Below are 115,343 nucleotides of genomic sequence, written 5' to 3' on the forward strand. Positions count from 1 at the left end.
AGATCTGGAGACAACGGGCGAAGGCTTGAAAGACACAACATCAGGCTCCCACCAGCTAGCCCGTCATACCCACTGAACTAACGAAAAGATCAGTAGTGTTCCGTTCCCATGTTGTGTGGGGCGGGAGATGTAGTCGTAGTCGTGGGGCTCGCCACGCCCGTACATGATGCTGTGGCGATCGATGAACGCGTCCATCTCGGTCTGGCTCATGGTGCCGACGTGGGCCTGCTGCATGGCGGCCAGGTCCGACTCGCTCACGCGGAACGGCATGATCTCCACGTCCGCACTGCGCCGGTTGCGCACCAGTTCCGCGTAGCGTTCCGCCTCTTCCCGTGAACCCCACGAATAGACGCCCGGACCCAGGTGGGCCCGGTGCTCGTCGGTGGGCCACGGGGTTCCGTCCGCCCGGAGCCGGGCCGCGTTCTCGCGGTCCTGGACCGTGTAGAACTCCCTCTCCCCGCAATCGGGCGCGAGGCCGAGGGGATCCGTCCAGTGCTGCGGGTTGGGCACGTAGGTCTGAGGGTTCGGTGCCGGCGCGAGGCCCAGGGGATCGGGGGTCAGGTAGCGGGCGGTCTCCGGGTCGTAGTGGCGGAAGTAGTTGTCGTGGAGGCCGGTCTCCGGGTCGCTGTACTGGCCGGGGAAGCGCAGCGGGGTGTAGGCGCTGGCGTCGGTGTTCCAGGTGGTGGTGCCCCACAGCGTGGTGCGGGTGCGCCAGGCGATGTCGCCGTCTTCGTCGACGAGTTCGCGGGGTGAGCCGACGAGGTCGGTGACGATGGCGAAGAAGCGGGAGTCGATCTCCTGCTGCGGGGCGTGGGCCGCGGTGATGCGCTCGCTCTGGGCGATGGGCTTCAGGCCCTGGTGGTCCCAGGTGAGGGTGACCGGGTGGGGCAGGCCGGCGGCCCGCGTCGTCTGCTCGCACAGCGTCGTGCCGTCCCAGGTGAAGTCGACGCGTTCGACGACCGTGTGGCCGTCCGCGCCGAGGCGGAGCTTCGCGGTACGGTGGCCCAGCGGGTCGTAGGTGTAGCGCCAGCGGGTGCCGTCCGGGGTGGTGACCCGGACGAGCCGGTCCTCCGCGTCCCACTCGTAGCGCCAGGTCTCCGGCTTGCGCGACAGCCGGGTCTTCTGGCGCAGGATGATCCGGCCCAGGGCGTCGTGCTCGTAGCGGACGTTCCCGGCGCGGGTGATACGGGTGCCGGTGTAGGCGCGGTCGCCGGTGGCCTCCTGAACGGGGTGCGGGGCGGGCCAGGCGGCCTGCGCCTGGTTGCCGGCGGCGTCGTAGGCGTAGGCCTCGGTCCAGTCCTTGGCGTGGACGGCGGTGACGCGGCCGACCGCGTCGAGGTCGAAGTGGCGCCGGCCGTTCAACTGGTCGTCGAGGACGGCGGTGAGAAGACCGTCGCCGCGATAGGTGTAGCCACGGCGCTGGAGGGTGCGGCCGTCCGGGTCGACGGCCGCCTGGGTGGTGAGTCGGCCCCGCGCGTCGTAGGTGCTGTGCAGGGTGAGGAAGCCGCCGACGTGCCGGGTGAGTTCGCGGCCCGCCGCGTCGTACGCGATCTCGACGGGGCGACCCGAGGCGACCAGGCCGGTGCGGCGGCCCGCCGCGTCGTACGACCAGGTGGTCGTCGCGCCGGTGGGGGTCGTCCGCCCGTTCCGGCGCCCCAGTTCGTCGTATGCGTAGGTGAGTTCGCGGCCGTCCACGGTCTCCGAGCGGACGAGGCCGTACTGGTCGCGGGCGACGGCCAGCCGGGTGCCGTCGGGGCTGACGGCCTCGGCGAGCCGGCCGTTGCCGTCGTAGACGTAGGTGGTGACCTGGCCGTCGGCGTCCTTGCGGAGGATCTGGCCCAGCGCGTTGCGCTCGAAGGTGGTGGTCTCACCCAGGGCGTTCGTGCGGACGACCAGGCGGCCCGCGGTGTCGTGCCGGTAGCTGAGTGCGCGGTCGTCGAAGTCGGTCTCGGCGACCAGGCGGCCCGCTGGGTCACGGGTGTAACGCCAGGTCAGGCCCTGAGGGTTGGTGACCTCGGTGAGGCGCAGCTCGGTGTCGTGCGTGAACTCGTAGCGCACGCCGTCGGAAGTCGTGCGGGCGGCGAGCAGATCGAAGTGGGTGTACTCGAAGCGGGTCTCGCCGCCGGACGGATCGATGTGGGCGGTGCAGTTGCCCTCGCCGTCGTAGGTCCAGGACTCGCTGGTGCCGTCGGGCAGGGTGCGCCGGGCCAGATGGTTCTCGGGCGTCCACTCCAGGTGGGTGGTGGCGCCCGTGGGATCCGTGCGGGTGACGGGGCGGCCGAGGGCGTCGTGGGTCTGGCGGGTGACCGCGCCGAGGGGGTCCGTGATCTCCTGTGGCAGGCCGGCCCGGTTGCAGCGGATGGTGGTGACGTTGCCGAGCGGGTCGGTGACCGCGGTGGGGCGGCCCGCCTGGTCGTGGGCGAAGCGGGTGGTGTGGCCCGTGGGGGTGGTCAGGGATGTGCGGTTGCCGCGGTCGTCGTAGGTGTACCGGGTGACGTTGCCGTCGGGAGTGCGGACGCTGAGGGGCTGCGAGGACTCGCCGTACTCCGCGGTGGTCTCGGTGCCGTCGGGGCGTACCACCGCGACGAGGCGCCCCGCGTCGTCGTAGGAAACACGGACGGCAACTGACCGTCGGCTTCGGCTAGCCGCGAGGCTGTGGGCAACAGGCGTAACACCTCGTGCGTTCCTCGGATCGCTGCTTCAGCCTGGCACCATGACCAACACGAAGCTGGTCGTGGTTCATCCGCCTGATGAGCAAGGGGCACGGCAGGTCACAGTCGGCATGGCACGGAGAGCGGTGCGGTCGCGAGAAGAGCTGGCCAGGTTCCTGCGCGACAACGAGTTCTCGGACGAAATCGACGATCCGAACCTCATCGAGTGGCGCGGTGGGGGAAGCCGAACATGGGGAAACTCCGGCACGGGCCCGAGCGATAATTCCTCCTGGAGAAGGAATGCGACTGCCATCATGATGGCAGTCGGCCTCCTCACGACCGCTGCACTCTTCGCGATCATTGGCGGAAAAGACGCAAGTCAAGCGTTGACCTATCTCGGCCGCCTCACCGGCGCTTCCCTCTTCATCATCTCTTTTGTCGCGCTGGCCGCTGCATTCACGGTTGCCGTTGAATATCGACTGAGGCGCCGGTTGAAGTTTTCCGCCGCGATAATCCTGTTCGGGGTGCTGACCGTACTCGCCGCAAACCTGATACTTCTGGTAATTCAGGGCGTGGGCCGAGAATACACCCATTGGCTTCTATGTTGGCTCAGCCTCGCCTTCTGGTCGGGATGGGCCCTTTGGGAGCTACTGCACCGCCAGCGAGTATGGAAGGAGATACCGCAACGAAAAAAGTTCGCAGCCGCACTTTCCGTAGGCACACTCGCAGCCGCGGCAAACTTTACTTACACACAGATGTACAAGCCATATGCGACCCCCGTCATGATGACGACCAGCGTTAAATTCGGTGCACCACACGTCAACCCAGAGGACCCCGGCGCCACCATCCAACTCCCACTAATCATACAATTCAAGAATACCGGCGAAGTGTCAACTTACATTATGGGCGCAAGCTACAAGGTCGACGGCCTCACAGGAGGGCAGACCCGCAAAACTCCCCGAGAGATAGATAGCTGGCACCAAGATATCCAAAACGACAACCCAGAACTGAACGCTTATACAGACAGGACCACAGCACCACCTCGGACGATCACCTATGGAATGATCATGGAGCCGAGAGGGTATTGGCTGGACCCGGGCGATGACATTACCGAGGAAAGAATCATTGAGATACCCGCGCGTAAAGGCACCTTCAATGTAATCGAAGCCCACATCCGCGCCATCATGATAAGAAAGGACAGGATGGGGGTGATTGGCGAACCTGGCGACTGGAAAAAACTTTCATGGGAAAAGGGGAAGCGAGAGGCCCCATCCTGGGTAACTAAACAGGAAAAAGTACCCGCGAATTCCGAGTATGTCGAGTATCACATACCTCTGACATACAGCAATGAGATACTCAACCTGACCCGCCAGCCTCGATATCTGACACTATGGTGGATGCTAGGAAAGGGAAGTGATTATCACTTTTCATGGATTGACATAGTGGCACCGGACGGCGAAGAGATACGCGGGCAAAAAATCTCCGAACGCTTGGGATACAAAGACAAATACGGCCTGATAAACCTGGACAGCGGGGCTGTGCAGGTGTCATATGACCAACTCCTCGGGACCCGCCCCGCATAGACGTAGCGAAGGTTCACATACGCCAGAGGGAAAAGCTGGCCAAGCGGCCGCACTTTGCGTGTCTATGGCGGGCTATACCGCGACGGGTCCACATTCGCTACGGTGCTGGTCATGGCGAAGCGAACGAGGACGCGCACCGCAACTGAACGCACTCAGTACGAGACAGCAACGAGCCCCCTCCCTGATTGGGAAGGGGCTCAACGCGTCGTCCAACCGATCATGTGCCTGGAGGGGTCAGATCCACTCCACCTCGGAGACGATGTGAGGTGGCCCGCCAGCCTTCGGCAGCGGCGTGTAAGGCACCACCCGCGGGTCCGCGGGGCGACGATGAGAGGCGCCAACCGCAGCGAGCACCGCAGCCACCTCTTTCTCACTCGCCGCTGTCATCGCCTCAATCACCCGATCGAGTGCCTCGCTCACCTCAGTGCGTGTGACCACTCGAAGCCGGCGTCGGACCCGCGTTCTTGACCGTCAGAGGCAGCAACTTCTTGCCGGTCGGGCCGATCTGGATGTGGGTGTCCATCTGGGCAGACTCCAACAGCCTCATAACCGATCAGCGCTGTGCCGAGCTGGCAGGCCACGACATGGTGCTGCTGGACGCAGGCATCGCCGGGTGAGGGTCCACCCGGCACCACAACGGGGGCCATCTCGACGGAGAACGCCCCCGGATCCTGCACGGCGCACGGCGGCGTCCGACTGGAAGGCGATGGCCGGCGACCTGGCCAAGCTGGCCGCCGACGCTCGGGACGGCCTGGTCAAGAAATCCGAAGGAGCCCAGTGGAAGGGCGTCAACGCGGACGTCACGCGTGAGTTCGTACGCGGATCGCTGACCTCCAGACCGAAGCGGAGAGCATCGCCGCCGTGCTCGCCGACTCCCACACGGAGTTGACGACCTACCAGAAGCAAGCCAAAAGCCTCACCGACGCGGCACGCAAGGGCAATCCGGCCCATGATCCTCCGGACCCCGCGCTCCTCATCTCGGACGGACCGGGCGGCACCGTCCGGGTGATGGAGGCGATGTGCACTCCGGACGGCCCGAACCAGCGGGACCAAGGAGTACATCCAGTGGTACGCCGACACGCTCACCGGAATCGTGCAGCACGCCGCCGAGGTCGATGCTGCGGCGGTACGTGCGCTGCGCAAGAGCCATGGTAACGATCCGCACAACGCCGGGCACGCCAAGTACACCTCCCTCGATGAGGAACAACTGCCCCGTGCGGAGGAACTGGCCGCGCTGGGCAGGGACGCCGACGCGAAGCAGCGGGCCGAGCTGAAGCGCCTGTGGGAATCGCTGAGCCCCGAGGCGCGGGCCCGCCTCTGGCTCGCGAAGAAGGACGATCTGATGGCGGCCGGCGTACTGAGCCCCACCATGCCGCAGGTCGCGGCCGACGCCGGGGCGGGGCGGCACGCATCGGAGTCACCGGGATTCCAGGAGTGGGCCACCAAGCGGAAGATGGAGCTGCTCACGGAAGGCGCCGACTGGAAAGACATGACGGACGCGTCCCGGAACATGGCGCACTATCTGGGTAACAGCGGCGCCCCTATGGGCCTGCCCGTGGACAAGATGATGGCGGACGTCCCCGCGTTCAAGACGTACGTCGACGACACGGTGCGGCTCAACCAGGACGCCTGGCGCAAGCAGGCTCTCGATGTTCCGGAAGAACGGCGGCAAGCCGGTCGCCTTCCCGGTGGAGGTGAAGCGGGACAAGAACTTCTACTTCACCAAGGAACTCGACGAGAACTGGTTCTACGCAGTGGGTGGCGCCAACAGCAACGTGACCGGTGTGGTCACGGCGGTACCCGACGGCCACGGCAACCCGAAGATCGGCGTCGACTATCAGGCGAACGTCTGGGACCGGTACAACTGGGACGAAGGCAAGGGGGTCACCATCGGCCCGCTGGACATCCCGGACGGACAGATGGCGAAGCTGCACCGGACCGGACTCGCCCAAGAGTTCGACATGGCGGGCAGCAGTGGTGTCAAGCACTACGATCTCGGCTCTTCGCAGCCCAACGACGACCCGCTACCGGGTCCTGACGAAAGCAGGGACGGACGCATGGACCCCGGCCGGGAGCAGCAGCAGGGCCGCACGACCGGCAGGGAGACGGGCAGGGCGGCGGTCCGGTGAACGACTTCTCCCCCTACCGGACCCCCGAGGGCCCCGTCGGGGACGGCGGCAGCAGCCGTGGTCGCCGACGAGGGTGGCTCGTGGCCGCCCTGACCACCGCCGCGCTGACCGTGGCCGGCGCCGCTGTCGTCGCGGGATCGCTGCTCAGCGGCGGTGGTGACCGGGCGGCGGACAGAGGGTCGGACACACGGTGGGCCGAGGGGATCACGCCCGAGTGGATGAGCGAGCACATGGGTCTCGACGTCCCGGCCACGGCCCGGTCCGCCCAGGCCGCCTACAAGGTCACGTCCCGCTTCGACACCGGCCTCCTCACCTTCACCCTGACGAGGTCCGAGGCCGAGTCCTACCTCGAAAAGCACCCTCCGTCCGGCAAGTGGCTGACGCCGACGGCGGCACAGCCCGACACACCTGCGTCGGATTTCGCCCACCTCGGGCTGCCGGAACCTGAGACGTTCAAGGACGGCATGCGGTACGGCGACGTCTGCCCCGGCACCGACGACGAGCCCGCCGGCACTCCGGGCGCACTCGCCACCGATCCGTACGACACCTCGGACGACAACTGCACCAGCCTGTACGCGCATGAGTACGCCCCGAACCGCACCCGCATCTATCTCCGCGCCCACTTCGAACCAGGTATCAGCCCCCTCCCGACGACCTCTTCCGCATCGCCACCGTCACACTGAGCGCCCACGCCGGTCGCGGGGCTGATAGCGAGTTCTCAGGCACGCCCTTCCACCGCGTCGGACGGATGGCCGGACGCGGTACCGGTTCGTGTCACCGCCCACGCGATGCCGAGATCACCGCCGATGGAGCAGGTCACGCCGACGCCGACGAGCAGCGCCATGGTGGTGACCGACGCGGCGCTGGCGGACGAAGGCTAGAAGCGCCGACCGCGGCCGGCGCAGCCGCCACCTCCTCCTCGCTCACCCCCGCCAGCGCCTCAACCACCCGATCGGGTCCCTCGCTCACGTCAGTGCGTGTGACCGCAAGAAGCCGGCGCCGGGCCTGCGTTCTTGACCGTCAGAGGCAGCAACTTCTTGCCGGTCGGGCCGATCTGGATGTGGGTGTCCATCTGCGGGCACGTTATCCCCCACATCTGAGCCGAAGACGGGCCTTTGGAATCTCGCCGGCACGAGCGACGCCGCCACGGCATTCCGAGTGCGCTGGCGTAGCCGAGGCTCAAGACGCACGTACTGTCGGCCGAGTGTCGGCATCTTCGTCTCAAACCGCTGGGTTGAGGCTTCCAGCGATCTTGTTTTGATCCTCTCCCGGCGATCTAATAGCCAGCCATGGATTCCGGGATTGCGGCGGTGCTCGGCGCAGCAGTAGGTGCGGTAGGCGGACTGGGTGGCAGCTGGTTCACCCTGCTTGGCCAGCGTCAGCAACGGCGCTCAGAACGGGCGCGTTGGCGCGACGACATGCGACGCCAGGCGTATACGTCGCTACTGGACTGCTGCGAGCGGCTGTCGGCTGGCTGGTGGGTTGCCGCAGATGTCTTGCGCTCCCAACACGGCGACGAGGGCCTGCGGGAGGAACGGTTCCTTCGCACACACGAGTTATGGACCGAATTCAGTACCGCCGTAGCTGCGGTTTCCGTCGCGGGTCCTCAGCAAGTAGCCCAAGCGGCAGAGCCTCTGATCGACATCATGTTCGAGCTGGACTCGGCGGGGACCGATTGGCGCGACGCGGTGCGCGCCGGCCGACAACGCGGTCTGACAGCGTTCGCTGACAGGTTTGATACCGCCATGGAAGCGATTCAGGCTCCACGGGCCGCCTTTCGGCAGGCTGTACGTGAAGCGCTGGGCACTGACTGACGCCGCCTGCACGAGGCTGGCGGAGTCTCTGGGACAGGTCGGAGGCAGGTCCTCAGACCCACTCGACCTCGGAGACGATCTGCGAGGCGTCCCGAGGGCCCGGCAGTGGCGTTCGGGAAGGCGCAGACGGCGCTGGCCGGAAGCGACGCGAAGCACCGGCCGCAGACAACGCCGCAGCCACCTCCTCCTCGCTCACGTCAGTGCGTGTGACCGCTCGAAGCCGGCGCCGGGCCTGCGTTCTTGACCGTCAGAGGCAGCAACTTCTTGCCGGTCGGGCCGATCTGGATGTGGGTGTCCATCTGCGGGCAGACACCGCAGTCGAAGCACGGGGTCCAGCGGCAGTCCTCGACCTCGGTCTCGTCGAGGGCGTCCTGCCAGTCCTCCCAGAGCCAGTCCTTGTCCAGGCCGGAGTCCAGGTGGTCCCAGGGCAGGACCTCCTCGTAGGTGCGCTCCCGGGTCGTGTACCAGTCGACGTCGACGCCGAAGGGGACGAGCGCCTTGTCCGCGCAACTCATCCAGCGGTCGTAGGAGAAGTGCTCGCGCCAGCCGTCGAAGCGGCCGCCGTCGTCGTAGACCGCGCGGATGACCGCGCCGATGCGGCGGTCGCCGCGTGAGAGCAGGCCCTCGATGATGCCGGGCTTGCCGTCGTGATAGCGGAAGCCGATGGAACGGCCGTACTTCTTGTCGCCGCGGATCTTGTCGCGGAGCTTCTCCAGGCGGGCGTCCGTCTCCTCGGCGGAGAGCTGGGGCGCCCACTGGAAGGGCGTGTGGGGCTTCGGGACGAAGCCGCCGATCGAGACCGTGCAGCGGATGTCGTTGGAGCCGGAGACCTCGCGGCCCTTCTGGATGACGCGGGTCGCCATGTCGGCGATCTGCAGCACGTCCTCGTCGGTCTCCGTCGGCAGGCCGCACATGAAGTACAGCTTCACCTGGCGCCAGCCGTTGCCGTAGGCGGTGGCGACGGTCCTGATCAGGTCCTCTTCCGAGACCATCTTGTTGATGACCTTGCGCATGCGCTCGGAGCCGCCCTCGGGGGCGAAGGTCAGACCGGACCGGCGGCCGTTCCTCGTCAGCTCGTTCGCCAGGTCCACGTTGAAGGCGTCGACGCGGGTGGACGGGAGCGAGAGGCCGATCTTGTCGTCCTCGTAGCGGTCCGCGAGGCCCTTGGCGATATCGCCGATCTCCGAGTGGTCCGCGGAGGACAGGGAGAGGAGGCCGACCTCCTCGAAGCCCGTGGCCTTCAGTCCCTTGTCGACCATGTCGCCGATGCCGGTGATCGAGCGCTCGCGCACCGGGCGCGTGATCATGCCGGCCTGGCAGAATCGGCAGCCGCGGGTACAGCCGCGGAAGATCTCGACCGACATGCGCTCGTGGACAGTCTCCGCGAGCGGGACCAGGGGCTGCTTGGGGTAGGGCCACTCGTCCAGGTCCATCACCGTGTGCTTGGACACGCGCCACGGGACGCCGGAGCGGTTGGGGACCACGCGGGCGATCCGGCCGTCCGCCAGGTACTCGACGTCGTAGAACGCCGGGATGTACACCCCGCCCGTCTTCGCCAGGCGGAAGAGGACCTCCTCGCGGCCGCCGGGCTGGCCCTCGGCCTTCCATTCGCGGATGATCCGGGTCATGTCGAGCACGGCCTGCTCGCCGTCGCCGATGATCGCCGCGTCGATGAAGTCGGCGATCGGCTCGGGGTTGAAGGCCGCGTGGCCGCCGGCCAGGACGATCGGGTCGTCGATCGTGCGGTCCCTGGACTCCAGGGGGATCCCGGCCAGGTCCAGGGCGGTGAGCATGTTCGTGTAGCCCAGCTCCGTGGAGAAGCTGAGGCCGAACACGTCGAATGCCTTGACCGGGCGGTGGCTGTCGACCGTGAACTGCGGGACGCCGTGCTCTCGCATCAGCGCCTCCAGGTCCGGCCACACGCTGTAGGTGCGCTCGGCGAGGACGCCCTCCTGCTCGTTGAGGACCTCGTAGAGGATCATGACGCCCTGGTTGGGCAGACCCACCTCGTAGGCGTCCGGGTACATGAGCGCCCAGCGGACGTCGCACTCGTCCCAGTCCTTGACGGTGGAGTTGAGCTCACCGCCGACGTACTGGATCGGCTTCTGCACGTGGGGGAGCAGAGCTTCGAGCTGCGGGAAAACCGACTCGACAGGCATCTCGCGAACCTTCATGAGCTGACAGGGGTGACCATCAAGCGTAACCCGGACGGCGGGCTCCCCCGTACGCTCAGCCGGACGCCCCGGGGCCGATCTCCTTCCACAGGCCGGGCAGGTCCCTCTCCGTCGCCGCCGCGCGGGCCTCCTCCCGGCCGTACAGGAGCCCGTAGGTGAACGCGCTCTCCCCCGCCGCATGTGCCACCGCGGACAGCTCGCGCAGGGCGCGGCGGGCCATGACGCTGTCCTGGTGGTCGCCGAGGAGGGTGGTCAGGGACTTCATGGATCCGGTCAGGGAGCGGGCGGGGCCGCCGAGGGCCGGGGTGGCCGCCTCGGCCGCGTAGCGGGTGCACTTGGCCTTCTTGCGGGCCTCGTGCAGGGCGAGGTCGCGTCCCTCGCCGGGCGGCAGGTCCAGTGCCTGCTCCACCAGGGCCGAGAGTGCGGCCAGGTCCTTGCGTACGGCCTTGTCGAGCGCCTTCTCCGGCTTCTTACCGGCCGCCTTGAGCAAGGGCGGGTCGGCGAGGAGCGTGTCCAAGGTGTCCAGCAGGGTCAGATAGCGTCGGGAGTCCAGGACGCCGGTCAGGTGGCCGTGGGCGCCGCCGCGGCGGGCGTCCGCCCAGGACGCGAGCCGTTCGGGGACGGGGCCGGTGACCAGGTCCGGCGGGAGGGCGCGGAGAGCGGTCGTCAGGCGTTCGGCCAGCACCTCCTGGTCGCGGTCGACGCCCAGTTCGCCCGCGAGCCACTTCAGCTCGGCGCCGACGGGGTCGGTGACGGTGCGGTCGAGGACGGTGCGGAAGGTGCGCAGGGTGCTGCGGGCGCGCCGGGTGGCGACCCGCATGCGGTGCACGGCGTCGGGTACGTCGCGGCGGACGGCGGGGTCGAGTTCGACCAGCGTGTCCCGCTGGGCATGGAGGTAGGCGAGGACATGGTCGCCGGCGGTCACCGGCGGGGCGGGCCTCTTCTTCCCGCGGCGGCCGTGGCGGCCGTCGGCGGTCTGCTCCAGGGCGCGGGCCAGCTTCGACGGCGATGTGGAGGGGCGTACGCCCGCCCCGCGCAGCCGTGTCTCCACCTGGTCGAGGAAGGCGGGGTCGCCGCCGTCGGCGAGTTCCACCTCGATCTCGGTCCACTGGGCGGCTCCGCCCTTTCCGGTGAGCCGCTCGGCGGTCACGGCGTCGACGCTCGCCTCCGCCAGCAGGGTGCCGTCGGCGTCGACCAGGTGGCGGACATCGCGGGCGGAGCGCAGCCGCACCAGGGGGATCAGCTCGTCGTCCCGGACGCGGGAGCGGACGAGGGCCGCGATCTCCTCGGGGACGGTGTCGGAGAGCGGGGCCCGGATCTCGTCGCGGACTCCGGGGGCGACCGGGAACTTCAGGTGCCAGCCGGCGTCGGCGCCTCCGGTGCGGCGGCGCAGGGTGAGGGCGGCGGCTGCCAGGCGCTCGTCGGCGGTGTCGTAGTAGGTGGCGTCGAGTTCCACCAGGCCCTTGTCGAGGACGGCCGCCACCCCGCCGACGCCGGACAGGTCGGGCAGCCCGCTGTCGTCGGATTCGTACTTGCGCTCGATCTCCCGTTTCTCATGCGCCATGCACCGAATCTAGTGTCGGGGGCGCCGATATGGCAGAGGGCACCGTCATCCGCCCGTCCGGCGTTCGAGGTCGGGGCCGCTCGCCGATGCGGGGGCCGGGCGTCCGCCTCCGTGGACGGGCACCCACGGCCACTCGCGGTGGACGACGGCCGACCCGCCGGAGGCCTACGCCGACATCGGGCGCTGCACCTTGATCGACTGCAGTAGCCCGACCGCCATCCACACCGCGAACATCGACGAGCCTCCGTAGGACACGAACGGCAGGGGGAGGCCGGTGACCGGCATGATGCCGAGGGTCATGCCGATGTTCTCGAAGGACTGGAAGGCGAACCAGGCGACGATTCCGGCGGCGACGATCGTCCCGTACAGCTCGGTCGAGTCACGCGCTATCCGGCAGGCGCGCCACAGGACGACCCCGAGCAGGAAGATGATCAGGCCCGCGCCGACGAAGCCCAGCTCCTCCCCCGCGACCGTGAAGACGAAGTCCGTCTGCTGCTCGGGCACGAACTGGCCGGTGGTCTGCGAGCCGTGGAAGAGCCCGGCTCCGGTCAGCCCGCCGGAGCCGATGGCGATGCGGGCCTGGTTGGTGTTGTAGCCGACGCCGGCCGGGTCCAGGTCGGGGTTGGCGAAGGCCGCGAAGCGGTTGATCTGGTACTCGTCCAGGATGTGCAGCTGCCAGATGGCGACGCAGCCGATCACACCGGCGGTGAGCAGGCCGAAGACCCAGCGGTTGGAGGCGCCGGAGGCGAGCAGCACGCCCAGGACGATCGCCGTCATGGCCAGCACCGAGCCGAGGTCGGGCATGAGCAGCAGGATCAGAACCGGTACGGCGGCCAGGCACAGGGACTGGAACACGGTGCGGTGATCCGGGTACGGCTTGTCGCCCGCGTCCACCCGCGCGGCCAGCAGCATCGCCATGCCCAGGATGATCGTCACCTTGAGGAACTCGGCGGGCTGGAGCGAGAAGCCGCCGATGACGAGCCAGTTGCGCTGGCCGTTGATCGTCGCGCCGAGCGGGGTGAGGACCACCAGGGCGAGGAGCACCGACAGGCCGTACAGGATCGGTACGGCGTTGCGCAGCGCCCGGTGGCCGAGCCAGATGGTGCCGATCATGAGGGCGATCCCGATGCCGAGGTTCATCAGGTGCCGGACCAGGAAGAAGTACGGGTCGCCCTGGTTGATCTCGGTGCGGTTGCGGGTCGCCGAGTACACCAGCAGCGAGCCGAGCAGGGACAGGGCGGTGGCCGCGAGCAGTATCGGCCAGTCCAGCCGGCGGGTCAGCGAGTCGCGGGCGAAGAGCCTGGTCCAGCCGGCCCGCTCGGGGCCGTACCCGGAGACGGAGAAGCTGTTGGCGCTGGTCATGAGGGCATCCTCCGGCTTCCCCTCCTGCGAGGCCGCCTGCGGGTGTCGCGGTTGCCCGTGGTGGGCGAGGGCGTGGTGGCCGGCGGCTGCTGGTCGTCGCCGTTGGTGGTGTTGTCCTTCTGGGAGGCCTCGACGTCCTTCGCCGGGTCACCGGTGACCTTGGGGTTGACGATGGTGCCGTCCGTGCGGACCTTCGGCAGGCCCTTCTGCGGCTCGGGCAGCAGCGCCTTCTTGTTGTCGATGGAGCCGTCGCCCTGGACGCCGTAGAGCGCGCTGTAGATGTTGCGCACGGCCTCACCGGAGGCGCCGGAACCCGTACCGGCCTGGGCGATCGTCATGATCACCGTGTAGTCCTCGGAGTACGTGGCCAGCCAGGACGTGGTCTGCTTGCCGTAGACCTCGGCCGTACCGGTCTTGCCGTGCAGCTCGATCTTGTCCTGCGGCCAGCCCCCGAACTTCCAGGCGGCGGTACCGCGGGTGATGACGCCCGCGAAGGCGTCGTCCATGCCCTTGAGGGTGGCCTGGCCGACCGGCAGCTTCCCGCTCTTCTTCGGCTTGATCGGCGTGACGGTCTTGCCGTCGGCGCTGATGACCGCCTTGCCGATGGTCGGCTGGTACATCGTGCCGCCGTTGGCGACGGCGCCGTAGATCACGGCCTCCTGGATCGGGGTGACGAGGGTGTCGCCCTGGCCGATGGAGTAGTTGATCTCGTCACCCTCGCGCATCTTGTTGCCCTCGAGGCAGTTCTCGTACGCGATCTTCTCGACGTAGGAGCCGTCCTTCTTACCGGACTTGCACCAGGCGTCCTTGTTGGCCTTCCAGTACGCCTCCTTCCACTGGCGGTCGGGGACGCGGCCGGTGACCTCGTTGGGCAGGTCGATGCCGGTCTCCTTGCCGAGGCCGAACTGGTGGGCGGTCTTGAAGAACCAGTCCTTGGGCTGGCCCTTCTTGGGGTTGATGCCGCCGTCCCTCTTCCACTCCTTGTCGGCGAGGCCGTAGAAGACGGTGTCGCAGGAGACCTCCAGCGCCCGGCCGAGCGAGATCGGGCCGAAGCTCTCCCCCTCGAAGTTCTTGAAGACCTGGCCGCCGACCGAGTAGGAGCTGGTGCAGGGATAGCCGCCGTTCCACGGGTAGCCGGCCTGCACCGCGGCGGCCGTGGAGACCACCTTGAAGGTCGAACCGGGCGCGGCCTGACCCTGTATGGCCCTGTTGAGCAGCGGGTAGTCGGACTTTTTGCCGGTGAGGGCCTTGTAGTCCTTGGCGGAGATGCCGCCGATCCACACGTTCGGGTCGTACGTCGGCGCGGAGGCCATGGCGACGATCCGGCCGGTCTTGGCCTCCATCACCACGACCGCACCGGAGTCGGCCTTGTAGTTCTCTCCGGTGATCTTGTCGAACTGCTGGCGGGCGATCTTCATCGCCTTGTCCAGTTCGTACTCGGCGACCCGCTGCACCCGGGAGTCGATGCTGGTGACCAGGTTGGACCCGGGCTCGGCGGCGTCCGACTCGGCCTTGCCGATGACCCGGCCGAGGTTGTCCACCTCGTAGCGGGTCACGCCGGCCTTGCCGCGCAGCGCCTTGTCGTACTGGCGCTCCAGACCGGAGCGGCCGACCATGTCGGAGCGCAGGTAGGGCGAGTCGGTGTCCTTGGCCTTCTGGATCTCGAAGTCGGTGACCGGCGAGAGATAGCCGAGCACCTGCGCGGTGTTGGACTTGCCGGGACCCGGGTAGCGGCGCACGGCCTCGGGCTCGGCGGTGATGCCGGGGAAGTCCTCGGAGCGTTCGCGGATCTGCAGGGCCTGCTTGGGGGTTGCCTCGTCGGTGATGGGGATCGGCTGGTAGGGCGAGCCGTTCCAGCAGGGCTGGGGGGTCTTGGCGTCGCACAACCGGACCTTCTGCCTGACCTCTTCGGGCTGCATGCCGAGGACGCCGGCCAGCTTGGCGAGGACGGCCTTGCCGTCGTCCTTCTGCTTGAGCAGGTCGGTGCGGGAGGCGGAGACGACCAGGCGGGTCTCGTTGTCGGCGAGGGGCACGCCCCGGGCGTCCAGGATGTCGCCGCGCACCGCGGGGTCGACAACCTGCTGGACGTGGTTGCCGGACGCCTCCTTCTGGTACTCGGCGCCCTCCCGGATCTGCAGATACCACAGCCGGCCGCCGAGCGTGCCGAGGAGGGAGAGGACGAGGATCTGGATCACGACGAGCCGGATCTGGATGCGTGGAGTCCGACCGGTCTCGGGGATGTTGGTCACTGCGGCTGTCTCCCCCTCTCAGTGCACGGATGCGTCGGCGCGTACGAATGATGAACGGCCGGCCGGTGAGCGCGGGTTCCGCGACAGCTGCCCCGTTCGGGTGAACTCCCCGGCACTCACAGCCGCTTGACCCCCTTGATGCGGCCGGCCCGGGCGGAGCGGGTGCGGGCTTTGGCCTTCAGGGCGCCGAGGCCGCCGCGCTGGCTGCCGATGCGCAGGCCGGTGCCGGAGGAGAGCCAGCCGGAGGAGATGTCGCCGGCCTTGGCGGCGGGGCTGGTCTCGGTGAGCGGGTCGCTGTCGGAGCGGCGGGCCAGCCACATGATCCCGGGGACCACGAACGGGGCGAGCAGCAGGTCGTACAGGGCGGCCGAGATCAGCAGCCCGGTCAGGCCGACATGGCGGGCGGCGGTGTCGCCGACCAGGGCGCCCACACCGGCGTACAGCAGGGTGGAGCCGATGGCGGCGGCGACCACGACGGCCATCGGGCCGGTCGCCGACTTCAGGCGGCCGTTCTCCGGCTTGATGAGCCCGGCGAAGTAGCCGATGACGCACAGCACGAGCGCGTAGCGGCCGGCGGCGTGGTCGGCGGGCGGGGCCAGGTCGGCCAGCAGGCCCGCGCCGAAGCCGACGAGGGCGCCGCCCACATGGCCGTACACCATGGCGAGGCCGAGGACGGTGAGCAGCAGCAGGTCGGGCACGGCGCCGGGCAGGTGCAGGCGGGCGAGAACGCTCACCTGGATCACCAGGGCCACGACGACCAGCGCGCTCGAGAGCAGGATCCGGTTGGGGCGCATGGGGAAGTCAGCTCCTACTGCTGCTGGCCGTCGGCGGGTGCGTCCGCCGAGGGGGTGACCGTGACGGTCACCGTCGGCGTCGGGGTCGGCTTGGGCTTGGCCGGGAGCACGGTGTCCCGCGGGTCCTTCTTCGGGGCCTCGACGACCACGCCGACGATGTCCAGCTTGGTGAAGCTGACGTACGGGGTGACGTAGAGGGTGCGGGTGAGGCCGCCGCCGGAGGGGTCGACGCGGGAGACGACACCCACCGGGACGCCCGGCACGAACGGCTTGTCGGCCTGCGAGCCGAAGGTGATGAGCCGGTCGCCCTTCTCCACCTCCGCCTTGCCGTTGAGCAGTTCCACGCGCAGCGGGCGATCGCCCTGTCCGGAGGCGAAGCCGAGTTCGTCGCTGCCCTCCATGCGGGTGCCGACGGTGAAGTCGGGGTCGTTGGCGAGCAGCACGGTGGAGGTGCCGGGACCGACGGTGGTGACGCGGCCGACCAGCCCGTCGCCGTTCAGGACGGTCATGTCCCGCCTGATGCCGTCATTGGCCCCGGCGTCGATGGTGATGGTCCAGGAGAAGCCCTGCGCCGACCCGATGGCGATGACCTGGGCGCCCTTGATGCCGTACTGGCCCGCGCCGGCGATCTTCAGCATCTTGTCCAGCTGCCCCAGGCGGCTGCGGTTGCGGTCGTCGCTGCCGAGCTTCGCCTTGAGGGCCGCGTTCTCCTTCTCCAGCGCGGCGAGCCGGTCGTGCCGGCCGCCGGAGGCCCGGATCGCGGAGACGGCGTTGCCGACCGGGTCGACCGCCGAGGACAGTCCGTTCTCGACCGGGCCGAACACCGCGGCCGCGGCGTGCCGGGCGCCGTCCACCGGGGAGTTCCGGCCTCCGCGGATGTCCACCGTGATCAGCGCGAACGCGATGGCGATCAGCAGGACCAGGAGCAGCCGGCTCTCTTTCGTGTCCCTCACGTGCGGCGGCCGTGCCCTTCCTCAAGTAGGAATTCGGGAACCCCTGGAGAACGCGAATGGTGCGGCGCAAACCCAAGAGGCCCATTCGGGGGAGCTTATGGCTCTATATCAACGATCCGCCGCACGAGAGGAGATCGTCTCGTACGGCGGAATCGACGAGTCACGTCATCTGCGCGGCTGGGCGTCCAGGACCTGCTGCAGCGCCTCGAACTCCTCGACGCACTTGCCGGAGCCGAGCGCGACACTGTCCAGCGGGTCCTCGGCGATGTGGATCGGCATACCGGTCTCCCGCCGCAACCGCTCGTCGAGCCCGCGCAGCAGGGCTCCGCCACCGGTCAGAACGATTCCTCGGTCCATGATGTCGCCGGACAGCTCCGGCGGGCACTTGTCGAGGGTCGTCTTGACCGCGTCGACGATCGCGTTGACCGGCTCCTCGATCGCCTTGCGGACCTCGGCGGCCGAGATGACGACGGTCTTGGGCAGTCCGGAGACCAGGTCCCGGCCGCGGACTTCGGTGTGCTCGTCGGTGTCGAGGTCGTACGCCGAACCGATGGTGATCTTGATCTGCTCGGCCGTGCGCTCACCCAGCAGAAGGCTGTACTCCTTCTTGATGTACTGGATGATCGCGTTGTCCAGTTCGTCGCCGGCGACGCGGATGGACTGGGCGGTGACGATGCCGCCGAGCGAGATGACCGCGACCTCCGTGGTGCCGCCGCCGATGTCCACCACCATGTTGCCCGTGGCCTCGTGGACCGGCAGACCGGAGCCGATGGCCGCCGCCATGGGCTCCTCGATGATGTGCACCTGGCGGGCACCGGCCTGGGAGGACGCCTCGATGACCGCGCGGCGCTCGACGCCCGTGATGCCCGAGGGCACACAGACGACGACCCGCGGCCGGGCGAGATACCGTCGCTTGTGGATCTTCAGGATGAAGTAGCGGAGCATCCGCTCGGTGATCTCGAAGTCGGCGATCACGCCGTCCTTCAGCGGCCGCACGGCGACGATGTTGCCCGGTGTCCGGCCGATCATCTTCTTCGCTTCGGCACCGACCGCGAGAATGCCACCCGTGTTGGTGTTGATCGCGACGACGGACGGCTCGTTGAGTACGATCCCACGACCCCTGACGTACACCAGCGTGTTGGCGGTCCCGAGGTCGACAGCCATGTCACGGCCGATGAACGACATTGAGTTCCCCATCCGGATTCTTCTGGCCTTCCCGAGCATTTGAGGGCATGTCAGGTCGGCGAGGCGGGTGCTGTGACGTGAAGGCTTCCATCGTAAACGCGCCTGCACGAACACTGCGCGAGGGTCTCCGCCATTGTCACCAGATGGCGGGCCGCCCCGCTTGTGGAGACGGGCGTTCGGGGGCGCTCGTTCCCTCAATCGCCGGTACTCATGCCCGGAGAGCGGAGGTCCGGGAGCGAGTGTCCCGAACCTTCCGCCCCGAGTTCCCTCGGCGTGACGCGCGGCCCGGAAAGAAGATCTTCAGCGTTATGCGCGGCCCGGGAAGAAGATCTTCACCTCGCGCTCGGCGGATTCCTCGGAGTCGGAGGCGTGGATCAGGTTCTCGCGGACGATCACACCGAAGTCGCCGCGGATGGAGCCGGGGGCGGCGGCGATCGGGTCGGTCGGGCCGGCCAGCTGGCGCACGCCCTCGATGACCCGCTCGCCCGAGACGATCAGGGCGACGACCGGGCCGGAGGACATGAACTCGACCAGCGGCTCGTAGAAGGGCTTGCCGACGTGCTCGGCGTAGTGCTGCTCCAGCGTGGCGCGGTCCAGGGTGCGCAGCTCCAGCGCGGTGATCTGCCAGCCGGCCTTGCGCTCGATACGGCTGATGATCTCGCCGGTCAAGCCTCGACGGACAGCGTCGGGCTTGAGCAGGACGAGGGTGCGCTGGGTCACGACGTGCTCCTTCTCTGCGGGTGCGGTGGGATGAGGCTACAGGGCGTCGCCGTGGACCCGTCACGCAGTGTCAGCTTGGGCAGGTGGCCGTCCCTGGGGGCTGCCGCCCCCGGACGCCGGCTTCGGCCCGGACGGTCTCGTCCTCACACGCCGGACGGCCTCGTCCTCACACACCGGACGGGCTGTTCTCACCGCTCTGCGCCGCGAAGCGGGCCTTCGCCTCGTCCACCTTCCTGCCGAAGTGCACCGACGTCCACCACAGCGCCGCGAAGATCGCGCCCATGAAGTACATGGTCGGGACGAAGACGCCGGAGGCGATCAGCGCGATCTGCAGGGCCCAGCCGAGGGCCACCCCGCCGGGGCGGGTCACCATGCCGCACAGCAGCACGCACAGCAGCATGGCGATACCGCTGACCAGCCACACCGTGGAGGTCGACAGGTCCGGGTCCTTCATGGCGACGAGCCCGGCGAACCCGATGACGAAGAACTCGCCGATGAGCGTCGATGCACAGAGCGTTCGCACAGGAAACCTCAGCCCTTCCCCAGCAGCAGCCGGGCCTCGCCGACCGTGATGACGGAACCGGTGACCAGCACGCCACCGCCCGCGAACTCGCCCTCCTCCTCGGCCAGCGTGATCGCGGCCTCCAGGGCGTCGGGCAGTCGCGGTTCGACCTGCACCCGCTCCTCGCCGAACACCTCCACGGCGATCCCGGCCAGCTCGTCCACGTCCATGGCGCGGTGGCTGGAGTTCTGGGTGACGACGACCTCGGCGAAGATCGGCTCGAAGGCCTCCAGCAGCCCCCGCACGTTCTTGTCGCCGCTCGCACCGACGACACCGATCAGCCGGGTGAAGTCGAACGCCTCCCGCACGGCCTCCGCGGTGGCCGCGGCGCCCGCCGGGTTGTGCGCGGCGTCCAGCACGATCGTCGGGGAGCGCCGTACGACCTCCAGGCGGCCCGGCGAGGACACGGCCGCGAAGGCCTTGCGGACGGTGTCGATGTCCAGCGTCTGCGCGCGCTGCGCGCCGACGCCGAAGAACGCCTCGACGGCGGCGAGGGCGACGGCCGCGTTGTGCGCCTGGTGGGCGCCGTGCAGCGGGAGGTACACCTCGGGGTACTCGCCGCCGAGACCCCGCAGGGTGAGCAGCTGCCCGCCGACGGCGATCTGCCGGGCGACGACTCCGAACTCCAAACCCTCGCGGGCCACGGTCGCGTCCACCTCGACGGCCTTCTTCAGCAGCACCTGTGCCGCGTCCACCGGCTGCTGGGCCAGGATGACGGTCGCGTCCTGCTTGATGATGCCGCTCTTCTCGGCGGCGATCTCCGCGTGCGTCTCGCCGAGGCGGTCGGTGTGGTCCAGGTCGATCGGGGTGACCACGGCGACATCGCCGTCGATCACGTTGGTGGCGTCCCAGGAGCCGCCCATGCCGACCTCGACGACGGCGACGTCCACCGGGGCGTCCGCGAACGCCGCGTACGCCATGCCGGTGAGCACCTCGAAGAAGGACAGCCGGTACTCCTGCGAGGAGTCGACCATCTCCACGTACGCCTTGATGTCCTGGTACGTCTCGATGAACCGCTCGGCGGGGATCGGGGCGCCGTCCAGGCTGATCCGCTCGGTGATCGACTGCACATGGGGGCTGGTGTAGCGGCCGGTACGCAGCTCGAAGGCACCGAGGAGGGCCTCGATCATGCGGGCGGTGGAGGTCTTGCCGTTCGTGCCCGTGATGTGGATGGACGGGTACGACCGCTGCGGCTCGCCCAGTACGTCCATCAGCGCGGCGATCCTGCTGACCGAGGGCTCCAGCTTGGTCTCGCCCCAGCGGGTGGCCAGCTCCGTCTCCACCTCACGCAGGGCCTTGTCGACCTCCGGGTCCTCCGGGCGGGCCGGTACGTCGGCCTGCGGCCGGCCGCCCTGGGTGCGCAGGGTGCGGCTGCCGGCCTCGATCACCGCGAGGTCGGGGTCGCGGTCGGTCTCGGCCTCGATGATCTCCTCGAAGCTGTCGAGGGGGTCGGGCGTGTCACTGGTGCCGGGGTGGTCGCTCACGAGCCCAGTCTACGGAGCGGCGCGGTGGCCTGCGGCGCCGGTTGGGGGTGGCCGGTCATGTCGTCCGGCTGCGGGTGCGTCGTGGCTGTCACGCGGATCCCCGCGCCTCTGGAGCGCCGAAGGCCCCCGGGCCTCATGGGCACCGGGGGCTTCAGTCACGCACGGCGACTCACGCCGGCGGCAGCTTGTCCAGCTGGGACTGGATCCGCGCGATGTCCTCGTCCGCCTTGGCGAGGCGCGTGCGGATCTTGTCCACCACGTTCTCCGGGGCCTTCGCCAGGAACGCCTCGTTGCCGAGCTTGGCCGTGGCCTGGGCCTTCTCCTTCTCCGCGGCCGCGAGGTCCTTGGCGAGGCGCTTGCGCTCCGCCGCCACGTCGATCGTGCCGGAGAGGTCGAGGGCGACCTCGGCGCCGGCGATCGGCAGGGTGGCCGTGGCCGTGAAGGACTCGCCCTCCGGCTGCAGGCGCAACAGCTGGCGGATGGCCGCCTCGTGCGGAGCCAGCGTCGTACCGTCCAGGGTCAGGCGGGCCGGGACCCGCTGGCCCGGCTGCAGGCCCTGGTCGGCGCGGAAGCGGCGGACCTCGGTGATGACCGACTGGAGGGTCTCGATCTCCTGCTCGGCGGCCGCGTCACGGAAGCCGCTGTCCTTCGGCCAGTCGGCGATGACGAGCGACTCGCCGCCGGTGAGGGTGGTCCACAGGGTCTCCGTGACGAACGGGACCACCGGGTGCAGCAGCTTCAGCGTGACGTCCAGGACCTCGCCCAGGACCCGCTGGGAGACCTCGGTCGGCTCGCCGCCCGCCTGGAACGTCGTCTTGGACAGCTCGACGTACCAGTCGAACACCTCGTCCCACGCGAAGTGGAAGAGGGCGTCGGACAGCTTCGCGAACTGGAAGTCCTCGTAGTGGGCGTCGACTTCGGCGACCACCGAGTTCAGCCGGGACAGGATCCAGCGGTCCGTCGCCGACATCGCCGACGGCTCGGGCAGCGGGCCCTCGACCGTCGCGCCGTTCATCAGCGCGAAGCGGGTCGCGTTCCAGATCTTGTTGGCGAAGTTGCGGGAGCCCTGGACCCAGTCCTCGCCGATCGGGACGTCGACGCCCGGGTTGGCGCCGCGGGCGAGCGTGAAGCGCAGGGCGTCGGAGCCGTACTTGTCCATCCAGTCCAGCGGGTTGACCGCGTTGCCGAAGGACTTCGACATCTTCTTGCCGAACTGGTCGCGGACCATGCCGTGCAGGGCGATGGTGTGGAACGGCGGGGTGCCGTCCATCGCGTACAGGCCGAACATCATCATCCGGGCGACCCAGAAGAAGAGGATGTCGTAGCCGGTGACCAGGACGGAGTTCGGGTAGAACTTCGCGAGCGACTCGGTCTGTTCGGGCCAGCCGAGGGTGGAGAACGGCCACAGACCGGAGGAGAACCAGGTGTCGAGGACGTCGGTGTCCTGGTGCCAGCCCTCGCCGGCCGGCGGCTCCTCGTCGGGGCCGACGCAGACGACCTCGCCGTTCGGGCCGTACCACACCGGGATGCGGTGACCCCACCACAACTGCCGCGAGATGCACCAGTCGTGGAGGTTGTCGACCCAGTCGAAGTAGCGCTTCTCCATCTCCTGCGGGTGGATCTTGACCTTGCCCTCGCGGACGGCGTCACCGGCCGCCTTCGCCAGCGGGCCGACCTTGACCCACCACTGCATGGACAGGCGCGGCTCGATGGTGGTCTTGCAGCGCGAGCAGTGGCCGACGGAGTGGACGTAGGGCCGCTTCTCGGCGACGATCCGGCCCTCGGCGCGCAGCGCGGCGACGATGGCGGAGCGGGCCTCCAGCCGGTCCAGGCCCTGGAAGGGGCCGTGGGCCGTGATGACGGCGTGCTCGTCCATCACGGTGAGGGACGGCAGGTCGTGCCGCTGGCCGATCTCGAAGTCGTTCGGGTCGTGGGCCGGGGTGACCTTGACGGCGCCGGTGCCGAACTCGGGGTCGACGTGCGTGTCGGCGACGACCGGGATGGAGCGGTCGGTGAGCGGGAGCTTGACCAGCTTGCCGATGAGGTGCTTGTAGCGCTCGTCGTCGGGGTGGACGGCGACGGCGGTGTCGCCGAGCATCGTCTCCGCACGGGTGGTGGCGACGACGATGGTGTCGTCCCCGTCGCCGTACTTCATCGAGACCAGCTCGCCGTCGTCGTCCTGGTACTCGACCTCGATGTCCGAGATGGCCGTCAGACAGCGCGGGCACCAGTTGATGATGCGCTCGGCGCGGTAGATCAGCTCGTCGTCGTAGAGGCGCTTGAAGATGGTCTGGACGGCCTGGGAGAGGCCCTCGTCCATGGTGAAGCGCTCGCGGGACCAGGCGACGCCGTCACCGAGGCGGCGCATCTGGCCGCTGATCTGGCCGCCGGACTCGCCCTTCCACCGCCAGACGCGCTCGACGAACGCCTCACGGCCGAGGTCGTGGCGGGACTTGCCCTCCTTGGCCAGCTCGCGCTCGACCACGTTCTGCGTGGCGATACCGGCGTGGTCCATGCCGGGCTGCCACAGCGTCTCGTAGCCCTGCATGCGCTTACGGCGGGTCAGCGCGTCGATCAGGGTGTGCTCGAAGGCGTGCCCGAGGTGCAGGCTGCCGGTGACGTTCGGCGGCGGGATGACGATCGTGTACGGCGGCTTGTCGCTCTTCGCGTCCGCCTCGAAGTAACCCCGCTCCACCCAGCGCTCGTACAGCGGCCCCTCTACATCGGCCGGCGCGTACTGGGTCGGCAGTTCGGAGTCGGGCGCGGGTGGCTGCTGCTGAGCGTTCTCGGTCACGGGGGTCAGTTTAGAGGTGTCACGGGGTGGTCCCGAAACGCGTTTGTTCTGTAACGGTGCGGCCCCCGGTGCCGTGCGTTTCCCGGGCCTGGGCCAGGATGTCAGGAACACATAAGCACCTGGAGGGGAACGCAGGAATGAGCAACAACCAGCCGGGTCCGTACGGCGGCCCGCCCCAGCAGCCGGGTCCGTACGGCCAGCAGGGGCAGCCCGGTCCCTACGGCCAGGCGGGTCCCTACGGCCAGCAGCCGCAGGCTCCGCAGCCCGGCTACGGCTACCCCCAGCAGGCCCCTCCGGCACAGCCGGGGTACGGCTACCCCCAGCAGACCCCTCCGGCACAGCCGGGGTACGGCTACCCGCAGCAGCCCGGTCCCTACGGCGAGCAGCAGCCGAACCCCTACGGCCAGCAGTCCTACGGCGTGCCGCAGGCACCGCAGCCGGGTGGGGGAAAGAAGAAGACGGGACTGATCATCGGCGCGGTGGCCGTGGTGGCCGCCGTGGCGGTGGGCGCGTACTTCGTGCTCGGCGGGAGCAACGGCGGCGGTGTGGCGGACGACGGCCCGCACAAGCTGACGACCCCGGCGACGGTGCTGACGGAGTACAAGAAGAAGGACGGCGACAGCGACACGATGACGAGCAAGGATCTGAAGGACGCCGAGAAGTGGGGCGTGCACGATCCGAAGGACGTCAGCGCGCAGTACCAGTCCGGTGACGAGGACAACCCGCTGAGTAGGAAGATGATCCAGTTCGGCGGTGTGTACGGCACGATCGACGACCCCGAGAAGGCCGTCGACGCGATGTTCGCCTACATGAAGACCGAGTCCCAGAAGGACAGCGACAGCAAGGCCGCCCTCAAGGGTGAGCCGAAGGCGTACGAGCCCGCTGGCCTGGACGGCGCGATCCTCAAGTGCCAGCAGGCCACCGCTCCCACCGGCGCGAGCAGCGGCGGGCCGAAGGACGTGACGATGACCATCTGCGTCTGGGGTGACCACAGCACCCTCGGTCTGGTCATGCCGATGGACCTCGCCAGCCTCCTGGCGGGCAGGAGCAGTGACCCGGCCGCCGATGCCGAGCTGGCTGCCAAGTTCCGCGACGAGGTCCGCGTCAAGGCCTGAGGCCACGGAGAATCCCTGACACAGAAGGCGGCTCGGTGATACCGAGCCGTCTTCGTCGCGTGGTCAGGCTCGCATACACGCCTCCTGCGCAACCCCGGAACGCTCCACCCCGACCTTTGCCAGTCCCACGAGGCAGTACGGATTGGCCGTCTTCATGACGCCCGTGAAGAGTGCCGGGTTGCCACACGCCGCCTTCACCTTCGGGCCCGCGAAGTATCCGTGGTTGGCCACGTAGTTGGTGCAGGCGCTCTGCGTGGCGCTCGCCGGTGAGGCCACGAGGATCGGCAGGGCCCCTGCCGCCACCACCACACCGGCCACAGCAGCCATGCGCTTCGCCTTCTGGAAAGCCATTCGGGGTCCCCTCGTTTCGCACAGCCAGATGTTCGAAGACACATCCGACTCGGTCGTGTTCAGTCGATCATGAACACAGGGTGGGCTCCAGCCCCCGCCGGGACGATGGCGTGATCCGAACGTCGGTGGTCCGACACGCCGACGGGCAGGCACCCCTTGCAGGGTGCCTGCCCGTCGGCGCCGAGCTGCTCAGGCGGTCTTCTGCTCCCCGGAGCCCCGGCCGCGGGCGTCCCGCGGGATCAGGGTCGGGTTGACGTTGGAGAGGACCACGTCGGCGGTGATGACGACGCGGGCTACGTCCTTGCGGGACGGGACCTCGTACATCACGCCTTGGAGGACCTCCTCCATGATGGCGCGCAGGCCGCGGGCGCCGGTCTGGCGGAGGATGGCCTGGTCGGCGATGGCCTCCAGCGCCTCGCGCTCGAAGTCCAGCTCAACCCCGTCGAGTTCGAAGAGCCGCTGGTACTGCTTGACCAGGGCGTTGCGGGGCTCCACCAGGATCTTGAGCAGGGCCTCGCGGTCCAGGTTGTGGACCGAGGTGATGACGGGGAGGCGGCCGATGAACTCGGGGATCATGCCGAACTTGACCAGGTCCTCCGGCATGACGTCCTCGAAGACGTCCTTGGCCTCCAGCTCGCGCTTGGAGAGGATCGTCGCGCCGAAGCCGATGCCCTTGGCGCCGGCCCGGGCCTCGATGATCTTCTCCAGGCCCGCGAAGGCACCGCCCACGATGAACAGGACGTTCGTCGTGTCGATCTGGATGAACTCCTGGTGGGGGTGCTTGCGGCCGCCCTGGGGAGGGACCGAGGCCGTGGTGCCCTCGAGGATCTTCAGGAGCGCCTGCTGCACGCCCTCGCCGCTCACGTCCCTGGTGATCGACGGGTTCTCGCTCTTACGGGCCACCTTGTCGATCTCGTCGATGTAGATGATGCCCGTCTCGGCCTTCTTGACGTCGTAGTCCGCCGCCTGGATGAGCTTCAGGAGGATGTTCTCGACGTCCTCGCCGACGTAGCCCGCCTCGGTCAGCGCCGTCGCGTCGGCGATCGCGAAGGGGACGTTCAGCATGCGCGCCAGAGTCTGCGCGAGGAGGGTCTTGCCGGAGCCCGTGGGGCCCAGCAGGAGGATGTTGGACTTCGCCAGCTCGATGGCGTCGTCACGGCCGCTCGCGCCGCCGTTCTCGCCTGCCTGGACCCGCTTGTAGTGGTTGTACACCGCGACGGAAAGCGCCTTCTTGGCGGCTTCCTGGCCGACCACGTAGCCCTCGAGGAACTCGTAGATCTCGCGAGGCTTGGGCAGTTCCTCCCAGCGGACCTCGCTGGTCTCCGCGAGTTCTTCCTCGATGATCTCGTTGCAGAGATCGATGCACTCGTCGCAGATGTACACACCGGGCCCTGCGATGAGCTTCTTGACCTGCTTCTGGCTCTTGCCGCAGAACGAGCACTTGAGCAGATCGCCGCCGTCACCGATGCGTGCCACGGTGTGCTTCCCCTTCGCCTGGGAGACGCCTGGACACTGGGTCCAGTGGCTCCTGGTGCTGCCTTATGTCCGACGGTACCTTGCCGGGCCCTGTGTTCGGGCCCCCCTTGGCAGGGTTCACTTTGACGTGCATCACGCCAAGAGGGGCGGAAAGGATGCCCCTCCGGGTCAGCGGACCGCGGAGTTGTTCAGTTTGCGGGTGGAGATGATCTGGTCGACGAGGCCGTATGCCAGCGCGTCCTCGGCCGTGAGGATCTTGTCGCGCTCGATGTCCTCGCGGATCTTCTCGATCGGCTGGTTGGAGTGCTTCGCCAGCATGTTCTCCAGCTGCTCACGCATCCGGGTGAACTCGTTGGCGATGATCTCCAGGTCCGAGAGCTGCCCGCGGCCCGTGGAGCCGGCCGGCTGGTGGATCAGCACGCGGGAGTTCGGCAGCGCCATGCGCTTGCCCGGGGTGCCGGCGGCGAGCAGGATGGCCGCCGCGGACGCCGCCTGGCCCATGCACACCGTCTGGATGTCGGGCTTCACGAACTGCATGGTGTCGTAGATCGCCGTCAGGGCGGTCATGTCGCCACCGGGGCTGTTGATGTAGATCGAGATGTCCCGGTCCGGGTCCATCGACTCCAGGCACAGCAGCTGCGCCATGACGTCGTTGGCGGAGGCGTCGTCGATCTGGACACCCAGGAAGATCACGCGCTCCTCGAAGAGCTTCGCGTAGGGGTCGTACTCGCGGATGCCCTGGGAGGTGCGCTCGACGAAGCGCGGGATGACGTAGCGGCTCTCGGGGCTGGGGCCCTCGTACATGCCGCTGGCGGCGCCGGGGAAGTTGCTCATGGGGTGTTCACCGTCCTGGTGGCGTTCTGGGGGCTGGTGTCTCGGCGGTGCGTGGCGTGGCCGGGCCGGTCAGGCACCGGTGCCGCCGCCTCCCGGAACACCCGAGGCGTGCGTGATGATCTCGTCGATGAGACCGTACTCCTTGGCCTCTTCCGGGGTGAACCAGCGGTCGCGGTCGCCGTCGCGGACGATCGTCTCGACCGTCTGGCCGGAGTGCAGCGCGGTCAGCTCGGACATGCGCTTCTTGGTGCGCAGCAGGTACTCGGCCTGGATCTTGATGTCCGAGACCGTACCGCCGAGGCCCGCGGAGCCCTGGTGCATCATGATGTCGGCGTGGGGCAGCGCGAAGCGCTTGCCGGCCGCGCCGCCGGTGAGCAGGAACTGGCCCATCGAGGCGGCCATGCCCATGGCGATCGTGACCACGTCGTTCGGGATGTACTGCATGGTGTCGTAGATCGCCATGCCGGCCGTCACCGAGCCACCGGGGCTGTTGATGTAGAGGTAGATGTCCTTGGTCGGGTCGGCGGCAAGGAGCAGCAGCTGTGCAGTGATCTTGTTGGCGATGTCGTCGTCAACCTGCTGGCCGAGGAAGATGATCCGCTCGTTGAGCAGCCGGTTGTAGACCTGGTCGCCGAGGCCACCACCGATGGAAGGCTCGCCGGCGGCGGAGGGCATCAGATTCGTCACGTATCCACCTGCTCGTCTTACGACGGCGCCGGGCCGTCTCACGTCGTCCTGCCGGAGGCTGGGCGGGGGGTTTCAGGAGACTCCCCTGCCCCCGTATTCATGGACCCTAACGCTCAGGTCCCCTCGGGGAATCCCGGAGATGGGGGTGTTCGCCGGGGGCGTAGAGGCTCCGCCGGGGGCCGTGCGCTTCGTGGGGGGTGGTGCGGCTGCCTGCGCGGGCCGCGGATCCTGTGTGGCTGGTCACCCCCGCGGCGGAGCCGCCTGCCGACACAGCCCCCCGCCCCCTTGGGCCGGCCGCGGCCCGTGGTACGCCACGGGCCCCCGGGAGAACACTCCCGGGGGCCCGTGTACGTCGTCAGAGGCGCCGTAGGGCTCAGCCCTCGGTCTTCTCCTCGGCGGCGGGAGCCTCGGCCTCGGCGGCGGCCTCGGTCTCCTCCTCCTCGTCGTCCAGGTCGACGATCTCGCCGTTGGTGTCCTTCACCGTGGCGGCCTCGACCACGACGGCCAGGGCCTTGCCGCGGGCGACCTCGCCGACCAGCAGCGGCACCTGGCCGCCCTCGACGACGGCCTGGGCGAACTGGTCGGGGGACATGCCGGAGGAGGCCGCGCGCCGCATGAGGTGCTCGGTGAGCTCCTCCTGGTTGACGTTCAGCTGCTCCTTCTTGACCAGCTCATCGAGGACGAACTGGGTCTTGATGCCCTTGACCGCGGCCTCGCGGGTCTCGGTCTCGAACTCCTCGGCGGTCTTGCCCTGGATCTCCAGGTACTTGTCGAGGGTGAGGCCCATCTGGCCGAGCTGGTGGTGCTCCAGGTTGTGCTTGCGGGTGTTGATCTCGTCCTCGAGCAGCTTCTCGGGGACGGGGACCTCGACCAGCTCGAGGAGCTTCTCCAGGACGCGCTCCTGGGCCTGGGTGGCCTGGTCGAACTGCTTCATGTTGGCCAGGCGCTTGCGGCTGTCGGCCTTCAGCTCGTCCAGGGTGTCGAACTCGGAGGCGAGCTGTGCGAACTCGTCGTCCAGCTCGGGCAGTTCACGGGCGGCGACCTGGGTGACCTTGACGGTGACCTCGGCTTCCTTGCCCGCGGCGGAGCCGCCCTTCAGCTCGGAGGTGAAGGTGGCCTCCTCACCGGCGGACAGGCCCTTGACTGCGTCGTCGATGCCGTCCAGCAGCTCACCCGAGCCGATGGTGTAGGAGACGCCGTCGGCGACGCCGTCCTCGAGGACCTCGCCGTCGACCTTGGCCTGCAGGTCCACCGTGACGACGTCGCCGTCCTCGGCGGCACGCTCGACCGGGGAGGTGGAGGCGAAGCGCTCGCGCAGCTGCTCGACCGACTTCTCGACGTCCTCGTCGGTGACCTCGACGGCGTCGACCTCGACCTCGATACCGGAGTAGTCCGGGATCTCCAGGGCCGGGCGGATGTCGACCTCGGCGGTGAAGTTCAGCGTCTCGCCGTCCTTCAGCTCGGTGATGTCGACCTCGGGCTGACCCAGCGGGCTCAGCTCGGCCTCGTTGACCGCCTCGGTGTAGAACTTCGGCAGCGCGTCGTTGACGGCCTCCTCCAGCACCGCACCGCGGCCGAACCGCTGGTCGATCACACGGGCAGGGATCTTGCCCTTGCGGAAGCCCTTCACCGTGACCTGCTGGTTGATCTTCTTGTACGCCGCGTCGAGGCTGTCCTTGAGCTCCTCGAAGGGCACCTCGACAGTGAGCCGAACCCGAGTCGGGTTCAGGGTCTCCACGGCGCTCTTCACGGTTCGGTCTCCTTGTGGCTGACTTCTTGGTTTCTGCCGGAGCCAGACTGGTCCGGCGGATTTCGCCGCCCGGAGGAGTTCGTAGGCCGAGTGGGCCGGGACACACGGGCGCGCAGCTTGCATAGTAACCGCAGCCGGTCAGCGCCCCAAAAGGCGATCACCGCGACGTCACGAGCCGGTGGTCGGGGTGGCGGGATTTGAACCCACGGCCTTCCGCTCCCAAAGCGGACGCGCTACCAAGCTGCGCCACACCCCGTCTGGTGCGACACGTAGGGTACATGCCCCGGCCGGAAACGTCGGCCGCATTGACGGGAGCGGTCGGGCGTGGCATCCGCGCGTCGGGCGACACGTTGGCCTCGGCGGTGGGCGACCCGCTACGATGCCTCCAGTGCCGCGGTCACGGACCTGCGGCGCACTAGTGCGGGCGTAGCTCAATGGTAGAGCCCTAGTCTTCCAAACTAGCTACGCGGGTTCGATTCCCGTCGCCCGCTCTGTACGCCGAAGGCCCAGGTGAGAGATCTTTTTCCTCTCCCGGGCCTTCGGCCGTCCCCGGGGTCGTTCAGCCCTGCGTGTCCCCCGTGCCCCGTCGGGATGCGGCATCGCGTCACGTCACACGCCCGCCCGCCCGGCTACCGGTGTGAGGTCCAGGACGTGCTGACCCACTTGATCGCGCCGTCGGCGGCTGTCGTTTCCCGCTCCGCGGTCCATGCGGGATCGGTGCAGCGGTCCCGTACGGCCGCGTGACCGCCGACCAGGCCCGGCGGGCCCCCGCGGCGTCAGGTCGGCGTCAGGTCGGCGTCTCGCCGGGTCGGCCGGGATTCACCCGGTTTCCGCTTCGGCGGAGCCGGGCTCCCGGTGTGTTCAGAGGTCCTTGACGTCCACGGTGTAGACCGAGCGCGTGCCGTAGGGGACGTAGAGGGCGTCGCCGGACAGGACGGGGGGCGCGGGGGTGTCGGAGGAGCCGGTGGTGTCGCTGTCGTCACGGCCGGGGAGTGTGCCCGTGACCCGGCCGGTGCGCAGGTCCAGGGCGGCCAGCCGGCCGGTGGGCGAGGCCAGGTAGAGCCGGGTGGCGGAGGCGGTGGGCGGGCCGGGCTGTTCGACGGTGGAGTTGCTCTGCCACAGCTGCCGCCCGGTGTCCGGGTCGACCGCGCGGACGCTGCCGCTGCCGAGGGTGAGGTAGAGGGTGCCGCGGACCAGGTAGGCGCCCGTGGCGGCCTTCGGGACGGTCAGCCGTACGGTCGTCACGACGTGCGAGGAGAGGTCGATGAGGGTCAGGCCGCCCAGGTTCCCCAGGAACGGGTCGGGGCCCAGCACCAGGCGGCCCCGCGTCTGGCCGAGCAGGTACACCCCGCCCTTGACGGTCCGGGTCCAGCGGGCCTTACCGGTGGCCGGGTCGAGCTGGGCGACGGTGGTGTGGGCGGTGTCGCCGTCGTCGTCGGGGGTGTGGCACACCAGGTACGCCTGTCCGGCGGCGCCGCTCAGCAGGCAGTCGCCGTTGTCGCTCATGCCGTAGGGCAGCCGGTGGCGCCAGCGGACCCTGCCGCGCGCGGCGTCGAGGAGGGCGTAGGAGTCGGACGTGTCGCCGTAGGTGGTGATGACGCCCGCCGGGGTGGCGACGGCGCCGCTGGAGTCCGGCCCGACGCCGTTCACGTCGTCGGCGACGACCCTCTTCCAGACCGCCTTGCCGGTGGCCGTGTCCAGGGCCTGCACGGTGTAGCGGGTCCGGCTCTCCGGCTCCTCCTTGCCGGTCTTGATGTCGCGGTCGTCGGCGCCGAAGACGTATACACCGCCGGGGCGGGTGCCGATGATCGTGCCTCCGCCGCTGCTCGTGGTCTCGGCGGGTGTGGGGTCCATGGGCCGGGTCCAGGCGTTGCGGCCGTCGGCGAGGTCGAACCGGGCGGCCATGATGCCGTCGCCGGCGCACAGCAGTGACTGCCGCGAGGTGACGCAGCGGTTGAAGGGGCCGCTCGGGCCGATGGCGTTCGGGTTCTCGGCCATGGGGTCCTCGGCCTGCCGGTGCCAGCTGTGCCAGCCGGCCGGCAGGGCGTGCGGGGCGGTACCGCCGTCGCGGGCGAGGACGCTGGTCGTGGCGGCCACGGCGGCCAGTACGGCGGTGGCGGCCACGGCGGCCGGCCACCACCGGCGCCGGCGCGGCGGTTCGGGCCGGGTCACCGGTCCGGCCGCGTCCGTTTCGGGTACCGGGTCCCGGTCGGGCAGCCGGCCGTCGCGGAGCAGGCGCAGCAGTTCGTCGGGGGTGGGCCGGGACTTGGGGTGCTTCTCCAGGCAGAGGCGGACGCAGGGGAGCAGCTCGTCCGGGACGTCGTCGAGGTCGGCGCGTCCCTCGACGACGCGTGTCGCCGTCTCCCAGGGGCTCGCGCTGTCGAAGGGGCCGCGCCTGGTGGCGGCGTACACGAGGACGGCGCCGAGGGAGAAGATGTCGGTGGCCGGGCCGACCTCGTGCGGGGAGGCGAACTGCTCGGGGGACATGAAGGGCGGGGTGCCCATCACCCGGCCGGTCTGGGTCAGGGCGTCCATGGCGGCGGACTCGGCGGCGCGGGAGATGCCGAAGTCGATGACCCGGGGCCCGTCCTCGGCGAGCATGACGTTGGCCGGTTTCAGGTCCCGGTGGACCACTCCGGCGCGGTGGATGTCGCGCAGGGCCTCGGCGAGGCCGGCGGCGAGTTCGCGCAGCCGGTCCGGCGGGAGCGGGCCGTGGCGGCGGACGTGGGTGCCGAGGTCCTCGGCGGGGATGTAGAGGGTGGCCATCCAGGGGCGCGGCGCGTCGGCGTCCGCGTCCACCACAGGGGCCGTGAACGCGCCGCTGACCTGGCGGGCGGCGGCCACCTCGCGGCGGAACCGGGTGCGGAACTCGTCGTCGTCGGCGTACTGGCCGTGGACGACCTTGACGGCGAGCCGGCGGCCGGACGCGGAGCGGGCGAGGTAGACCACGCCCATGCCGCCGCTGCCGAGGCGGTCCTCGATCCGGTAGCCGCCGACCTCCGCCGGGTCCGAGTCGCGCAGCGCCATGCCCTTACATCCCCCGTTGTTCCAGCTGTCGAGACTCCGCCGCTCCCCCGCCGGGTCAGAACCTGATCGAGTTGATGGACTCCGCTATGGAGTTCAGGAACCGGGTGATGGACGGCGCCATGCCGGTCGAGGCGAGGAAGAAACCGAAGAGGATCGCGACGATCGCGGGGCCGGCCTTGATGTTCCCCCCTCGGATCAGCACCACCAGGATGATCGCCAACAGAAGCACCACGGACAGTGAAATGGCCAAACTGATCACACCCTCGGTCGGTCCGCCCTGCCGGCCCGGAGGTACGGCCCGCGCACCCCCGCCAGAACCATCGTGCCACCAACCAGGCTCCTGTATGCGGCCCGTGACACAACGTCGGGCGGGCGCCCGCGTGTGCGACCCCTCGCACAGGAATACGGTGAGGCTCCGGACACTGAATCCGCACGAATTCACGGAACTCCATTTCAATATCCACGCATCACAGGGACCGGCGATTCGAAGTACATAACACAGAGGCGTCGCATGCCCGAATTAGTCTGGATTAATCGGTACATCCTGGATGAACGGACGACACCTGTGTGCCCATCATCACGTCGACAGCGAGGGCAAGTTCGGTGAATTACGGGGTACACGAGCGCGCTAACCAGAAATAGCAGCGCGGGTTTTACGAAATCCCACAGCCGACGCTAGGGTGCCTGAGATGTTCGACGCCGTCCCGTCCCCCGGCCACAACCACAGGCCGCTCCCCCCGGCACAGCCGCTGGTGCGTGGAGTGCCCGGTCCGCGTACCCCGACGAGTGCGCAGGAGAGGCAGCCACCGGCCGACAGACCGGGCAGACGGCGCGACGCGTTCTTCGACAACGCCAAGTACCTGGCGATCGTGTTGGTGGCGCTGGGACACTCCTGGTCGGCGATCAAGAGCGACAACCGGGTCCTCGAAGGCCTGTACAACGTCGTGTACACCTTCCACATGCCGGCGTTCATCGTCATCTCCGGCTACTTCTCCCGCAGTTTCGACATGCGCCCGGACCGGCTGAAGCGGCTGATCACAGGCATCGCGGTCCCGTATCTGCTGTTCCAGATCGCCTATTCGCTGTTCAGGCGCTACGCGGGCCAGGCCACCGACCCGATCAGCCTCGTCTCTCCCTACTACCTGACGTGGTTCCTGTGCGCGCTGTTCATCTGGCGTCTGACCACGCCGGTGTGGAAGCTGGTGCGCTGGCCGCTGCCTCTCGCGCTCGGGATCGCCATGGTCGCCTCGGTCTCCCGGGGGATCGATGACAATCTGGACCTCGGCCGCGTCCTGCAGTTCCTGCCCTGCTTCGTCCTCGGACTGCTGCTGAAGCCCGAGCACTTCGCGCTGATACGCCGACGGCGGGTGCGGGTCCTGTCCGTACCGGTGTTCGCCGCGGCGCTGGCCGTCGGCTGGTGGACCGTACCGCGCATCGACGGCGGGTGGTTCTACCGCCAGTACTCCGCGCAGGACGTCGGCGCGCCCTGGTGGACCGGGCCGTTCATGACGCTGGCCATGTTCGGCTGCTCGCTGCTGCTGACCGCCTGCTTCCTCGCCTGGGTGCCGGGCCGCCGGACGTGGTTCACCGCGCTCGGCGCGGGAACGCTGTACGGCTATCTGCTCCACGGCTTCGTCGTCAAGAGCTGTTACTACGCGGGCGGGTTCGACCTCGCCCAGCGGCACGGGGCCCTCGGTGCGGCCGCCGTCACCGTCCTCGCGGCCGCCGCCGTCACGCTGCTGTGCACCAAGCCGGTGCAGCGCGTCTTCCGCTTCGCGATGGAGCCGAAGATGGAGTGGGCGTTCAAGCAGGACGCGGCCGAACTGGCCCGGGAGCGCCAGAAGACGGAACTGGAGCGCGAGAAGGTCAGCGCCTAGCCGCGCAGGTCCAGGCCGAGGAGTGCGCGCATCCGGGCGTACTTCTCGGTCAGTCGTCCTCGGGTCGCCTCGGGCAGGACGGCCAGCCGCCCCGGGTCGGCGTTGTGCGCCAGATCGGAGGCCTTCACCAGCAGCGCGCCCGGGGTGTCGAGGATCCGGCGGGCGTACTCCCCGGGTTCCTCCCCCGGCCGCTTGGTGAGGGCGTCCACGATGGCCTTGGCGCGCGGGGCCAGGGCGGCCGCGGCCAGCCACTCCCGGGTGAGCGCGTCGTCCTCGATCGCGTCGTGCAGCCAGGCCGCCGCGATCTGCTCCGGGTCGCCGCCGCGGGCCCGGACGCCCTCGGCGACGGCCGCGAGATGTTCGGCGTACGGCCGTCCCGCCTTGTCGGTCTGGCCCTCGTGGGCTGCGCGCGCGACGGCCTCGACCTCGGCCAGGGTGAGTGGTGTCTCGGTCACCCCTTCAGTGTCCCCTGCCGCAGGGCGGCCCGGGCCGGGACCCGGGAGGGCCGGGCGCTGTACGGGTCCTGGGCCGGCGGGGACGGCGGGGTGCAAGAGGTGCAAGAGGTGCAAGGGGTGTGCTCCTGCGGTTCCGTGGGCAGTAGCACCTCGCACGGGCCGGCCGGCTCAGCGGCCGTTCGCCGATGTCTCACGGCAGATGAGGAGGAGGGCACGGTCGTCGTTGACGTCCTTCGCGACCGCCTCGATGAGGTGCCAGGCCGCACCGTGGAAGCCGCCGGCGACATAGCGGTCGGCCTCGCCGGTGAGGCGGTCGATGCCCTCGACGATGTCGCGGTCGGAGGTTTCCACCAATCCGTCCGTGAACAGCATCAACACGTCACCCGGTCGCAGCGAGCCCTTCACCGGGTCGAACTGGGCGCCGTCGTACACACCGAGCAGCGGCCCCTCGGCGGCCTTCTCCTCCCAGCGTCCGCTGCCGGCGCTGAGCTGGAGCCCCGGCGGATGTCCGGCGGAGTACAGCTCGTAGTCCCCGGAGTCGAGGTCCAGGACCAGGTGGATGGAGGTGGCGAAGCCCTCCTCCCAGTCCTGGCGGAGCAGATAGCCGTTCGCGGCCGGGAGGAAGGCGTGCGGGGGCAGGGAGCCGAGGAGACCGCCGAAGGCACCGGACAGCAGCAGGGCGCGCGAGCCCGCGTCCATGCCCTTGCCCGACACGTCCGTCAGCACGACCTCCAACGTGCGGCCGCCGTTCGTGCGGGCCGCGACGACGAAGTCGCCGGAGAAGGACTGTCCGCCGGCCGGGCGCAGTGCCATCTCGTGGTGCCAGCCCTGCGGCAGCTTCGGCAGCTTGCTCTGCACCCGGATCCGCTCGCGCAGGTCGAAGAGCATGGTGCCGCCGCGCCGCCAGGGCACACCGACCCGGCTGCGGAACTGCGCGGTCAGCAGCCCGAAGAAGCCGCACGCGGCCACCACCAGGACCACACCGGGCGTGACCCGCGACGGCCCCTCGGTGTACGGGCCGAGCCGCACCGACTCCACGATCAGCGCGGTGGCCGCCGCCGCGTACAGGCCGAGCAGGCTCGCCGGGCGTAGCAGCAGGCCCCCCGCGACGATCGGCAGCACCAGGGTGGCCGGGGAGCACCACACCGAGTCGGCGAGGGTCATGGCCGCGAGGACGGGTATGGCCAGCAGCAGTCCGGCGAACGCGATCCAGTCCGAGCCGTCGCCGCGGAAGTAGTCCACGGCGCTTCTGCGCAGGCCGATGCGGGCCCGGTGCCACTGCTTCCTCCACCGGGCCGTGAACGTCTCGGCCTTCGCGCGCCGCCCTCGTCCTGCTGCCATTAGTCCGGGACCCTATCCATCGGACCGGCCGCTTGGCACGGGAGGTTCCACTTGTCCCCCGCGCGAGGCTGCGCTGCCCGCTCGTCTTTCTCGTTCGTCCTCACAGTGAACGGCACGCGAGGCCATCACGCCGCCGCCCGGGAGAAATTCGCTGGCTCGTCCCGCAATGCCCTGATAGGCATGGCTCATGGGGACTGACCACGCGACCGAGTTGAAGACGCTGCGCCCGGAGGAGTTCGACCGGTGGTGGGACCACCTGGCCCGTGCGTTCGGCGGCGGGCCGGCCTCCCGCGAAGAGCGCGAACTGGATGAATCCCTCACCGAGTTCGACCGTTCCCTGGCCGTCTGGGACGAGGACACGATCGTCGGTACGTCCGGGGCCTTCAGTTTCCGGATGACCGTGCCGGGCGGGGCGGTGGTGCCCACCGCCGGCGTGACCATGGTCAGCGTGGCCGCGACGCACCGGCGGCGCGGAGTGCTGACGTCGATGATGCGGCGGCTGCTGGACGACGCGCACGCCAAGGGCGAGCCGCTGGCGGCGCTGTTCGCCTCCGAGCCCGCGATCTACGGCCGCTTCGGATACGGCACGGCGACCTTCCAGATCAACGCCGAGATCGACACCGGCCGGGTCACCCTGGCACTGCCCGCGGGCACCGACGAGGTGCGCGTGCGCTACGCACCGCCCGGCGACGTCCTGAAGGAGTGCGAGGCCGTGTACGCGGCCCTGGTGCCCCTCCGTCCCGGCATGCTGGCCCGGCAGCCCGGCTGGGAGCGGGCCGGCCTGCTCGACCCGGAGAGCGACCGGGGCGGGGCGTCGGCGCTGCAGTGCGTGGTCGCCGAACGGGACGGCGAGGTCACCGGGTACGCGCGCTTCCGCACCAAGATGGGCTGGGGGCCGAGCGGGCACGACGGCACGGTGACCCTTGAGAACCTGGCCGCCCTCGATCCGGCGACCGAGGGCGCGCTGTGGCGTTTCCTGTTCGGCATCGACCTGATGACGACGCTGACGGTGCGGGGTCGTCCGGTCGACGACGCCTGGCAGCACCTGGTCTCCGACATCCGCCGCTGCGGGTCGCGGACGCGGGACGCCGGATACGTCCGTCTCGTGGACGTGGGTACGGCCCTGTCGGCGCGCACCTATCTGGCGCCGGTGGACGTCGTGTTCGAGGTCGAGGACGCTTTCTGCCCCCGGAACGCGGGGCGTTGGCGGCTGACCGGTGATGCCGAGGGCGCGTCCTGTGAGCGCACCTCCGATGCGGCCGATCTCGCCCTGTCCGTCAGGGAGTTGGGCGCGGCCTACCTCGGCGGAGTGACCCTGCTGTCGCTGGCGGCGGCCGGGCGGGTACGGGAGCTGCGGCCCGGAGCCCTGACGGAGGCGTCGGTGGCGTTCGGCTCACCGGTCGCGCCCTGGCTGCCGCACGGCTTCTAGGTCACCGTTTCCGCCAGGCCACCATGCCCGCCGGCCAGGTCACCATGCCTGCCGGCCAGGTCACCGTGTTTGGCAGGTGGGGCACCAGAAGAGGTTGCGGGCGGCGAGGCCGGCGGTGCGGATCTCGTCGCCGCAGATGTGGCAGGGCCGGGTGGCGCGGCGGTAGACGTACACCTCGCCGCCGTGGTCGTCCACGCGGGGCGGGCGGCCCATCGCCTCCGGGGTGTGCTCGGGCCGTACGGTGTCGATCCGGTTGTTCCGGACCCCCTCGCGCATCAGCTCGGCCAGGTCGGCCCAGAGGGCGTCCCACTCGGCCGGGGTGATGTCCCGGCCGGCGCGGTACGGGTCGATGCCGTGCCGGAAGAGGACCTCGGCGCGGTAGACGTTCCCGACGCCGGCCACGATCTTCTGGTCCATGAGCAGCGCGGCGATCGTCGTACGGCTGCGGGAGATCCTCCGGTAGGCCACGCTCGGGTCGGCGTCCTCGCGGAGCGGATCGGGGCCGAGCCGGTCGTGTATCGCGTGCTTCTCGGCGTCCGTGATCAGGGCGCAGGTGGTGGGGCCGCGCAGGTCGACGTACGAGGTGTCGTTGGCGAGCCGGAGCCGGACGGTGTCGGTCGGTGGCGGCGCGGGGGCGTCACCGAAGCCGACCTTGCCGAAGAGGCCGAGGTGGATATGGACCCAGTCGGCGTCCCGGAACCGCAGGAAGAGGTGCTTGCCGTGGGCCTCGGTGGCCGTGAGCACGGCACCGTTCAGCAGGTCCGCGGCGTCGGAGAACTTGCCCTGGGGGCTGGTGACGCGGGGAGCCGTGCCGGAGAAACGGGCGGCGTAGTCGTGCGCCAGCCGGTGAATCGTGTGCCCCTCTGGCACGGCTTCCCGTTCCTTCCAGCCCCCGGGGGGAGCCTCAGTCCTGCTGGGGGTGGTGGGCCGGGATCGGGGGCAGGTCGCCGGTCGTCTCGTACGCCGACAGCATGTCGATGCGGCGGATGTGGCGCTCGTCACCCGAGAACGGGGTGTTGAGGAAGACCTCGACGAACTTGGTCGCCTCCTCCGTGCCGTGCATGCGCGCACCCACGGCCACCACGTTGGCGTTGTTGTGCTGACGGCCGAGCGCCGCCGTCTCCTCGCTCCAGGCGAGGGCCGCCCGCACGCCCTTCACCTTGTTCGCGGCGATCTGCTCGCCGTTGCCGGAGCCGCCGATCACGACACCCAGGGCGTCCGGGTCCGCGGCCGCCCGCTCCGCGGCGCGGAGGCAGAAGGGCGGGTAGTCGTCCTGGGCGTCGTACAGGTGCGGCCCGCAGTCGACGGGCTCGTGGCCGGCGGCCTTGAGCCACTCGACGAGGTGGTTCTTGAGTTCGTAGCCCGCATGGTCGGAGCCGAGATACACGCGCATGCAACGAGTGTGACACGCCTGTTTCAGGGCGGCAGCCCCGGGTGCCGGCGCGGAGACGGTCCCGAAATGTGTGAGTCAGGCCATAGATCCTCAAGGAAACCTCAAGTAACGATCCGGATTCAGAGGTTCCCGAATTCGTTCGCCTCGGATTCACTGGACCGACTCGTACACCGCTCGTACGGGCAGCTCCACCTGGCGCAAAGGAAATCCGTCCATGACCCCTGGTTCGGGCCTCCAAGCAGGACTGAAAAACCGCCATCTGACGATGATCGCGATCGGTGGCGTCATCGGAGCCGGCCTCTTCGTCGGCTCCAGTTCCGGTATCGCCACCGCGGGACCGGGCATTCTTCTGTCGTACGCCCTCGTCGGCACGCTCGTCGTGCTGGTGATGCGCATGCTGGGCGAGATGTCGGCCGCGAACCCGACCTCCGGTTCGTTCTCCGCGCACGCCGACCGGGCCCTCGGCCGCTGGGCCGGCTTCTCCATCGGCTGGCTGTACTGGTTCTTCTGGGTCGTCGTGCTCGCCGTCGAGGCGACCGCCGGCGCCAAGATCCTCGAAGGCTGGGTGCCGGCCGTCCCGCAGTGGGGCTGGGCACTGATCGTGATGGTCGTCCTGACCGCGACCAACCTCGTCTCCGTCGGCTCCTACGGCGAGTTCGAGTTCTGGTTCGCCGGGATCAAGGTCGTGGCCATCGGCGCGTTCATCGTCATCGGCCTGCTCGCCGTGTTCGGTGTGCTGCCAGGCGTCGACGCCGACAAGGCGAGCTTCGGCAACCTGACCGGCCACGGCGGTTTCCTGCCACACGGTCCGGGCGCCGTCCTCACCGGTGTGCTGCTGGTCGTCTTCTCCTTCATGGGCAGCGAGATCGCCACCCTGGCGGCCGGCGAGTCGGAGGACCCGCAGCGCGCGGTCACCAAGTCCACCAACAGCATCATCTGGCGGATCGGCGTCTTCTACCTGGGCTCGATCCTCGTCGTGGTCTCGCTGCTGCCGTGGAACGACCCGTCCATCAAGAAGGACGGCTCCTACGTCGCCGCCCTGGACTCCCTCGGCATCGCACACGCCGGTCAGATCATGAACTTCATCGTGCTGACCTCGGTGCTGTCGTGTCTGAACTCCGGCCTGTACACGGCCTCCCGGATGGCCTTCTCGCTCGGTGAGCGGGGTGACGCGCCGAAGGCGTTCGCACGGGTCAACAGCCGGGGCGTGCCGCTGGCCGCGATCCTCGCGTCGGTCGTGTTCGGTTTCGTCGCCGTCTTCTTCAACTACCTGTCCCCGGACAAGATCTTCCTCTTCCTCGTCAACTCCTCCGGCGCGGTCGCCCTGTTCGTGTGGCTGGTCATCTGCTTCTCGCAGCTGCGGATGCGGAAGATCATCCAGCGGGAGGCGCCGGAGAAGCTCGTCGTGAAGATGTGGCTGTACCCGTACCTGACCTGGGCGACGGCCGCGCTGATCGTGTTCGTCCTCGGCTACATGCTGACCGACACGGAGCACGACGGCCGCGAGACCGTGCTGCTGTCGCTCATGGTCGCGGCGATCGTGCTGGTGATCGCCGGGGTCAAGCAGCGGCTCGCCGCGAACCGCCCGGCCCCCGCGGCCGAGGCTGAGGCCGACAAGGTGTCCGTCGGCTGATCCGGTCCCGGACCGACATGGCCGCATGACCTGACGGAAGGTGTCAGGTCGTGCGGCCATGCTGCGTTCCATGACGTACCCGGACCGACGGGCGGGTGGTGGACCCGGCGGCCGCGCCGCGGGCGTACGAGGCCTGGAGGCGGACCGTGCCGGACGGGCTGACTCGTCCTTCGCCGCCGTGCCGTACCCGGACCTGACCGCCCTGCCGCCGCGGCTGCGCGGCACCCGGGCCGTCTCGACCCGGATCGCCCACACGGGCGCGGACGGCGCGGACCTCCTCGTCGCCCCGCTGCGGGAGATCGGCCCGGTGCTGGGGGACTCGCCGCGCGTGATGCCGTACGCCGAGAGCCACGCCATCCACAGCGACCAGGTCAATCACCTCGGCGGGGCGCCGGCCCGGCCGGCGCCGAACGCGGTGCCGTACCGCGAGGGACGGTTGCTGATGCGGCTGTCGAGCGTCGGGGCGCGGGCCGTGCTGGACCCGGCGCTCGCATCGCCGGCCGAACGACACGCTCGGCCGGTCCCTCGACTTCGCCTTCGGAGCGGGCGACCGGGGTTCGGGACCGTGCGACCCGGAGACACGAAAGAGGCTCGCCGGGCTCAAGGAGAGTCACGACCCGGCGAACCTCTTCCGCGGGAACTACGGCGTCAGCGCGTAGGAGCCGGCGCCTCAGCGCTTGCCGGCGAGCTTCCAGGCGGTGGGCAGCAGGCCCATCGCCAGGGCGGCCTTGAGGGCGTCGCCGATGAGGAACGGGGTGAGGCCGGCCGCGATCGCCTGGGACGCGGACATGTGGGCGGCCAGGGCCAGGTAGGGCACGCCGATCGCGTAGATGATCGCCTCGCCGAGGAGCATCGTGCCCGCCATACGCAGCGGGGAGCGGTCGGCGCCGCGGCGGGCCAGGGCGCCCACGGCCGCGGAGGCGAGCAGCATGCCGAGGATGTAACCGAAGGAGACGGCGCCGCCGCCGGAGGTGCCGCCCGCGAACCACGGCACCCCGGCCACACCGGCCAGCGCGTACAGGGCGAGGGAGAGGAAGCCGCGGCGGGCGCCGAGCGAGGTGCCGACGAGCAGCGCTGCGAAGGTCTGGCCGGTCACCGGCACCGGGGAGCCGGGCACGGGGACCGACAGCTGGGCCGCGAGGCCGGTGAGCACGGCGCCGCCGAGCACGAGGGCGGCGTCGCGGACGCGGGCGGGGGCACCGCCCTGCTCAAGCGAAGCCGAGAGCCTGGGGGAGGGCAGCAGGTCGGCGAGGACTGCACCGGGGCGAGCGGTGGCGGTGGCGGTGCTCATGGGGACTCCGCGGGTGTCTGGGCAGGTGGGAACACCGTGACGCTATACCGGCGCCCTCGCGGCGATCACCGTCAGCGGTCGACAAAGGCTCGAACGGCCACTTGGTGGGCTCCGGACAAAGGTTGCGGGTTACACCGGGTACGGCGTGATGCCGGTCACTGAGGTGGAGTGGTCCGGGATACCCGGACGCCCGTGGAGACCTCTGTAGGGTCTCGCCAAACCCGCCGCGGGCGCCCGTCTCGCCCGTCGGTCGCCGTCCGGGCGGCGCCGGGGCGTTCTCCGGCTTCACGACCGCCGGCCATGACTGCCGCTCACGTCTGGTCGGCGTCGAGGGCGAGGGAGAGCTGCTCGATCGCGGGCGTCGCCGCGCACCGCACACCGGCACCCGCGGCCGGGTAACCGCGGGTTCACCCTGCGTACGGCTACTGTCCGGATACTGGGCGGCCTCGTCGCGTGAGCGGACGGGCCGCCCAGACTGTTGACGATTTTGCCCTTCTATTGCACTGGACGAGCCGCGCTTATGCCCAGCAGCACGAAGACCGAGACGCCCCCGCGACAGCGGGCCGGCGCCTCCCTCTCCCACGGCCTCAAGCAGCGTCACCTGTCGATGATCGCCCTCGGCGGCGTCATCGGCGCGGGCCTGTTCGTCGGTTCCGGTGCGGGCATCGCCGCCGCCGGTCCGTCCATCGTCATCGCCTACGCCGTCTCCGGCATCCTCGTGATGCTGGTGATGCGGATGCTCGGCGAGATGTCCGCCGCCTACCCGTCGTCGGGCTCCTTCTCCGCGCACGCCGAGCGGGCGATCGGCCCCTGGGCCGGCTTCGCGGCCGGCTGGTCCTTCTGGGTCCTGCTGTGCACGGCCGTCGGGCTGGAGGGCATCGGCGCCGCGCACATCGTCTCCGGCTGGCTGCCCGGCACGCCCGAGTGGGTCTGGGTCGCGCTGTTCATGGTCGTCTTCTGCGGGACGAACCTGGCCGCCGTGAAGAACTTCGGCGAGTTCGAGTTCTGGTTCGCCGCGCTGAAGGTCGGCGCGATCAGCCTGTTCCTGATCCTGGGCGTGCTGGCCCTCGCGGGCGTCCTGCCCGGCACGGACTCCCCCGGCGCCTCGAACCTGACGGACTTCCTCCCGCACGGCAGCAACGGCCTGATCATCGGTCTGCTCGCGTCCGTCTTCGCCTACGGCGGACTGGAGACGGTCACCATCGCGGCGGCCGAGTCGGAGGACCCGGTGCGGGGCGTGGCGAGCGCCGTCCGCACGGCGATGTGGCGCATCGCCCTCTTCTACATCGGCTCCATGGCGGTCGTCGTCACCCTGGTCCCGTGGGACTCCAAGGAGGTCGTGGAGAAGGGCCCGTACGTCGCCACGCTCGACCACCTGGGCATCCCCGGCGCGGGTCAGCTGATGAACGTGGTCGTCCTGGTGGCGCTGCTGTCCGCGATGAACGCCAACATCTACGGCTCCTCCCGCATCGCCTACTCGCTGGTGGAGCGCGGCCAGGGCCCGAAAGCGCTGGCGCGGCTCTCCGGCGGAGTCCCGCGGATCGCGGTCCTCACGTCCTGCTTCTTCGGCTTCCTGTGCGTGCTGCTCAGCTACTGGCGCCCGGACGACGTCTTCTCCTGGCTGCTGAACATGATCGGCGCGGTCATCCTGGTCGTCTGGATGTTCATCGCCGTCTCCCAGTTGCTGCTGCGCCGCCGGATCGAGCGCGAGGCCCCCGAGAAGCCGGCGGTCCGCATGTGGGGCTTCCCCTGGCTGACCTGGGTCGCCCTGGCCGGCATGGTCGCCATCTTCGCCCTCATGGCCCGCGAGCCGGACACCCGCCTCCAGCTGTACTCCACGGGCGGCATGACACTGGCCCTGGCGGCGATCGGATACGTGTGGCAGCGGGTGCGCGCCAAGCGCTGACGCCCTCCTCCACCCGGTCCCCGGCACCCGGCGAGGCCCCCACGTACGACGACACGTGGGGGCCTTTCTGTTGCTCCCCCGCTGTTGTTGCTAGCGTGTAGTTGCAAGCAACTTGCAATAAGGTTCCGGAGGGGATCACCCATGCCCGTCTACACGCTGCCCGACCTGCCCTACGACTACTCCGCGCTCGCGCCCGTGATCAGCCCCGAGATCATCGAGCTGCACCACGACAAGCACCACGCGGCCTATGTGAAGGGCGCGAACGACACCCTGGAGCAGCTCGCCGAGGCACGGGACAAGGAAGCGTGGGGCTCGATCAACGGCCTGGAGAAGAACCTGGCCTTCCACCTCTCCGGGCACATCCTGCACTCGATCTACTGGCAGAACATGACCGGCCCGAAGGACGGCGGCGGCGAGCCGCTGGCGGCCGACGGCGTGGGTGAGCTGGCGGAGGCGATCAGGGAGTCCTTCGGTTCCTTCGCCGCCTTCCGGACCCAGCTGTCCAAGGCCGCGGCCACCACCCAGGGTTCGGGCTGGGGCGTGCTCGCCTACGAGCCGCTGAGCGGCCGCCTGATCGTGGAGCAGGTCTACGACCACCAGGGCAACGTCGGCCAGGGCTCGACCCCGGTCCTCGTCTTCGACGCCTGGGAGCACGCCTTCTATCTGCAGTACCGCAACCAGAAGGTGGACTTCGTCGAGGCCATGTGGCAGGTCGTCGACTGGCAGGACGTGGCCCGCCGCTACGAGGCCGCCACGTCCCGCGCGGACGCCCTGCTGCTGGCCCCCTGAGAGCGCTGAGCGCCCCGGAGTCGTCCTGCCTCGTGATCGTCTTCTCACCCTTCACGTCGGCAGGCGGATGAAAGAAGACCCCCGCGAGGACGTGACTCGCGGGGGTTTTCCACACCCTCGGGGTCCACCGATCGGTTGACGCCAAGTTCAACCGGGCACCCGTGTCCGTGAAACGCCCTGGCCAGCGAGGCTTCTGGGCATGAACACACTCACTGTGCGCGCGGCGCGCTGGAGTGCCCGGCACCCCTGGCGGGCCCTCCTCGGCTGGCTGCTGTTCGTGGCGTTGTGCCTCGGGGCCGGCAGTGCCGTGGGCACCCACAGCGCGAAGACGGCGGACTACCGGGTCGGCGAGGCCGGCCGGGCCGAGGCCATGGCCTCCGACGGGCACCTGGAACGCCTGTCCGCCGAACAGGTACTGATCTCGGCCCGCTCGGGCGACCTGGACGACCGGGCCGCCGCCTCGGCCGCGCGGGAACTCACCACCCGCATGCGACGGCTCCCGGAGGTCGCCCACGTGGCCGGCCCGGCACGCTCCTCCGACGGCCGTGTCCTCATGGTCGAGGTGTCCCTCAAGGGCGAGGAACGGGACGCGAAGGACAAAGTCGGCGCCCTGCTCGCGCAGACCACCGCCGTCCAGAAGACCCACCCCGGGCTGCTCCTGCAGGAGACCGGCAGCCCCTCCATCAGCAAGGGAGTCGACGAGCAGCGCGGCGACGACCTCGCCCTCTCCGAGAAGATCACGCTTCCGGTCACCCTGTTCACCCTGCTGGCCGTGTTCGGCTCGGTCACCATGGCCGCCGTACCGCTGCTGCTGGCGCTGTCGTCGATCGCCGCGGCCATCGGCCTGGCGATGCTCGCCTCGCACCTCACTCCCGACGCGGGGGTGGGCACGAACGTCATCCTCATGATCGGCCTCGCGGTCGGCGTCGACTACACGCTCTTCCACCTCAAGCGGGAACGCGAGGAGCGGGCCCGCTGCGGCGGCCGGCTCGGCTCCGGGCAACTGGTCGAGCTGGCCGCGGCGACCTCCGGGCGGGCCGTGGTCGTCTCGGGGCTCGCGGTCGTCGCCTCCACCGCCACGCTGTACCTGGCCTCGGACGTCATCTTCTCCTCGCTCGCCACCGGCACCGTCGTGGTCGTCCTGGTCGCGGTGGCCAGCTCCCTGACCGCGCTGCCCGCCCTGCTGACCGTGCTGGGCAGGCGGGCCGAGCGCAGGGCACGGGGGCGGGCGGCGCGCGGGAAGCCCTCCCGGCGGATCCGGGGCGAGGGCGGCGGCCGGTTCTGGTCCGCGCTGCTGCGGCCCGCCGCCCGGCACCCGCTGGTCACGCTGTGCGTCTCCCTCCTCGCCCTGCTCGCCCTGGCCCTCCCGCTGACGGGCCTGAAGATCACGGAGATGAGCCGGGACACGCACTCCCGGGCGATCCCCGCGATGCGGGTGTACGACCGGCTCAACGAGGCGTTCCCCGAGCGGCGGGTCACCCACCAGGTCGTCGTACGGGCCGACGCGGCGCGGTCCGCGGAGGTCACCGGCAAGCTGCGCGCGCTTGCCCGCCGGGCCGCCGGTGACCCGCTGTTCACCGGCTCCTCCCGGATCCGCACCTCCGCCGACCACCGGACCAGCACCCTGGAGCTGAGGGTCCCGCACCTCGGCAACTCACGGCAGGCGTACGACTCCCTGGACCTCCTGCGCCAGGACTACCTGCCCGCCACCGTCGGCCGGATCGCGGGCGCCGAGTACGGCGTGACCGGCGACGTCGCCCGTTACCAGGACTATCCGGCCCACCAGAACGGCAAACTGCCCCTCGTCCTGGGGGCGTTGCTCCTCGTGACGTTCCTGATGACCCTGTACGCGTTCCGCTCCGTCGCCCTCGGCCTGATCGGCGTCGTCCTGAACCTGCTGTCGGCGGTGGCCGCGCTCGGTCTGCTGGTCCTCGTCTTCCAGCACACCTGGGCCGAGGGGCTGCTGGACTTCGGTTCCACGGGGTCGATCGGTTCGCGCGTGCCGCTGTTCCTCTTCGTGATCCTCTTCGGGCTGTCGATGGACTACCAGGTGTTCGTGGTGAGCCGCATCCGGGAGGCGGTACTGGCCGGCACGCCCACCCGGCAGGCGGTGCTGGACGGGGTCCGGCGGTCCGCGAGCGTGGTGACCAGCGCGGCCGTGGTGATGACGACCGTGTTCGTGAGCTTCGTCTTCCTGCACATCATCGAGATGAAGCAGATCGGGTTCGTGCTCGCGGCGGCCGTGCTGATCGACGCCTTCGTGGTGCGCGTCCTCGTCCTGCCGTCGGCGATGCTGCTGCTCGGCGAGCGCAGCTGGTGGCCGTCGCGGGCGGGGCGGGCCGCCGTCGCACCGGCCCCCGCGCCCCGACCGGTCGACGTACGTTGATCCGTATGACCTCTCTTGCCGGACCGTCCGCCGACGCCTTCTGGGCGACGACCCTGCGCAGATGGAACGCGGTGTGCTGGGTGCTGTTCGCCGCGATGGCCGTCGGGATCACCGCGCTGGGCGAGGGCGGCGGCCGGTACGCGGCCCTCGCCCTGCTCGGCAGCGTGGCCCTGGGCTTCGCCGTCCTGCACCGCTTCCCGGCCAACCCCGTCGTACGGCCGCACGGATACCTTGCGGTGCTGGTGCTGGCGCTCGGCGGACTGGCCTACCTGCGCACCAGCTATGCGGCCCTCTTCATGGTGACGCTGCCGCACTACTGGATGTTCGGGCGGACACCGAGGATCTCGCTCACGTTCCTCGGGCTGACCACCGCCACGACCCTGCTGGGGAGTTGGGTGCGGCAGGGCTGGTCGGGGAAGTTCTTCGGCGAGACGGTCGTGGGCACGCTGATCGTCGTCACGGTGGGCGTGCTGATCGGGCTGTGGACGCGCGCGGTGGTCGAGCAGAGCACCGAACGCGCCCGGCTCATCGTCGAGTTGGAGCGCACGCAGGCAGAGCTGTCGGAGGCTCATCAACGGCAGGGCGCGGCCGACGAGAGGGAGCGGATGGCCCGGGAGATCCACGACACACTGGCGCAGGGCTTCGCGTCCATCGTCGTCCTGGCGGAGGCGGCCCGGGCGGGCCTGGCAGCGGATCCCGGGCGCAGTGCCCGCCGACTGCGCTCGATCGAGTCGACGGCCCGCGAGAACCTCGCCGAGGCCCGGGAACTGGTGGCCTCGGGCGGGCAGGGGCAGCGGCCGGAGTCCGGTTCCCTGGCGCAGACGCTGCGCCGCATCCTGGACCGGTTCGCCGAGGACACCGGCCTGACCGTGGACGCCGAACTGGCCGACCTCGACTGCGACCAGCAGACCCGGATCGCACTGCTGCGCTGCACCCAGGAGTCCCTGGCCAACGCGCGCAAACACGCCCGGGCCACGACGGTCGGGGTGGTGCTGGCCCGGCGGCCGTACGGCGTGGAACTGGAGGTGACCGACGACGGCACCGGGTTCGTGGTGGAGGCCTCGACGGGCTTCGGGCTCGACGGGATGCGCAAACGGCTCGCCGAGCTGGGCGGTCGGCTGACGGTGACCAGTTCGGTCGGCGACGGGACGAGGATCCTCGCGGTGGTTCCGGCGGAGGGAGCGGTATGACCGGGCGGAAGCTCCGCATCGTCGTGGTGGACGACCACACCGTGATGCGGGCCGGGGTGATCGCCCTGCTCGACGGGGAGAACGACATCGAGGTCGTCGGCGAGGCGGGTGACGGCCGGGCCGCCCTCGACCTGGTCGCCCGGCACGATCCGGACGTGGCTCTGGTCGATCTGCGCATGCCGGTGCGGGACGGGGTCGCCACGACCGCCGAGATCGCCGCCCGGCACCCGCGCACCCGGGTGCTGATCCTCACCACCTACGACACGGACGCCGACATCGAGCGGGGCGTCGAGGCCGGCGCCATCGGATACCTGCTCAAGGACACCACCCGGGAACAGCTGGCCGAGGCGATCCGCTCGGCCGCGCGAGGCGAGACCGTGCTCGCTCCCCGCGTGGCGGAGAGACTGGTCGCCCGGATGCGACGCCCGGTCCAGGACCCGCTCACGGCCCGCGAGACCGACGTCCTGAGCGCGGTGGCGGACGGCCTCACCAACGCCGAGATCGGCCGCCGCCTCGTCATCTCCGAGGCCACCGTCAAGACCCATCTGCTGCGCCTGTTCGCCAAGCTGGACGTCAACGACCGGACGCGGGCGGTGGTGGTGGCCATGGAGCGGGGACTGCTGCGGCGCCCGTGACCGGCCTGCCCACACGGCATGCGTCCGGCCCGCCGGCCGGCCCGGACACGGGAACGGGCCCGGCGCCGAACAGCACCGGGCCCGTCGGCAGGGGGTTCAGAGGTTGCTGAAGTCGGGGCCCTTGGTGCGGGTCCGCTTGATCTCGTAGAAGCCCGGGACCGAGGCCACGGCGATCGTGCCGTCCCACAGACGGGCCGCGTCCTCGCCCTTGGGGGCGGGGGTGACGACCGGGCCGAAAAAGGCGATCTGCTCGCCGTCGGCGCCCGGGACCGCGATGACCGGGGTGCCGACGTCCTGGCCGACCTTCTCGATGCCCTCCTTGTGGGAGGCACGCAGCTCGGCGTCGAACTCGAAGTCCTCCTGCTCGGCGTACTCGATCAGCTCGGCGGGCAGGCCGACGTCCGCGAGCGCCCCGGCGACGGCCTCCACGGTCGCGCCCTCGCCGTTGTTGTGGATGCGGGTGCCGAGCGCGGTGTAGAGCGGGCCGAGGATGTCGTCGCCGTGCTTCTGCCAGGCCGCGGTGACCACACGCACCGGCTTCCACGCCTTGGTGGTGAGCAGTTCCCGGTAGTCCTCGGGCAGCTCGTCCAGTTTGTTCTCGTTGAGGACAGCGAGGCTCATGATGTGCCAGCGGACCTCGATGTCGCGGACCTTCTCCACCTCGAGCACCCACCGGGAGGTCATCCAGGCCCAGGGGCACAGCGGGTCGAACCAGAAGTCGACAGGGGTCTTGCCGGACGCGGCCGGGGTCTCGGACATGGTTCTCCTCAGCGAAACGGTCTTTTGAACAGTCAACGGCTTCGCCGGGAGCCGCATTCCCTGCTGCCCCCCGTCAGGTGCACATGGCAGGATCGGTCCTGTTCAGCCACCATTCACGCGACCACGAGGGAGTGCCGCCCGTGCCCGGTGAGAATCTGTCCCGCGACGAGGCCCGGGAGCGGGCCGCACTGCTGTCCGTCGACGGGTACGACGTGTCCCTGGACCTGAGGTCCGCCGTCGGCGACGGGCACGGCGAGCCGCGCACCTTCCGCTCGGTGACCACCGTCCGCTTCCGCTGCAACGAGCCGGGCGCGTCCAGCTTCGCCGACCTGATCGCACCGAGCGTGACCTCCGTCTCGCTCAACGGCAAGGACCTGGACCCGAGCGAGGTCTTCGACGGCTCCCGGATCGCGCTGGAGGACCTGGCCACCGAGAACGAGCTGGTGGTCGACGCCCGGTGCGCCTACTCGCGCACCGGCGAGGGCCTGCACCGCTTCGTCGACCCCGAGGACGGCGAGGTCTACCTCTACACGCAGTACGAGCCGGCCGACGCCCGCCGCGTCTTCGCCAACTTCGAGCAACCGGACCTCAAGGCCCCCTACCGCTTCGAGGTCCAGGCGCCGCAGGGCTGGACGGTGTGGAGCAACGGCGCGGGGGAACTCTCCGACGGGGTCTGGCGGTTCGCGGAGACCAAGCCGATCTCGACGTACATCACGTGTGTGGTGGCGGGCCCGTACCACTACGTGACGGACAGCTACTCCCGTACCTTCGAGGACGGGACGAAGCTGGAGATCCCGCTGGGCGCGATGTGCCGCAAGGGTCTCGCCCCGCACTTCGACGCCGAGGACGTCTTCCTGGTCACCAAGCAGGGCCTGGACTTCTTCCACGACCACTTCGACTACCCGTACCCGTTCGGGAAGTACGACCAGGCGTTCGTGCCGGAGTACAACCTGGGCGCGATGGAGAACCCGGGCCTGGTGACCTTCCGCGAGGAGTACATCTTCCGCGGGAAGGTGACGCAGGCGTCGTACGAGGCGCGGGCCAACGTCATCCTGCACGAGATGGCGCACATGTGGTTCGGCGACCTGGTCACCATGGAGTGGTGGGACGACCTGTGGCTGAAGGAGTCCTTCGCGGACTTCATGGGCACTTTCGCGAACGTCGGCGCGACCCGCTTCTCCGACGCCTGGATCACCTTCGCCAACCGCCGCAAGGCCTGGGCGTACCGCGCGGACCAGCTGCCGTCCACGCATCCGATCACGGCCGACATCCGTGACCTGGAGGACGCCAAGCTGAACTTCGACGGCATCACCTACGCCAAGGGCGCCTCCGTGCTCAAGCAGCTGGTGGCGTACGTCGGCCGGGACGCGTTCCTGGAGGGCGCCCGCCGGTACTTCAAGCGCAACGCGTACGGCAACACGCGCCTCGGGGATCTGCTGTCGGTGCTGGCCGAGACCAGCGGCCGGGACATGACCGCGTGGGCGGGGTCCTGGCTGCAGACGGCGGGGGTGAACTCGCTGACCCCGCAGGTGCTGCTGGACACCCAGGGCGGCCGGATCGCCGAGCTGGCGATCGTCCAGGAGGCTCCGGAAGCACACCCCGAGCTGCGCCCGCACCGTATCGCGGTGGGCCTGTACCGCCGCACCCCCGAGGGCGCGGTGGAGCGCTACGCGCGCGTGGAGACGGACGTGGACGGCCCGCGTACGGTCGTGGCGGAGCTGGCGGGCGCCGAGGCGCCGGAGCTGGTGCTGGTCAACGACGACGACCTGACCTACTGCAAGATCCGCTTCGACGAGACCTCGCTGGCGACCCTGCGCGCGCACCTGGGCGCGCTGACCGACCCGCTGGCCCGTGCGCTGTGCTGGTCGGCGCTGTGGAACCTGACCCGGGACGCGCTGCTGCCGGCGCGGGACTTCATCGACCTCGTACTGCGGTTCGCGGGCCGCGAGTCGGACATCGGTGTGCTGCAGATGCTGCACGCCTGGGCGAACTCGGCGCTGGTGCACTACGCGGCGCCGGCCTGGCGGGAGACCGGCGGCGAGTTGCTCGCCGAGGGTGCCCTGCGGGAGCTGCGGACGGCCGAGCCGGGCAGTGAGCACCAGCTGGCCTGGGCGCGGTTCTTCGCGGCCGTGGCCTCTGCCGGGCCGGACCTGGAGCTGCTGAGGGACCTGCTGGACGGGACGACCTCGATCGAGGGTCTGGCGGTGGACCAGGAGCTGCGCTGGGCGTTCCTGGAGCCGCTGGCCGCGCACGGGGTGGCCGACGAGTCGGTACTGGCGGCCGAGCTGGCCCGGGACGACACGGCCTCCGGCAAGCGGCACCAGGTGCGCTGCCTGGCGGCCCGCCCGTCGGCGGCGGTCAAGGCGCAGGCGTGGGCGCAGGTGGTGGAGTCCGACGCCCTGTCGAACGCGCTGGTGGAGGCGACGATCGCGGGTTTCGGGCAGCCTTCGCAGCGGGAGCTGACCGCACCGTACGCGCAGTTGTACTTCGCGGCGATCGAGCGGGTGTGGCGGGAGCGGTCGATCCAGATCGGCATGGACGTGGTCCGGGGTCTGTTCCCGTCCCACCAGGACCGGCAGGAGACCCTCGACGCGACGGACGCGTGGCTGGCGGCGCACCGGGACGCTGCGCCGGCGCTGCGCCGGCTGGTGCTGGAGGCGCGGGACGACCTGGCGCGGGCGCTGTGCGCACAGGAGTGCGACGCGGCGGCCGCCGACCGGTGAGCCTTGGCCTGAGCTTGCCCGGTCGGTGACCGTTACGAAATTCGGGCAAGATTAGCCGTAACCCCTGGTCCACATCTGAGGGGACCAGGGGTTTTCGGTGCCCATTCGGCATCCGAACACCTGACCTTTAGTCCCGCCTTGTCCGGGTTTTTCGACGACCGTGTAACAGCGGTTAGGGGCGGGACGTGGAGCGGGAATCCCGACGCCATGACGCACAACACCCCGCTCTCCCCCCGCCCCCTCCGTCACCTCTCCGAGGTCCACCGCCGCGTCCTGACGGCGGCCCAGCTCCGCGCCCACGGCGTGACCGCGACCGAGCTGACCGAGCAGTGCCGCCCCGGCGGTCCCTGGCGCCAGCTGCTCCCGAACGTCGTCCTGCTGCACCCCGGCCCGCCGACGAACGAGGAGCGGCTGCACGGGGCCCTGTTGTACGCGGCCCGCGCGTCGGCGCCGGGCGTCCCGGTCCAGCCGACGGCCGAGAGCCCGCACCGCCCGCTGTACGCGGAGGCGATGATCACGGGCCTCGCGGCCCTCACCCTGTACGGCTTCTCCGCCACCCCGCCGCTCTCCCTGGACCACGTCGACGTCCTGGTCCCGCGCCTGCGCCGGCTGCGCTCCACGGGGTACGTCCGCGTCCTGCGCAGCCCGGCCCTGCCCACGCCCCGGGTGGTGACGGGACTGCCGGTGGCGCCGGTGCCGCGGGCGCTGGCGGACGCGGTGGCGGCACTGACGGACGCGGAGACGGTACGGCGGCTGCTGACGGAGGCGGTACGCGGCGGCCACTGCGAACCGTCCGCGGTGGTACAGGAGTTGACCCAGGCGAAGCTGCTGAACCGGCCGCACGTGGTGGACGCGGTGGACTCGCTGGTGGCGGAGGGCCGCTCGATCGCCGAGGACCGCCTCTACCGGATGGTCCACGAGTACGGCCTGCCCGACCCGGTCTGGAACGTCGACCTGCGCCTGCCCGGCGGCCCGCACCTCGGCGGACTGGACGCGTACTGGCCGGACCAGGCCGTGGCCGTGGAACTCGACACGCGGGCACCCCGCCAAGGCCATCGGCACGACGACGAGGAGGTGTGGTCGGAATACGCCCGCAAGCGCGAGCACCTTGAGCGCCTGGGGATCACGGTCGTGTACGTCACGCCGAAGAAGCTCAGGGACGCGAGGGAGCAGCAGGCGGCGGTGGTGCGTACGGCGCTGATGGCGGCCGGCGACCGCGATCCGGCCGCGTACGTCGTGGTGCTGCCCCGATAGTGACGGGCCGGGAGGGCATCAGGAGGGGAGAGGAGGGGCCGCCGGGGCCGTGTTCCGGTGGCCCCTCCCCGTGTGCGCTAGCTGCCAGTGGTCCCGTCGACCAGTTCCCGTACGACATCGAGGTGTCCGTTGTGCCGGGAGGTCTCCTCGATCAGATGCAGCAGCACCCAGCGGAGGTCGGGGTGCCGGCCGTCGCCCACGGACCGCTTCGCCGGCGTGTCCAGGTCGGTCGCGGCCACCAGTTCGCGGTAGCGGGCGCTCTGTTCCCCGTACTCGGCGAGCAACCGCTCCAGCGGGATGTCCACCGCGATCCGCATCTCACGGTCGGGGTCCTCGTCGGTCCACGGCCCCTGGTCCTCCTCGCCGAGGAAGACCACCTGGAACCAGTAGTACTCCACCCAGCGCAGGTGGTTGACCAGACCGCACAGGGTCATGAGCGGGGAGCCGGGCAGTGGCGCCCGGCGGGCGTCCTCCGGCGAGACACCCTCGCACTTGGCGCGGGCGGTGGCCCGGGCGTAGTCGAGGAAGGTGGTCAGCTGGGCGCGCTCGTCCCAGGCCGGAGGCGTATCGGTTCTTGTCATCACAGGGGACACTCGTTCATCACCAGCCCGCCGTCAAGCGAGTTGATCATGACGTGGACTGCTCGCCGTACGCAACACGCCGTACGTGGGACCGGTCGCCGGCTCGGTGAACTCGGAGCAGGCGCGGCCGCCGGGCTGCGGGACGGTGACCCCTTCGTGTCTGTGGTGTGTGGTGCGGTGGGGAAGGGACCTGGTGATGTTGCGCGAAGGTGCCTGGTGTTGACCAGTTGAGTGACTTTCAGACCTTTTTCAGTACCAGCTCCGTGTTTCGGTCGGCCTCCTTGCCCGCGAACGTCCTGTTGGCGCCGGGGGCGTTGAAGGACAGCTCGCGGTAGAGGGCGGCCAGGCCGGTCTGCGAGAGGTCCCCGTGATCGGTGCGGTGCGGGGCGGCGGACTCGATGAGGGTCGTGAAGACGGAGAGTGTGCCGTCCTTGTTGTCGACGAGTTCGATGACGCGGGCGAGCTGGGGGTGGTCGATGTGTGAGGCGGTGGAGATCTCCCAGAAGGAGCGGCCGCCGGAGGCCGCGTGCGGGGTGATGACGTTCTTGTGGACGTGGCCGTTCACCCAGGCCAGCACGTTGCTGTGCCGGGCGAGCAGGGACACCACCTCGTCGCCGGTGTGCCGGCGCTCGCCGGGGCGGGCCGGGTCGGGGCGGGTGTTCGTCATCGTCCCGCTGGTGTGATGGCTGAAGACGACGGCGTAGGAGTCCTTGTTGTCCTTCAGAGTCCTGTCCAGCCACTTCAGCTGGGCGGTGCCGAGGGAGCCCTCGAAGTGACCACCGGCGTCGTTGGTGTCGAGGCTGATCCCGAGGACGTCGTCGGAGACCCGGAAGGAGTAGTACCGGGTTCCGGCGTCGAGGTTCGCGGGGGAGTAGCCGTGACCGACCGGGCCGACGCCCTGGTGGGCCGGGTTCAGGTGGGCCTTGAGATAGTCGGCCGGCGTGTACGGTGCCCGCTTCTCGTCCGGCGTGACGGAGCGCATCGAGCGCGCGTGCGCCCTGAGGAAGTCCCGGTAGCCGACGCCCTGGGGATCCCTGGCGTGCTTGTTGGTGCTCTGGAACTTCTTCGCCTCGGCGGCGGAGACGGTCATCAGCTTTCTGCCGCCGATGGCCGCCTCGGCGAGGTAGGGGTCGCCGTGGGAGCCGTAGACACCGAGCTGGAGGAGGTCGTGGTTGCCGGCGGTGGAGTACCAGGGCAGCTTGAGGCCCGGACTCCTCACCTCCCGGATCGCGGCGGCCAGGAAGCCCTTCAGGTGCGGGAAGCCGACCGCCTTGTCGTCGTCGCGGGTGGTGGTGCCGGGCTGCCAGTACAGTTTCAGACCGCTGTTCTGGACGCCCTCGTAGTGCCCGGGATCACCGGAGTCGGGGGTGATGCGGCCACCGCTCATCACCTTCATGTACCACTCCAGTTCGCACAGCGCGTTGTTGTCGGTGTTGTCACCGGTGGCCATGACGAAGTGGAGCGGGGCGCCGGTGACGGGTCCGCCGCGCAGCGCGTTGACCCGCTCGACGAGCGAGATGGCGCCCTGCACGGTCAGCGCCTCCTGCGGGCGCCAGGCGTGGGGGTCGGCGGCGCGCACGAACTCCACGCGCAGGGGGTGCTGCACGTCCGTGAGGTGCAGATCGGTGAACTGCACGAACGCGGCGAGGGCCGTACGGCGGCCCGCGCGGCCGGACTTGGGCGCGGCCAGTTCACTGCGTACCACCCGCTTCCAGCCGGGGCCGTCGCCGAGGCGGCGGTAGCCGGAGCCGCCCAGCGGGGTGGCGACGGAGGCGAGCGTCGTGCCCTTGCCGTACGGGACGAGTGGGGCCGCCGCGGAGGCCTGCCCGGCGTGGGTGACGGGCTCCCCGGCGGCGGTGGCGGCCTCGCTGTCGGTCGGGCGGAGGGCGTAGCCGACGCCCGCGGAGAGCGAGACCGCTCCGGCGGCGGCGAGGACGGTACGGCGGTTGACCCCCACAGCGGAGGTGGCGACAGAGCGTATGCGCGACATGGCGCGATCTCCCCGGGTGTGAACGCGTCGGCAGTGGTCGCGGGCCGCCGCAGGCGCGAACGCCCCGCTCACTCCGGATCGTGGGCGGCGGGGATGGCCTGTGCGTGAACGCGGCGGCAACGCGCAGCGCCGATCACCGTACGTGGATCCCGGGGGTGCGGGCCGGGGCCACGGAGTGGATTGCGGGCGGCCGGGGCCGGTCACTCCTCGTTCATCTCCTGGGGCAGGGGACGGTCTCGGTGCCGGAGATGTCCGGGTGCCGGCCGTTCGCGCCACAGCCGCAGTGCCACGTCGACCAGGCGGACCCGGGTGAGCCGGGCCACGGCGTCCAGGTCATGCCAGGCGGCGAAGTCGGTCGAGCCTCCGACCTCGTAGCGGAGTTCACCACCGGTGACCTTGCCCTCGTAGACGATGCGGACGCCGTGGTGGTCGGTGCGGCGGTGCGGGCGCCCGCCGTGGAAGACACGGCGGGAGGAGTCGATGCCGAGGAGACCGGTCACCTCGATGCGGTAGCCGGTCTCCTCGGCGAGTTCGCGGCGGACGGTGTCGTACGGGTCCTCGCCGTGCTCCATGCCGCCGCCGGGCAGCACCCACTCGGGCGTGCCGGCGGGCCCCGGTGAGCGGGCGAGCAGGATCTGTCCGTCGCGGACGCACACGGCGTAGGCCGCCACCCTCAACTTCCGTCGCATCCAATGACGTTACCGGGCGGGGTTGGCCGGTGAGTACTCCGGTGCGGACCAGCGCAGGGGCAGGGCCGCCGGCGTTTCCACGGCCTCCGTGACGACGAAGCGGACGGCCCGCGCACCGTCGGCGGTGAACTCGGTGTACGCCTCGCCGGTGAGCTGGAGGGTGGTGCCGGTCGTCCAGTCCAGGACGAGAAGTCCGGCGCGCGGGTCGGCGTGCAGGTTGCCCAGGGTGAGGAACATGGCGTTGCCGGGGTAGTCCGGCCAGGTGAGTTCACGCGGTGAGACGACCCGGACGAATCCGGGGTTGCCGCCCCGGTGGCTGACGTCGGCCCCTCGGGCGTGCACGGTGGCCAGGAAGAAGGTGTCGGCCGCCGCGATGAACCGGGCCTGCCCGGCGTCCAGTCGGGCAGCCGAGCGCGGTGTGCCCGGTACGCGGCCCGGCACCCTCTCGTACGACTCCCGGCGCTGGATGTACTTGGGACAGTTGGAGAACACCTGGTCGGCCTCGACCGCGAAGCCCCGGGCCGTGGGCCGGAGCCGGCCGTTGAGGCGCATGCGGCGGCGGGTGCGCGGGTCGAGGGCGATGGTGCCGACGGGGGTTCCCGGTGTGGCCAGGGCCGTCGCGAGCGGGTCGGCCGGGTGTGCCCCTCCCCCACCGCCGAAAGCGTGGGCGGTGCCCCCGGTGACGGACATCTGCCGCGGCCCGGTGGCCCGGACGAAACCGGGGGCGCCGCTGATCGGCGAGGCCCACACGCGGCCGCTACGGGGGTCCACCGCGCCCACGACCAGCAGCGGCTGGATGTCCAGGAAGGCCGCTGCGACCGGCTTGATGTCCTGGCCGAGGGAGCGGCCGACGTGGTCGGCGCGGTCACGGACGCCGGCCACGTCCTGCACGGCACGCGAACCGGCGTGATACACGGTCATGGCTAGAAGAAACCGCAGGTCGGGGCGGAGGCGTGGGGGGTAGGGGCGCCCTCGGCGCCATGCGGTACGGAGATCTCCAGGCGGGTGCCGTCGGGGTCGTGGAAGAAGATCCCGCCCGAGGCCGAGCCCTCCCGGTGGGCCACCAGGCCTTCGTGGGCGAACTCCGCGCCGGCGGCTCTGAGCGCCGTCTCGTACTCCCGGACCCGGTCCACCGAGTCCGCCGTGAAGGCCAGGTGGTGCAGCCCGGCCCGGCCGCCCTCGTACGGCCCCCGCGCCTGCTGCCAGAGGGTGAGGACGGGCTGCTCTCCCCCGTCCGAGAGCAACGCGTACCTGCGGTCGCCTTCCTTGTCCTCGGTCAGCAGCACGAAACCCAGGACCTCCCGGTAGAAGGCGAGCGAGCGGTCGAGGTCGGTGACGTTGAGGCCGATGTGGCCGGGGCGCAAGGTCATGGGTCTCCCCTTCGAGGTATCTAACCGTCTCTAATGAGATTAGAGGGTTAGGATCGAGAGCGTCAACCGGTCACGTAACCTTGACCGGTTAGCAAGAAGGAGTCCCCGATGTCCGTCACCCGCGATCCGCGCCCGCTCACCGGTGAGCCCCTCGCGCTCGACCTGCTCAACACCCGGTGGAACAAGGAGGGCGTCACCCAGGACCTGCTCGCCGACACCGAGGGGCTGTCGGTGTGGCTCGCGAGCAACGGGCTGGCCGGAAGCCACCCGGCCGACGCGGCCGTGCTGCGCCATCTGCGCGAGGCCCGCGAGGCGGTCAAGGCCGCGGTGGACGGGTCACCGGAACAGGCGGCGCCGCTCGTGGACGCCGTACTGGAGCACGGGCGCATCCGGGCCCGGCTGATGGCCGACGGCCCGGCGGAGGAGCCCGAGTTCGCCGACCCGTCGTGGGGGCCGGCCTGGCTCGCCGCCCGTGACTACCTGGACCTGCTCGGCCGGGCCCCGGAGCGGATTCGCACCTGCGCCGGGGGCAGTTGCATCCTCTACTTCTTCGACACCTCCCGGAACGGCACCCGCCGCTGGTGCTCGATGGCCGCGTGCGGCAACCGGGCGAAGGCGTCCCGTCATTACGCGCGTTCGAAGGAGAACTGAGCAAATACCGGATTATCAGCGTCTGATCCGCTCAAATCCCATCGCGGGTTTTCCCCATACATCCATATCGATTCGGTCAACAGTCCCCAAAGGTCTGGCCCTTCGGTAAGGCTGAGCGCTCTCGTCCGCTCGTTCCTTTACCTGAGGGATGCCGATGACCCACACGCCCGAGCGTGATCCCATACCCGGCCCGAGACGCCTGGCCCGCATAGCCGTGGCCGTGGGCGTGCTGGCCGCCCTCTCCGCGGCGGGGCCGGCAACCCTGGCCCTCGCCGCGGACGCGTCGCCCGCCCCGGCCGCCGGCCCCGGCGTCAAGTCCGCCCACGACAAGCTGGGTTCGGACGACGCCGACGTGCTCGCCGACGCCAAGGCCGACGGCGCCAAGAACATCACGATGATGATCGCGACAGCCCCGGGGCAGACCGAGCAGGTCGCCGGGAAACTGGACGCGGTCAAGGGCGGCTCGGTGGGCCGCAGCTACGACAAGGTCGGCTACGTCCGCGCCACCGTCCCCACCGGCAAGGCCGACGCGGCCATCAAGGCCGCCGCGGGGCTCTCCTCGGTGCACGCCATCGACCTCAGGCAGGAGATCCCGCTCGACGACCCGACGCCGAGCGCGGACACCGCCGCCACCTCCCGCACCGCGACGGGCACCTACTCCGGACCGAGCAGCAAGACCCCGGCGGAGAACCCGTACAACCCCTCCTTCGAGACCGGTGCCGTCGACTTCGTCAAGGAGCACCCGAAGGCGGACGGCCGCGGCATCACCATCGGCATCCTGGACTCCGGCGTCGACCTCGGCCACCCGGCGCTGCAGAAGACCACCACCGGCGAGCGGAAGATCGTCGACTGGGTCACCGCGACGGACCCGATCCTGGACAGCGACGGCACCTGGCGCCGGATGACGAATCCGGTCAGCGGCCCGTCGTTCAGCTACGGCGGCGCGAGCTGGAAGGCGCCCGCGGGCGACTACCAGGTGAGCCTGTTCCGCGAGTCCGCGACGGCCGGCGGAGACGCCAAGGGCGACGCCAACCGCGACGGCGACACCACCGACGTCTGGGGCATCCTCTACGACCCGGCCGCCGGCACCGTCCGCGTCGACCTGGACAACAACTTCGACTTCACCGACGACACGCCGCTGAAGCCGTACAAGGACGACCACCAGGTCGGCTGGTTCGGCACCGACGACCCGAAGACCGACGTCGCCGAGCGGCAGCCGTTCGTCGTGCAGATCCGCAAGGACGTCCCGACCGACCCGTACGGCGGCGACTGGGTCGGCAAGAAGGCCGACTTCGTCAACATCGGCGTCATCGAGTCCGAGCACGGCACCCACGTCGCCGGCATCACCGCCGCCCACGGGCTGTTCGGCGGCAGGATGAACGGCGCCGCCCCCGGCGCGAAGATCGTCTCCTCGCGGGCCTGCACCTGGACCGGCGGCTGCACCAACGTCGCCCTCACCGAGGGCATGATCGACCTCGTCACCAACCGCGGTGTCGACATCGTCAACATGTCGATCGGCGGCCTGCCGGCGCTCAACGACGGCAACAACGCGCGCGCCGAGCTGTACACCCGGCTCATCGACACCTACGGCGTCCAGCTGGTGATCTCCGCGGGCAACTCCGGCCCCGGCGCCAACACCATCGGCGACCCCGGCCTCGCGGACAAGGTGATCTCGGTCGGCGCGGCCGTCTCCAAGGAGACCTGGGCCGCCAACTACGGCTCGGCCGTGGAGAAGAAGTACGCGATGATGCCCTTCTCCTCGCGCGGCCCGCGTGAGGACGGCGGTTTCACCCCGACCCTGAGCGCTCCCGGCGCCGCGATCAACACCACCCAGACCTGGCTGCCGGGCTCCCCGGTCGCCGAGGCGGGTTACTCCCTGCCGGCCGGCTACTCGATGCTCCAGGGCACCTCGATGGCCTCCCCGCAGGCCACCGGTGCCTCCGCGCTGCTGCTGTCGGCCGCCGAGCGGAAGGGCATCGACCTCACCCCCGCCAAGCTGCGCACGGCGCTGACCTCGACCGCCGACCACATCAAGGGTGTGCAGGCGTACGAGGAGGGCGCGGGCCTGATCAACATCATGGACGCGTGGGACGCCATCCGTGACGACGCCACCGCCCATGAGTACACCGTTAAGGCCCCGGTCGACACCGCGATCGACTACGCCCTGAAGACCCCGGGCTTCGGCACCGGCCTCTACGACCGCGAGGGCGGCCTCGAGGCCGGGCAGAAGAAGACGTACGACGTCACCCTCACCCGCACCTCCGGCCCGGACAAGGCCGTCCGGCACGAGCTGCACTTCGAGAACAACGCCGGTCACACCTTCCGGATCGTCGGCGACGACGTGGTGAGGCTGCCGCTGAACCAGCCGGTGACCGTCAAGGTCCAGGCCGCTCCGAAGTCCGCGGGCATCAAGAGCGCGATCCTGGAGGTCGACGACCCGAAGACGGAGGGTATCGACAAGCAGGTCCTCTCCACCGTCGTGGCCTCCGCCCCGGTGCACCACACCTTCTCGGCTTCCGGTTCGGTGCAGCGCAACGACACCCGGTCGTACTTCCTGACCGTGCCCGAGGGCGCCAAGTCGCTGGAGGTCGCGATCGGCGGGCTGAAGGACAAGAGCCAGACCAGGTTCATCGCCCTCCACCCGTACGGCACTCCGGTCGACACCACCTCGACCCCGTACTGCTACAACAACTACCTCGACGGCAACGGCTGCAAGCCCGACGTGCGCGCGTACGCCGACCCGCAGCCCGGCGTCTGGGAGGTCGAGGTCGAGGCCCGGCGCACGTCGCCGCTGCTGGACAACCCGTACAAGCTCGACGTCTCCGTCCTCGGGGCGGCCTTCGACCCGGAGACCGTGACCGTCCCCGAGGCCAAAGTCGGCACCCCGGCCACCGCCTCCTGGAAGGTGACCAACACGTACGCGGCCCTGGACGGCAAACTGGTCGGCGGCCCGCTCGGCTCCTCCAAGACGGCCCGCCCGTCGATCAAGGAGGGCGAGAAGCAGACCACCACGGTGACGGTCCCCGCCGGCGCCAAGTCCCTCGACGTGGCGATCGGCAGCGTCTCCGACGCGGCGGCCGACCTCGACCTGGCCGTGTACGACGCCTCCGGCAAGGAGGTCGGCAAGTCCGCCGACGGCGACTCGGAGGAGGCGGTCTCCGTGCCGTCCCCGGCCGCCGGCACCTACACCATCGAGGTCGTGGGCTACGCGGTCCCGTCCGGTTCGACCGGTTACGACTACCGGGACGTGTTCTTCTCCTCCACGCTCGGCACCGTCACGGTCGACGGCTCCGCCCCGGTCACACTCGGCACGGGCGACTCGGCCACGGTGACCGGCCAGGTCACGGCCGCCGCCGAGGCCCCCGCCGGCCGCGAGTTCTTCGGGCGGGTCCAGCTGGTGAACGCGCGCGGCACGGTCGCGGGCACCGGCAGTGTGAAGATCGAGAAGGTCACGCCGTAACGGGGTGACGCGAGCGCGAGGGGCGGGTGTCCGAAGGGACGCCCGCCCCTCTTCGCGTGCTGCGCCTCCGCTCGGTGGGGTGCGCCCGCGCTGTCGTCCCTCTCCTCTCCGCTCAGGGCGCCTCGTCGGACGGGCACGTCGTGTGCCGGGACGCGGGCAGGGCCTCGGTGATCCAGGCGCGGCCTTCGGCCACGCGGGTGTCTCCGACGGCCCACAGGCTCGCGTTCTCCTGGCCCTGGCGGACCCGGACGAGCACGTGCTGCCCCTTGCGCGGGGCCGGCTCCGCGGCGCCGTCGAGCAGGAAGCTGACCTCGGCCGGTCCGTGCGCGGGCTTGTAGGAGCGGATCACGGTCAGCGTGACCCGGCTCCCGGGGGACGGCTCGCCCGGCTCGACCCCGGCCACGGTGCCCTCCACGACCAGCCGGGAGCAGGCCAGGGCGAGTTCCGGGTCGGACGGCCGCCCGGCGTAGCCGGGCGCCTCGGCCGAGGTGTCGCCGGACGCCGTGTCGCCGGACGCCTCGGCCGAGGCGCCGGCGGCGCTCTTCGCGCCTCTGTCGTCGGCGCCGCCGCTCATCATCCCGTCACCCGCGGAGTGCGTCACCAGCCAGCCGAACCCGGCGGCCAGGGAGAGGGCCGCGGCACCGGCGAGCGATCCGAGCGCGATCCGCAGCGCCCGGCGGGGTCCCGGCGGGCGGCCCGGGCGCCGGGGCCGGGACGGGCCGGCGGGACGCGTGACGCTACGGGGACGGCCGGCCGCCGGACGCTCCGCACGGGACGGCGGGGCCGCCTGTTCCGCCTCGGGCGCCGGTGCGTCCGTCTCCGCGGCCGGCGCCTGCGACTCCTCCGCCAGGGCCTGCGTCTCCCCGGTCAGCGCCTCCGCCAGCCAGGTCAGCTGCTCCTTCAGCACCGCCACGTCGGCCTCGGCCGCCCGGTGCTCGGCGCGGAAGGCCGCATCCCGGCGGGCGTCCTCCGGCACGGGATCCCCGGTGATCGCCGCCATCAGGGCGTCCATGCCGTCGTAGGCCACGCCGTCCGCGCTCTCGTGTTCGGCGGTCACGTCACACCCCCTCGTCCTCGTGCAGCCTCTCGCGCAGCGCGCGGACCGCCGTGTGCAGCCTGCTCTTGACCGTGCCCTCGGGAATGCCCAGCTCCGCGGCGATGCCACGCACCGGCAGATCGGCGAAGAAACGCAGGACGAGCACCTGGCGCTGGGCGGCGGGCAGTCCGTCCAGGCCGCGGGCGACGGCGAGGGAGAGCAGGCTGGTCTCCTCACCCGAGGGATGCACGGGCTCGTGCAGCGCGGCCAGCCGCTCCCCCAGCCGTTCCTGGCGCCGCTTGGCCCGGTGCCAGTCCATGGCCAGGTTGGAGGCGACCACCGCCGCCCATGCCGACACGTCCCGCGGTGCCTCTCGGCCGCTCGCGCTCCGCTCCAGCAGCCGCAGCCGGACCTGCTGCACCCCGTCCGGCAGGTCCGACTGCGGCACCCCGCCGAGGGCGAGCACCGCCCGCACCCGGCGTTCCTGGGCCGCGTCCAGCGGATCGTCACCGGCACGTTCCGTACCGGCGGCGTACGACCCCTGGTCGCGGCGCGCCCCTCCGCGCAGCACAAGCCACCCCCTCACGCGTTTGCCCCTACGACGCCGGAGCCGGGCGGAACGTTCGGGCGCGCCCGGGAATTCTCCGCCGGCGGCCGAGGCGTACGTCACACCGCCGTGTGGCCGGAAACCGGACGGGCAGGTACGTGGGACAGCACAGCTTTCGGCGCAGGCGCCCTATGGAGCGAATTTCTCCAGCTCAGCGGGGTGCCCAACGGAGGTGCGGAACCGTCCACCGGGCGATCGTGTCCCACTCTTCGGGCACGACCCGCAAAGAATTGGACAGGTGGACCGGGGTCGGCCGCATGATGGGAAAGCCCCGGTCATGCGAGAGACACATAGAGGGAGTCGCTGTGAGGGTCGGAATCGTCGGAGCCACCGGTCAGGTCGGCACGGTCATGCGCAGGATCCTCGTGGAGCGGAACTTCCCGGTCACGCAGCTACGCCTGTTCGCCTCGGCCCGCTCGGCCGGGACGGTGCTGGACGGCGTGACGGTGGAGGACGCGTCGACCGCCGACTACACCGGCCTGGACATCGTGCTCTTCTCTGCGGGCGGCTCGACGTCCAAGGCGCTGGCCGAGAAGGTCGCCTCCCAGGGCCCCGTGGTGATCGACAACTCCTCCGCCTGGCGCAGGGACCCCGAGGTCCCGCTGGTCGTCTCCGAGGTGAACCCGCACGCGATCGCCGACCGCCCCAAGGGCATCATCGCCAACCCGAACTGCACGACCATGGCCGCGATGCCCGTGCTGAAGGTGCTGCACGAGGAGGCCGGCCTGGAGGCGCTGATCGTCGCCACCTACCAGGCGGTGTCCGGCTCCGGTCTCGCGGGCGTGGCCGAGCTGCACGGCCAGGTGCAGAAGGTGGCCGCCGAGGCCGACAAGCTCACCCATGACGGCGGAGCGGTCGACTTCCCCGAGCCGCAGGTGTACAAGCGCACCATCGCCTTCAACGTGCTCCCCCTCGCGGGCAACATCGTCGACGACGGTCTGAACGAGACCGACGAGGAGCAGAAGCTGCGCAACGAGTCCCGCAAGATCCTGGAGATCCCCGAGCTGAAGGTCTCCGGCACCTGCGTGCGCGTCCCCGTCTTCTCGGGCCACTCCCTCCAGGTCAACGCCCGTTTCGCCCGCCCGATCACCCCCGAGCGCGCCACCGAGCTGCTCGGGAAGGCCCCGGGCGTCGCCCTCTCCGAGATCCCGACCCCGCTGCAGGCGGCCGGTCAGGACCCGTCGTACGTCGGCCGCATCCGCCGCGACGAGACGGTGGACAACGGCCTGGCGCTGTTCATCTCCAACGACAACCTCCGCAAGGGCGCCGCGCTGAACGCCGTGCAGATCGCGGAGCTGGTGGCGGCGGAGCTGTCCGCCCGGTAACACCCCTGCGCGCAAGGGGCGGTCACGTTCGCGTGGCCGCCCCTTCGGTGTCCCTGCGGTTGCCGCGGGCCGGGGTGCCGAAGACGCTGACCCACGAGAGCGCGCCGGCGCCGACCCGGCCACCGCGGTCTTCCTCGCCTCCGACCACGCGGCCGCATCACCGGCACCTTCGCCACGTGACCGGCGGGATGGTCCCGCGCTGAGGACATGAAGAGAGGGCGCCCGGCAGGCCGCCGGGCGCCCTCGTCCTCGTCCTCGTACGGACTACTGGGCGGCGGCGTCCGCCGACTGGGCCTTCAGGGCGCGCTCGACGCCCGAGCGGGACTCCGAGACGAGGCGGCGCAGGGCCGCGTTCGGCTCGGCCGAGGCCAGCCAGGTGTCCGTCTTGGCCAGGGTCTCCTCGGAGACCTGGACCGACGGGTACAGGCCGATCGCGATCTGCTGGGCGATCTCGTGCGACCGCGCGTCCCAGACGTCCTTGAGCACCTCGAAGTACCGGTCCGCGTACGGCGCCAGCAGCTCACGCTGGTCGGTCTGCACGAAGCCGCCGATCACGGCCTCCTGCACGGCGTTGGGCAGCTTGTCGGACTCGACGACCGACGCCCACGCCTCCGCCTTGGCCTCCGCCGTGGGACGGGCGGCGCGGGCGGTGGCGGCGTGCCGCTCACCGGCCGCGGTCTTGTCCCGCTCGTACTCGCCCGCGATCTCGGCCTCGTCGAACCGGCCGACCGCCGCGAGCCGCTGCACGAACGCCCAGCGCAGCTCGGTGTCCACGGCCAGGCCCTCGACGGTCTGCGTGCCGTCCAGCAGGGCATCCAGCAGGTCCAGCTGCTCCGGGGTGCGCGCGGTCGCCGCGAACGCCCGCGCCCAGGCCAGCTGGTGGTCGCTGCCCGGCTCGGCCGCGCGCAGGTGGGCCAGCGTGGCGTCGGTCCACCGGGTCAGCAGGGACTCGCGGGCGGCCGGGTCGGCGTACAGGTCGATCGCCAGCTTGACCTGGCGGTGCAGGGACTGCACGACGCCGATGTCGGACTCCTTGCCGATGCCGGACAGGACGAGGGAGAGGTAGTCGCGGGCGGCCAGCTCGGCGTCCCGCGTCATGTCCCAGGCCGACGCCCAGCACAGGGCGCGCGGCAGGGACGCCTCGAAGTCGCCGAGACGCTCGGTGACGGTCTTCAGCGACTCCTCGTCCAGGCGGACCTTGGCGTAGGAGAGGTCGTCGTCGTTGAGCAGGACGACGGCCGGGCGGCGCGTGCCCGTCAGCTGCGGTACGGCGGTCAGCTCCCCGTCGACGTCCAGCTCGATCCGCTCGGTGCGCACCAGCTTGCCGCTGTCGGCCTGGAGGTCGTACAGGCCGATCGCGATGCGGTGCGGACGCAGGGTGGGCTCGCCCTTCGCGCCGGCCGGGAGCGCCGGGGCCTCCTGGCGGACGGCGAAGGACGTGATGACCCCGTCGGCGTCGGTGGCGATCTCGGGCCGCAGGATGTTGATACCGGCGGTCTCCAGCCACTTCTTCGACCAGGTCTTCAGGTCACGGCCGGAGGTCTCCTCCAGGGCTCCCAGCAGGTCCGACAGGCGCGTGTTGCCGAACGCGTGGCGCTTGAAGTAGGCCTGCACGCCCTTGAAGAACTCATCCTCGCCGACGTAGGCGACGAGCTGCTTGAGGACGCTCGCGCCCTTGGCGTAGGTGATGCCGTCGAAGTTGACGAGCACGTCGTCCAGGTCGCGGATGTCCGCCATGATCGGGTGCGTGGACGGCAGCTGGTCCTGCCGGTACGCCCAGGTCTTCATCGAGTTGGCGAACGTGGTCCACGAGTGCGGCCACTTCGAGCCGGGCGCCGCGGCCTGGCAGGCGATGGAGGTGTAGGTGGCGAACGACTCGTTCAGCCACAGGTCGTTCCACCACTCCATGGTGACGAGGTCGCCGAACCACATGTGGGCCAGCTCGTGGAGGATCGTCTCCGCGCGCACCTCGTACGCCGCGTCCGTCACCTTGGACCGGAAGACGTACTGGTCGCGGATGGTGACCGCGCCCGCGTTCTCCATCGCGCCCGCGTTGAACTCGGGCACGAACAGCTGGTCGTACTTCTGGAACGGGTACGGGTAGTCGAACTTCTCCTGGAACCAGTCGAAGCCCTGACGGGTGACCTCGAAGATCGCGTCGGAGTCCAGGAACTCGGCGAGCGAGGGCCGGCAGTAGATGCCGAGCGGCACGCTCTGCCCGTCCTTCTCGTACACGCTGTGCACCGAGTGGTACGGGCCGACGATGAGCGCCGTGATGTACGTCGAGATGCGCGGCGTCGGCTCGAAGCTCCAGACGTTGTCCTTCGGCTCCGGCGTCGGCGAGTTGGAAATGACGGTCCAGCCCTCGGGCGCCTTCACGGTGAACCGGAAGGTGGCCTTCAGGTCCGGCTGCTCGAAGGAGGCGAAGACGCGGCGGGCGTCCGGGACCTCGAACTGGGTGTAGAGGTAGGCCTGCTCGTCGACCGGGTCGACGAAGCGGTGCAGGCCCTCGCCGGTGTTGGTGTAGGCGCAGTCGGCGACGACCCGCAGGACGTTGCGCCCTTCCAGCAGCCCCGGCAGGGCGATCCGCGAGTCCTTGAAGATCTCGGCGGGGTCCAGGTGGTCGCCGTTGAGGACCACCTCGTGGACGTCCGGGGCCACCAGGTCGATGAACGACTCCGCACCGCCCCGGGCGACGTCGAAGCGCACCGTGGTCACGGACCGGTAGGTACCGCCCTCCTGCGCGCCGGAGAGGTCGAGATCGATCTCGTACGAGTCAACGGTGAGCAGCTCGGCCCGCTGCTGCGCCTCTTCGCGAGTCAGGTTTGTGCCAGGCACGCGGTCATCTCCTCGTTATGTGTCGGTTGCGTCATCCTTCCATGGGATCGACGGCGAACGCGATGTCCGGTTCCCGGCGGTGAGCGTGGCGGCGCGGCGGGACGCCGGGGGGCATGGGCGACGTACACCGCACGCCCCGTCACGGCAGGGCCCTCCAGGAGCTGCGCGCCGCCGACGACGCCGGCCGCCGGCCGCAGCCGTTCACCGACGCCGACGGCGGGGCGCCGCCGGGCGGCCGACGGCCGCATCCTCGGCGGGCGCCTGGTCGAGGACCCGTCCGGTTTCCAGCCGGCCCTCGCGGAGGCCTTCGCCGACCCGGAGGTGGCGCTGCTGCACGTGCGGGCGGTGGATACGGGGGCTTTCTGTACGAGGTGCGGCGGGACTAGGGCGTGTCCGTCACGTGCTCGCGCGTGACCGGCTGGGAGGACGGTGCCGGGCCCGTGCCTTTTCCGGGAGCGGCGGGGAGCCGCTTGCCGAGGGTGACGAAAAGGAGCACCAGGCCCGCGGTCAGCAGGATGTGACCGAGACCGGCGGCCATGGCGACGGCCTCCCCGCTGTCGTGGCCGAGCACCGTGAGCGTGCCGTGCAGCGTCATCATGGCGACGGTGACCGCGAGTCCGGCGTTGTAGATCCAGAAGAACCAGGTGAACAGCGGGGTGGTCGTCAGCGTGAAGAGTTTCTCCAGGGCGAGGACGATCAGGAAGAACAGCATCCCGAGCGCGAGGACGTGGGTGTGCACCACGGCCAGCTGGGTGTCACCGGTGAAGTCCTTCGCCTTGGTCAGCTCGCGGTAGTACAGGCCGCTGACGACGCCGATGATCATGTATAGATGAGCGGTGTTGAGGATCTTCCTCATCCGACTGCCTCCCCCGGGAGCTTTTGGGCAACGGATCAACTGTGCTGGGGAGTTGATCATGGGTCAATGACCGGTGCACCGCTCACGCGTTGCCGTCCGCGGCCGGGGGCCGAGCCGCGTGCGGTCCGTGAGTTCACACCTGAACGACCCCGGTGGCGGCCGCGTCCCGTCCGGTGCAGGACGGCGGCCACCGGGGTCCTTTCGCCGAGTGGCGGGCGGGCGTGTCCTACCGCCGCAGCGCCGGAACTGTCAGGTCCATCGAATCTTTTCGACCGTTCTTCACAGAGAAGCCGAACGATCGCCGCCCCGCACCCCCGAGCTGTCCCGCGAGCGTCGCCCCGAACGCCAGCGTCATGCCCGCCACCTGCACGGGGGTGAGCGCCTGGCCGAGGGCCGCCCAGCCGACGACGGCCGCGGTCAGCGGGGAGAGCGGGCCGAGGAAGCCGACCTGGACGGCGGTGAGCCGGCCGATGCCGCGGAACCAGAGCCAGTAGCCGACGGCCGTGTTGGCCAGGGCGAGGTAGAGGTATCCGCCGAGGGCCTGGCCGTCGAGCGCGGGCGGGGCGCCTTCGACCAGGAAGGCGAGCGGGGCGATGAGCAGGCCGCCCGCGGTGAGCTGCCAGCCGGTGAGGGCCAGCGGGCCGACCCCGTCGGGGCGGCCCCACCGCTTGGTCAGCACCGTCCCGGTGGCCATGGAGGCGGTGGAGGCGACGGCGGCGAGAGCCCCGACCGTGTCCAGGGCGCCGGCCCCCTTGAGCACGACGAGACTGACGCCGAAGGCGGCCACGAACCCGGTGGCGAGGGTGCGCGCGGCCGGCCGCTGCCCCAGCAGCAGCGCGGACAGACCGACGACGAACAGCGGCCCGACCGAGCCGACGACCGCGGCCATCCCGCCGGGCAGCCGGTACGCGGCGACGAACAACAGCGGGAAGAACGCGCCGATGTTCAGCGCGCCCAGCACCGCCGCCTTGGCCCACCAGACGCCGCGCGGCAGCACACGCGTGACGGCGAGCAGCAGCAGGCCGGCCGGCAGGGCCCGCATCAAGGCCGTGAACAGGGGGCGGTCCGGCGGCAGGAACTCGGTGGTGACGGCGTAGGTGGTGCCCCAGGAGACGGGGGCGAGGGCGGTGACGGCTATCAGGGCGGCGGGGCGGGTGACGCGACTGGCGGCCATGGGAGGCACCCTTCGGGTTCGGCGCAAACTTAGATCACTACTGATTAGCTTAGCGCTAAGCGACTTAGAGTCAAGTTACTTTCTTGCGGTCGACCGGAAGCGGACGGATACTCACCCCATGCAGCAGCGCAAGGACCCCGTGGACGCGATCATCGACCAGTGGGCACAGGTGCGGCCCGACCTCGACACCAGGGCGATGGAGGTCTTCGGCCGCATCTTCCGGCTCGCGCGCGCCATGGGCGACCGGATGGAGAAGGCGTACGAGCCCTACGGCATCTCCCGCGGCGAGTTCGACGTGCTGGCCACCCTGCGCCGGGCCGGCGAGCCCCACACCCTCTCGCCCCGCCAGCTGTCGGCCACCCTCATGCTCACCACCGGCGGGATGACCGGCCGCCTGGACAAGCTGGAGCGGGCCGGGCTGCTGCGCCGCTCCCCCGACCCGCACGACCGTCGCGGCCTGCAGGTGACGCTCACCGAGGAGGGCCTGCGAGTGATCGACGAGGCCGTCGGCGCCGGCCTGTCGGAACAACGCGACGCCCTGAACACCTTGAACGCCGAACAGGCCGGCCAATTGGCCGACCTGTTGCGGGAGTTGCTGGACGCGACCGTGAAATAGCCGCTCCGGGCGCCCAACGGGCGCCGGCCGACGTCACCCTGATGTCACTTCGCGGGACCGAGGTGGCGGGTCACGGCCGCCCCGATCTCCGCCGGGGCGGCCGCGCCGGCGACCCAGGCCGCGTATCCGTCGGGGCGCACCAGCACGGTCGTACGGTGGTCGCTCGTCCAGTGCGTCACGGCCAGCCGGTCCGCGTGGCCCGGCCCCGCCGCAAACGGCTCCGGTGTGATCAGCACGAACCGGCCGCCGCGCAGCGCCTCGTACAGCCGGCCCCCGCCGGCCAGGGCGACGTCCGGGACGCGTGCGCCGGTGAGGCGGTGGGTGCCCCGGGGCGCGGGGTAGCGGTAGCCGATGCCGGTGACCTGGCCGGCGACCTTGCGCCGCGCCGGGCCGACCGTGTGGAGGAAGGCGGTGAGCGCGGCGCGGGCCGCCAGCGTCCAGGGGCGCTTGGCCATGGCGAGACGCACGATCCCGCCGCTGCTGCGCAGCACCGCCCTGCCGATGGGATGCCGCTCGGCCTGGTAGCTGTCCAGCAACTCCGGGTCCGCGTGGCCGCCGGCTACCGCCGCCAGCTTCCAGCTCAGGTTCGCCGCGTCCTGCAGCCCGGTGTTCATACCCTGGCCGCCTGCCGGGGTGTGCACGTGCGCGGCGTCGCCGGCCAGGAAGGCCCGGCCGACCCGGTAGGCGGGCGCCTGCCGTTCGTCGCTGTGGAAGCGGGACATCCAGCGGGCGTCGTGCATCCCGAAGTCCCGGCCGAGCGCGAGGCGTGTGATCTCCTTGACCTCCGCCAGGTCCAGCGGCCGGTCGTCGGGGACGTCACGGCCGCGGTGCCAGCCGATCACCCGGTGGTAGCCGTCGCCGAACGGCGCGAGGAAGGCGAAGGCGTCGCCGACGGCGTCGACGGTGAGCAGGGCGGGGGGCTGCTCGGCGAGCTTGACGTCGGCGAGCACCACGGACCGGATGACCGACCTGCCCGGGAAGGGCAGCCCGATCGCCTGCCGCACGGCGCTGCGCATGCCGTCGGCACCGACCACGTACGCGGCCCCGAAGGTCTCGGTACGCCCTTCGGGCCCACGGGCCTCGACCGTCACCCCGTCCGCGTCCTGTCTGAGGCCGGTCAGCTCGGTCTCGTACCGGAAGTCGGCACCCGCCGCGACCGCGCGCCGCTCCAGCACCTTCTCGACCTCGTACTGCGGCAGGACGAGGAGGTGGTTGAAGCGGGAGGGGAGGCCCGCGAGATCGACGGCGAGACGGCCGAAGAGGCGGAGCCGGTCCAGGGGCTGCCCGGCGGCTTCCAGGTCGTCGGCAACACCTCGGGCGTCGAGCTGCTCGAGGGTGCGGGCGTGCAGGACGAAGGCCCGGGAGAGGTTGCAGATCCCGGGCGGGCGCTTCTCCAGGACGGTGACGGGGACACCGGCGGTGGCGAGGTCTCCGGCGAGGAGGAGGCCGGTGGGGCCGGAGCCGACGACGATGACGCGGGCGGTGGTGTGTTCCGGGGTTCCGGTGTGTCCAGTGGTGCCGTTCATGAAGGCCTCCTGGGTGCCATCGCCTGTTGGCCAACACTCGTTGGTCAACGCTTGTTGGCAAGCGTAGGCCGCCCTCCGAGAGCGGGTCAACACTTGTTGGCCTACGTGTGTTGGCCTACGCTCGTAGGCATGATCGGCAGCACGCAGAGGAACCAGAGCAGCCAGACCCCCGGCCCAACGGCCGAGGAATCCACGGGGCAGGGCCGCCGCTCCGACGCCACTCGGCGCGCCATCCTCGCCGCCGCCCGCGAGCGCTTCGCCTCCGACGGCTACGAGCGGGCCACCATCCGGGCCATCGCCAGGGACGCCCGCATCGACCCGTCGATGGTGATGCGGTATTTCGGCAGCAAGGAGGGCCTGTTCGCGGCGGCCGTCACGCTGGATCTGCGGCTGCCCGACCTGGGGCAGGTGCCACGGGACGAGGCCGGGCGGGCGATGGTGGGCCACTTCCTGGACCTGTGGGAGGCGAACGAGGAGCTGACGGCCGTTCTCCGGGTCGGCGTCACCAACCAGGCCGGGGCCGAGCGGATGCAGGACATCTTCCGGGAGCAGCTGCTGCCGGTGGCCCGGCAGGTGTGCCCCGACCCCGAGCAGGTCCCGGCGCGGGCCGCGCTGTGTGCCGCTCAGCTGCTCGGGCTGGCCCTCACCCGCTATGTGCTGCGGTTGCCGCCGGCCCGGGCGCTGACCCGCGAGGAACTGGTGGCGTGGCTGGGGCCGACCGTGCAGCGCTATCTGACCGCGCCGAATCCCTGATCGGCGCGGCCCGGGAAAACGCCGAGGGCGCCGGCCTCACCCGGGTACGGCGTGCGCGCGTACCGACGGGAGGACAGGCGCCCCCGGCGACAGAACGACGGTCCGGTCAGGCCTTGGCCCCGGACCTGACGTTGATGTTGGACGAGGTGTCGTCCTTCCTGGCCTGGGACCGGTCCAGCACCATGACCAGGCCGGCGATGACCACGAACAGCGCCAGCGGGAGCAGCACGTAGAGACCCAGCGTCATGATGACGCTCAGGCCCTTGCCGGGGTCGTCGCCGTCGTCGCGGGTCAGCGCGAGCGCGGGGGACGACATGAGCAGCATCATCAGCGTCGTACCGGCGGCCAGGGCGCCGGCGCGCAGGGCGTTCTTCTTGTCCACGGAAATCAAGTTAGCGAACCGCCCCGCGGGGTGCGCGCCCGGGGTGCCGTATGAGGTGCCGGTGCGGCAGGCCGTCATGCGCGAAGCACCTCCAGCAGTGCTCTCAGCCGGGGCGAGGCCGCCAGCTCCTCCAGCGGCACCGGGCGGCCCTCCCGGTCCGCGATCGGGAGCCGCCAGTTGGGATATTGGTCCCATGTGCCCGGCAGGTTCTGCGGGCGGCGGTCGCCCACGCCGTCCGGCAGCCAGACGCCGATCAGCCGGGCCGGGGTGCTCAGCAGGAAGCGGTGGACGGCGCGGATCTCCGCCTCCTCGTCGGAGCCGGGCGGTCCGGCCGCCGGGCTGTCCACCAGGCCGAGGCTGCCCAGCAGGGCGAGCCATTCCGCCGCGTCGGCGGTGGCCGCGGCGCGTTCCTCGGCCGCCGGACGGATGAGCAGGCCGAGGCGGTCACGCAGGTCGACGTGGTCGCCGGTGAGCCGGGCGGCGGTGGGCGGCAGGTCGTGGGTGGTGGCGGTGGCCAGGCAGTCGGCGCGCCAGCGCTCGGGCGGCAGCGGGTGGCCGTCGCCCTCCCAGTCACGTTCGAACCACAGCACGGAGGTGCCGAGCACCCCGCGCCGCTGGAGCGTGTCGCGCACGCCCGGTTCGACGGTGCCGAGGTCCTCACCGATGACGACCGCTCCGGCGCGGGTGGCCTCCAGGGCGAGGAGACCCAGCATGGCGTCCGCGTCGTAGCGGACGTAGGTGCCCTCGGTGGGCGGGCTGCCCTGGGGCACCCACCAGAGCCGGAACAGGCCCATGACGTGGTCGATACGCAGGGCGCCGGCATAGCGGAAGAGGGCGCGCAGGAGGTCGCGGTAGGGGGCGTGACCGCAGGCGGCGAGCCGGTCGGGGCGCCAGGGCGGCAGACCCCAGTCCTGACCGCGGGCGTTGAAGGCGTCCGGTGGGGCGCCGACCGACGTGCCGGCGGCGAACACGTCCTGCTGCGCCCAGGCGTCGGCGCCCACGGGGTGCACGCCGACGGCGAGGTCGTGGACGATCCCGACGGGCATGCCGGCCTCGCGGGCGGCGCGCTGGGCGGCGCGGAGCTGGCCGTCGGTGAGCCAGGCGAGGCGGGTGTGGAAGGCGACGCGGTCGGCGAGTTCGGTGCGGGCGCGGGCGGTGGCGGCCGAGCGGGGATCGCGCAGCCCGTCCGGCCAGCGGTGCCAGTCGGAGCCGTGGATCTCGGCGAGGGCGTACCAGGTGGCGTGGTCGTCGAGGGCCTGGCCGTGGGCGGCGCGGAAGTCGTCGTAGGCGGCCTGGCGGCCGGGCCCGAGGGGGACCTTCAGGACCAGTTCCAGTGCCTGCCGCTTCAGTTCCCACACGGCGTCGCGGTCGATGAGGGCGCCCTTGTCGAGGACGGCGGCCCGCAGCCGCTCGGCCCGCTCCAGCACGGTGTGCAGGCGCTCGCGGTCCTCGACGTACGCGCATTCGGGGATCTCCTCGATCCGCAGGTGCACGGGGTCGGGGAAGCGGCGGGAGGAGGGCCGGTACGGGGAGGGGTCGGTGGGGGCGCCGGGTACGGCCGCGTGCAACGGGTTGACCTGGATGAATCCGGCGCCGGCGGTGCGTCCGGCCCAGCCGGCCAGCTCGGCGAGGTCGCCGAGGTCGCCCATGCCCCAGGAGCGCCGGGAGAGCAGGGAGTACAGCTGGACGAGGAGGCCGTAGGAGCGTCCGGGTGGGGCGGGCAGCCGGTCGGGGGCGACGACGAGGTGGGCCTGACCGGTCCGCCCGTCGGGCGCGTGCGCGGTCAGCCGGTGGACGCCGAGGGGGAGATCCGCGGTCCCGTCCCGCTCCTCCCCCTCCTCCGTCTCGACGCGCAGCCGGGTGCCGGCGGGCAGGGCCGCGAGCGCGGCGGGGGGCTCGGCGCCGGCCCACCGCACCACCGTCGGCGGCAGCAGGCGCTCGCGCAGCTCGCGTTCCCGCTCGGCGAGCGCGGCACGTACGGCGTCCGGTGTGCCCGCGTCGATGTCCAGGGCGGCCAGGGCGGCCACCACGGCGGAGGCGGGGACCGCGACGGTACGGCCCGGCGCGGGGCTGTAGGAGGTGGCGACCCCGTGCAGCTCGGCGAGCCGGGCCAACTCGTGGCCGGCGCTCCGGGGCGATTCCTCGCGGACGGTCCGGGGCGGTTCCGCACCGGCCGTCCGGGGCGCCTCCGCGTCGTCGTGCGCCGCGGCCATCTACACCCCCGAGGCGAAGGAGTCCGGGACCGGGTCGGACTCGCTGGTCAGCGGGGCGGCCTCGGCGAGCGGGGGCTCACTGGTCAGGGGCTCGGCATCGGGCAGCGGCGGCTCGCTGGTCAGCGGCACCTGCGCGCACGCGCTCTCCGCGCTGAAGACGCACAGCAGCGCCTCGTCGGTCTCGGCGGAATGTTCCGCCATGGGTTTCCACTGGGCGGGGATCGTGAGGTGAGCCGGTGCGGCCACGAGGGCCTCCTTGTCGGTGGGTCGGTCGCGCGGTGCCGGGTGGTGCGGCGGGTGCCGGATTACGGCAGGCCTACCCCATGGCGGCCTCGGCACTCTCGACCGCCGCTGGAGTACCTGATGGAGTGGCCGTGATCCGGTACCGGCCCGGTGATCGATAAACCGGTTGTGAGACTGTTCCGCCCCGTGGGGGGCCAGCGGGAGAAGGACGACGGTGCCGGTGGGGACGGGGCGCTGTTGCGGGCTGTCGCCGAGGGGGACGCGGCCGCGATGGCCACCCTGTACGACCGGCACGCGGGATGGCTGCACGCGCGGCTGACGCGGCGCTGCGCGGACCCGGAGGTCGTGCGCGAGGTGGTGCAGGACACGTTCGTCACGGTGTGGCGGTCGGCTGCCGGGCACCGCGGGGAGGAGGCGGGCGGCTGGTTGTGGACGATCGCGGCGCGCCGCCTGGTCGACGCGCGGCGGGCGCAGGAGCGGGTCACGCGGGTCGCGGGCCCGCCGCTGGAGCCCGGGTCCCCCGGCGGGTACGAGCCCGCCGCCGCGCCGTCCGCGGAGGACCGGGTGCTGACGGGACTGGAGTACGGCGATGTCGGCACCGCCCTCGACCGGATCTCCCCCGAGCTGCGCGAGGTGCTGCGCGCGACCGTCGTGGACGGGCTGAGCACCCGTGAGGCGGCCCGGCTGCTCGGCATCCCCGAGGGCACGGTCAAGTCCCGGGCCCGGCGCGCCCGCGCCGAACTCAGGGCGGCGCTCGCCCAGTTGCATCCGTCCCCGCTGGGAGGCACGGCATGACGAACGGCAACGCGCGTATCTGGCACGTCTCCGCCGGCCTCGCCGCCCGCTATGCCGAGGGCGTGCTGCCGGAGCCGGACGCGTGGTCCCTGGAGAAGCACGTCGAGGACTGCGCGGGCTGCGCGTCCCGGGTGTCGGACGCGGTGGGCGGCACGGCGGCCGGGGCGGTGCTCGCGGAGGTGCGGGACGCGGTGCTGGCGGCCGTACGGGAGGCGCCTTCCCCGCTGGAGACGCCTCCGTCGCTGGAGACGCCTTCCCCGCGACACGCACACCCGGACACGCCTCCCGTACACCAGGCACACCCGGTCACACCCGCCGTACGGCAAGGGCACCCGGAGGCGTCTGCCGTCCGGCGGGCGCGCCCCCGGACGCCGGCCGTGGCGTCCCGGCTCGCCCGGCTGCTGTGGGCCGCCGGGCCCGCCGTGCGCGGGGCATGGCTGCCCGGCGTACTCGTCGTGGCCGCCGGCGCGCTGGCCCTGGCGTACGGGGCCGGGTTCCCCGGGGCCCGGGCGCTGCTGCTGGCGGTCGCGCCGGTGGTGCCGGTGGCCGGGGTCGCCCTGTCCTACGGTCCGCACGCCGACCCGCTGCACGAGGTCGCCGCGGCCACCCCGGGCGGCGGGCTGCGGCTCGCGCTCACCCGTACGGTCGCCGTCCTCGCGGTGAGCCTGCCGCTGCTGACCCTCACCGGTCTGCTGCTGCCCGCCTCCGGTGCCCCCACCGCCGCGGCCTGGCTGCTGCCGGGGCTGGCCCTGGCGCTGGGCACGCTGGCCCTGGCCTCCTTCGCCGGCTGCCGGACGGCGGCCGGGCTGACGGGAGGGGGCTGGCTGTGCGCCGTACTGGGCCCGGTGCCCGCGGCACCGGGCGGGGAGGTCACCGCACGGCTGGCCGAGCAGCTCTCCCGCTGCCTCGGCGGCGCCGGGGCACAGGGCGCGTGGGCGGCGGCGGCCGTCGTGAGCGCGGCCCTGCTGGCGGCCCGCCGCCCCGCCTACGACCGTCCCCTCCGCCGGTGACGGCGCACGAACGCCTCGTCACCGCGTCCACGACCTCCTGAACCGCCGCCGGCGCTGCTCTGCGACCGCCGCCGGCGGTGATCCGTGACCGCCACCGGCGGTGCTCTTTCCTGGAGAGACCTTGACTTGCATCGATGTGACCGGCCTGCGGGTCCGGCACCGCAGGACCCTCGCGCTCGACTCCGTCGACCTGAGCCTCGGCACCGGTGTGCACGGGCTGCTCGGTCCGAACGGGGCCGGCAAGACCTCCCTGATCCGGGTGCTGGCCACGGTGGCGCGGCCGGACGCCGGACGGGTGGAGATGCTCGGCGCGGACATCGCGGACCACCGCGGCCGGGCCGAGGTGCGGCGCCGGCTCGGTTATCTGCCGCAGGAGTTCGGCTACTACCCGGGTTTCACGGTGCGGGAGTTCGTGGCGTACGTGGCCTGGCTGAAGGAACTGCCGGCCGAGCGGGTCCCGGCCGCCGTGGAGCGGGCCGTGGCCCGGGTGGGCCTCGCGGACCGCATCGACGCCAGGGTCAGGACGCTGTCCGGCGGTATGGTCCGCCGCGTCGGGATCGCGCAGGCCATCGTCAACGACCCCGGCGTCCTGCTGCTGGACGAGCCGACGGCCGGACTGGACCCGGAGCAGCGCGTGGAGTTCCGCGAGCTGCTGCGCGAGCTGGGCACCACGGCGACCGTCGTGGTCTCCACCCACCTGGTGGAGGACGTGGCCGCCGCCTGCACGGGGGTCACCCTGCTGGACGGGGGCCGGATCGCCCACCAGAGCACGCCCGAGGCGCTCACCCTGCTCGGCGAGGCCTCCGACGGCCCGGGCGACCACCCGATCGAGCGCGGCTACACGGCCGCCCTGCGTGCCCACCGCACGCCCGGGGCGCGGGAGGCGGGGCGATGACCCTCACAGCCGAACCGAAGGCGGCCGGCCGGACCCCGCACCCCCTGCGCACCGAGGCCGTCCGCGGCTTCGGCCCCGTCGCCGGGGCCGCCGTGCTGCTCACGCTCGGCGTGATGCTGGCCGGCTCCTCCGCCCGCTGGCAGGGCGGCTGGGCGGAGACCGCCGCCGAGGTGCACAACGCCCTGCTGATCACCCTGCCGCTGGCGGCCGCCGCGGGTTGCTGGCAGGGCGGGCGGGAACGGCGGCGGCGTACCGAGGAGCTGTGGGTGACGGCGGTACGGGCCCCGCTCGTCCGGTTCCTGGCCTCGGCGCTGCCGGTCGCGCTCTGGGTGGCCGCCGGTTACCTGGTCACGGTGGGCCTGGCCCTGCTCGCCACCTGGTCCTGCGCCCAGGGCGACCGGCCGCGCCCGACCCTGCTGCCCGGTGACACGGTGGCCATGGCGGCTGCCGCGGTGACCGGACACGTGCTGGGACGGGTCGTCCCCACACGGCTGACCGCTCCGTTGCTGGCGATGGCCGGGTTCGTGGGGCTCGGGATCGTGAGGGCCACCCGCTCGGGCTCCGGCATCCACCTCAACCCCGCCTTCCCGGTCGGGGACAGCGAGCTGCCGGTGTGGTGGCAGCCCTGGGCGATGGCCGTCTGGACGGGCGGGCTGGGGCTCGCCGCCGCGCTGGCGTACACCGCCCGGCGCCGGGTGACGGCCGTGCTGCCGCTGGCGGCCGCCGTGGCCGCGGGCGCGCTGCTCGTGCAGACCGGTGAGGGACTGTGGCACCCCCACCCGCTGACACGACGTCAGGTATGCGACACCTCCACTACGCCCGCGATCTGTGTCAACGCCCGGTACGCGGGCATGCTCCCGCAGGTCGGGGAGGCTCTGTCGGGGGTCACGGGCAAGCTGGAGGGCGTGCGGAACCTGCCGGCGCGCTGGGCGGACCGAGGCGGCCGCCCGCACGCCGACGAGGCCCAGCTGCCGCGTCTGACGCCACTCGGCTGGTACCTCGTACGCGGGCAGTTGACCGATCCCGCGCAGTACGCGTGGGAGGCCGTGGCGATGCTGACGGAGCGCGGTGACTGCTCCCCGGAGCAGCTGACCGACCGCGTGCTCACGGCGGACGACGCCGTGGAGGCCTACCTCGCGCCGAGCCCGGCGCAAAAGGCGTTCGACGAGGCCGACGCCCGAGGCGGCCCGGCGCGCCGCGCCGAGCTGCGCGAGCGCCGCGCGACCCGGGGCAGGCTGGCCGGGATGGGAGCGCAGCAGCGCCGGGAGTGGCTGTCCGCGTACTTCGCGGCCCGGGCCTCCTGCGATATGAAGGGGGTGCCGTCCCTGTGACCGGACTCCTCCTGTACGCCCGCTCCCGCGCCCTGCCCGCCACACTGGCCGCCCTCGCCGGCACCACCGCCTTCGCGGTATGGGCCGCCGACCGCCTGGGCACTTATCTCGACCCGGACCGCAGGGTGCCCATCGTCGCCCTGGCGCCCCTGCTGGCGGCCGCCGTGATCGGCACGAGCCTGTACTCGGCCTCCGACGAACTGGACCGGACCGCCGTACGGCCCTGGTGGCCGCGGCGGCTGGTGCAGCTGGGGGCGCTTACCGCCCTGGCGGCGGCGGTGCTGCCGCTCGCGGTGCTCGGGCATCCGGAGCTCTTCGGGCCCCCGGCCGTGATCCGCAACACGCTCGGCTGCACGGGCGTCACCGCGGCGGCCGCCGTGCTGCTCGGCGCTCGGCTGAGCTGGCTGCCCGCCTTCGGCTACGTCTCGGCCGTGTACCTGGGCTCCCACGGGGCCCACGGGCGTGCGGCCACGGTGTGGGCGTGGCCGATGCAGCCGGGCGCACAACCCGGCGCGTGGGCGGCGGCGCTGACCGCGTTCACGCTGGGCGCCGCCCTGTACGCCGTGCGCGGCGCGCGTCCCGAAGGCCCTCGCGGCTGAATCCCGGGCGGGGCAGCCGACCCGGAGGGGCGCGGGGCTGTCCCGACATGCGGCTGCCCCGCAGGGGAGCGGCCGGCCCCCGCGCACCCGCCCTCATCTCACGACCGCGGCCACCCCCCGCACACAAGCGACCGGATCGACTAGGCGGAGATGCCGTCGATCCGGGCCAGTGCGTCGTCCGCGCCGTACGGCTGCAAGTAGGGCAGCCAGCGCGGGTCCCTGTGACCGGTGCCGATGATGCGCCAGGCCAGCCCGGTGGGTGGGGCGGGTTTGTGGCGCAGCCGCCAGCCCAGCTCGACGAGATGGCGGTCGGCCTTGACGTGGTTGCAGCGGCGGCAGGAGGCCACCACGTTGTCCCAGACGTGCTTGCCCCCGCGGCTGCGCGGGATGACGTGGTCGACGCTGGTTGCGACGCCACCGCAGTACATGCACCGGCCCCCGTCACGGGCGAACAGGGCCCTGCGGGTAAGAGGAACGGGCCCCCGATAGGGAACCCGGACGAATCGCTTGAGCCGGACCACGCTGGGTGCGGGGACTGTGACGGTCGCGCTGTGCAGATAGGCGCCGGATTCCTCGAGGGAGACGGCCTTGTTCTCCAGGACGAGGACGAGCGCGCGGCGGAGCGGTACGACGCCGAGCGGCTCGTACGACGCGTTGAGGACCAGGACATGCGGCACGGGTGCCTCCTTGGGCGTCGGCGGCGCGTGGCTCGCGCCGGGACGATCTGCAGTCAGTCTCCCCTCATGCCTGGTGACCGCGCCACCATGTCCCGGTAACGGGCTGGGAGTGTTTTCGACCACACCCGATACATCCCCCGGATCACGGCCCGTTCAAGCCAGGGTGAGCCCCGTCTCTCCTGTGCCTCTCCTTGGCGGATCCGCACGAGGCACCCACAATGCCCCGTTAGTGTGGTGGTCCTGTCCGTCCGGTGACCTTTTCGTGACCTTGACCGCCCGCCGGTACGGACCGCGCAGCACCTTGGAGGTACCTGCCGTGTCGTCCTTGCCCGCCGCCCTGATGGCCGCCGGTGCATCGCCGTCCCCGTCGCCGTCCCCCTCGGGGTCGACGCCCCCGGACGTGCCGACGCTCCAGGACGCCCAGGACAGCGCGACGAACGCGGCGAGCTGGGTCGAGCAGAACTGGTCGACATGGCTCGCGATGGGTCTGCAGATCCTGCTGATCGTGGTCGTGGCGGTCGCGCTCAGAGCGGTGGTGCGGCGCTCGATCACCAAGCTGATCGAACGGATGAACCGCACCGTGCAGGCCGTGGACGGCACCGCGCTGGGTGGGCTGCTGGTGAACGCCGAACGGCGCCGGCAGCGTGCGGCGGCGATCGGCTCGGTACTGCGGTCGGTGGCCAGCTTCGTGATCCTCGGCACGGCCGCGCTGATGGTGCTGTCCACCTTCAAGATCAACCTGGCGCCGCTGCTGGCTTCGGCCGGTGTCGCGGGTGTGGCGATCGGCTTCGGCGCCCGGAACCTGGTCACCGACTTCCTCTCCGGCGTGTTCATGATCTTGGAGGACCAGTACGGCGTCGGTGACGTCATCGACGCGGGTGTGGCCTCGGGCGAGGTGATCGAGGTCGGGCTGCGCGTGACCAAGCTGCGCGGTGACGGCGGCGAGATCTGGTACGTCCGCAACGGCGAGGTCAAGCGGATCGGCAACCTCTCCCAGGGCTGGGCGACGGCCGGGGTCGACGTGACCGTGAAGGCGAGCGAGGACCTGGACCGGGTCAAGGCCACGCTGGACGAGGTCGCCGAGAAGATGAGCAAGGAAGAGCCCTGGAACGAGCTGCTGTGGGGCCCGGTCGAGGTGCTCGGCCTGGACTCCGTCCTGATCGACTCCATGGTGGTCCGGGTCTCGGCCAAGACCATGCCGGGCAAGTCGGTGACGGTCGAGCGGGAGCTGCGCTGGCGCATCAAGCGGGCGTTCGACGCGGCGAGCATCCGCATCGTGGGCGGCGCGACGGCCGTGGAGGACGTGGAGGTCACCCCTGACCCGACGGCGGCGGTCGCGGCCCCGTCGGTGTACGCCAACGCGGACTCCCCGCAGACGGCGGCGGCTTCCCCGATCGCGTCGCAGCGGCCCGCGCCTCCGGCGAAGTAACGGAACGGTTCGGCACGCTTGTTCGGGTGAACAGACGGGGCACCCCCCGCACCTCCCCACACCGCCCGCGTATCACCTTCACGGGAACCCCGCGTTCGCTGCACATTCGATGATCGCTTAGGGTCACGTCCACATCGGGCCCTTGTTCTGGAGCGCGACGCCGCCCCGGGGCCCCGTGTCGAATGTGGGGAAACATGCGAAAGCTCGCCATAGGCACCGCTCTGTCCGGCGCCCTGGCTCTGGCCGGCCTGGCCGCACCCGCCGCCTCGGCGGCCGCCGCGCCGGACCTGACCTTCTCCGGCGTGACCGTGAACAAGGGCAAGCCGGTCGTGGTCGGCACCAGCAAGGCCGTGAGCGTGCCGGTGTCGTACACCCTGACCCGGCCCAAGGACCTGGTCCTCGACCAGAAGAAGAACGTCCAGGCCGTGATCCTGTACCGCGGCACCCTGAAGTCCGTCGTCAACGACCTGGGCCCGGACGCGCCGCCCGTCTGCACGACGACCGCCACGACCGACACGACGGTCACCGAGAGCTGCACCGAGAAGATCGTCGCCGCTCCGGACGAGTCGCTGTACGAGGCCGCCGACGCCACCACGTGGAAGGCGGCGGGCCTCTTCGTCCACAGCGACGAAACCGTCTCGGACGACTACCTGCACGGCGAGAACGACGTGACCGCGTGGGGCAACCTCGCCTCCGTCAAGGTGCAGCGTGCCGCCCGGCTGACCGTGAACGCCGCCCCGGAGCCCGCGGTCAAGGGCAAGACGCTCACCGTCACGGGCAAGCTGACCCGCGCCGACTGGGCGGCCGGCAGGTACGTCGGCTACAAGGGGCAGAAGGTCGCCCTGCAGTTCAAGGCGGACGGCGGCTCGTACGCCAACGTCAAGGCGATCACCTCCGGCACCGGGGGTGCCCTGTCCACCACCGTGAAGGCGGCCAAGAGCGGCACCTACCGCTTCGTCTTCGCCGGTACGGCCACCACGGGCGCGAAGACGTCCACCGGTGACCACGTGACGGTCAAGTAGCCACCCAGGGCGCACTCGCGCCCGCACACCACGCCCCCGAGGTAACGACTCCGTTGCCTCGGGGGCGTTGTCTATTGACGCCCCCTTCGTCCTGGGCTTACGTTCCTCCCACCCAAATAGGAAAGTTTCCTAACAGTGATCTCCCCTGTAGCCCGCCGATCAAGGCTGGACGTCCCGCCCAGGTCACTGAGAAGCTGGGCGGCTGGAAAGGCAGGTGTCGACCCCCATGGCAGGAACCGCCGGTACGCCGGGCACGCCGCGCGTCCTGCGCGCCATGAACGACCGCGCCGCCCTCGACCTCCTGCTGGAGCACGGTCCGCTGTCGCGCACCCGGATCGGCAAGCTCACCGGCCTGTCCAAGCCGACCGCCTCGCAGCTGCTGGCCCGTCTGGAGGCGGCCGGCCTGGTCCGGGTCACCGGCACCAGCGAGGGCCGGCCGGGCCCCAACGCCCAGCTCTACGCGGTGAACCCCGGTGCCGCGTACGCCGCGGGGCTCGACGTCACCCCGAACCGCATCCGCGCCGCCGTCGCCGACATCACCGGCCGCACGGTCGGCGAGTACGAACTGCCCACCCCCGGCCGGCGCCCGGCCCACCCGGTCGTCCGGCAGGTCACCGACGCCCTCGACGGCGCCGTGAAGGCCGCCGGGCTCACCCGGCCCGATGTGCACCGGCTGGTCATCGGCACCCCCGGCGCCTTCGACCCGAACACCGGGCGTCTGCGCTACGCCTCCCATCTGCCCGGCTGGCACTCTCCCGCACTGCTCGACGAACTCGCGGCGGCGCTGCCGATGCCGGTCGAGTACGAGAACGACGTCAACCTCGTCGCCATCGCCGAACAGCGGCTCGGCGCGGCCCGCGGCCACGCGGACTTCGTGCTGCTGTGGAACCAGGAGGGCCTCGGTGCCGCCCTGGTCCTCGGCGGCCGGCTGCACCGCGGCTGGACCGGCGGCGCCGGCGAGGTCGGCTTCCTGCCGGTGCCGGGCGCGCCCCTGGTGCGCCAGGTGACCAAGGCCAACAGCGGCGGCTACCAGGAGCTGGCCGGCTCCCAGGCCCTACCCGGGCTGGCCCGCCAACTCGGCATCACGGACGTGCCGTCGGGGCCGTCCACCGAGGCCGCCGCGGAACTGGTGGCCCGCGCCGCCGATCACGCGAGCGGCCCGCACCGGGAACTGCTCCAGACCTACGCGACCCGGCTGGCCACCGGTCTCGCCTCGCTGGTCTCCGTCCTCGACCCCGAACTCGTCGTCCTCAGCGGCTCCGCCCTGACGGCCGGCGGCGAGGTGCTGCGCGCCCTCGTGCAGGCCGAGCTGGAGGAGCTGGCGGCGGCCCGCCCCCGGCTGATCGTCGGTGACGTCCGCGAACACCCCGTACTGCGCGGCGCGCTGGAATCCGCGCTCGCCACCACCCGCGACGAGGTCTTCGACACCTCGCGCTGAGCCCCGCCGTACCCCGACAGCCCCTCGGCAGCACCTTCCCTCTCACCCACCCCGTCCCTGGGAGACCTCGCCATGCCCGAAGTCATACCTTCCCTTGCCCGAAAGACGGCTTTTGTCCTGACCGCGTCGCTGGCCCTGCTCACCACCGCCTGTACCGGCCAGTCCACCTCGGGCGCGACGGACGACGCGTCGAAGGACACGACGATCAACTTCTGGCACGCCTGGAGCGCGCCGAACGAGGTGAAGGCGGTCAGGTCGCTGGTCGCCGGCTTCGAGAAGGCGCACCCCCACATCCACGTGAACGTCGTCGGCAACATGACCGACGACAAGATCAACCAGGCGCTGCGCTCCGGCGGCGGCAAGGCCCCGGACGTGATCTCCTCGTTCACCACCAACAACGTGGGCAAGTTCTGCTCCTCGGGCGCGCTGGTAAATCTGAACCCCTTCTTCGAGAGGTCGGGCATCGACCCGGAGAGGACGTTCCCGAAACCGATGAACGAGTACACCCGCTTCGAGGGGAACCGCTGCACGGTCCCGCTCCTCGGTGACGCGTACGGGCTCTACTACAACAAGACGGCGTTCAAGAAGGCGGGCATCGCGAACCCGCCCAGGACGTGGTCCGAATTCACGGCGGACGCCAGGAAGCTGACCATCGCCCAGGGCGACGGCTACGAACAGCTCGGCTTCATGCCGGACTACCACGGCTGGGAATCCACCACCGAGCACTACTTCGCGCAGTTCTCGCCGACCTACTTCGACGAGAACGGCAAGTCGAACCTCGCCAGGGACCCGGCCTTCGAAAAGGGCTTCACCCTCCAGAAGAAGCTCGTGGACGAACTCGGCGGATTCCGGAAGCTGGAGAGGTTCCGGGCGACGCTCGGCGACGAGTGGGGCCCCAAGCACCCCTTCCACACCGGCCAGGTGGCCATGCAGCTCGACGGCGAGTGGCGGCTCGGGATGGCCGAGGAGGCCAAGCCGGAGTTCGAGGTCGGTGTCGCCCCGCTGCCCGTACCGGACGACCAGGTCGCGCAGTACGGCAAGGGCTACATCACCGGCACCATCGCGGGCATCGCCGCCACCAGCCACAAGCAGAACGCGGCCTGGGAACTGGTGAAGTACATGACCACCGACACGGACGCGGTGGTCGGCTTCGCCAACGGCATCCACAACGTGCCCTCCACGCTGGAGGCGCTGAAGTCACCGAAGCTGAAGTACGACCCGCGTTTCAAGACGTTCCTGGACATCGCCGCAAACCCGAACTCCACCACGACGCCCGCCTCTGTCAACGGCGGTGTGTACCTGGTGACGATCCAGCAGTTCGGCTACGACTACGAGAGCGGCAGGGTCACCGATCTGAAGGCCGGGCTGAAGAAGACGGCCGCGCAGATCGACACGGACATCGCGCAGGCGAAGTAACCCATGGGTACGGTCACTCTGGCATCGAAGCGCCGCCGGGCGGCCTTTCGGACACTCGCCTTCATGTCGCCCTGGCTGATCGGCTTCGCGGTCTTCTTCGCGTACCCGCTGATCTCGACGGCCTATTTCTCCTTCATGCACTACGACGGCTTCAGACCGCCGGTGTGGAGCGGCGGGAGGAACTGGACCTACGTCTTCGAGCACTACCCGCTCTTCTGGCCCGCCCTGCGCAACACCCTGTGGCTGGTCGTGATCACGGTGTCCCTCCGGGTGGTCTTCGGACTCGGCATCGGCCTGCTCATCACCAGGATCAAGACGGGTACGGGCGTCTTCCGCACCCTGTTCTACCTGCCGTACCTGGCCCCGCCGGTCGCGGCGACCATGGCCTTCGCCTTCCTGCTCAACCCCGGTACGGGCCCGGTCGACTCGATCCTGGAGAAGGCGGGGATACCGGCGCCGGGCTGGTTCAACGACCCCACCTGGTCCAAGCCGGCCCTGACGCTGCTGGCGCTGTGGGGCATCGGCGACCTGATGGTCATCTTCATGGCCGCGCTGCTGGACGTACCGACGGAGCAGTACGAGGCGGCGGAGCTGGACGGCGCCTCGGCATGGCAGCGCTTCCGGTACGTCACGCTCCCGAACATCTCCCCCATCGTGATGTTCGCCGTCGTCACCGGCGTGATCCAGACCATGCAGTACTACACCCAGCCGCTGATCGCGGGGAAGGTCGCCTCGGGCGTGATCCAGGGCGCGGGCACCCAGTTCGAGCCCGGCTACCCGGACCGGTCCACGCTCACCCTCCCCCAGCTCGTCTACAACCTCGGCTTCCAGCGCTTCGACTACGGCTCGGCGTGTGTCGTCGCCCTCGTGCTCTTCGCCCTGTCGATGGCGTTCACCGCACTGCTGATGCGGCGCCGGGGCGGTCTCATCCAGGCAGGTGACTGACCATGACCCGCGTACTGGACAAGCCGGTGAGACCGGCACCCCCGGTGTCGTACGGCGCCGAGCGCACGGCCCGCCGCCGCGCCCTGCTGGAGTGGATCGCGGTCCACTCCCTGGGCGTCGCCGCCGCGCTGTTCTTCACACTCCCCTTCGTGTTCGTGTTGCTGACCTCGCTGATGAGCGACAGCCAGGCGCTCAGCCGGGATCTCGTCCCGCACACCTGGGAGTGGGGCAACTACCGGAAGGTCCTCGGCACGCCCGGTTTCCTGACCTGGTGGAAGAACACGCTGATCTACGCCGGCCTCGGCACCGTCCTGACGGTGGTGTCCTCGATCCCGGTGGCGTACGCGCTCGCCAAGTTCCGTTTCCGGGGCCGCGCTCTGTCGCTCATGCTGGTGATCTCGATGATGATGCTGCCCCCGCAGGTGATCATCATCCCGATGTACCTGTTCTGGGCGAAGCAGCTGGACCTGTCCGGCACCCTGTGGCCGCTGATCATCCCGATGGCGTTCGGCGACGCGTTCTCCATCTTCCTGCTGCGCCAGTTCCTGATGACGATCCCGGACGAGTACCTGGACGCGGCGCGCGTCGACGGCTGCGGAGACCTGCGCACCCTTCTGCGGGTCGTCCTCCCCATGGCCAGGCCCGGCATCGCCGCCGTGGCCCTCTTCCAGTTCTTCTACGCCTGGAACGACTACTTCGGCCCGCAGATCTACGCGTCCGAGAACGCCGGCGCCTGGACCCTGAGTTACGGCCTGGAGTCCTTCAAGGGCGCCCACCACACCGACTGGAATCTCACCATGGCCGCGACCGTGCTGGTCATGGCCCCCGTGATCCTCGTGTTCTTCTTCGCCCAGAAGGCGTTCGTCGAGGGCGTCACGCTCACCGGAGTGAAGGGTTAACCCTGTATGAAACTCACCGTGGTCGGCGGCGGCTCGACCTACACCCCCGAACTCATCGACGGCTTCGCCCGCCTCAGGGACACCCTGCCCATCGAGGAACTGGTCCTCGTGGACCCGGCCGCCGAACGCCTGGACCTGGTGGGCGGCCTGGCCCGCCGTATCTTCGCCAAGCTGGGCCACGACGGCCGGATCGTCACGACCGGCGACCTGGACGCGGGAGTCGAGGGCGCCGACGCCGTGCTGCTCCAGCTGCGCGTCGGCGGACAGGCGGCCCGTCAGCGGGACGAGACCTGGCCGCTGGAGTGCGGCTGCGTCGGCCAGGAGACCACCGGCGCGGGCGGCCTGGCCAAGGCGCTGCGCACGGTCCCGGTGGTCCTGGACATCGCCGAGCGCGTCCGCCGTACCAACCCGCGCGCCTGGATCATCGACTTCACCAACCCGGTCGGCATCGTCACCCGGGCCCTGCTGCAGGCCGGGCACCGGGCGGTGGGCCTGTGCAACGTGGCGATCGGCTTCCAGCGCAAGTTCGCCGGCCTGCTGGGCGTGGCCCCGGCGGACCTCCATCTCGCCCACGTCGGCCTCAACCACCTCACCTGGGAGACGGGCGTACGGCTGGGCGGCCCTGAAGGCCGGAACGTCCTGCCCGAGCTGCTCGCCGAGCACGGCGACGCGATCGCCGACGACCTCCGTCTGCCCCGCCCCCTCCTGGACCGCCTGGGTGTGGTCCCCTCCTACTACCTGCGCTACTACTACGCCCACGACGAGGTCGTACGCGAACTGCGCACCAAGCCCTCGCGGGCCGCCGAAGTGGCGGCCATGGAGATCGAGTTGCTGAGGATGTACGGCGATCCGTCCCTGGACGAGAAACCGGCGCTGCTCGCCAAGCGGGGCGGCGCCTACTACTCGGAGGCGGCCGTGGACCTCGCGGCGGCCCTGCTGGGAAACCAGAACGGCGGGCCCGCAGGATCCTCGGCCGAGGGCGGGGGTGGGCGGCGGGCGGGCGGTGGCAGCCCTTACCAGGTGGTGAACACGCTCAACCAGGGCACGCTGCCCTTCCTCCCCGACGACGCGGTGATCGAGGTGCAGGCGGCGGTCGGTCCGACGGGCCCCGCGCCGCTGCCGGTCCCCGGCCTGGACCCCCTGTTCGCGGGCCTCGTCGCCCACGTGACCGTGTACGAGGACCTGGCCCTGGAGGCGGCGCTGCGCGGCGGCCGGGACCGGGTCTTCCGCGCCCTCCTCGCCCACCCCCTGATCGGGCAGTACGAGTACGCCGAGACCCTCACCGACCAGTTGATCGCACACAACCGGGAGCACCTGGCGTGGGCCTGACCGCACCTGAGACCACGCGTGTCCTCGCCATCGACGCGGGCAACAGCAAGACCGACGTGGCCGTGGTCACCGGCACCGGGGAGGTCCTGGCCACGGCCCGCGGCGGTGGCTTCCGCCCGCCCGCGGTGGGCGTGGCGGCGGCGATCGACGCGCTGGCCGAACCCGTCGCGCGGGCCTTCGCCGACGCGGACGTGACGTCCGTCGCCCATGTCTCGGCCTGCCTGGCCAACGCCGACCTGCCGGTGGAGGAGGAGCGGTTGGCGACCGCTGTGCGGGCGCGCGCCTGGGGGGCGTCGGTGGAGGTCCGCAACGACACGTTCGCAATCCTCCGCGCGGGCGTGGCCGAGCCTCGCGGTGTCGCGGTCGTCTGCGGCGCGGGCATCAACTGCGTCGGCATGCGCCCCGACGGCCGCACCGCCCGCTTCCCGGCGATCGGCCGTATCTCCGGGGACTGGGGCGGGGGCTGGGGCCTGGCCGAGGAGGCCCTCTGGTACGCCGCCCGCGCGGAGGACGGCCGGGGCGAGCCGACGGCCCTGTCCCGCGCCCTGCCCGCGCACTTCGGGCTGCCGACCATGCACGCCCTCATCGAGGCCCTGCACCTGGAGCACATCGAGCACGACCGCCGCCACGAACTGACCCCGGTCCTCTTCGCGACGGCCGCCGCCGGCGACGCGGTGGCCGGCGCCCTCGTCGCCCGGCTCGCGGAAGAGGTCGCGGTGATGGCCACGGTGGCCCTGACCCGCCTGGACCTCCTCGGCGAGGAGACACCGGTGCTGCTCGGCGGCAGCGTCCTGACGGCCGGTCACCCCCAACTGAACGACACCATCCGCGATCTGCTGTCCGCCCGCGCGCCCAAGGCGTACGTCCAGGTGGTCGCCGCGAGCCCGGTGCTGGGCGCGGTGCTGTTGGGCCTGGACCGGCTGGGGGCGGGAGCCCGGGCGCGGGAACGGGCGCGGGGGTACTGGGAGCCGGGGAAGGCGTGACCTCCTCGCCGGAACCGATCCGGTGTACCCGGCGTGTTCCTCAGCAGGGGGTGGTGCGCCGAGCGGCACGCGCCCTCGGGCACGCGGCGATCCGATCAAGATCCAGTGAAGGCCGGTGCGGATGTCGGTCCGGGCGGTGATACTGGGCGGCGAACGGATGACCCTGGGGGAGGTCGAGTGACACACCCGCCGAAGAGCAGCGCGGCGCCACCGGTGGCGGGACCCGCCATGCCCGCCGCCGCTCCTGGCATCCCCCCGCAGCCCGGTCCGCCGGCGCCCCTGGTCCCGTCCGCGCCCCCCGCCCCGCCCGCCCGTCGTACCGCGTTCGCCGAAGGTGTCGAGCGGGTGCGCGCCGCCGCGACCACCGAGCCCGGGCGGCTGCGGATCATCGGGGCCCTGCTCGCCCTGCTGGTCCTCGCGTTCGGCGTGGTCACCGCCTGGCAGACCAGCGAGCGGGCGGCCGCCGCCGACGACGTGCTGCACCGGAGCCAGCCGCTCAGTTCCGGCGCGGCCGGCATCTACCGCTCGCTGGCGGATGCCAACACGGCGGCGTCGAGCGGGTTCCTCGCGGGCGGCCAGGAGACCGCCGCCTCCCGGGACCGGTACGAGAAGGACGTCCGCGGTGCCGCCGCGGGGCTCGTGACCGCCGCCACCAACGCCGAGCCCGGCTCGGCCTCCGAGGCGGCCATCACCAGGCTGAACCGGCTGCTGCCCGAGTACAAGGGCCTCATCGAGCGGGCCCGGACCTACAACCGGCAGGGCTACCCGGTGGGCGGCGCCTATCTGCGGTACGCCAACGAGAAGATGCAGAAGGAGATGCTCCCGGCGGCGGAGGACCTCTACACGAAGGAGAACCAGCGGCTCGACGCCGACTACGCGGACGCCACCCCCTACCCCTGGGTCGCCATCGCGCTCGGTGTGCTCGCGCTCGCCGCGCTCGGCTGGGCCCAGCACCGCACGTACCGGCGCACCAACCGCCTCCTCAACCACGGCCTGGTCGCCGGCACCGCCGCCACCACGGTCCTACTGCTGTGGCTGGTCGTCGGGCACATGGTCGCCCGGTCCAACCTCGACGGCTCCTACGACCACGGCATCCGCTCGCTCAGCGTCCTGCACGACGCCCGCATCGCCTCCCTGAAGGCGCGCGGGAACGAGAACCTGAGCCTGGTGGCGCGCGGCGCCGAGACCATCACGGTCGGCGGAAAGCCGTACGACGCCTACTACTACGACTTCGACAAGGACATGGCCGTGCTCGGCAAGGGGCTGACCGTGGCCGGCCGGCTCGCCGACGACCAGGCCGGCACCACGCCGGTGAAGGCGGCCGAGGGCAACATGGCGGTGTGGAAACAGCGCCACGCCTCGGCCCGCACCGAGGACGAGAACGGCAACTACCAGCAGGCGCTGGACAAGGTGATCGGTGCCAAGGGCGCGACCGGTGAGTGCTTCGACAGCGTGGACGCCAACATCGCCCGGGCCATCGACCACGAACAGACCGAGTTCCAGCAGGCCGCCGGGGACGGGCGGGACGCCATGACCGGGTTGCCGGTGGGCGCAGCCGTCCTCGCGCTGCTGGGCGCGGCCGGTGCCGTGGCCGGCATCGGGCGCAGGCTTTCGGAGTACCGGTGACAGGGGGCAAGGCGATGTACGCGGCACGTGCACGGGCCTCCCTGCGGGGCTGGGGCGGGGTCGGCGCGATGGCGGTGCTGTGCGCGCTGGCGCTGGCGTTCGTCCTGTTGCTGCCCCGCACCCAGGCACCGCATGAGGGCAGGCCGGCCGGGCAGAAGGTGGTCACCGGCAGCCAGGCCCGCGCCGACGGCTGCAAGGACTCCGAGGCGCAGAAGCAGACCCTCGCCCCGTCCGGCGCGGACGGCCCGACGATCGACGCCATCAAGGCGCGTACCGGCGCCAAGCGCAAGCTGATCGTCGGCGTCGACCAGAACGGCTACCACTGGGGCTACCGCGACCCGAACACCGAGGGCGCGGAGCTGGAGGGCTTCGACATCGACCTGGTGCACAAGATCGCGCAGGACATCCTCGGCGATCCGGACGCCGTGCAGTTCAAGGCGATCCCGACCAGCCAGCGCATACCGGCGATCCAGGACGGCCGCGTGGACATGGTCGTGCGGACGATGACGATCACCTGCGACCGGCTGTCGCAGGTGGCCTTCTCCGCCCCCTACTTCAAGACCGGGCAGCAGGTGCTCGCGCCCAAGTCGGCCGCCGTCACGGGCTACGACGACTCGCTCGCGCACAAGAAGGTCTGCACGGCGGCCGGTTCGACCGCGTACACCAAGCTGGACGCCGACAGGAGGACCGGTGAGCTGCCCGCCTCCACCGACATCTCCACCACCGTCCCGAACCAGCTCGACTGCCTGGTCCGGCTGCAACTCGGCGAGGTGGACGCGGTGGTGACCGACGGCGCGCTCGCCGCGAGCCAGGCCGCGCAGGACCCGACCGTCGAGCTCAAGGGCGAGGCGTTCACGACCGAGTACTACGGCGTGGCGATGAAGAAGGACGCCGCCGATCTGGTGCGCCGGGTCAATCACATTCTGGTGGACTACCGCGCGCACGGCTGGCAGGCGTCGTACGACAAGTGGCTGTCGGCGACACTGGGGAAGGACTCTGCGGCGTCCGAGCCGCCCGCGACGCGGTATCTGCGCAGCAGCTGACCTACAGCCGAACGGAACACACAGCAGCGAGAGGTGATCGATGGGCGTCACGGACCCCGCCGGGCCGGTGATGGACCGGGACGAGGTGGACCGTGCGCTGGCGCGGCTCGGCCAGGAGCACGAGGCGATCGAGACCTCGCTGCTGGCCCTGCAGGACCACGCGGGCCGCAGACTCCTCGAGGGCGCCGAACTGACCGGCGTCACCCGGGAACGCTGGCAGGCCACGGAGGCGCGGATCACCCGGTTGTGGGGGTACTTCGACGCCTACGCGGCCGCGCTGCGGGGTGCCCGCGAGATCCGCTCCCGGCGCCGCTGGTCCAGCCGCGAGGACCTGGTCGAGCTGACCGAGCTGCTGCGCGGCGAGTCCGTCACGGTCGCCGGGAACGGCAGGCTGAGCGAGACGTTCTCGCTGACCACCCTGGTGGACCGGATGAACGAGCTGTACGCGACGAGCCTGGACCTGGTCGTCGCCGCCGACGCCGTCTGGTCGGCGCTGCCCGCGCGGATCGATTTACTCGCCGCGGAACTCCAGCGCACCCGCAAGCTCGCCCACTCCGTCGGCGTCCGGCCGGGCGAGCACCCGGCCGGTGACGACCTGGAGCGGATCACCCGCACGCTGACCAGGCTGCGGGAGGACGTCGTCTCCGACCCGCTCGCCTTCTGGGTGCCGGCCGAGGGCAGTTCGGCGCCCGGCGGCGGCCGCCCGGACACCACGGTGTACGACCGTGAGGCGCGCGCCCTGGAGGACGTACGGCGGGAGATCGACGCCGTGCTCACGGTCCGGCAGGACGCGGAGGCGCGGCTGATCCGGCTGCGGGACGTGCTCTCGCGCGCCGACCGCACCCTGGCGGAGGCCCGCACGGCGCGCGGCGAGGTGCTGGCGAAGATCGCCGCCACCGAGGTGCCCGTCGTCAGCGGCCCGCCGACCGCGTTGCAGGAGCAGCTGGCGGCCGCCGCCGAGTACCGGCGGCAGGCGCAGTGGCACCGGCTCTCCCCGCTCCTGGAGTCCCTGGAGCAGAAGGCGGAGGACGAACTGCTGCGTGCCCGCGAGTCGTTGACGGCCGTCACCGCGCCGCTCGCGGTCCGTGCCGAGCTGCGCGGCCGGCTCGACGCCTACAAGGCCAAGGTCGCCCGGCACGGCCTCGCCGGGGACCCGCTGCTCATCGAGCGGTACGACGCGGCCCGGCGGATGCTGTGGAGCGCGCCCTGCGATCTGCGCGTGGCGGAACAGGCCGTGCTGCGCTACCAGCAGTTGGCGGCCGAGCTGCTCGGCAGCGCGAGCGCGCCCCAGGACCGTGAGGGGGACCAGTCATGAGCCAGCCGGGGCAGAGCTGTCAGCGGCCGGGCTGCGAGGGGACGTACGAGGACGTCGGCGGCGGCGAGCTGTACTGCGACACCTGCGGCCTCGCACCGGTCGTCTCCGCGACCGGCATGGTCGGCTCGCCGCCCACCGGGATCACCAAGGGTTCGGCGGACAGCGGCAGTTCACGCAGTTCGCGCAGCTCCCGTACCTCCTCCCAGTCGTCGAAGTCGCGCCGGTCGGTGTCCGGGCGGCTCTCCCGGTCCCTGTCGGGCAAGCCCACCGGCCGTTCGGTGTCGGTGCGCAGCTCCGGTTCGTCCTCGGGGACGTCGACGCGCGGGCGGCTGGGCGCCGGGCTGGTGAGCGTGCCGCAGGTGCCCCGGCCGGACCCGCGCGCGATGGTGCTCCGGAACCCGGAGGTGCCCGAGCGGAAGCGGTTCTGCTCGCGGTCGGACTGCGGGGCTCCGGTCGGCCGGGCCCGGGGGGATCGCCCCGGGCGCACGGAGGGCTTCTGCACCAAGTGCGGTCACCCGTACTCCTTCGTGCCGAAGCTGAAGGGCGGGGACATCGTGCACGGCCAGTACGAGGTCGTGGGCTGTCTCGCGCACGGCGGGCTCGGCTGGATCTACCTCGCCGTGGACCGGGCCGTCTCCGACCGGTGGGTGGTGCTCAAGGGCCTGCTGGACACCGGCGACCAGGACGCGATGGCCGCCGCCATCTCCGAGCGGCGGTTCCTCGCGGAGATCGAGCACGCCAACATCGTGCGGATCTACAACTTCGTCGAGCACCTCGACCAGCGCACCGGCTCCCTCGACGGCTACATCGTCATGGAGTACGTCGGCGGAAAGTCACTGAAGGAGATCGCCAACTCCCGCCGCACCTCCGACGGGAGGCGCGACCCGCTGCCGGTGGAGCAGGCCTGCGCCTACGGCATCGAGGCGCTGGAGGCGCTCGGCCATCTGCACAGCCGCAACGTGCTGTACTGCGACTTCAAGGTCGACAACGCCATCCAGACCGAGGACCAGCTGAAGCTGATCGACATGGGCGCGGTGCGCCGCATGGACGACGACGAGTCGGCGATCTACGGCACGGTCGGCTACCAGGCGCCGGAGGTCGCGGAGATCGGCCCGTCGGTGGCGAGCGACCTGTACACGGTGGGCCGTACCCTCGCCGTCCTCACCTTCGACTTCCAGGGCTACACCAACGTCTTCGTGGACTCCCTGCCCGACCCGGACACCATCGAGGTCTTCCGCCGTTACGAATCCTTCTACCGGCTGCTGGTCCGCGCCACCGACCCCGACCCGGCCCGCCGGTTCGCCTCCGCGCAGGAGATGTCCGAGCAGCTGACCGGTGTGCTGCGCGAGGTCGTCTCGATGCAGACCGGGCAGGCACGGCCCGCGCTGTCGACCCTGTTCGGGCCCGAGGTGAAGGTCACCGACACGGAGTTGTTCCCGCGCCTGGACGGCGATGTCTCCCGGCTGGGGGCCCGGTCGGTACGGAACGCCGAGCCCGGTCCCGCGCTGCCCCCGCCGGCCCTCGTCAGGCCCGTCGAGACCCCGGCCGCCGCGCTCGCCCTGCCGGTCCCGCTCGTCGACCCGAACGACCCCAACGCCGGTTTCCTGGCGGGGCTCATGGCCTCCGCGCCGGCCGAGTTGATCAGCGCGCTGGACGCGGCGCCCGCGCCGACCGTGGAGACCCGGATCCGGCAGATCCGCGCCCGGCTGGAGAGCGGCGACCACCAGGCCGCGCTGATGTCTCTCGCCAAGCTGGACGAGGAACGGCCCGACGACTGGCGGGTGGTCTGGTACCGGGGTGTGGCCGCCCTGGTCACCGGCGACTTCGAGAGCGCCGCGCTCGCCTTCGACGCGATCTACGACGCCTTCCCCGGCGAGGCCGCGCCCAAGCTGGCGCTCGCCCTGTGCGCGGAGGTGCTGGGCCAGCTGGACAACGCCGCCGAGTACTACCGCCTGGTGTGGGCGACCGACCCGGGCTATGTGAGCGCGGCGTTCGGTCTGGCCCGGGTGCAGCTCGCGGCCGGGGACCGGCGCGGCGCCGTGACGACGCTGGAGTCGGTGCCGGAGTCCTCCATCCACTACACGGCCGCCCGGGTCGCCGCCGTCCGGGCGCGGCTCAGACAGCGCACGGCGAGCGCCGGTGACGTACCGTTCCTGGACGACCTGACCGCCGCCGCAGGGCAGGTCGAGGCGCTGCGGGCGTACGGTCTCGACCCGGCGCGCCGCGAGCTGTTGTCGGCGGAGGTGCTCGGCGGTGCGCTGGACTGGATACTCTCCGGAGGGCAGGGCACCGCCCCGCCGGCCGCCGGCGGACGGGTGCTGCTGGGCAGCGCGCTGGACGAGCGGGGCCTCCGCTTCGGCCTGGAACGCGCCTACCGCACGCTGGCCCGGCTGGCGCCCGGCGGCGAGGAGAGGATCGAGCTGGTGGAACGGGCCAACCGTTACCGCCCCCGGACGTGGGTGTAGTTGATGTCGCAGATGCCCCAGCAGGCCGCACTGTCGAAGTGCCCGAGCTGCGCGGAGCCCGTCGAGTCGGGTGACCTCTTCTGCGGAGCGTGCGGTTACGACCTAACGGTGGTCCCCGCCCCGCCGCAGGACCATCCGACCCTCACCATGACCGGCTCCCCCGCGCCCGGGGACGGCGTGGAGTGGCCGGCCCCCGAGCCGCCCGGCTCCGGAAGCACCCCGCCCGCGGTGCATCTGCCGGTCGACCTGCCCGGCACGGACTCCGGCGGCAGGCCCCTGCACGCCGAGGAACCGGCCGCGCCCGGGGTCCGCTTCGACCGGCCCGCGGAGCCCGACGAGTACCCGCTGCAGGCGCCGGACCCGCGCGCGGCCGCCGACGTCGCCGCTACGGCCGCACCGGCCGGGCCGGCCGCCGATCCGGTCCAGGTCTGCGTGGCCTGCCGGGCGGGCCGGGTGGACAGCGACGGCTACTGCGAGAACTGCGGGCACGCCCAGCCCCGCGAACGCGACCACATGGAGCGGGAGTCGGGTCCGGTCGCCGCCGTCAGCGACCGGGGCCTGCGCCACCACCGCAACGAGGACGCCTTCGCCGTCGGCCACACCACGCTGCCCGACGGCACGTCCGCCGCCCTGGCCGTCGTCTGCGACGGCGTCTCCTCGGCGACCCGCCCCGACGACGCCTCCATGGCCGCCTCCCAGGCGGCCGGGGACACCCTGCTGGCCGCCCTGCCGCGGGGCACCCATCCGCAGCAGGCCATGCACGAGGCGATCGTCGCCGCCTCGCAGGCCGTCAACGCGCTCGCCGAGGAACCCGCCACGGCACGCGAGCAGGCCCCGCACCAGAACGCCCCGGCCTGCACGATCGTCGGCGCGATCGTCACCGACGGGCTGCTCGTCGTCGGCTGGGTCGGCGACAGCCGCGTCTACTGGGTGCCCGCCGACCGCGGCGCGCCCCCGGCCCGGCTGACCGAGGACGACTCCTGGGCCGCGCAGATGGTCGCCGCCGGGCTGATGAGCGAGGCCGAGGCGTACGCCGACGAACGCGCCCACGCGATCACCGGCTGGCTCGGCGCGGACGCCTACGAACTGGAGCCGCACACCGCTTCCTTCAAGCCGGACAGGCCCGGTGTCGTGGTGGTGTGCACCGACGGCCTGTGGAACTACGCCGAGACGGCCGAGGAGATGTGCGAGGTCGTACCCGCGGACGCGGTGACGCGTCCGCTGCACAGCGCCCGCGTGCTGGTCGGTCACGCCCTGGACGGCGGGGGCCACGACAACGTAACAGTGGCGGTCCTGCCGTTCCCGGCGCCGCCGCAGGGGGCAGTATCGGCCTGAGGCCGTACAAGACGGCATACCGAACGCCTTGCCAGAACGTCTGGTGGACGGGGAAGCCGCGGCGGGCCGGTGGGGACCGGTCCGTCCACACTCATCGCCTCGCGTCAGCGGGGCGCGCCAAGGGGGAGTCGATCAAGCATGGCCAATTTCGCGAAGCCGGACGTGCCGCGGTTCTCGGTGGACGTCTACCAGAACGAGTACCTGCCCGAGGGCGGCCGCGAGGTCAACGCCATCGTCACGGTGACGGCGACGGGCGGCGGCGCCGTCGCCCCGTCCGTGTACACACCGGGGCAGCGGCCGTCCGCCGCCGTGGCGCTCATGGTCGACTGCTCGGGTTCCATGGACTACCCGCCGACCAAGATGCGCAACGCCCGGGACGCCACGGCCGCCGCGATCGACACCCTGCGCGACGGCACCCACTTCGCGGTGATCGGCGGCACGCACGTGGCCGCGGAGGTCTACCCGGGCGGGGGGCGGCTCGCGGTCGCCGACGCCACCACCCGCGAGCAGGCCAGGCACGCGCTGCGCCGGCTCAGCGCGGGCGGGGGTACGGCCATCGGTACCTGGCTGCGGCTCGCCGACCGGCTGCTGTCCTCGGCGGACGTCACCATCCGGCACGGCATCCTGCTCACCGACGGCCGCAACGAGCACGAGTCGCCGCAGGACCTGAGGGCCACGCTGGACGCGTGCGCGGGACGGTTCACCTGTGACGCCCGGGGCGTGGGCACCGACTGGGAAGTGAAAGAAGTCACAGGGATCGCCTCCGCGCTGCTCGGCACCGCCGACATCGTCGCCGACCCGGCCGGCCTGGCCGCGGACTTCACGCGGATGATGGAGTCGGCGATGGGCAAGGAGGTCGCCGACGTCACCCTCCGGGTGTGGACGCCGGTCGGAGCCACCATCAAGTTCGTCAAGCAAGTCGCCCCCACCGTCGAGGACTTGACCGGCCGGCGCACCGAGGCCGGGCCGCGCGCCGGGGACTACCCCACCGGGTCCTGGGGCGACGAGTCCCGCGACTACCACCTGTGTGTGGAGGTTCCGCCGGCCGGGCTCGGCCAGGAGATGCTCGCCGCCCGGGTCTTCCTGGTCGTTCCGCAAACGGACGGAACGGTACAGAACCTCGGCGCACAGGGGCTCGTACGGGCCGTGTGGACCGACGACATGACGTCCTCCACCTCGATCAGTCCCCAAGTCGCTCACTACACCGGGCAGGCCGAACTGGCCCAAGCCATCCAGCAAGGCCTCGACCTTCGCAAAGCGGGTGATTTCGATGGAGCAACCGCCAAACTGGGGCGCGCGGTTCAGCTCGCGAGCGCCTCGGGCAACGCCGATACTGCGAAACTGCTTGCGAAGGTGGTGGACGTGGTCGACGCCGCGACAGGTACTGTGCGGTTGAAGACGAAGGTCGCGGAGGCCGATGAGATGACTCTGGAGACCCGGTCCACAAAGACTGTTCGTGTAAAGAAGTGACCCTGGAAGCGATTGAGCGATCCAGCCGGACCCTTAGGAGAAGGGGAAGCACCGACATGCCGACCTGCCCGAACGGACACCAGTCGGGTTCCGACGACTGGTGCGAGGTCTGCGGTCACCGCATGGCCGGTGCCGTACCTCCGCCCCCTCCGCCGCCGCCCGCCGGTGGCTACGGCTTCCCGCCGCCGCAGGGCACCCAGCCCGGCGGCCGCCCGCAGGCGTCGGGCGCGCCCGAGCCGGAGCTGTGCCCGCAGTGCCGTACGCCCCGCGAGGGCGGCGCGCCGTTCTGCGAGGAGTGCCGGTGGAACTTCCTGACCAACACGGCCACCTCCTACACCCCGGCCGCCCCGCGCCCGCCGCAGCCCCGCTTCGAGCCGCCGAGCGCGACGTACGGCGGCGGTGACCCGTACGAGTACCAGGGCTCTCGGCCCTCGCAGGTGAACCGGCCCGCCGAGCCGATCCCGTCCTTCGGCAGCGAGCCGTCGGGCCCGACGCCGTTCGGCGGCGACCGCGGACCGTCCGGCCCGCCGGCCCCACCGGGCCCCGCGGCTCCCCCGGGCCCGTCCGGCTTCGGCGGCGACCGGCGTCCGCCGGGACCCCCACCGGGCTTCGGTCAGGGACCGGGTCCCGGTGGCCCGTCCGGCTTCGGCGGCGGCCAGGGACAGGGCCCCGGGTCCGGCGGCCCCTCCGGATTCGGGGGCAATCCCGGTCAGGGCCCCGGCTTCGGCGGGGGTCCGGGACAGGGTCCCGGTGGTCCCTCCGGTCCGCCGTCCTTCGGCCGTGAGCCGTCCGGTCCCGGTGGCCCCACTCCGCCCGGCCGGCCCCAGGGTCCCGGCGTGCCCGGTCCCTCCGGCTTCGGCGGCGATCCCTCGCGTCCGGTACCGCCGCCGCCCGGCCCGACCCCGCCCGCCGGTCCCGGCGGCGCCGCACAGGCGTTCCAGCAGTCGGGACCGTCCGCTCCGCCCGCCTTCCCGCAGGAGACCGGCCGGCCCCCGGCCGGCGGTCCCCCCTCCGGTGGCCCGTCCTTCGGTAACCCGTCCTTCGGTGGCGGTGACGACGACTGGGTGCTCTCCCCGCCGTCGTCCACCGGCCCGTCCGGACAGGGACCGGGCCAGGGACCCGGCGGCCAGGGCGGCGGGTACGGCTACCCGCAGCCCGGTGGCACACAGGCCCCGGCCGGCCCCGGCTTCCCGCAGGCGCCGCAGCACCCGGCCACCTGGACCGCGACCGTCAGCCCGGACCGCGAGTACTTCATGGCGATGATGCAGCGTTCCGGCCCCGAGGCAGCGGGACTGAACCTGCCCGCGTACTCGCCCGAGCAGCAGCGCACGCTCTCCGGCAACCAGGTCACCATCGGCCGCCGCCGGCACTCCACCGGCGACACCCCCGACATCGACCTGTCGGTGCCGCCGGAGGACCCGGGCGTCTCGCACCAGCACGCGGTGCTGGTCCAGCAGCCGGACGGCAGCTGGGCGGTCGTCGACCAGAACTCGACGAACGGCACCACGGTCAACGGCTCGGAAGAACCGATCCAGCCGTTCGTCCCGGTCCCGCTGCGGGACGGCGACCGGGTGCACGTGGGCGCCTGGACGACGATCACCATCCGCCGGGGCTGAGCACGCGGGGAAGGGCCTCGGGTGATCAGGGGAGGGGCCAGAGGTACGGCCCCTCCGGGTCGTCCAGCCACGCCCAGACGTGCTCACCGGCGACCGTGACGCCGTACCGTCCGCGATCGGGTTCGCCCTCGCGCTCCCACAGTGCGTAGGCCCCCTGCGGCTCGAGGGTGCCCCGGGCCAGGGCGCACAGGAAGCGGAACAGGTCCTGCTCGCGGGCCCGGCCCGGCAGCCCGGCCAGGGACACCTCTTCCGGCTCCGTCCGGCCTTCGCCGCGCAGCGGTACGAAGTAGGCGGCCGAGGGCAGGAAGCGGCCCTCGGCGTGCTCCGCGTCCCGCACGGTGAGGGCCAGCAGGCCGGTGGCCAGCGGAGTCAGGACGCGGGCGCCGGGGCGGCACTGGGCCAGCCAGGCGCGCGGCACCGTGGGCAGCGCGCAGGTGGCGATGATCCGGTCGAAGGGGGCGCGTTCGGGTACCCCGCGCGCCCCGTCGCCGGTGACGACGACCGGGTGGTACCCGGCCGCGGCCAGGTGCTGCCGGGCCGACTCGGTGATCTCCGGTTCCAGGTCGATGGTGGTGACGAGGTCGTCGTCGCCGAGCCGGTGGGCGAGCAGGGCCGCGTTGTAGCCGGTGCCGGCGCCCACCTCCAGCACCCGGTCGCCCTCCTCGACCCGCAGTGCGACCAGCATCCGCGCCATCAGGGAGGGCTGGCTGCTGGAGGACAGCAGCTCGCCGTCCCGCAGCCGGGTGGCCAGCGGCACGTCCGCGTAGGCACCGCGCGCCCAGCGTTCCCGGGCCTCCCGCTCGGGGCTCTCGCCCCAGCGGCGCTCGTAGCCGCCCCGCCCGGCGACGTAGTAGTACGGCACGAACAGATGCCGGGGCACCGTCGCGAACGCCTCCCGCCACACCGGCTCCCCCGCCCAGGCCCCGTCGGCGTCGATCTCCCGCACCAGCGCGGCCCGCGCCGCGGCGGCCAGGCCGTCGATCCCGGTGTCATGGGCACCCATGGCTCCACAGTAGGGCGAGCCGCCGGTCCCGGTCCGCTCCGGTCCTAAGTCTTGAGTCCTGGGTCACCCGGTCTGAGACCATGGACGGGTGAAAGAGATTCGGCGCGGCACGCTTCAGGAGCAGACCTTCTACGAGCAGGTCGGCGGGGAGGACACCTTCCGCCGGCTGGTCCACCGTTTCTACGAGGGAGTCGCCGGGGACCCGATCCTGAAGCCGATGTACCCGGAGGAGGACCTGGGGCCGGCCGAGGAGCGGCTGACCCTGTTCCTGATCCAGTACTGGGGCGGCCCCACCACCTACAGCGAGAACCGCGGCCATCCCCGGCTGCGCATGCGGCACGCCCCGTTCACGGTGGACCGGGCGGCGCACGACGCCTGGCTGAAGCACATGCGGGTGGCCGTCGACGAGCTCGGCCTGTCCGAGGAGCACGAGCGGACGCTGTGGAACTACCTGACCTACGCCGCCGCGTCGATGGTGAACACCCCGGACTGATCACGGCGGGGGCGAGCGCACGGCCCCGCTACCGGGGTTGATCAGGGTCGCCCGTTCCACCCTGCTGATCGTCGCGCTGCAGCTCGCGCTGCTCGCCGGGTACGCGCTGCTGCTCGTGGCCCGGCCGCTCAGCAGAACGCGCCGACGGGACCCGGCCGTCGCGGGCCCGCGGCGCCTCCCGCGCGCGATTCCGCACCGCCGACGAGACCCTCGGCACCACGATCGTCATCGTCACCCACGACCAGGCGGTCGCGAGCGAGGTCCGCGGCACGGTGGCCATCCGCGACGGCAGCCCCTCCACCGAGGCTGCGGCGCAGCCGGATCGACGCCACGACCGGCCATGGACGGTCGTCGCCCGCGAGTACGCCGTGCTCGACCGCGCGGGCCGCCTGCAACTCCTCGCCGAGTACCTCCGCGCCCCGGACATGCGCGAGCGCGTGGCTCTGGAGCTGGAGTCCGATCACACCGGGGTATGGCCGGACGACACGGAATGAGACGGCAGCGTGAACGGCGCTCAGCGCACGCTGACGCCGAGGGACCCGAGCCCGGCCCGCCGGACGGCGACGGACCCGTACGGCGTACGCAGCCTGAGCCACGCCCCCGAGGAGAACAGCCCGGTGTCGGCCGGCTCGGCCCCCGGCCGCAGGAAGCCCAGGGACTGCGCCGCGTGCACGGCCCGCACCGGAAGCCCGGTCCGCCCGATCTCCCGGGACCAGATGTCCCGTCCGATCCGGTCCAGCTCCGCACGGATACGCTCCTCGGGCGCCAGCTCCTCCGTACGCGACCGGAACTCGGTGACCGCCGCGGCGACGGCCGCCCGCAGCGCGTCCGGGCCCGGCAGCCCCGGCTCCGGCTGCCAGCCGCCGCGCGGCGGCAGCACACCGGCCCATGGCGGACCGGTGACCGCGCCCGGAACGGCGGCGACGGCCGCCCGCTCGTCCACCGACTCCAGGAACTCACCGGCGGAGACGGTGACGTCGAGGGTGACGTCGAGCCCGTCCTCGTACGGCTTCGCCAGCCGCACCGCGCGCACCGCCAGCACCTCGAAGGACGGCGGCCGCCCGAAGACGGCGAGTGCCGTGCCGGCCGCCTGCAGGCGCACCGCGGCTCCACGGTCGTAGTGGAGCAGCCGGGAGAGGAAGGCGGCGAGGTCCGCCGCCTCCGTCTCGTCGGCGAGGTGCAGCACCGTCATGCGGCGACGGCCTCCCCCTCGGTCGTGGAGTCCTCGGCCGCGTCCGTGTACTCCTCGAGGAACTCGCGCTCCTCCGCGGTGATCCGCCGCGGCCGCTGGGCCTCGAAGTCGAACGGGACGATCACGGTCGAGGCCCGGACATAGACCAGGTCGCCGTCCTTCACCTCGTAGGAGAGAGTGAAGGACGCGGCCCTGATCTCGGTGACCCACAGCTCGATGTCCACGGGCTCGTGCCGGTGGACGAGCTGTCGCTTGTAGTCGATCTCATGGCGCGCCACCACGGACCCCTGCTTGAACTCCTTGTCCGGGCGGAACAGGAAGTTGATACGGGCCTCCTCCAGGTAGCGGAGGAACACCACGTTGTTGACGTGGCCGTACGCGTCCATGTCCGCCCAGCGCAACGGGCAGCGGTAGATGTGGCGCAAGATCGATCAGCCCCGGGTCAGCTTCTTGTAGGTGGCGCGGTGCGGACGCGCGGCGTCCGGGCCGAGCCGCTCGATCTTGTTCTTCTCGTACGACTCGAAGTTGCCCTCGAACCAGAACCACTTCGACTCACCCTCGTAGGCGAGGATGTGCGTCGCGACCCGGTCGAGGAACCACCGGTCGTGGGAGACGACGACGGCGCAGCCGGGGAACTCCAGCAGGGCGTTCTCCAGGCTGGACAGCGTCTCGACGTCCAGGTCGTTGGTGGGCTCGTCGAGGAGCAGCAGGTTGCCGCCCTGCTTCAGGGTCAGCGCCAGGTTCAGCCGGTTGCGCTCACCGCCGGAGAGGACACCGGCCGGCTTCTGCTGGTCCGGGCCCTTGAAGCCGAAGGCGGAGACGTACGCCCGCGAGGGCATCTCGACCTGGCCGACGTTGATGTAGTCGAGCTCGTCGGAGACAACGGCCCACAGCGTCTTCTTCGGATCGATGTTGGCGCGGGTCTGGTCGACGTACGAGATCTTGACGGTCTCGCCGACCTTGATGCTGCCGGAGTCGGGCGTCTCCAGCCCCTGGATCATCTTGAAGAGCGTGGTCTTGCCGGCGCCGTTCGGGCCGATGACGCCGACGATGCCGTTACGCGGCAGGGTGAAGGAGAGATCCTCGATGAGGACCTTCTCCCCGAAGGCCTTGTTGAGCTTGTCGACCTCGACGACGACGCTGCCCAGGCGCGGCCCCGGCGGGATCTGGATCTCCTCGAAGTCCAGTTTCCGCATCTTGTCGGCCTCGGCGGCCATCTCCTCGTAGCGGGCCAGACGCGCCTTGGACTTGGCCTGCCGCCCCTTGGCGTTGGAGCGCACCCACTCGAGCTCTTCCTTGAGGCGCTTCTGCCGCTTGGCGTCCTTCGCGCCCTCGACCTTGAGGCGGGCGGCCTTGGTCTCCAGGTACTTCGAGTAGTTGCCCTCGTACCCGTGCAGACGGCCGCGGTCGACCTCGCAGATCCACCCGGCGACGTTGTCCAGGAAGTACCGGTCGTGGGTCACGGCGACGACGGTGCCCTCGTACTTGGCGAGGTGCTGCTCCAGCCAGTTCACCGACTCGGCGTCGAGGTGGTTGGTGGGCTCGTCGAGGAGCAGCAGGTCGGGGGCCTCCAGCAGCAGCTTGCAGAGGGCCACGCGGCGCTTCTCACCACCGGAGAGGTTGGCGACCGGCCAGTCGCCGGGCGGGCAGCCGAGCGCGTCCATGGCCTGCTCGAGCTGGGCGTCCAGATCCCACGCGTTGGCGTGGTCCAGCTCCTCCTGCAGCTTGCCCATCTCGTCGAGCAGGGCGTCGGAGTAGTCGGTGGCCATCAGCTCGGCGATCTCGTTGAACCGGTCGAGCTTGCCCTTGATCCCGGCGACGCCCTCCTGGACGTTCTCCAGGACCGTCTTCTCCTCGTTCAGCGGGGGCTCCTGCAGCAGGATGCCGACGCTGTAGCCGGGCGAGAGGAACGCGTCACCGTTCGAGGGCTGCTCCAGCCCCGCCATGATCTTCAGCACGGTCGACTTACCGGCACCGTTCGGACCGACGACGCCGATCTTGGCACCCGGCAGGAAGTTCAGGGTGACGTCGTCGAGGATCACCTTGTCGCCGTGCGCTTTGCGCGCCTTGCGCATGGTGTAAATGAACTCAGCCAAGAGAAACCGTCCGGCAACTTGAAATCTGGCAGTGGGCAGATACACCCCATCTTGCCTGACGGCTACCGCTGAGGAGAAACCCATGCGGTCAGACAGCTCTGACCTGGGGCTTCGCCGGTGGTGGCGGTGGCTCGCCGAGAGACGCCTGCCACAGCCGGCCGGACCCTCACCTGATGGTTGCGGGCGTGCCAGAAGACCTCCCCGGCGGCGGTGGCCCCCGGGGCAGGTAGCCGCATCGCCTTCGGCATTGGCCGCGATCTCGGCCAGCGCGGCAGCGTCGCGCGCACCGTTCGGGCCCGCCGGGGACGCGCCCGAGAACTTCGACACGCGGTCGACTCGCCGCTCGTCCGGTCGGGTCGGCCGGGCCCCGCCGGAATGCCGGGCGGCGGACTCGACAGCGACCGGCAGGTCCGCCGGCCGTCCGTCATCCGCTCGGAGGGCACCCCGGTGGTTGGAGACCAAGGGAGGGAAGCGATCCGGCAGTTGAGCACTGATCCGCCATGGGCGAAGATGAGCTCATGAGTCGCGGTTTACTTCGTATCAGTGGACTGGCGGTGCTGATCTCAGGCATCGCGCTGGGTGCTTGGGTGGTCTTCGGGTCCCCGCACTACTGGGAGGGCACCGCAGTGCTTGGGCGCATGGCACTCGGCCTGGGATCTGTGTTGATGATCAGTAGTTCGCCACGGCTCATCTTCACCGACGCCCCTCAGGACGGGCCCAGCGGCGATGGAGCGTGAAGCGCGTCGACGGTCATCATGGGCCGGGCTTCCGGCACCGCGGACCACTACCGGTCGGCCGGCGATCCTATTTTACTGCTCAGGGGGATTTCAGAAGACAACCCGCTCGACTCATAACGTGCGGAGCGGGATGCAGATGGCATGAATTAAAAGACGCTCTCCTCAACGTTTCCCATACGGCACATTCACTCATTTGCCGCGCATCTGGGGGAGAGGGAGCGGCGTTAGCCGAATATGACGAAAGCAGGGTTTCGTGGCTTGCCTCATCGCGGCGCGAGGAAGGATAATCTGCCTGCGAGCCGTGATGTGACAGCGAGAAAATATACTTACCCGCCCGGTGTGGCACTCCCAGCGCTTGACGTGCGTGGCACCTTGCGCGGGGACGGCGCGCGAGTCGAACTCCAGGCCACCGAGTCACTGCTCCGAGAGTTCCTCGCGCTGCTGGAGGCCGCCCAGGAGGAACTCAATCAGCGGTGGAACGGCCAGCAGAACTCCGGCTGTCGCGCGGACCGCGCGTGACGGGGCGGATCTCCATGAATTACGACTATGCGGATCCCTCGTTTGTGCCGCGTGACTGGTATTCCGACGCATACCCCTACAGGTCGGGTACCGGCTGGCACGGTAGTCCTGTAGACGCCCTGCACTCAGGGACTCCCCTGGTTCCCCCCGACTCGGGCTGGGACCCGGTCGAGGAACTCGCCTATCTCTTGCAGGAGGCTGTTCCAGCGGAGCAGGCGGCCACGGTCCCGCCACCTCGCAGCGATCCGTCACCCGGCGCCGACTTCGCCGACCCGATGGAGAACCTGGCACAGATCACCGGTCAGTTGCCGCCCATCCAACGCTCTTCCACCGGGCATCGGAAGAGCCGTGTCCGGAAACTCCGACTCAAGTGGTTGGAGGCCGGCAGCTTCCTCATCGTCGCATTCGTTGCCGTCATCGTGGCGATGGTCAGTGTCTTCGGTGGCATGGTGGCCTACGAACCTCTGCAGAACATCACGTCCAGTTCGAAGAGCGGCACGATTCCCTGGTGGCCTACTCTCGTGTATGGCCCCTGGATGGTGGCCTCTCTCTCCGTTCTGCGAAGTGCCCTGCATCAGCGCCGAGCCGTGCACTCATGGTTCATCGTTCTGCTGTTCTCCTCCGTCGCCATGATGCTGTGTGTGGCTCAGGCCGACAGGACCTTCACCGGTATCGCCGGAGCCGCCCTTCCCGCCTTCGCGTCACTGGCATGCTTCCAGCAGCTCGTCCGGCAGATCACACTGACCATGCCGCCGCGGCAGGACACGCCTCGCCATCGCCGGTAGCGTCAGGCACGATGCTTCTGCCCACGCACGCCGTTGCCTGCGCGTCGGTGACGTTCGAGTCCGGATCGTGCCGTAGGCACTCATGCAACTGAGCATGCCCATGGCCCGGCCTCAGTGTGAGGATGCTGTTGGTTGATTCGGGCCCTCGCGTGACGTCGGTTCCCAAGACCCGGTTGTGGTCTTGGGAGCCGACGTCGTTTGGGGAGGGTGTCGATGTCGATGCGGCCGACAGGGCTGGGGGAGACTCCGGCGGAGACAGTGCGGGTGGCGCGGGCGGCCTTCCCGCGACTGGAAGTACGCACTCGGGCCGGAACTGGCCGATGCGGGGTTCGACTATTCGGTGCTGTCGGAGTTCCGCGACCGGCTCATCGGAGCGGACGGAGGCCGGGGAGATCGTGGACGCCGTGCTGGCAGCGGCCCGGCGGGACCTGATCGCCGTCCGGGGCCGTGCGCGGACCGACTCCACCCATGTGCTGTCCGCGGTGCGTGATGTGAAGCAGCTGGGCGGAGCGGTCGCCGGAAAGTGAGTAGGCGGGGCGAGGCCAGCTGCACGACGCGTTGCCGGCGCAACCCCCGGGCGGAAACCCGCCCAGCTGGACGCCCCGACCTGGGGGTTTTCACCGGGGGCGCCCGGCTCGGTGCTCGTTGTGGGCTGTCATGGCGGGCCCGGAGCGGCCCGGTCAGCCGCCCGTCTGCTCCCGGTTGCGCAGCAGGACCAGGACCGCGCCGCCGATGACGACCAGGCCGATGGCCAGGCCCGCGATCAGCGGGGTGATCGCGGAGCCGCCGGTGGCGGCCAGGTCGGTGGTGTCCGTGGCGGCGCCGCCCACCGTGGCCGGACTGGGCTGGTTGTGGAGCTGGGTGGTCTCGGTCGTGATCGTGCCCTGCGTCTTGCAGTCCAGGACGCCGGTGAAGCGGTGGCTGAAACCGTTGGGGCCGGTGATCGTGAAGTCGTAGGCCTGGTCCTCCTGGAGCGGGACGGTCACCGTACGGGAGGCGCCCGCGGGGATCGTGTGCTCGGTGCCCATCAGCTCGAAGGTGAACGGCTTGTCGCCCTTGTTGGCCGCGATGATGTCCACCCCGCCCTTGGCGCAGTTCTCCCGCGCCGACACCGCCGGTATCGCGCCCTTGGCCGCCCAGGTGGCCGTCGCCGTCGCGGAGACCGTGGACTCGCTGGAGCCGGCCAGGATCTGGGTCTGGCTGCGGCTGTCGGAGGCGAAGGCGCGGCCCACCGGCACGGTGGTGGACGCCTGCAGGGTCAGCTGGGCCGTGCCGTCCGCCGCGTCCTCGGGGATGTCGAAGTAGAGGCGGCTTCCGTCCTTCGCCGAGGTGAGGACCTTGCCGGTCTTGTCGATGATGCGCACACCGCTGGTGGCCGCGCCCGCCGGCGGGGTCACCGTGACCGCGCCCGCGTTGGTGTGCACGGTCACCGGTCCCAGCAGGTCACCCGGCCGACCGGATACCGCGGGCGGGTCCAGGGTGAGCGAGGCCTGCGGCTCGCCGAGGTTCCGGGCGCTCTTCTCCAGATAGTCGGCGAGCTTCTCCGCCTGCGGGTCGACGGCTTCGACCTTCGCACCATCCGAGTACCGCCAGATGGCCACCTGGGTGCCGGCCGCCGCATCCTGTTCGGTGAGAGTGCCCACGCCCGCCTGCCGGGCGAGCGCGGCGAAATCGTTGACCTGGGGATAGGAGTTCTGCAGGATCCAGCGGATCTTGCCGGCGTCGTCGTTGGCGCCGAGCGAGGTGCCGCTCCAGGGCGTCTCCTGGTACCGGGCGTCGCGCTGGGTCGGGTTGTGCAGGTCGACACAGTACGTCTGCAGGGTGCCGCCGCCGTCCACGGACATCTCGAACAGTCCCGCGGACACGCGCTGATCGCCGCCGTCGGCGTGGATCACGGCCTGGCCGTAGGTCTTGAGACCGCTGATCGTGGCCGTCGCCCCGCCCTGGGTCTGCGGTGTCCCGTCGGCCACGGCCGTACCGGCGCCGGACAGCACACCGGCCGCCACGAGGCCGGACACCGCGGTGGTGGCGGCCAGGCGGGCCGCCCCGGTGGACCGGCAGAACCCAGAGAGCGCAGCAAGCACAGAATTCCCCTTCGAGCAGGACCAGTTGGACGTGGGGGACGGTCCCACCAGCAGAATCGGCAGCCCCAAGGGGCACGCCCGGCATCCTATGGATCAGGCGGAGCCTCACCCGCCGGTCGGATCATCTGATGGCCGATCCGATCCGCAATCGTTATCGGGGGGTCCGTTCGCGAGTTCGGCTTATCGACAAATCGTCGGTGCGCAAGGGGTGTTCGGCACGGATTCGCCGATAAGCCGCAGCGCGGAGCGGAAGGGTGGCGGTGGCCCGTCTGCCTGACGTCACGTCACCGCCACTGGCGCCACGCTCGGTTGTACCGGCTCACGGTCTGTGGTGTCCGTGGGCGGCCGCGGCGTCTCCCAGTCCGGCTCGGGCCGGGCGGCCGTCTGCGACGGCTCCGGTTTGGCCGCGCGGTGGAAGACCGCGGTGCCGCGTGACAGGTCGTGGCCGATCGCCACCGCGTCGATGTCGGCGGACGCCCACTGCTGCTGCCCGTCCCGCACTTCCGTGCGCACCTTCAACCGGCCCTGCACGACGACCGGCTGGCCCACCTCCACCGACGCGGCCACGTTGACCGCGAGCTGGCGGTTGGCCCACACCGTGAAGAAATTGGTGTGTCCGTCCGTCCAGGCGCTCTTCTCCCGATCCCAGTAACGGGCGGTCACCGCCAGCCGGAACCGGGCTGACGGACCCGCCGGCAGTTCGCGGTACACCGGCGGGGTCGCCACGTTGCCCACCACGCAGACGATGGTCTCGTTCATGTCCTCGCTCCCCCTCCCCCGGCCGGTCCCTTCCGGCCGGGCGGACACGCGTACGGGCCCTTCCCGTACGACTGCGTCTGCCGTGCGGGTGCGTACGACTGCCGCACGCACCCGCACGTCCGCCGACCGCCCGCAGGCCCCGCCGTCCCTCCGGCCGGAACCGCCGTGCGATCGCGTGGAGCCAGACTGCCTCCGCCGGGCCGGGCCCGCTGAACGCTGTGGACGGCCACCCCCGTGTGGAAAACCCCGCCACCTACACGAGTGACGCCACTCCCGGTACCGCCTCACCCCACGCCCAGAGCCCCCGTTCTCACCCCGTGCCGGAAGCCCTCGCCCTCACACCACCCCCGGAAGCCCTCACACCACCCCCGGAAGCCCTCGTTCTCACACCACCCCGGCCCCGGTCCGCACGACGCGCGCGTACTGCTCCCTCACCTCCCGGTACCGCAGCAGTTCCGACGCCACCGGATCGAGGACCCGGGCCCGGCCGCAGCTCGCGGCCGCCTCCCGCAGCCGCCGTTCCGCCTCCTGGCCGTAGCGCCGTGCGGGCCCCCGGGCCGCCATGCGGCAGCCCCACTCCACCAGCGGGCCGCCCACGATCCCGCACACCATCAGCAGCACCGGCACGCCCAGGTTGGGAGCCATGACACCGGCGATCTGGCCCACCAGCCACAAGCCGCCGACGATCTGCAGCAGCGTCATCCACGCCTGGACCAGTACCGCCACCGGCCACCAGCCCGGCCGGGGTGGACGGCCCGGCGGCAGCCCGGCCCGCGCCGCGAGGTCGTCCAGCGCCTCGGACAGCCCCTGGGAGCCGCGTACGGCCGCCTCACGCACCGCCTGCGCCCACGGCGCGGGCAGCCCGGCCGAGGCCCGGTCGGACACCGTACGGACCGCTTGTTCCACGCGCTGGCGGGCCGTGGCCTCCTCGTCCGCCAGGGCGCGCACCGGGGTGCGGCCCGTGGAGGGTTCGCCGCGGCCCTGGCACCAGCGCCACAGCCGCAGCCAAGGGGTGCCGCAGGCGCGGTTGGCGTTGCGCAGCCAGGCCCGCTCGGCCGCCTCACCCGCCGCGGTGGCGCCCACCGCGTCCGCGAGCCGTGCGGCGAACTCCTCGCGCGCGTCCTCACTGAGGCCGACACGCCGCCCGGTGGCGTAGACGGGCCGCAGCTCGGCGGCCGCGGAGTCCACGTCGGCCGCGACCCGGCGGGCCGCCGCGCCGCGCTCCGCCACGAACTGGCCGAGTGCCTCGCGCAGTTCGCCGATGCCCTCACCGGTGAGCGCGGACAGCGCGAGCACGGTGGCACCCGGTTCGCCGTGCTCGCCGAGCGCGACGCCGTCCTCGTCCAGCAGCCGCCGCAGGTCGTCCAGAACCTGGTCGGCGGCGTCCCCGGGCAGGCGGTCGACCTGGTTGAGGACGACGAACATGACCTCCGCGTGCCCGGCCATGGGCCGCAGGTAGCGCTCGTGCAGAACCGCGTCGGCATACTTCTCGGGGTCCACCACCCAGATCACCGCGTCGACCAGTTTCAGGATCCGGTCAACCTGTTCGCGGTGCTGTACGGCGGCGGAGTCGTGGTCGGGCAGGTCGACCAGGACCAGTCCGCGCAGCTGCGTCTCGGCCTCGGGGCTCTGCAGCGGGCGGCGGCGCAGCCGGCCCGGGATGCCCAGCCGGTCGATGAGGCCCGCCGCGCCGTCGCTCCAGCTGCACGCGATGGGTGCGGCGGTGGTCGGACGCCGTACGCCGGTCTCCGAAATGGCCACTCCGGCGAGGGTGTTGAACAGCTGCGACTTGCCGCTGCCGGTCGCTCCCGCGATGGCTACGACCGTGTGCCGGCCGGAGAGCTTGCGGCGGGAGGCCGCCTCGTCCAGGACGCGACCCGCCTCGGCGAGGGTACGGCTGTCCAGGCGGGTGCGGGAAAGCCCGACGAGTTCACGCAGGGCGTCCAGGCGGGAGCGCAGCGGGCCGTCGAACGCCAGCGGGGAGGGGTTGTGGCTGCCCGGTCCACGGCTCGGGGTCTCCAGGGCGGAGGCGGAGGCGCGTTCGGCTGCGAGGGCGGCGGCGGTCGCCTCCGTGACGCGCCGGGCGATCAGACCGTCGTCCCAGGCCTCCGAGGAGTCGGAGTCGGCTTCGGCCGTCGCGTCACCGGTGGGGCGGGGTTTCGGCGCCTCGTCGGTGGAGCGGGATTGCGGCGCCCCGTCGCCGGGGCGGGATTGCGGCGCTTCCTCGGCGGCCCGGGGTTTGGGTGCTTCCTTCTCCTCGGCGGCCCGGGGTTGGGGTGCTTCCTTCGTGGCCCGGAAGCTCGGTGCCTCATCGGCGGACCGGGAGTCCACGTCCTCTTTGGCGGCGCGAGGGGCCGGCGCCTGATCGGCGGACCGGGACTCCGCGTCCTCTTTGGCGGCCCGAGGCGTCGGCGCCTCATCGGCGGACCGGGACTTTACGCCCTCCTCGGCGGTCCGAGGGGCCGATACCTCCTCGGCGGCCCTGGACTTCGCTTCCTCCTTGACGGCCCGAGGGGCCGGCGCCTCATCGGCGGGAAGCGGCTTGCGTGCTTCCTCGGTGCGGCGTGGCTTCGTCGCCTCCTCGGTGCGCTGCGGCTTCGTCGCCTCCTCGGTGCGGCGTGGCTTCGTCGCTTCTTCGAAGGGGCGCGGCTTCGGTGCGTCGTCGGAGGGGCGCGGCTTCGGTGCCTCCGTTGCCGGGCGGGGCTCCGGATCCTCCGCGGTGGGGCGCGGTTTCGGCGGGTGGAGTCGGGGACCGTTGCCCGCGTCGGTACTCGTCCCGCGCGCGAGCTGCCCCCGCTCCATGCCCTCGCCCGCGACCTGGTCCTTGTCCACCACCGAGGCGGGCCCACCCGGCGCTGTCCTGCCCGCGTCCTCCACGGACGCGTACCGCGCACCGTCCTCGCCCCCGTCCTCGGAGGCGGTGGCCGGGCGGTCGGCAGCACCGGTGCTACCGACCGGGCCGTCACCGGTACCACCGTCCAGCGGGCGGCCCCCTCCGGCGACCCCCCTGCCGCCGTGCACCACGCGTCCCTCGCCGGTGCCCCCCTTGCCGGCCTCTGAGGAGTGCGTACCCGGCACCGTCGCACCGTCGCCCTGCGCGTGGGGTCCTACGCCGCCCGGGCCCGTGTGACCGCTGCGCTCCATGGGCCCGGGCCCGGGTCCGGGCCCGTTGCCGCTGCCGCTGCCGCTGTCGCTGCCGTGCTCCATGCGTCCGATGTGCCCCATGTGGTCGGTGTGATCCGTGTGGTCCTGGTCAGTGACGGCGGTCACCGGTCACCTCTCCTTCTGCAGTACGGACAGCGCGGCGATGAGTGCGGCCTGGGGCTCGGGTTGGACGTTCAGGGCGTCGAGCGGGGCGAGACGCCGTTCGCGTTCGGCGTGCATGACGCGGTCGACGTGCTCGGCGAG

91 protein-coding genes, 2 tRNA genes and 4 pseudogenes (1 of these 97 running past the window's edge) are annotated in these 115,343 nt (G+C 71.1%); 47 read left to right on the forward strand and 50 right to left on the reverse strand.

Annotated features, from left to right (window positions below; translation table 11 throughout):
* Positions 1 to 63 precede the first annotated feature (63 nt).
* A pseudogene (locus tag ABZ079_RS00005) lies at positions 64 to 2,646 on the reverse strand (RHS repeat-associated core domain-containing protein); the annotation flags it as partial.
* A gap of 67 nt (positions 2,647 to 2,713) precedes the next feature.
* Here ABZ079_RS00005 and ABZ079_RS00010 point away from each other — a divergent pair.
* From ABZ079_RS00010 to ABZ079_RS00020, 3 genes are all read left to right on the forward strand, one after another.
* Positions 2,714 to 4,234: a hypothetical protein gene (locus tag ABZ079_RS00010; protein WP_356937067.1), complete on the forward strand. Its 1,521-nt coding sequence runs from the start codon at positions 2,714 to 2,716 to the stop codon at positions 4,232 to 4,234.
* A 1,649-nt stretch (positions 4,235 to 5,883) separates the two neighbouring features.
* The gene (locus ABZ079_RS00015; protein WP_356937068.1) at positions 5,884 to 6,363 is read left to right on the forward strand and encodes a hypothetical protein; all 480 of its coding nucleotides are present in this window, start codon (positions 5,884 to 5,886) and stop codon (positions 6,361 to 6,363) included.
* On the forward strand, positions 6,360 to 7,046 hold the full coding sequence (locus ABZ079_RS00020; protein WP_356937069.1) for a hypothetical protein: 687 nt from the start codon (positions 6,360 to 6,362) through the stop codon (positions 7,044 to 7,046). The genes ABZ079_RS00015 and ABZ079_RS00020 overlap by 4 nt, the downstream gene beginning before the upstream one ends.
* Positions 7,047 to 7,081: 35 nt before the next feature.
* Here the strand turns inward: ABZ079_RS00020 and ABZ079_RS00025 are convergent, their stop codons facing one another.
* On the reverse strand, positions 7,082 to 7,207 hold the full coding sequence (locus ABZ079_RS00025; protein ID WP_356937070.1) for a hypothetical protein: 126 nt from the start codon (positions 7,205 to 7,207) through the stop codon (positions 7,082 to 7,084).
* Positions 7,208 to 7,652: 445 nt separating this feature from the next.
* Between ABZ079_RS00025 and ABZ079_RS00030 the strand changes: the two genes are divergently transcribed.
* The gene (locus ABZ079_RS00030; protein ID WP_356937071.1) at positions 7,653 to 8,177 is read left to right on the forward strand and encodes a hypothetical protein; all 525 of its coding nucleotides are present in this window, start codon (positions 7,653 to 7,655) and stop codon (positions 8,175 to 8,177) included.
* 197 nt (positions 8,178 to 8,374) lie between these two features.
* Here ABZ079_RS00030 and ABZ079_RS00035 read toward each other — a convergent pair whose 3' ends face one another.
* The 11 genes from ABZ079_RS00035 to ABZ079_RS00085 form a co-directional block, all read right to left on the reverse strand.
* Positions 8,375 to 10,336, reverse strand: a complete 1,962-nt coding sequence (locus tag ABZ079_RS00035) for a TIGR03960 family B12-binding radical SAM protein (RefSeq protein ID WP_356937072.1) — start codon at positions 10,334 to 10,336, stop codon at positions 8,375 to 8,377.
* 70 nt (positions 10,337 to 10,406) lie between these two features.
* Complete coding sequence (locus tag ABZ079_RS00040; RefSeq protein ID WP_356937073.1) at positions 10,407 to 11,915, reverse strand: CYTH and CHAD domain-containing protein; 1,509 nt, start codon at positions 11,913 to 11,915, stop codon at positions 10,407 to 10,409.
* Between the two features lie 165 nt (positions 11,916 to 12,080).
* Positions 12,081 to 13,277 carry a rod shape-determining protein RodA gene (gene rodA, locus ABZ079_RS00045; protein ID WP_356937074.1) on the reverse strand — a complete coding sequence of 399 codons (1,197 nt, stop codon included), beginning with the start codon at positions 13,275 to 13,277 and terminating at the stop codon, positions 12,081 to 12,083.
* The gene (gene mrdA / locus ABZ079_RS00050; protein WP_356937075.1) at positions 13,274 to 15,526 is read right to left on the reverse strand and encodes a penicillin-binding protein 2; all 2,253 of its coding nucleotides are present in this window, start codon (positions 15,524 to 15,526) and stop codon (positions 13,274 to 13,276) included. The genes rodA and mrdA overlap by 4 nt, the downstream gene beginning before the upstream one ends.
* Before the next feature lie 116 nt (positions 15,527 to 15,642).
* A complete protein-coding gene (gene mreD / locus ABZ079_RS00055) occupies positions 15,643 to 16,320 on the reverse strand; it encodes a rod shape-determining protein MreD (RefSeq protein WP_356937076.1) in 678 nt (225 codons plus the stop codon).
* Between the two features lie 14 nt (positions 16,321 to 16,334).
* Positions 16,335 to 17,273, reverse strand: coding sequence for a rod shape-determining protein MreC (mreC, locus tag ABZ079_RS00060; RefSeq protein WP_356937077.1), 939 nt, complete (start codon positions 17,271 to 17,273; stop codon positions 16,335 to 16,337).
* Positions 17,274 to 17,438: 165 nt separating this feature from the next.
* Positions 17,439 to 18,458: a rod shape-determining protein gene (locus tag ABZ079_RS00065; RefSeq protein WP_014672705.1), complete on the reverse strand. Its 1,020-nt coding sequence runs from the start codon at positions 18,456 to 18,458 to the stop codon at positions 17,439 to 17,441.
* A 306-nt stretch (positions 18,459 to 18,764) separates the two neighbouring features.
* Complete coding sequence (ndk, locus tag ABZ079_RS00070; RefSeq protein WP_356937078.1) at positions 18,765 to 19,178, reverse strand: nucleoside-diphosphate kinase; 414 nt, start codon at positions 19,176 to 19,178, stop codon at positions 18,765 to 18,767.
* Between the two features lie 166 nt (positions 19,179 to 19,344).
* Positions 19,345 to 19,701 carry a DUF4233 domain-containing protein gene (locus tag ABZ079_RS00075; RefSeq protein WP_356937079.1) on the reverse strand — a complete coding sequence of 119 codons (357 nt, stop codon included), beginning with the start codon at positions 19,699 to 19,701 and terminating at the stop codon, positions 19,345 to 19,347.
* Between the two features lie 8 nt (positions 19,702 to 19,709).
* On the reverse strand, positions 19,710 to 21,224 hold the full coding sequence (locus ABZ079_RS00080; RefSeq protein WP_356937080.1) for a folylpolyglutamate synthase/dihydrofolate synthase family protein: 1,515 nt from the start codon (positions 21,222 to 21,224) through the stop codon (positions 19,710 to 19,712).
* 169 nt (positions 21,225 to 21,393) lie between these two features.
* Entirely contained in the window at positions 21,394 to 24,018 is a 2,625-nt protein-coding gene (locus tag ABZ079_RS00085; protein ID WP_356937081.1) for a valine--tRNA ligase, read from the reverse strand.
* Positions 24,019 to 24,155: 137 nt separating this feature from the next.
* Between ABZ079_RS00085 and ABZ079_RS00090 the strand changes: the two genes are divergently transcribed.
* Entirely contained in the window at positions 24,156 to 25,133 is a 978-nt protein-coding gene (locus tag ABZ079_RS00090; protein ID WP_356937082.1) for a hypothetical protein, read from the forward strand.
* A gap of 63 nt (positions 25,134 to 25,196) precedes the next feature.
* Here ABZ079_RS00090 and ABZ079_RS00095 read toward each other — a convergent pair whose 3' ends face one another.
* The 6 genes from ABZ079_RS00095 to ABZ079_RS00120 all read right to left on the reverse strand — a co-directional run bounded on the left by ABZ079_RS00095 (position 25,197) and on the right by ABZ079_RS00120 (position 30,487).
* On the reverse strand, positions 25,197 to 25,460 hold the full coding sequence (locus ABZ079_RS00095; protein WP_356937083.1) for a hypothetical protein: 264 nt from the start codon (positions 25,458 to 25,460) through the stop codon (positions 25,197 to 25,199).
* Between the two features lie 213 nt (positions 25,461 to 25,673).
* Entirely contained in the window at positions 25,674 to 26,960 is a 1,287-nt protein-coding gene (gene clpX / locus ABZ079_RS00100; RefSeq protein WP_014672712.1) for an ATP-dependent Clp protease ATP-binding subunit ClpX, read from the reverse strand.
* A gap of 168 nt (positions 26,961 to 27,128) precedes the next feature.
* Positions 27,129 to 27,794 (reverse strand): ATP-dependent Clp protease proteolytic subunit, encoded by a 666-nt coding sequence (locus ABZ079_RS00105; RefSeq protein WP_356937084.1) that lies wholly within the window; start codon positions 27,792 to 27,794, stop codon positions 27,129 to 27,131.
* 69 nt (positions 27,795 to 27,863) lie between these two features.
* Positions 27,864 to 28,469 (reverse strand): ATP-dependent Clp protease proteolytic subunit, encoded by a 606-nt coding sequence (locus ABZ079_RS00110; RefSeq protein ID WP_356937627.1) that lies wholly within the window; start codon positions 28,467 to 28,469, stop codon positions 27,864 to 27,866.
* A gap of 385 nt (positions 28,470 to 28,854) precedes the next feature.
* On the reverse strand, positions 28,855 to 30,231 hold the full coding sequence (tig, locus tag ABZ079_RS00115) for a trigger factor (protein WP_356937085.1): 1,377 nt from the start codon (positions 30,229 to 30,231) through the stop codon (positions 28,855 to 28,857).
* A 179-nt stretch (positions 30,232 to 30,410) separates the two neighbouring features.
* A tRNA-Pro gene (locus ABZ079_RS00120) sits at positions 30,411 to 30,487 on the reverse strand.
* Positions 30,488 to 30,651: 164 nt separating this feature from the next.
* On the opposite strand from ABZ079_RS00120, the gene ABZ079_RS00125 reads away from it, so the two are divergent.
* Positions 30,652 to 30,722, forward strand: a tRNA-Gly gene (locus ABZ079_RS00125).
* A 370-nt stretch (positions 30,723 to 31,092) separates the two neighbouring features.
* Here the strand turns inward: ABZ079_RS00125 and ABZ079_RS00130 are convergent.
* Positions 31,093 to 33,258 (reverse strand): serine/threonine-protein kinase, encoded by a 2,166-nt coding sequence (locus tag ABZ079_RS00130; protein ID WP_356937086.1) that lies wholly within the window; start codon positions 33,256 to 33,258, stop codon positions 31,093 to 31,095.
* Between the two features lie 55 nt (positions 33,259 to 33,313).
* Positions 33,314 to 33,508, reverse strand: coding sequence for a hypothetical protein (locus ABZ079_RS00135; protein WP_356937087.1), 195 nt, complete (start codon positions 33,506 to 33,508; stop codon positions 33,314 to 33,316).
* A 511-nt stretch (positions 33,509 to 34,019) separates the two neighbouring features.
* Between ABZ079_RS00135 and ABZ079_RS00140 the strand changes: the two genes are divergently transcribed.
* Complete coding sequence (locus tag ABZ079_RS00140; RefSeq protein WP_356937628.1) at positions 34,020 to 35,135, forward strand: acyltransferase family protein; 1,116 nt, start codon at positions 34,020 to 34,022, stop codon at positions 35,133 to 35,135.
* On the opposite strand, the gene ABZ079_RS00145 is transcribed toward ABZ079_RS00140, so the two are convergent.
* On the reverse strand, positions 35,132 to 35,590 hold the full coding sequence (locus ABZ079_RS00145; RefSeq protein ID WP_356937088.1) for an HD domain-containing protein: 459 nt from the start codon (positions 35,588 to 35,590) through the stop codon (positions 35,132 to 35,134). The two genes, ABZ079_RS00140 and ABZ079_RS00145, sit on opposite strands and share 4 nt — an antisense overlap.
* A 168-nt stretch (positions 35,591 to 35,758) precedes the next feature.
* Positions 35,759 to 36,931 carry a PP2C family protein-serine/threonine phosphatase gene (locus ABZ079_RS00150; protein WP_356937089.1) on the reverse strand — a complete coding sequence of 391 codons (1,173 nt, stop codon included), beginning with the start codon at positions 36,929 to 36,931 and terminating at the stop codon, positions 35,759 to 35,761.
* A 187-nt stretch (positions 36,932 to 37,118) separates the two neighbouring features.
* Between ABZ079_RS00150 and ABZ079_RS00155 the strand changes: the two genes are divergently transcribed.
* Positions 37,119 to 38,360 (forward strand): GNAT family N-acetyltransferase, encoded by a 1,242-nt coding sequence (locus tag ABZ079_RS00155; protein ID WP_356937090.1) that lies wholly within the window; start codon positions 37,119 to 37,121, stop codon positions 38,358 to 38,360.
* A gap of 60 nt (positions 38,361 to 38,420) precedes the next feature.
* Here ABZ079_RS00155 and ABZ079_RS00160 read toward each other — a convergent pair whose 3' ends face one another.
* Both ABZ079_RS00160 and ABZ079_RS00165 read right to left on the reverse strand, forming a co-directional pair.
* Positions 38,421 to 39,230, reverse strand: coding sequence for a DNA-formamidopyrimidine glycosylase family protein (locus tag ABZ079_RS00160; RefSeq protein WP_356937091.1), 810 nt, complete (start codon positions 39,228 to 39,230; stop codon positions 38,421 to 38,423).
* Between the two features lie 34 nt (positions 39,231 to 39,264).
* On the reverse strand, positions 39,265 to 39,753 hold the full coding sequence (locus ABZ079_RS00165) for a ribose-5-phosphate isomerase (protein ID WP_356937092.1): 489 nt from the start codon (positions 39,751 to 39,753) through the stop codon (positions 39,265 to 39,267).
* 214 nt (positions 39,754 to 39,967) lie between these two features.
* Between ABZ079_RS00165 and ABZ079_RS00170 the strand changes: the two genes are divergently transcribed.
* Complete coding sequence (locus ABZ079_RS00170) at positions 39,968 to 41,386, forward strand: amino acid permease (protein ID WP_356937093.1); 1,419 nt, start codon at positions 39,968 to 39,970, stop codon at positions 41,384 to 41,386.
* A gap of 670 nt (positions 41,387 to 42,056) precedes the next feature.
* Here the strand turns inward: ABZ079_RS00170 and ABZ079_RS00175 are convergent.
* Positions 42,057 to 42,677, reverse strand: a complete 621-nt coding sequence (locus ABZ079_RS00175) for a biotin transporter BioY (protein WP_356937094.1) — start codon at positions 42,675 to 42,677, stop codon at positions 42,057 to 42,059.
* A gap of 520 nt (positions 42,678 to 43,197) precedes the next feature.
* Here ABZ079_RS00175 and ABZ079_RS00180 point away from each other — a divergent pair.
* From ABZ079_RS00180 to ABZ079_RS00200, 5 genes are all read left to right on the forward strand, one after another.
* On the forward strand, positions 43,198 to 44,583 hold the full coding sequence (locus ABZ079_RS00180; protein ID WP_356937095.1) for an amino acid permease: 1,386 nt from the start codon (positions 43,198 to 43,200) through the stop codon (positions 44,581 to 44,583).
* 141 nt (positions 44,584 to 44,724) lie between these two features.
* A complete protein-coding gene (locus tag ABZ079_RS00185; RefSeq protein ID WP_356937096.1) occupies positions 44,725 to 45,372 on the forward strand; it encodes a superoxide dismutase in 648 nt (215 codons plus the stop codon).
* Positions 45,373 to 45,571: 199 nt separating this feature from the next.
* The gene (locus ABZ079_RS00190) at positions 45,572 to 47,758 is read left to right on the forward strand and encodes an MMPL family transporter (protein ID WP_356937097.1); all 2,187 of its coding nucleotides are present in this window, start codon (positions 45,572 to 45,574) and stop codon (positions 47,756 to 47,758) included.
* A 5-nt stretch (positions 47,759 to 47,763) separates the two neighbouring features.
* Complete coding sequence (locus ABZ079_RS00195; RefSeq protein ID WP_356937098.1) at positions 47,764 to 48,948, forward strand: sensor histidine kinase; 1,185 nt, start codon at positions 47,764 to 47,766, stop codon at positions 48,946 to 48,948.
* Positions 48,945 to 49,583, forward strand: a complete 639-nt coding sequence (locus ABZ079_RS00200) for a response regulator transcription factor (RefSeq protein WP_356937099.1) — start codon at positions 48,945 to 48,947, stop codon at positions 49,581 to 49,583. Before ABZ079_RS00195 ends, ABZ079_RS00200 begins: the two co-directional genes overlap by 4 nt.
* Positions 49,584 to 49,679: 96 nt before the next feature.
* Here ABZ079_RS00200 and ABZ079_RS00205 read toward each other — a convergent pair whose 3' ends face one another.
* Complete coding sequence (locus ABZ079_RS00205) at positions 49,680 to 50,342, reverse strand: DsbA family protein (protein WP_356937100.1); 663 nt, start codon at positions 50,340 to 50,342, stop codon at positions 49,680 to 49,682.
* 140 nt (positions 50,343 to 50,482) lie between these two features.
* Between ABZ079_RS00205 and pepN (ABZ079_RS00210) the strand changes: the two genes are divergently transcribed.
* On the forward strand, positions 50,483 to 53,065 hold the full coding sequence (pepN, locus tag ABZ079_RS00210) for an aminopeptidase N (protein WP_356937101.1): 2,583 nt from the start codon (positions 50,483 to 50,485) through the stop codon (positions 53,063 to 53,065).
* Between the two features lie 207 nt (positions 53,066 to 53,272).
* Entirely contained in the window at positions 53,273 to 54,319 is a 1,047-nt protein-coding gene (locus ABZ079_RS00215; protein ID WP_356937102.1) for a hypothetical protein, read from the forward strand.
* Positions 54,320 to 54,396: 77 nt separating this feature from the next.
* On the opposite strand, the gene ABZ079_RS00220 is transcribed toward ABZ079_RS00215, so the two are convergent.
* From ABZ079_RS00220 to ABZ079_RS00240, 5 genes are all read right to left on the reverse strand, one after another.
* Positions 54,397 to 54,900: a DinB family protein gene (locus tag ABZ079_RS00220; RefSeq protein WP_356937103.1), complete on the reverse strand. Its 504-nt coding sequence runs from the start codon at positions 54,898 to 54,900 to the stop codon at positions 54,397 to 54,399.
* 238 nt (positions 54,901 to 55,138) lie between these two features.
* A complete protein-coding gene (locus ABZ079_RS00225) occupies positions 55,139 to 56,890 on the reverse strand; it encodes a TIGR03767 family metallophosphoesterase (protein WP_356937104.1) in 1,752 nt (583 codons plus the stop codon).
* A gap of 200 nt (positions 56,891 to 57,090) precedes the next feature.
* The gene (locus ABZ079_RS00230) at positions 57,091 to 57,579 is read right to left on the reverse strand and encodes an NUDIX hydrolase (RefSeq protein WP_356937105.1); all 489 of its coding nucleotides are present in this window, start codon (positions 57,577 to 57,579) and stop codon (positions 57,091 to 57,093) included.
* A 9-nt stretch (positions 57,580 to 57,588) separates the two neighbouring features.
* Positions 57,589 to 58,500 (reverse strand): pyridoxamine 5'-phosphate oxidase family protein, encoded by a 912-nt coding sequence (locus ABZ079_RS00235; protein WP_356937106.1) that lies wholly within the window; start codon positions 58,498 to 58,500, stop codon positions 57,589 to 57,591.
* Positions 58,501 to 58,502: 2 nt separating this feature from the next.
* The gene (locus ABZ079_RS00240; RefSeq protein WP_356937107.1) at positions 58,503 to 58,949 is read right to left on the reverse strand and encodes a VOC family protein; all 447 of its coding nucleotides are present in this window, start codon (positions 58,947 to 58,949) and stop codon (positions 58,503 to 58,505) included.
* 108 nt (positions 58,950 to 59,057) lie between these two features.
* Here ABZ079_RS00240 and ABZ079_RS00245 point away from each other — a divergent pair, with 108 nt between their 5' ends.
* Positions 59,058 to 59,600: a CGNR zinc finger domain-containing protein gene (locus ABZ079_RS00245; protein ID WP_356937108.1), complete on the forward strand. Its 543-nt coding sequence runs from the start codon at positions 59,058 to 59,060 to the stop codon at positions 59,598 to 59,600.
* Positions 59,601 to 59,754: 154 nt separating this feature from the next.
* Entirely contained in the window at positions 59,755 to 63,060 is a 3,306-nt protein-coding gene (locus ABZ079_RS00250) for a S8 family serine peptidase (protein ID WP_356937109.1), read from the forward strand.
* A 112-nt stretch (positions 63,061 to 63,172) separates the two neighbouring features.
* Here the strand turns inward: ABZ079_RS00250 and ABZ079_RS00255 are convergent, their stop codons facing one another.
* Positions 63,173 to 64,117, reverse strand: a complete 945-nt coding sequence (locus ABZ079_RS00255) for a hypothetical protein (protein ID WP_356937110.1) — start codon at positions 64,115 to 64,117, stop codon at positions 63,173 to 63,175.
* Between the two features lies 1 nt (position 64,118).
* Positions 64,119 to 64,664 (reverse strand): sigma-70 family RNA polymerase sigma factor, encoded by a 546-nt coding sequence (locus tag ABZ079_RS00260; protein WP_356937629.1) that lies wholly within the window; start codon positions 64,662 to 64,664, stop codon positions 64,119 to 64,121.
* Positions 64,665 to 65,008: 344 nt separating this feature from the next.
* Here ABZ079_RS00260 and ABZ079_RS00265 point away from each other — a divergent pair, with 344 nt between their 5' ends.
* On the forward strand, positions 65,009 to 66,028 hold the full coding sequence (locus tag ABZ079_RS00265) for an aspartate-semialdehyde dehydrogenase (protein WP_356937111.1): 1,020 nt from the start codon (positions 65,009 to 65,011) through the stop codon (positions 66,026 to 66,028).
* Positions 66,029 to 66,292: 264 nt separating this feature from the next.
* Here the strand turns inward: ABZ079_RS00265 and pepN (ABZ079_RS00270) are convergent, their stop codons facing one another.
* Positions 66,293 to 68,866, reverse strand: a complete 2,574-nt coding sequence (gene pepN / locus ABZ079_RS00270) for an aminopeptidase N (RefSeq protein WP_356937112.1) — start codon at positions 68,864 to 68,866, stop codon at positions 66,293 to 66,295.
* 222 nt (positions 68,867 to 69,088) lie between these two features.
* Here pepN (ABZ079_RS00270) and ABZ079_RS00275 point away from each other — a divergent pair.
* Positions 69,089 to 69,252 (forward strand): annotated as a pseudogene (locus ABZ079_RS00275) (DUF1203 domain-containing protein); the annotation flags it as partial.
* Here the strand turns inward: ABZ079_RS00275 and ABZ079_RS00280 are convergent.
* Complete coding sequence (locus ABZ079_RS00280; protein ID WP_356937113.1) at positions 69,249 to 69,722, reverse strand: DUF2871 domain-containing protein; 474 nt, start codon at positions 69,720 to 69,722, stop codon at positions 69,249 to 69,251. The pseudogene ABZ079_RS00275 and the gene ABZ079_RS00280 overlap by 4 nt on opposite strands.
* Before the next feature lie 226 nt (positions 69,723 to 69,948).
* A complete protein-coding gene (locus ABZ079_RS00285; protein ID WP_356937114.1) occupies positions 69,949 to 70,896 on the reverse strand; it encodes an EamA family transporter in 948 nt (315 codons plus the stop codon).
* A 118-nt stretch (positions 70,897 to 71,014) separates the two neighbouring features.
* Here ABZ079_RS00285 and ABZ079_RS00290 point away from each other — a divergent pair, with 118 nt between their 5' ends.
* On the forward strand, positions 71,015 to 71,512 hold the full coding sequence (locus tag ABZ079_RS00290; RefSeq protein WP_356937115.1) for a MarR family transcriptional regulator: 498 nt from the start codon (positions 71,015 to 71,017) through the stop codon (positions 71,510 to 71,512).
* Between the two features lie 44 nt (positions 71,513 to 71,556).
* Here the strand turns inward: ABZ079_RS00290 and ABZ079_RS00295 are convergent, their stop codons facing one another.
* Entirely contained in the window at positions 71,557 to 73,038 is a 1,482-nt protein-coding gene (locus tag ABZ079_RS00295; RefSeq protein WP_356937116.1) for an FAD-dependent monooxygenase, read from the reverse strand.
* A gap of 129 nt (positions 73,039 to 73,167) precedes the next feature.
* On the opposite strand from ABZ079_RS00295, the gene ABZ079_RS00300 reads away from it, so the two are divergent.
* A complete protein-coding gene (locus ABZ079_RS00300; protein WP_356937117.1) occupies positions 73,168 to 73,791 on the forward strand; it encodes a TetR family transcriptional regulator in 624 nt (207 codons plus the stop codon).
* A gap of 106 nt (positions 73,792 to 73,897) precedes the next feature.
* Here ABZ079_RS00300 and ABZ079_RS00305 read toward each other — a convergent pair whose 3' ends face one another.
* From ABZ079_RS00305 to ABZ079_RS00315, 3 genes are all read right to left on the reverse strand, one after another.
* Positions 73,898 to 74,173, reverse strand: a complete 276-nt coding sequence (locus tag ABZ079_RS00305) for a hypothetical protein (RefSeq protein WP_356937118.1) — start codon at positions 74,171 to 74,173, stop codon at positions 73,898 to 73,900.
* A 74-nt stretch (positions 74,174 to 74,247) separates the two neighbouring features.
* Positions 74,248 to 76,386 (reverse strand): 4-alpha-glucanotransferase, encoded by a 2,139-nt coding sequence (malQ, locus tag ABZ079_RS00310; protein WP_356937119.1) that lies wholly within the window; start codon positions 76,384 to 76,386, stop codon positions 74,248 to 74,250.
* Positions 76,387 to 76,632 (reverse strand): hypothetical protein, encoded by a 246-nt coding sequence (locus ABZ079_RS00315; RefSeq protein ID WP_356937120.1) that lies wholly within the window; start codon positions 76,630 to 76,632, stop codon positions 76,387 to 76,389.
* Between the two features lie 183 nt (positions 76,633 to 76,815).
* On the opposite strand from ABZ079_RS00315, the gene ABZ079_RS00320 reads away from it, so the two are divergent.
* From ABZ079_RS00320 to ABZ079_RS00340, 5 genes are all read left to right on the forward strand, one after another.
* Positions 76,816 to 77,424 (forward strand): RNA polymerase sigma factor, encoded by a 609-nt coding sequence (locus ABZ079_RS00320; RefSeq protein WP_356937630.1) that lies wholly within the window; start codon positions 76,816 to 76,818, stop codon positions 77,422 to 77,424.
* Entirely contained in the window at positions 77,421 to 78,434 is a 1,014-nt protein-coding gene (locus ABZ079_RS00325; RefSeq protein WP_356937121.1) for a zf-HC2 domain-containing protein, read from the forward strand. The genes ABZ079_RS00320 and ABZ079_RS00325 overlap by 4 nt, the downstream gene beginning before the upstream one ends.
* A gap of 136 nt (positions 78,435 to 78,570) precedes the next feature.
* A complete protein-coding gene (locus tag ABZ079_RS00330; protein ID WP_356937631.1) occupies positions 78,571 to 79,329 on the forward strand; it encodes an ABC transporter ATP-binding protein in 759 nt (252 codons plus the stop codon).
* On the forward strand, positions 79,326 to 80,660 hold the full coding sequence (locus ABZ079_RS00335; protein ID WP_356937122.1) for a hypothetical protein: 1,335 nt from the start codon (positions 79,326 to 79,328) through the stop codon (positions 80,658 to 80,660). Before ABZ079_RS00330 ends, ABZ079_RS00335 begins: the two co-directional genes overlap by 4 nt.
* Positions 80,657 to 81,259 (forward strand): hypothetical protein, encoded by a 603-nt coding sequence (locus ABZ079_RS00340; RefSeq protein ID WP_356937123.1) that lies wholly within the window; start codon positions 80,657 to 80,659, stop codon positions 81,257 to 81,259. Before ABZ079_RS00335 ends, ABZ079_RS00340 begins: the two co-directional genes overlap by 4 nt.
* A gap of 140 nt (positions 81,260 to 81,399) precedes the next feature.
* On the opposite strand, the gene ABZ079_RS00345 is transcribed toward ABZ079_RS00340, so the two are convergent.
* A complete protein-coding gene (locus ABZ079_RS00345; RefSeq protein ID WP_201830720.1) occupies positions 81,400 to 81,936 on the reverse strand; it encodes an HNH endonuclease in 537 nt (178 codons plus the stop codon).
* 340 nt (positions 81,937 to 82,276) lie between these two features.
* On the opposite strand from ABZ079_RS00345, the gene ABZ079_RS00350 reads away from it, so the two are divergent.
* The 15 genes from ABZ079_RS00350 (at position 82,277) to ABZ079_RS00420 (ending at position 102,267) form a co-directional block, all read left to right on the forward strand.
* Positions 82,277 to 83,365, forward strand: coding sequence for a mechanosensitive ion channel family protein (locus ABZ079_RS00350; protein ID WP_356937632.1), 1,089 nt, complete (start codon positions 82,277 to 82,279; stop codon positions 83,363 to 83,365).
* 194 nt (positions 83,366 to 83,559) lie between these two features.
* Positions 83,560 to 84,387 (forward strand): hypothetical protein, encoded by an 828-nt coding sequence (locus ABZ079_RS00355; protein WP_356937124.1) that lies wholly within the window; start codon positions 83,560 to 83,562, stop codon positions 84,385 to 84,387.
* A 226-nt stretch (positions 84,388 to 84,613) separates the two neighbouring features.
* Entirely contained in the window at positions 84,614 to 85,825 is a 1,212-nt protein-coding gene (locus ABZ079_RS00360) for an ROK family transcriptional regulator (RefSeq protein ID WP_356937125.1), read from the forward strand.
* Positions 85,826 to 85,897: 72 nt separating this feature from the next.
* A complete protein-coding gene (locus ABZ079_RS00365) occupies positions 85,898 to 87,241 on the forward strand; it encodes an ABC transporter substrate-binding protein (RefSeq protein WP_356937126.1) in 1,344 nt (447 codons plus the stop codon).
* A gap of 3 nt (positions 87,242 to 87,244) precedes the next feature.
* On the forward strand, positions 87,245 to 88,186 hold the full coding sequence (locus ABZ079_RS00370) for a sugar ABC transporter permease (RefSeq protein ID WP_356937127.1): 942 nt from the start codon (positions 87,245 to 87,247) through the stop codon (positions 88,184 to 88,186).
* Positions 88,187 to 88,188: 2 nt separating this feature from the next.
* Positions 88,189 to 89,085 (forward strand): carbohydrate ABC transporter permease, encoded by an 897-nt coding sequence (locus ABZ079_RS00375; protein WP_356937128.1) that lies wholly within the window; start codon positions 88,189 to 88,191, stop codon positions 89,083 to 89,085.
* A gap of 6 nt (positions 89,086 to 89,091) precedes the next feature.
* Positions 89,092 to 90,414, forward strand: coding sequence for a 6-phospho-beta-glucosidase (locus ABZ079_RS00380; RefSeq protein ID WP_356937129.1), 1,323 nt, complete (start codon positions 89,092 to 89,094; stop codon positions 90,412 to 90,414).
* The gene (locus ABZ079_RS00385) at positions 90,405 to 91,397 is read left to right on the forward strand and encodes a BadF/BadG/BcrA/BcrD ATPase family protein (protein WP_356937130.1); all 993 of its coding nucleotides are present in this window, start codon (positions 90,405 to 90,407) and stop codon (positions 91,395 to 91,397) included. The genes ABZ079_RS00380 and ABZ079_RS00385 overlap by 10 nt, the downstream gene beginning before the upstream one ends.
* A gap of 228 nt (positions 91,398 to 91,625) precedes the next feature.
* Entirely contained in the window at positions 91,626 to 93,023 is a 1,398-nt protein-coding gene (locus tag ABZ079_RS00390; protein ID WP_356937633.1) for a hypothetical protein, read from the forward strand.
* 14 nt (positions 93,024 to 93,037) lie between these two features.
* Entirely contained in the window at positions 93,038 to 94,066 is a 1,029-nt protein-coding gene (locus tag ABZ079_RS00395) for a glutamate ABC transporter substrate-binding protein (RefSeq protein ID WP_356937634.1), read from the forward strand.
* 40 nt (positions 94,067 to 94,106) lie between these two features.
* A complete protein-coding gene (locus tag ABZ079_RS00400; protein WP_356937131.1) occupies positions 94,107 to 95,381 on the forward strand; it encodes a hypothetical protein in 1,275 nt (424 codons plus the stop codon).
* Positions 95,378 to 97,846: a tetratricopeptide repeat protein gene (locus ABZ079_RS00405; RefSeq protein ID WP_356937132.1), complete on the forward strand. Its 2,469-nt coding sequence runs from the start codon at positions 95,378 to 95,380 to the stop codon at positions 97,844 to 97,846. The genes ABZ079_RS00400 and ABZ079_RS00405 overlap by 4 nt, the downstream gene beginning before the upstream one ends.
* A gap of 3 nt (positions 97,847 to 97,849) precedes the next feature.
* Positions 97,850 to 99,181, forward strand: a complete 1,332-nt coding sequence (locus ABZ079_RS00410) for a protein phosphatase 2C domain-containing protein (protein WP_356937133.1) — start codon at positions 97,850 to 97,852, stop codon at positions 99,179 to 99,181.
* 138 nt (positions 99,182 to 99,319) lie between these two features.
* The gene (locus ABZ079_RS00415; RefSeq protein WP_356937134.1) at positions 99,320 to 100,651 is read left to right on the forward strand and encodes a VWA domain-containing protein; all 1,332 of its coding nucleotides are present in this window, start codon (positions 99,320 to 99,322) and stop codon (positions 100,649 to 100,651) included.
* Positions 100,652 to 100,707: 56 nt separating this feature from the next.
* Positions 100,708 to 102,267, forward strand: coding sequence for an FHA domain-containing protein (locus tag ABZ079_RS00420; protein ID WP_356937135.1), 1,560 nt, complete (start codon positions 100,708 to 100,710; stop codon positions 102,265 to 102,267).
* A 25-nt stretch (positions 102,268 to 102,292) separates the two neighbouring features.
* Here ABZ079_RS00420 and ABZ079_RS00425 read toward each other — a convergent pair whose 3' ends face one another.
* Positions 102,293 to 103,270: a methyltransferase domain-containing protein gene (locus ABZ079_RS00425; RefSeq protein WP_356937136.1), complete on the reverse strand. Its 978-nt coding sequence runs from the start codon at positions 103,268 to 103,270 to the stop codon at positions 102,293 to 102,295.
* 88 nt (positions 103,271 to 103,358) lie between these two features.
* On the opposite strand from ABZ079_RS00425, the gene ABZ079_RS00430 reads away from it, so the two are divergent.
* Both ABZ079_RS00430 and ABZ079_RS00435 read left to right on the forward strand, forming a co-directional pair.
* Positions 103,359 to 103,763: a globin gene (locus ABZ079_RS00430; RefSeq protein WP_356937137.1), complete on the forward strand. Its 405-nt coding sequence runs from the start codon at positions 103,359 to 103,361 to the stop codon at positions 103,761 to 103,763.
* A gap of 182 nt (positions 103,764 to 103,945) precedes the next feature.
* A pseudogene (locus tag ABZ079_RS00435) lies at positions 103,946 to 104,257 on the forward strand (ABC transporter ATP-binding protein); the annotation flags it as partial.
* A 20-nt stretch (positions 104,258 to 104,277) separates the two neighbouring features.
* Here the strand turns inward: ABZ079_RS00435 and ABZ079_RS00440 are convergent.
* The 3 genes from ABZ079_RS00440 to ettA are packed head-to-tail and all read right to left on the reverse strand — an operon-like array spanning position 104,278 to position 107,051.
* Positions 104,278 to 104,955: a hypothetical protein gene (locus tag ABZ079_RS00440; protein ID WP_356937138.1), complete on the reverse strand. Its 678-nt coding sequence runs from the start codon at positions 104,953 to 104,955 to the stop codon at positions 104,278 to 104,280.
* A complete protein-coding gene (locus ABZ079_RS00445) occupies positions 104,952 to 105,380 on the reverse strand; it encodes a thioesterase family protein (RefSeq protein WP_356937139.1) in 429 nt (142 codons plus the stop codon). Before ABZ079_RS00445 ends, ABZ079_RS00440 begins: the two co-directional genes overlap by 4 nt.
* A 6-nt stretch (positions 105,381 to 105,386) precedes the next feature.
* The gene (gene ettA / locus ABZ079_RS00450; RefSeq protein WP_356937140.1) at positions 105,387 to 107,051 is read right to left on the reverse strand and encodes an energy-dependent translational throttle protein EttA; all 1,665 of its coding nucleotides are present in this window, start codon (positions 107,049 to 107,051) and stop codon (positions 105,387 to 105,389) included.
* A gap of 1,076 nt (positions 107,052 to 108,127) precedes the next feature.
* On the opposite strand from ettA, the gene ABZ079_RS00455 reads away from it, so the two are divergent.
* From ABZ079_RS00455 to ABZ079_RS00465, 3 genes and pseudogenes are all read left to right on the forward strand, one after another.
* Positions 108,128 to 108,307, forward strand: a complete 180-nt coding sequence (locus ABZ079_RS00455) for a hypothetical protein (protein WP_356937141.1) — start codon at positions 108,128 to 108,130, stop codon at positions 108,305 to 108,307.
* A gap of 14 nt (positions 108,308 to 108,321) precedes the next feature.
* Positions 108,322 to 109,092: a DUF2637 domain-containing protein gene (locus ABZ079_RS00460; protein ID WP_356937142.1), complete on the forward strand. Its 771-nt coding sequence runs from the start codon at positions 108,322 to 108,324 to the stop codon at positions 109,090 to 109,092.
* A gap of 213 nt (positions 109,093 to 109,305) precedes the next feature.
* Positions 109,306 to 109,586: pseudogene (locus tag ABZ079_RS00465) on the forward strand (hypothetical protein); the annotation flags it as partial.
* Between the two features lie 186 nt (positions 109,587 to 109,772).
* Here the strand turns inward: ABZ079_RS00465 and ABZ079_RS00470 are convergent.
* The 4 genes from ABZ079_RS00470 to ABZ079_RS00485 all read right to left on the reverse strand — a co-directional run.
* Positions 109,773 to 111,128, reverse strand: coding sequence for a Cys-Gln thioester bond-forming surface protein (locus tag ABZ079_RS00470; protein WP_356937635.1), 1,356 nt, complete (start codon positions 111,126 to 111,128; stop codon positions 109,773 to 109,775).
* A 327-nt stretch (positions 111,129 to 111,455) separates the two neighbouring features.
* The gene (locus ABZ079_RS00475) at positions 111,456 to 111,935 is read right to left on the reverse strand and encodes a single-stranded DNA-binding protein (protein WP_356937143.1); all 480 of its coding nucleotides are present in this window, start codon (positions 111,933 to 111,935) and stop codon (positions 111,456 to 111,458) included.
* A 384-nt stretch (positions 111,936 to 112,319) separates the two neighbouring features.
* Entirely contained in the window at positions 112,320 to 114,266 is a 1,947-nt protein-coding gene (locus ABZ079_RS00480; protein WP_356937636.1) for a YfjP family GTPase, read from the reverse strand.
* A 942-nt stretch (positions 114,267 to 115,208) separates the two neighbouring features.
* Positions 115,209 to 115,343: the final stretch of a dynamin family protein gene (locus ABZ079_RS00485; RefSeq protein WP_356937144.1), read on the reverse strand. It continues 1,473 nt past the right edge of the window; the window shows 135 of its 1,608 coding nt (coding positions 1,474-1,608); its start codon lies beyond the right edge, outside the window; its stop codon occupies positions 115,209 to 115,211.

The sequence above is a fragment of the Streptomyces sp. NPDC006314 genome (assembly GCF_040613075.1).
Classification (GTDB): domain Bacteria; phylum Actinomycetota; class Actinomycetes; order Streptomycetales; family Streptomycetaceae; genus Streptomyces.

Excerpts from the sequence above, each read along its gene's own strand:
- ABZ079_RS00370 (WP_356937127.1), top strand. The coding sequence starts at position 87,245 with ATGGGTACGGTCACTCTGGCATCGAAGCGCCGCCGGGCGGCCTTTCGG.
- ABZ079_RS00335 (WP_356937122.1), top strand. The coding sequence starts at position 79,326 with ATGACCCTCACAGCCGAACCGAAGGCGGCCGGCCGGACCCCGCACCCC.
- ABZ079_RS00390 (WP_356937633.1), top strand. The coding sequence starts at position 91,626 with ATGCCCGCCGCCGCTCCTGGCATCCCCCCGCAGCCCGGTCCGCCGGCG.
- ABZ079_RS00205 (WP_356937100.1), bottom strand. The coding sequence starts at position 50,342 with ATGTCCGAGACCCCGGCCGCGTCCGGCAAGACCCCTGTCGACTTCTGG.
- ABZ079_RS00105 (WP_356937084.1), bottom strand. The coding sequence starts at position 27,794 with ATGAGCAACTTCCCCGGCGCCGCCAGCGGCATGTACGAGGGCCCCAGC.
- ABZ079_RS00360 (WP_356937125.1), top strand. The coding sequence starts at position 84,614 with ATGGCAGGAACCGCCGGTACGCCGGGCACGCCGCGCGTCCTGCGCGCC.
- ABZ079_RS00225 (WP_356937104.1), bottom strand. The coding sequence starts at position 56,890 with ATGTCGCGCATACGCTCTGTCGCCACCTCCGCTGTGGGGGTCAACCGC.
- ABZ079_RS00365 (WP_356937126.1), top strand. The coding sequence starts at position 85,898 with ATGCCCGAAGTCATACCTTCCCTTGCCCGAAAGACGGCTTTTGTCCTG.
- ABZ079_RS00295 (WP_356937116.1), bottom strand. The coding sequence starts at position 73,038 with ATGAACGGCACCACTGGACACACCGGAACCCCGGAACACACCACCGCC.
- ABZ079_RS00300 (WP_356937117.1), top strand. The coding sequence starts at position 73,168 with ATGATCGGCAGCACGCAGAGGAACCAGAGCAGCCAGACCCCCGGCCCA.
- ABZ079_RS00285 (WP_356937114.1), bottom strand. The coding sequence starts at position 70,896 with ATGGCCGCCAGTCGCGTCACCCGCCCCGCCGCCCTGATAGCCGTCACC.
- ABZ079_RS00200 (WP_356937099.1), top strand. The coding sequence starts at position 48,945 with ATGACCGGGCGGAAGCTCCGCATCGTCGTGGTGGACGACCACACCGTG.
- ABZ079_RS00130 (WP_356937086.1), bottom strand. The coding sequence starts at position 33,258 with ATGGCGCTGCGCGACTCGGACCCGGCGGAGGTCGGCGGCTACCGGATC.
- ABZ079_RS00065 (WP_014672705.1), bottom strand. The coding sequence starts at position 18,458 with ATGTCGTTCATCGGCCGTGACATGGCTGTCGACCTCGGGACCGCCAAC.
- ABZ079_RS00165 (WP_356937092.1), bottom strand. The coding sequence starts at position 39,753 with ATGCGCGTGTATCTCGGCTCCGACCATGCGGGCTACGAACTCAAGAAC.
- ABZ079_RS00250 (WP_356937109.1), top strand. The coding sequence starts at position 59,755 with ATGACCCACACGCCCGAGCGTGATCCCATACCCGGCCCGAGACGCCTG.
- ABZ079_RS00190 (WP_356937097.1), top strand. The coding sequence starts at position 45,572 with ATGAACACACTCACTGTGCGCGCGGCGCGCTGGAGTGCCCGGCACCCC.
- ABZ079_RS00440 (WP_356937138.1), bottom strand. The coding sequence starts at position 104,955 with ATGACGGTGCTGCACCTCGCCGACGAGACGGAGGCGGCGGACCTCGCC.
- ABZ079_RS00420 (WP_356937135.1), top strand. The coding sequence starts at position 100,708 with ATGCCGACCTGCCCGAACGGACACCAGTCGGGTTCCGACGACTGGTGC.
- ABZ079_RS00460 (WP_356937142.1), top strand. The coding sequence starts at position 108,322 with ATGAATTACGACTATGCGGATCCCTCGTTTGTGCCGCGTGACTGGTAT.
- ABZ079_RS00195 (WP_356937098.1), top strand. The coding sequence starts at position 47,764 with ATGACCTCTCTTGCCGGACCGTCCGCCGACGCCTTCTGGGCGACGACC.
- ABZ079_RS00235 (WP_356937106.1), bottom strand. The coding sequence starts at position 58,500 with ATGACCGTGTATCACGCCGGTTCGCGTGCCGTGCAGGACGTGGCCGGC.
- ABZ079_RS00025 (WP_356937070.1), bottom strand. The coding sequence starts at position 7,207 with ATGGCGCTGCTCGTCGGCGTCGGCGTGACCTGCTCCATCGGCGGTGAT.
- ABZ079_RS00040 (WP_356937073.1), bottom strand. The coding sequence starts at position 11,915 with ATGGCGCATGAGAAACGGGAGATCGAGCGCAAGTACGAATCCGACGAC.
- ABZ079_RS00035 (WP_356937072.1), bottom strand. The coding sequence starts at position 10,336 with ATGCCTGTCGAGTCGGTTTTCCCGCAGCTCGAAGCTCTGCTCCCCCAC.
- ABZ079_RS00030 (WP_356937071.1), top strand. The coding sequence starts at position 7,653 with ATGGATTCCGGGATTGCGGCGGTGCTCGGCGCAGCAGTAGGTGCGGTA.
- ABZ079_RS00415 (WP_356937134.1), top strand. The coding sequence starts at position 99,320 with ATGGCCAATTTCGCGAAGCCGGACGTGCCGCGGTTCTCGGTGGACGTC.
- ABZ079_RS00170 (WP_356937093.1), top strand. The coding sequence starts at position 39,968 with ATGACCCCTGGTTCGGGCCTCCAAGCAGGACTGAAAAACCGCCATCTG.
- ABZ079_RS00185 (WP_356937096.1), top strand. The coding sequence starts at position 44,725 with ATGCCCGTCTACACGCTGCCCGACCTGCCCTACGACTACTCCGCGCTC.
- ABZ079_RS00355 (WP_356937124.1), top strand. The coding sequence starts at position 83,560 with ATGCGAAAGCTCGCCATAGGCACCGCTCTGTCCGGCGCCCTGGCTCTG.
- ABZ079_RS00175 (WP_356937094.1), bottom strand. The coding sequence starts at position 42,677 with ATGAGCACCGCCACCGCCACCGCTCGCCCCGGTGCAGTCCTCGCCGAC.
- ABZ079_RS00405 (WP_356937132.1), top strand. The coding sequence starts at position 95,378 with ATGAGCCAGCCGGGGCAGAGCTGTCAGCGGCCGGGCTGCGAGGGGACG.
- ABZ079_RS00350 (WP_356937632.1), top strand. The coding sequence starts at position 82,277 with ATGGCCGCCGGTGCATCGCCGTCCCCGTCGCCGTCCCCCTCGGGGTCG.
- ABZ079_RS00220 (WP_356937103.1), bottom strand. The coding sequence starts at position 54,900 with ATGACAAGAACCGATACGCCTCCGGCCTGGGACGAGCGCGCCCAGCTG.
- ABZ079_RS00215 (WP_356937102.1), top strand. The coding sequence starts at position 53,273 with ATGACGCACAACACCCCGCTCTCCCCCCGCCCCCTCCGTCACCTCTCC.
- ABZ079_RS00240 (WP_356937107.1), bottom strand. The coding sequence starts at position 58,949 with ATGACCTTGCGCCCCGGCCACATCGGCCTCAACGTCACCGACCTCGAC.
- ABZ079_RS00375 (WP_356937128.1), top strand. The coding sequence starts at position 88,189 with ATGACCCGCGTACTGGACAAGCCGGTGAGACCGGCACCCCCGGTGTCG.
- ABZ079_RS00380 (WP_356937129.1), top strand. The coding sequence starts at position 89,092 with ATGAAACTCACCGTGGTCGGCGGCGGCTCGACCTACACCCCCGAACTC.
- ABZ079_RS00475 (WP_356937143.1), bottom strand. The coding sequence starts at position 111,935 with ATGAACGAGACCATCGTCTGCGTGGTGGGCAACGTGGCGACCCCGCCG.
- ABZ079_RS00290 (WP_356937115.1), top strand. The coding sequence starts at position 71,015 with ATGCAGCAGCGCAAGGACCCCGTGGACGCGATCATCGACCAGTGGGCA.
- ABZ079_RS00095 (WP_356937083.1), bottom strand. The coding sequence starts at position 25,460 with ATGGCTGCTGTGGCCGGTGTGGTGGTGGCGGCAGGGGCCCTGCCGATC.
- ABZ079_RS00180 (WP_356937095.1), top strand. The coding sequence starts at position 43,198 with ATGCCCAGCAGCACGAAGACCGAGACGCCCCCGCGACAGCGGGCCGGC.
- ABZ079_RS00155 (WP_356937090.1), top strand. The coding sequence starts at position 37,119 with ATGGGGACTGACCACGCGACCGAGTTGAAGACGCTGCGCCCGGAGGAG.
- mreD (WP_356937076.1), bottom strand. The coding sequence starts at position 16,320 with ATGCGCCCCAACCGGATCCTGCTCTCGAGCGCGCTGGTCGTCGTGGCC.
- ABZ079_RS00110 (WP_356937627.1), bottom strand. The coding sequence starts at position 28,469 with ATGCCCTCCGCCGCCGGCGAGCCTTCCATCGGTGGTGGCCTCGGCGAC.
- ABZ079_RS00425 (WP_356937136.1), bottom strand. The coding sequence starts at position 103,270 with ATGGGTGCCCATGACACCGGGATCGACGGCCTGGCCGCCGCGGCGCGG.
- ABZ079_RS00410 (WP_356937133.1), top strand. The coding sequence starts at position 97,850 with ATGTCGCAGATGCCCCAGCAGGCCGCACTGTCGAAGTGCCCGAGCTGC.
- ABZ079_RS00010 (WP_356937067.1), top strand. The coding sequence starts at position 2,714 with ATGACCAACACGAAGCTGGTCGTGGTTCATCCGCCTGATGAGCAAGGG.
- rodA (WP_356937074.1), bottom strand. The coding sequence starts at position 13,277 with ATGACCAGCGCCAACAGCTTCTCCGTCTCCGGGTACGGCCCCGAGCGG.
- ABZ079_RS00015 (WP_356937068.1), top strand. The coding sequence starts at position 5,884 with ATGTTCCGGAAGAACGGCGGCAAGCCGGTCGCCTTCCCGGTGGAGGTG.
- ABZ079_RS00400 (WP_356937131.1), top strand. The coding sequence starts at position 94,107 with ATGGGCGTCACGGACCCCGCCGGGCCGGTGATGGACCGGGACGAGGTG.
- ABZ079_RS00395 (WP_356937634.1), top strand. The coding sequence starts at position 93,038 with ATGTACGCGGCACGTGCACGGGCCTCCCTGCGGGGCTGGGGCGGGGTC.
- malQ (WP_356937119.1), bottom strand. The coding sequence starts at position 76,386 with ATGGCCGCGGCGCACGACGACGCGGAGGCGCCCCGGACGGCCGGTGCG.
- ABZ079_RS00230 (WP_356937105.1), bottom strand. The coding sequence starts at position 57,579 with ATGCGACGGAAGTTGAGGGTGGCGGCCTACGCCGTGTGCGTCCGCGAC.
- ABZ079_RS00090 (WP_356937082.1), top strand. The coding sequence starts at position 24,156 with ATGAGCAACAACCAGCCGGGTCCGTACGGCGGCCCGCCCCAGCAGCCG.
- ABZ079_RS00280 (WP_356937113.1), bottom strand. The coding sequence starts at position 69,722 with ATGAGGAAGATCCTCAACACCGCTCATCTATACATGATCATCGGCGTC.
- ABZ079_RS00245 (WP_356937108.1), top strand. The coding sequence starts at position 59,058 with ATGTCCGTCACCCGCGATCCGCGCCCGCTCACCGGTGAGCCCCTCGCG.
- ABZ079_RS00325 (WP_356937121.1), top strand. The coding sequence starts at position 77,421 with ATGACGAACGGCAACGCGCGTATCTGGCACGTCTCCGCCGGCCTCGCC.
- ABZ079_RS00150 (WP_356937089.1), bottom strand. The coding sequence starts at position 36,931 with ATGGCAGCAGGACGAGGGCGGCGCGCGAAGGCCGAGACGTTCACGGCC.